Raw genomic sequence first — 110,765 nt, forward strand, 5'->3', positions numbered from 1 at the left:
TGAACTCAAAGAGCAGGAAAACCTGCAGGCGCTGAGCCAGCTGCGGGTCGGGCTTAAGGTGACCTTCGAGACTCGCGAGGGACCGGCGTTCGGCATCGTCACCAAGATCAACCGCAAGAGCGTGATCGTGCTCGCCGAAGACGGGACCAAGCAGTACAAGGTCTCGCCGGAATTACTGAAACCGCTTCATGAAGTGAAGTGATCAACTCGCTTGGCGTAGGTCTACCACGTCTTGGAATGAACGCTTACGTTCCAGCGGCATGAACGCCAGCCTGTTGCCGGAGACGGCCTGGTAGTAACGCAGCCGCGCCGCCAGGGTGCGGATGCTGTTGTAGCCGGTGGTGCGGAAGATGAAGGTGCCCAGTTCGTCATCATCCCCAATGCGCACGTTCAACCGCCCATAGGGCTTGCACAGCCCACCCTTGCCGAACTCGCAGAGTGTCGGCCCGGGACATGGCAGTGACTGCACACCGGATTCTGTGAGCCGGCGGCAGCTCTCTCCATCGCCTACACAGACCGGTCGGCCATTCGCGCGGTCGAACATGGTGTATTCCGCCCGCAGGTTCAGGTCGGCGTAATTGAACAGCATCCGCACCGGGATGGTTCGGAGCTTGTTGTTGGGGGCGGACTCCCTCAGTTCTTCATCTTTGGGATGCAGTATCCACTCTCCCTGTTCCTGTATTTGGGTCGTGATCGTGAACTGGTTGTCTTTCTGGGGCAGGCGCTGGCCGTTTTTCTCAACGACGCGGCCAATGCTGATCCGGCCCAGTACCGGCGGTGTGATGGCAAGCCCTTTAATCATGGCAGTTACCTCCTGGCGGTGATTAGCGTGAGGCGGCCTGGGCCGCCCCGGTGGTAGGGATGAAATGGCGTCAGTCGTTGATCAGGAACCGACGACTGCCCGGTTTGGTTACCGGGTACTGATCCAGCAGTTGGGGCTGGTCTTTCAGCAGCCGCTTGGTGTCGAGGGCCACGCTGTCGTTGCTCTTTCGCCAGGACACGGTGCCCTGGGGGAAGATCGCCTTGGTGGCCTCGCCCATGCGTTGCTGGAGGGTGTGCTTGAGCTGGGCTTCCGCCTGCTTCAGTGCCTCCATCTGGCGGCGGGCGGACTGCAGCTGGTCGAAGGTCTTGCAGGCTTCCCGATCATCCCGCAGATCCAGCTCCTCCCCGTTGTCACTGGGATAGAGATGGCGCAGAGCGCGGTCGGCTGAGTCGGAATAATCCGCCGGCAGCGGGGTATCCGTCTCCACGTAGCTCCAGAACTGGCGCTCCAGGCGGATCAGTTCGGCAATGAGCTCGTCGTCACGTTGGATCCGGTAGATCTTGAGCTCCTGACCGCACAGCAGCACGCACACATCAGCGGCTTTCTTGCCGGTGACCGCCAGCTGGTGCTGGACCTGGCACTGGACGTAGTCCGGTACGCCATTGCGCCACTTGCGGGATCCGAACTCCCCGGCCGTCTTGCACTCCAGGACCTGGACCTCATCGTCACCGACCACGGCGTAATCCAGGTTGGCCAGCATCCAGGCTTTATTGGGATCCGGGTGTTGGAGTACCGAATTCACGCGCCGGACCTTGCGCCCGGTACGCTTGCTGTAGTGCTCGGCTACGATGGGCTCCAGGACATTGCCCCAGTACACCGGGGAACCCTGGTCCTCCGGATCGGGCTTGGGAAGAGTCGCATCCCTTCCCGTTTTGACCATCCACAGCTCCAACGGGGACTGGTAAGGGCTGAGTCCCACAGCGGCGGCCGCATCACTGCCGCCGATGCCATTTCTCCGGATGGCGAGCCATTCATCCCGGCTCATGGACTTGGTGGATACCAGCCGCAGGGCGGCTTTATGGGATTGCTGGGATTGCTGCATTTCCATGGTGCTTTCCTCCAGACGAAAAAACCCCGCCGGAGCGCTTGGCTCCGACGGGCCTCTATGTCGTTATCAGTGGTTGAGAGGGGTCAGGCGGCCAGTGCGAGGGCCTTCTCGAAGGCGCGTTCCTTAATGGCGGCGCCATTGCCGAACCAGGCTGAATCCAGCCGGTGATCCACGCTCTTGGCGCGGCGCTCGTGGTCGATGAACTCCGTCACCGCGTTGACCAGGCCGTAGGCCGTGCCATTGGAGGAGGCCAGCTGTGAGCCGGTTCCGTTACCCTCGAACATGGACAGAGCCTGCTTCATGGCTCGCTCGTTGGTCTTACCGGCAGGCTGGCCTGGGATATCGGTGAACAGCTCCCGGTAGAAGTCCTGAGCCTCGCGGTCCTTTACCTTGCGATCGCTCAGGGTCTTCAGCCGGTACATGAACTCATCCCAGGCTGTGACCGAGATGCCCAGTTGCTTCTTCACAGCTTCCGCGTCGAACTGAGTGCTGTGCTTGACCTTCACGGCACCACCGGCCCCATTCACGGCCACCGCCAGGGTGTTGTTGCACACCACCCGCACGCTGGTGAACTGAGCGGTTGTCGCCATACTGCCGTCACAGGCTGTGGCCAACAGGACGTAGGCATCGGTCTGGTCACCGCCTTTCAGCGTGGTGGACTGACCGGTACGGGCCAGGGCCCAGAGCTTGCGCCCGCCCTTGAGCGAGCCGGCGGTCTCCAGCTCAAAGCCAGAGATCTCGGTCAGATCCCGGTAGAACTCCAGGACCTCTTCGGGCTGGACCACGTTGAAGCGGTCCCCAACCACCGACAGCGGGGCCTGGTTGTCCGAGCGGTAGAGCACCTTGCTGCCCGGCACACTCGCCAGCTCCTCGTTTCCTTCCCCGTCGACCACAGGGAACTGCACGGGGCTTTCCTCAATGGACCAGTTCAACCCGGCCTGACGCGCCCAGACATCCAGCGGCTGGCCGCTGTCCAGCTGATTGCCCAGGCCATGCCAGGGGGTGCGGCCCACGTAGGCCATCTCTTCAACCAAATGACTCATCGAATTGTCCTCCCAGAAATAAAAAAGGCCGCGCTGGAACCCAGCACGGCCTCTATGTCGTTTTGCTTGCGTGAACGTCGTTGGGCGGTCAGTTACCCGGGGTCTCCGGATGCCTCGCGTTCTTCGGATGGAGCACTACGGAAGCAGTAGTTGCAGTCGAGACAGCGCTGGTTATCCAGCACCTGCTCATCGAGCACGCTTCCAAGGGCGACACCAGCAGACGCTCCGGTGGTACCACCCACCAGCCCTCCGATGATGGCCCCGGAAAGGCTGCCGACCGTGGCGCCAACGGGCCCAGCGAAAAAGCCCAAGGAGGCGCCATAAGCGGCACCGGAAGAGGCGGCACTGATGCCCCCAACAGTGCCGGCACCCGCGCCGACCACTCCGGCGCCCTTCTTCCCATAGTTATTGCTGCCAATCCGGTTGGACTGACAGCGCGGACATTCAAGTGGCATGATCATCTCCTCTGTGCGATCAGTGGTGGACAGACTCCTGGTCCGTCCTCACGGAGGTGATATGTGTCTGAAGGACGCTCGGTTGTTATGGATGCACACTGCATCTATGTGCACGCTACCTATATAGATTTAACAATACTTTACACAGCAGTGTTCGGCAGTCAGAGTACCTTGAAGAGTCGAACAGACAGGCGGTTACAGCGGTCTTCACGCCTTCAAAGTGTGGGTAATAATGTGGGTAACTAGAGGCTAACGCAGAAGCACAATCGTTTTATATCATTCTCTTACGCGACCTTTTCAAGTGACGCCGTCTCCACCAAACAGCAAGACCCAAAGCCCTGATTCTTCAGGGCTTTTTGCGTTATACCCACCAACAAAGCCCCGACGTGTCCACACCGCATCCAAGCACCCAACCGCTGCATGACTCCACCGATCCCACAATAGAGAGGCGTTAACCCAATTTAGGCTCTATCGGCAGCGAGCACCCCGCTATCAATCAAGCAAATAACCAAAACGAATGCAGATAGACCCAACCATTACGGTCGTGTTACCGTGGAGGGATGTGTTAATCAAGCGGGCACATTAGATCTTCTTCGGGAAGGTTTTGCGGCCGTCCAGGTGGTGCTGGCCGGCCGCTACGCTTATCAGCAAAACGAAATTAGGAGATTTCCAATGAAACTGATCAAACGTAATGTCAACAAATTAGTTGACGATGGCGTCAATAGTAGAGTTATTACCCAGAACTTTAAATTTAAATTTCCCTATAAGGTGAATAGACTTTATAGAAAAAAGCTATTTTTCAGCAAATTCCTCATTTTATTGATTCTTACATTACTAGCTTTCTCCTTGCATTCTAGCGAAGAAGTAGACGACCCAACGCGAGACCGCAGTAACGCTTCTCAAATATGCAAGGCAGAAAACGTCCAAAGCTATGAATGTACGGTAATCGTTTTCGATTAGCCCAAGCCGAGTACAAGAGGCCAAGTGCCTCTTGTACTCATTAACTCCCCACCCACGGATTAAACCTAACAGCATCTTCCAAGTGATCCGGTGACAGGTGTGCATAGCGCATCGTCATGCTGATGGATGCATGACCCAGGATCCGCTGAAGCGGAAAGATGTTGCCGCCGTTCATCATGAAGTGACTGGCGAAAGTGTGGCGGAGTATGTGAGCGCACTGGCCCTTTGGCAGGGTCAACTCTGCCCTTCTCACAGTTCGCCGGAATGCCGAGATCGTGGACGTTCCAAAACTGCCCCACTCTTTCAGGTGTTCCGTGATCGCCTGGTGCATGCAGATCCTGGGAGATCGGGACCGTGCGTTTCCGGCCGGACTTAGTGTTCACGAAGGTCACGCGGTACCGCTTCACCTTATCCCTGGTCAGCCCTTCGGCTTCCGAGCATCGGGCACCGGTTTCCAGGCTGAGCCGGGCAACCAGGTACACGTGCGGGTTGTCGCTGTTGCTGAGTTCCTGGAAGATCGCCTCGATCTCATCGTGTTCCAGGTAACCCATTTCCTGTTCAGGGACCTTCAACGGGCGCACGGACGAAAACGGGTTCTGGAAGTCAATCTCCCCTATCCGGTGCAGCTGTGGAGGGGGTCAGTTTAGGCATCTATACGGGGGATATTGAACCTGGCATATTGGCCGCTATTCTGACCGAGCCTGCCGCGCCGAACCTGCGCCACATCCACGACCGTCAGCCTGTCGTCCTGGATCCTGAATGCCGTTGGGATTGGTTGAGCCTTGAGATCACCAGCCGTGACCAGGTTCGCCAGGTCGCCCAGAGGCTCTGACCCTTCGCGGCTGGATAGCTGGCCGGTTACGCCCGGGATGAACAAGCCGGACTATGATGCCCCCTCGATCATTGAGCCCCTCCATGCGTAGAATCGCTGGCTTGGAAGAAGACGACTAGGCTCGGGCTTGTGTATGGTGTCGTCTGAATCTTCGACGCTTAAATGCCAGACACTGAAGGATCGGAATGTAGAATGTCCACTTCCCGCAAGGACATCGGGCACTACTATGAAGTAATGAGGTCGAAAGCGTTCAGTAGGGCGACTGCCCAGGCAGCGCCGGCTTTCCCTCTACCCCACAACTTCTATATGGCCTCTCTGAATAAGCCCGTCCTGGATACCGTTCAGACGTGGGACAACGCTTTAGCGAGCTGGGACTGGGCTCGCCAAGGCAGCAGCACCCGCCCGAGGCACTTCCATGTTGCTCTGTTCAGCGGTTGGGAGGTCATTGGAGCAGCTTTCGGGCGTGTACCAAAAGGGAAAACTCACGTTCGTATTGACCTCATGCAACGAAACCCAAGCAGCACCGCGGGAAAAGGGCTCGTCACGCCTCTGTGTGTATTGGCGGCTGTGAACTATGCATCTGTGATACAGGCTCGTAGAGTGCTCATCACTAACCCCGTAGATAAAGAAGACGTTCACAGGCAATACGAGAACTTCGGAACCTACGTGAAGAAGGGGTATTCCCCTTTTGCTGGTGGGCACTATGTGGTCAACCTTGAATAAGCTCTCACAAACATCAGGTACACAAAACGGGATTGTGAACGTGGACGCATGTGTAGAGGTGTGTGCGAATGAGTCTATACGTGGACGTATGCACCCACTACTAGTAGTATTGGTTTTGAGCGACAGTGACTGAAACTGACAGTCACTGAGCGATAGAGGAGAGAGACGCTATGGCTGTAGCAGAAAAAGTTGAGCCTGTAGAAGAGCTCAACACGCAAGCTACTGATCAGCAAGGCTACCCCAAGCCTTACGAGCCCACAGACGCTGAATTTGCAGAGGCTCAACGGGTACTTAACGTCAAGAAGTCCAAGCAACGCCGTGTGCCCAAGGATCTCGTTGAGCGCCTGAAGCAGGTCGAGCCTATTGAGGAATCCGCTCTGGCAGGCCGCTAAAGGCGCCTGTCATTCGAGCAGAAGCAGCCCTAGGGGCTGCTTTTTTTGTGCCTATAGAAAGCCCCTACCGACGTGAGGGTGTCGACGAAGTGTCAACATCACCACGCATTAAAGCGGGCTACTGTGGTTTTCAGCGCCGTAACTCCCTGTTTTATGGTGCTCTGCGTTCTTAAGTGGCTGATTGTGAACGACTTCAACGGGTTCAATTCCCGCCGCCTCCACCAAACAGCAAGACCCAAAGCCCTGATTCGTCAGGGCTTTTTATGTCTTTCTCACTGATTTCCCTTATATGTCCACCGAGTGTCCACGCTGAACACCGGCGGAATCGCTCGGGTTGGTCATGACAACTGCAGATCCGGCCTCAGCCGCCTGAGCAGCCCCGGAAGCTCATCCAGGCCACGGATCTCATCATAGGCCACCCGGGGCACGTCCTCCGGCCAGGGCGAGCCGGAGCGATTGAGCCAGACTGGGCGCAGGCCATGCCGGGCGGCGCCGGCGACATCGGTCACCGGGTCGTCACCGACATGGATCAGGGTCTCCAGGGGCACGCCTGTGCTGGAAGCAGCCGCTTCAAACATCGGGCGTTCCGGTTTCGCGGCCCCCACTTCCACGGCCGAGTGCGCCGCCACGAAATAATGCCCCATCCCGATCCGGTGCACATCGGCGTTGCCATTGGTCAGGGCGACCAGTGGCAGCCGCCCGAGGAGCCGGTCAAGCAACGGCAGGGCATCGGGATAGAGGGTGACCTGGTGTCGCGCCTCCATGAAGACCTCGAAGGCGGCCTCCGCGATGCGCAGCGGTGCCTCCACGTGGCGCGCGGCCCGCTCCAGGGTGCGAAGACGCAATGCGGTGACGTCGTGCTGCAGGCTCGGGTCGGCTTCAGCGACTTCTGTACGCAGAGCGCGCATGCGCTCCGGGGGATAGGCGTTGGCGAGAGTTGGATGTTCGGCCAGAAGGAACTCGTGTGTCGCCCGCTCGGCCCGCTCAATCACGCCATCCAGTTGCCACAGGGTCTCGTCCAGATCCAGGGTGAGTGCTGTCATGAGCCTGCCTTATATCTTGAGCCAGACCGCAGAAACGGCTAGGGTCCAGAAGATTCGTCAGCAGCGCTGACGCCTGCGCACCAATAATAAGGATACCGCATCATGACCACCAACAAAGCCTCGATCACCATGCTGGATGGCGGCATGGGCCAGGAACTCCAGAAACGCAGCGAGCAGCCCGCATCGCCGCTGTGGTCCGCCCAGGTCATGCTCGACGAGCCAAACCTGGTGGTCGACGCCCACCGTGACTTTATTGATGCCGGTGCCCGCGTCATCACCCTCAACACCTACAGTGCCACGCCGACACGCCTGGCTCGAGACGGCCAACCCGATTGGTTCGAACCGCTGCACAAGGCAGCGCTGGACGCCGCGCGCAAGGCCTGCAGCGAGAGTGGTCAGGATGTTCGGATCGCGGGCTGCCTGCCGCCCCTGGTGGCAAGCTATCGCCCCGAAGTTGCCCACGACGAGGCGACCTGCCTGAAAGAGTACCGGCAGATGGTGGAGGCACAGAAAGCGGGCGGAGTGGATCTTTTCCTCTGCGAAACCATGTCCATTGCCCATGAGGCGCATGCAGCGACCGTGGCAGCGGTGGAAAGTGGCCTTCCGGTCTGGACGGCGTTCACGGTGGACGATGCCGACGGCACCAAGCTGCGCTCCGGCGAACCTCTCGCCGAGTCGGCCAGGGCTGTCGTGGATGCCGGTGCCAGTGCGGTACTGGTCAACTGCGCCGTGCCCGAGGCGCTGACTACAGCCATGGACGTGCTCAAGGAGCTGGGCGTGCCTTTTGGCGGCTACGCCAATGCCTTCACCTCCGTCGCGGCTCTGGAGCCCGGCGGAACCGTGGATGTTCTGGAGGCTCGCAAGGATCTTGGCCCCGATGCCTACGCGGAACAGGTCCTGAACTGGGTTGAAAAAGGCGCAACCATCGTTGGTGGCTGCTGCGAGGTGGGCCCAGCCCACATCAAGGCCCTGGCGGAACGCCTCACCGAGGAGGGCTACCCTCTGGTCTCCAACGGGTAACCACCAGGCGTGGGAGAGCGCAAGCGCGGCCAGCGCCTTGCGCAAGCTCAGCACTCACTGAAGATCTTAGAGCGGAGCTCCCGCCGCTCCGCTCTCAGCCGGTTGCCCCGTGGTTCCCGGTAGCCACGGCCAAGCTCTTCGTTAACCCGGCTCAGGCGCTCCTCGTACCGCTGGCAGCGGCGCTCCCGGGCCGACACTGTCTCCCTGGCCGCCTTATGGTCATTGCCATCGTCTTCCCGATTCTCCCTCTCCGGCTTCCAGGTCCCGGGCTCCGGCAGCTCCATGGGGGAATTCGCGAGTTCAGGCGACGTCGCTTCTTCAGCGCCCTCTTTCCCCGGCTGGTCTGTGTAGTGAGTGACGCCCTCGTCATCGGTCCAGGTAAAGATTTCGGCATGCACGGTAGCCACCATGAACATGGCCAGAAGGGCCGCTACAGGAATGCGTAATACGCTTGCAGGCATCGTGTTCCTCCTTGAATCAGCTGGAATTCCTTCAGGAAAGGCAGAGAATCCACGCAGGCGCAGCAACTGTCAAGGCGGGCCCGCAGCCTCCATTCCCTGCTATGATGAAGGCAAATCGCGGGCTTCCGGAGCGGTCGTCTCATGGATGGATTTACCAGCCCCCTGATCGGGGACCACAGCGACACTGAGCGCACCTACCAGCTGGAACTTCGGCTCGGGGCGGACCATGCGCGTCGGCGGCTGGCCACCGAGCATGAACGCGAAGCGCTGTTCCTCAGCCGCACCGGTAAGCACGTGCACCCCGAAAACCTCTATTCCATGCCCGGCCTGGTGCGGCTTGCTCTCAGCCTCGGCGGCCTCTATCAACGCGCCGTCAGTAACAGCCGTGCTCTCAGGGTGACCCGAAACCGGTTTGTGGTACCGGGGCTTCCGCCGGCCCTCGAGGGCTACACCCTGCTGCAGCTCAGCGACCTGCATGTGGACATGGACGAAGCCAACCTGCACGCCGTGATCGAGACGGTCCGGGAGCTGGACTATGACCTCTGCGTGATCACCGGCGACTACCGGCGCGACACCTGGGGCGACATCGCCCCGGCCATGGAAGGCATGCGGCGGCTCAGAACCCACCTTAAGGGAACGCCCCTTGCGATTCTGGGGAACCACGACAGCGTGCTGATGGTTCCGGAGATGGAAAGCATGGGCTACCGCATGCTGATGAACGAAAGCCTGTGCCTGGAACGGGAGGACGCCGCGCTCTGGATTGCCGGGGTGGATGACCCGCACCTCTACCAGACCCATGACCTTGCCGCCGCCACACGGGATATCCCTCCAGGCGCCCTGTCACTGCTTCTCAGCCATACACCCGAGATCCACACGGAAGCGGCCCGCGCGGGATTCGATCTCTACCTCTGTGGCCATACCCATGGCGGCCAGCTGTGCCTGCCAGGCGGGATTCCGCTCACGCTGGATGCACGGATTCCACGCCGGCTCGGGCGCGGCAACTGGATGGAGGATGCCATGCAGGGCTACACCACCACCGGCGCCGGCACATCCATTCTCAACGTCAGGTTGAACTGCCCACCGGAAGTGACCCTGCACCAACTCAGTGCCGGCCCGGATTCCGTGGGTCAGTGAGGCCGCCGGCGAATGCCGAGGCGGTAAAGGAGGGGCGAGCCCCAGATATTGAGCACGCAGAAGATCAGGGCCGCCAGCAGCGCCACCCAGCCCGAAACACCCAGCCACCACCAGGCGACGAAATTGGGCAGCAACCCTTCCGGCAATTGATCCAGGCCCAGGGCCCGATCACCGGCGCCAAGACCGAAACGGCGCTTAACGAAGCTTGAAAGCAGATCCCCGAGCATCGCCGCCGCGCCGAACACCGCCCCGAAGATGAAGCCGAGCCGGAACAGCCAGGCAACGACGGCAGCGGCAACGATCGCCACCGCCAGGCCACGCCAGGTCTTGCTGGCCCCGAAAAGCCGGCGGCCATCCGGCAACTGCAACCGGCAGTCCACCGGGTAGCCCCGGGTCCCCAGAATCCGGCTCAGGACCAGGGGCGCCCCGTTGGCCACGATCAGCAGCGCCACCAGCTCCGGGATCAGCAGCATGACACGCTGCCCCGCAGCGGACGCCGGTCAGGCGTCCGGCAGGCCGCCCTTGGTCTGCTTGATCGGGTCGAGCAGGTCGCGCAGCTCGTCTTCCGGCACATCCGTCTCTTCCTTCGCCACGTCCAGTATGGAGCGGCCGGTCGCATACGCCTTCTTGGCAACCTCGGCCGCCTTGGCGTAACCGATGACAGGGTTGAGCGTCGTCACCAGCACCGGGTTCTTGCCGACTGCTTCAGCCATCACGTCACTGTTTACAGTAAAGCCGGCAATGGCCTTGTCCGCCATCACCCGTGCCGTGTTCGAGAGCAGACCGTTCATTTCCAGCAGGTTCCAGCCTACCAGCGGCAGCATGACGTTGAGCTGGAAGTTGCCGGACTGGCCGGCGGTGTTCACGGTGGCGTCCAGGCCGGTCACCTGCGCGGCCACCATGGCGGCGGATTCCGGAATCACCGGGTTCACCTTGCCGGGCATGATGCTGGAGCCCGGCTGCAGCGCCGGCAGCGTGATCTCGCCCAGCCCATGGATGGGGCCGCTGTTCATCCAGCGCAGATCATTGGCGATCTTCATGACCACCGTGCCCAGCCCACGGTAGGCGGAGGACAAGGCCACCGGCGCATCAATGGCGCTCTGGCCGACGAACGGATGCTCCATCGCGGTGAAGTGGTGATCGGTCAGCGCACTGAGCTCTTCGGCAAACAGGCGCGCGAAATCCGCATGGGCATTCACGCCCGTACCCACGGCGGTACCCCCCTGGGGAATGCGCAGCAGGTCCTTGGCTGCCTGCTCCAGGCGGTCGCGGGCGTTACTGATCTGGTCCCGCCACGTGCGCAGTTCCTGGGCGACGGTCACGGGCATGGCATCCATCAGGTGGGTGCGGCCGGTCTTGACCACGGACTCGGTCTCTTTCTCACGGCCCGCGATGGTCTGCATCAGGTGGTCCAGCGCTGGCAGCAGCGACTCATGCACCTCGGTAACCGCGCTCAGATGGATCGCAGTCGGGATCACGTCGTTGCTGCTCTGGCTCATGTTCACATGATCGTTCGGGTTGACCGGCTCACTGCTGTGGTTGGAGGCCAGGCGTGCGATCACCTCGTTCACGTTCATGTTGGTGCTGGTACCGGATCCGGTCTGGAATACGTCCACCGGGAACTGGTCGGCATGGGCGCCACCCAGCACCTCATCACAGGCCGTTTCGATGGCCTGGGCCCGATCCGCATCCAGCAGCCCCAGCACGGCATTGGCGCGCGCGGCGCTGCGCTTGATCCGTACCACGGCGTGGATGAAGGCGCCGGGCATGGGCCGGCCGCTCACCGGGAAGTTATCGATGGCGCGCTGGGTCTGGGCCGCCCAGAGGGCGTTGGCCGGGACTTCCACCTCGCCGAGGCTGTCTTTCTCTATGCGCTTGTCACTCATGCGGACCTCCCTCAGGTTTGACCAGGCTGTTCGGAACAGCGGCTATAGTGCCTTCCGATGGCCCGGTTTTCCAGTCATTGACCCTTATGCATTGGTCGAAGAGGCCGATCAGCCGCGGCGTGACTGTTGTCTCAACCGGCGGACTGTTTACAAAATTCCACTCCCCAGCCCCAATGCATTTCTATACTGTAAGGTAAAGATTCCGTCATAAGCCGGTCATCGAAAAGGTGTATACGGCCGCGCTCAGGAGGTCAGAGCCATGAAAGCCAGTGACATCCGCAAGCTGAAGAAACGCATCGAACCCGCGTACAGTGAGATGTTCTCAGGGCGGGTCTACGAAGTCGGCTCCGGCGCTGTGGCCGTGCGCAATCACAGCGGCGAGGCCCACCACACCGTGATCGGGGTGCATGGCTTTCTCGAGAACCAGTGCTATTTCACGCAGCTCTACCAGGAGCCCACCACCGAGCTGATCCTGCTGACCTGCTCCAACTATCACATTCCGGTGAGCGGCCCGAACCTGGAACGGCCCGACTGGGTGCTGCGCAACCCGCACACCGAGGCCACCATTGAGTACGATGCCCGCATCCTCATCCAGACCCTCGAGAACCTGCCCTCCTCGAACCAGATCCGGGTACACGGCCATTCCCGTGGCGGCGGTGTGATTCTGGAAGCCGCCCGCCAGCGCCCGGAACTGTTTGAGGACATCGACGTGGTCCTTGAGGCGCCGGTGCTGCCCCAGGGCGAACTCCACGCCCTGGTCCGGGCCATCCTGGAGCCGGTCAGCCACGGCATGTGGCCCTGGATCGTGCGCGCCATCAACAGCACGCCCTCGTCCGCCTATGCCCAGACCTTCTTCGGGCGCATGAACCCGCGCAAGAAGACGCTGCTCAACCGGATGTTCTCGGCCACCCAGGACCACCTGACCATCGTGCGCAATATCGAGAACATCATGGCCTGGATGGAGCAGTGGGACACCAGCATCCTTGCCAACATCCGCCAGGGCACCATTCTGGTCCCGGAAACCGACCGCATCCTGGACCGTGAGGCGATGATGAACGCCGCCCGTCATTCGGCAACCTCGGTGCGGATCGTGGAGACCCAGGGCACCAGTCACTTCATCACACTGGACAGTGAAAGCTGGGTGCCTTCCATGGATGACATCCCCAGGGTGGCCTGAGCGCCATTGTCGGACATTCCCGACCCCACTAGAATGCCCGTCCGCATGAACGGAGGACGGGTGTGTACCGCTACAAGCTGACCCAGACCCAGACACGGACCCCCAACGCGCGCCGGCTCCAGGAGCTGATGCTCAGCTACCACGACTTCCGGCAGGAACGGGTTGGGCATCCACTGGAACCGGCCATTGAGGCCCTGGGCCGCTGGCAGGCGGCGCGTCTGCGCGAGACGCACCGGGACCTCTACGAATCACCGCGCTACCACGAGGCCCTGGATTTCCTGCTGGAGGACCTCTACGCGCCCCAGGATTTCAGCCGCCGCGATGACGACTTTGACCGCATCTTCCCCTACTTGGTCCGCCTGAGCCCCGACAGTGCGCTCTTCACCCTGTCACAACTGGTGGAGCTCAACCTGATCAGCCAGCGCCTGGACCTGGCCATGACCGAGTGGCTCACCCGGGAGCGGGCGCTGGATGCCAATGGCATCGAAAGCATGTCCGACACCACCTATGCCGAAGCCTACCGCGCCTGCGGGCAGGTGACGGAGCGGCGGCGACAGATCGAACTGGTGGATGCCGTGGGGCGGGACCTGGAGCGCTACGTGAATCACCGCTCCCTGCGCATGGGGCTGAAGATGATGCATCAGCCCGCGCGCATGGCCGGTCTGGGCGAGCTCTATCGCTTCATTACGGAGGGCGTCCACGCATTCCGCGCCATGGGCGGTGTGTCGCAACTGCTGGAAACCATCCGCGAGCGCGAAACCCGTGTCATGGAAAGGATGCTGGCAGGGGAGCCGCTCCCGCGCGAGTGACGCTCACGGCCGGCGATCAGCTGTGGCGTTTAAGGATAGCCTCAAGCTGGCGCACCACCTCCTGCTCGATCCGCCCCTTGAAGGGCCGCAGCATCATGCCCAGCTCCAGATCCACACCGATGTCCTGCGGGTTGACCGCCACCTCCCCCTTCAGGCCGGTCCGGCGCAGCTTCAGGCGCTCGCCTTCCCAGTGCCACTCAAAGTCGTAGTGCGCCGTCATCTCCCGGGCCAGCTCATCGGCCACCCGCAACGCGTGTTCGTGGTCCATGGCGTGCGCGCGGTGGATCTGGATACGGGACATCGGGACTCCTCGGCGAACAAAACAATGATTACGGGCGTTGCGCGCAATTTTACGCAACTACGACCCGTGAGGCGAGTGGAGCTCACCCGGCGCAGACAAGCGGGCCCTCCGGGGTTAGAATACGCCAAAGCATCAGCGGAGGTCCCCATGGCGGATCAGGACACCACCCATTTCGGTTACCGCGAGGTGCCGAAGCAGGAAAAAGCGAAGCACGTCGGCCAGGTTTTCTCCTCGGTTGCCAGCCGGTATGACCTGATGAACGACCTGATGTCCATGGGCATCCACCGGCTCTGGAAGCGCTTCACCATCGAGCTGAGCAGTGTGCGCCCCGGCCACCGGATCCTGGACATCGCTGGCGGCACCGGCGATCTGACCATGCAGTTCGCGGACCGTGTAGGCACCGAAGGCGAGGTTGTGCTGGCCGATATCAACCAGGAAATGCTGGAGGTGGGCCGGGATCGCCTGATCGACCGCGGCTACGCCGGGCGCGTGGACTACGTGCAGGCCAACGCCGAGTGCCTGCCCTTTCCGGACAATTACTTCAATGCCGTCTCCATTGCCTTCGGCCTGCGTAACGTCACCGACCAGAACCTGGCGCTGCGCGAGATGACCCGCGTCCTCAAACCCGGCGGCAAGCTGCTGATCCTGGAGTTCTCCAAGCCGGTCAATCCGCTGCTCAACAAGGCCTACGACACCTACTCCTTCACCGCCCTGCCCCTGATGGGCCGGCTGGTGGCTGGTGACAGCGAGAGTTACCAGTATCTCGCCGAATCCATCCGCATGCACCCGGACCAGGAAACCCTCAAGGGCATGATGGAAGAGGCGGGCCTGGTGCAGTGCAAGTACCACAACATGACCGGCGGCATCGTCGCGCTGCATGCGGGGATCAAGCCCTGATGGGACTGGGCGGCACCCTGCTCAACCAGGCCACCACCATGGCCGCCTCTGCCCTGAACCGTGCTCTCGAAGCAGACCCGGCGGCCAGGGACATCCTGCTTGAAGAGCTGGCAGCGCCGGTGGCGATCACACTGGTGCCCTTCGGGACCACCCTGACACTGGCGCGTTCGGGCGACCGGCTTGCCCTGAAACAGGGCCCGTCCGGCCCGGGCACGGGCGCGGACACGCACATCACCGCCACGCCACTGGCGCTTCTGGCACTGGCCGGCGGCGACACCAGTGGCCTGGACCAGGGCCTGATCACGGTCGAAGGGGACAGTGAGCGCGTCCGCCACCTCGCACAGCGACTGCATGCGCTCGCGCCGGACTGGGAGGCTTTCCTGGCCCGCACCCTCGGGGATGTGCCCGCCCACGTCATTGCCCGGCGCCTGCGGGATGCCCTGCGCTGGAGCCAGCAGGCGCGCGCCTCGGTACACGCGAACATTGAGGATTACCTGCACGAGGAATCCGGCCTGGTGCCCGGTCGCCACGAGGCCGAGGCCCGCTTCAGTGACATCGATGCGCTGGAATCCCGCGTGAAGGCGCTTGAGAACCGCCTCAACAACCTGGCGCCCGGGGAGGACCGTTGATCAACCTCGGCCGCCTGCTCCGGATCCTGTGGGTGTTCAGCCGCTACCGGCTCGACACCTTCCTGCGCCTCCTGACCCTGCCGGCCGGCATCCGCTTTCTGCTGGCCATCGCCCCCTGGCGTCTCTTCCCGCAGCCGGAAGCCAATCGCGGCGAACGCCTGCGCCAGGCCATGGAGGACCTGGGGCCAGTATTCATCAAGTTCGGCCAGATCCTCTCCACAAGGCGCGACCTGCTGCCCGAGGATATGGCCGAATCCCTGGCCCACCTCCAGGACCGGGTTGCCCCCTTCGACAGCAATGACGCACGGGCTATTGTGGAAGCGGAACTGGGAGCGGACATCGCTGACTCCTTCAGCGAATTCGAACAGGATCCGCTGGCCTCGGCCTCGGTCGCCCAGGTCCACGGCGCGAAACTGCTGGACGGTACCGCCGTGGTGGTCAAGGTCATCCGCCCGGGCATCGAGAAAGTGATCCGGCAGGACATCCGCCTGCTCTACCTGATGGCACGGCTTCTGCAGCGCTTCTGGGCCGAGGGGCCGCGCCTGCGACCGGTGGAAGTGGTCACGGACTACGAGAAGACCATCTTCGACGAGCTGGACATGCAGCGCGAGGCGGCCAACGCCAGCCAGCTGCGGCGCAACTTCCCGGACTCGCCGCTGATCTACGTGCCCGAGGTTTACTGGTCCCACACCGGACGCCGGGTGGTCACCATGGAGCGGGTCAGCGGCATCCCCATCGGCGACACAGCGGCCCTCCACGCCGCCGGCGTGGACATGAAGGTGCTTGCCGAGAAGGGCGTGGAAATCTTCTTCACCCAGGTTTTCCGGGACAGCTTCTTCCACGCCGACATGCACCCCGGCAACATCTTCGTGGATGTTTCCAACCCCGCCGATCCCCAGTACATCGCACTGGACTTCGGCATCGTCGGCACTCTCGGGCCCTCGGACAAGAGCTACCTGGCGCGCAACCTGCTCGCCTTCTTCCGGCGGGACTACCACCAGGTCGCGGCGCTCCACATCCAGTCCGGCTGGATCCCGGCCGACACCCGCGTGGACGAATTCGAGGCCGCCATCCGCACCGTCTGCGAACCCATTTTCGCCAGGCCGCTGCGCGACATCTCCTTCGGCCACTTCCTGCTGCGTCTTTTCGAGGTCGCCCGGCGCTTTCACATGGAGGTCCAGCCCCAGCTGGTACTGTTGCAGAAAACCCTGCTCAACGTGGAAGGTCTGGGCCGCCAGCTCTACCCGGACCTGGACCTCTGGGCCACCGCCCAGCCCTTCCTGGAGAACTGGATGCAGCAGCAGATGGGCCCGCCCGGTGTGATGCGCTCACTGCGCGAACACCTGCCGGACTGGGCGGAACAGGCGCCAGAGATGCCCCAGCTGTTCCACGACGCGCTGGAGCGCCTCGCCGGCGACCCACCGCCCGTGCAGCCACAGCCCGCGCCCGCCGCCGCACCCCGCTTCCGCCTCTTGCCCCTGCTCGGGGCGGCCGCCTGTGCAATGGGGGCACTGGCAGTGGCGGAACCCGGCCTCCAGGAATGGCTGAAGAACCTGCCGGCCGCCAGCTGGATTCTGCTGGGCACCGGCGGCGTGTTATTGTGGTATGGCAGTAACAGCAGCGGACACTGAGATGACAGCAGACACCCTTCCCGGATGGATCGGCGACGTGGCTTTCAATGAAGACGGGCTGGTTCCCGCCATTGCCCAGGATGCCGCCAGTGGCGATGTGCTGATGATGGCCTGGATGAACGCCGAAGCGCTGGAAAAGACAGCGGAAACCGGCGAAGCCGTCTATTATTCCCGGTCACGGGACCGGCTCTGGCACAAGGGCGAAAGTTCCGGCCATGTGCAGAAGGTCCACGAGATGCGGCTGGACTGTGATGCGGATGTCATCCTGCTGCGGGTGGAACAGATCGGCGGCATTGCGTGCCACACCGGGCGGCGACACTGCTTCTACCGCCGACTCGAGAACGGTGCCTGGCAGGAATCCGGAGCGGTCCTGAAGGACCCTGAGGCCATTTACGGAGCGGAGCAGAGCTGATGGACACGGTACTGAGCCAGCTGGCCGAGGTACTGGAGGAACGGCGCCGGAATGCGGACCCGGACGACTCCTACGTTGCGAAGCTCCATCACAAGGGGCTCAACAAGATTCTTGAGAAGGTCGGGGAGGAATGCACGGAAACCCTGATCGCGGCCAAGGACGCGGAACACTCCGGTGACAACCGGGAGCTGATCGCCGAAACGGCGGATCTGTGGTTCCACAGTCTGGTCATGCTCTCCAACCGGGGCGAAGGCCCGGACGCAGTGCTCGATGAACTGGCACGGCGTTTCGGCCTCTCCGGCATTGAAGAAAAAGCCCGGCGCACGCCGGAATCCTGAACGGGAGGAATTCAACATGGGTGGAATCAGTATCTGGCAGCTTCTGATCGTCTTCGGCATCGTCATTCTGGTGTTCGGGACCAAGAAACTGCGCAACATGGGCGGCGACGTCGGCAGCGCCATCCGCAACTTCAAGCAGGCCGTCAATGATGGCGACAGCGGGAAGTCAAAGGATGACGAGGAGCAGGAGGACGACACCCCGGGCGGTCGCACTCTGGAGCAGAAGAACAGCGAGGAGACGCCCGAAGCGGAGAAGCGCCGCGATCACGAGCATTCCTGAGGCGCACTGAATGTTTGATCTCGGGTTCCTGGAACTCTTCCTCTGTGGCGTTATTGCTCTGCTGGTGCTCGGGCCGGAACGCCTGCCCACAGCTGCGCGCACGGCCGGGCACTGGATCGGCAAGGCCCGCCGCATGACCCGCCAGTTCTCCGAGGAACTCGACCGCCAGGTCAAGGCCGAGGAGATCCGGGAACAGCTGCGCCGGGAAAAAAGCGACATCGGCTATGAGGACATCCAGCAGAACATGCGTGAAGCCCTGGATGAGGCAAAGCTGGATGAGGATTACCTGAAGCCCGTGAACGGCGACGGGGCCGGCAGTAACCAGTCCGACACCACCAACCGGAGCGGCTCCGGGAACAGTTCATGAGCCAGCAGGACAACCACCCCGACGAGAACACCATGCCGCTGGTGGCCCACCTGGTGGAGCTGCGCAACCGGCTGCTCAAGGCCATTCTCGCCATCCTGGTGATCTTCCTCGCGCTCTACCCCTTCGCCAACCAGCTCTATGCCTGGCTCTCCGGGCCCCTGCGGGCCTACCTGCCCGAAGGCAGCAGCATGATCGCCACGGACGTGGCAGCCCCCTTCTTCGCGCCCCTGAAGCTGACCCTGGTGCTGGGGACCTTCCTGGCCATGCCCGTGGTGCTCTACCAGATCTGGCGCTTCATGGCGCCGGGGCTGTACCGCCACGAAAAACGCATCGCCTTTCCGCTGCTGGCCTCCTCCATCCTGCTGTTCTACCTGGGGGCGGTGTTCGCCTACTACGTGGTCTTTCCGCTGGTATTCGCTTTCTTCACCTCCGTGGGGCCGGCTGAGGTTACGGTCATGACGGACATGAGCAGCTACCTGAGCTTTGTGCTCAAGCTGCTGTTCGCCTTCGGCATCGCCTTCGAGATCCCGATCGCCATCATGCTGATGATTCTCAGTGGTGCCACGGATACCCAGTCCCTGCGCGAGAAGCGCCCCTACGTGGTGGTGGGCTGCTTTGTGGTGGGCATGCTGATGACGCCCCCGGACATGATCTCCCAGACGCTTCTGGCCGGACCCATGTGGCTGCTGTTCGAGATCGGGCTCATCTTCGGCCGCATGGTCGAGCGCCGCCGCCCACCGGAGGATGCGGACGCGGCATGAACCTGCTCCTGCTCCATCCGGAACAGTTGGAGACCCGGGAGCGGGCCCGTGTGACCGGTCGCCAGCTGCAGCATCTCCACCAGGTACACAGGGCCGGTACAGGCGACACACTGAGAGTGGGATTGCGTGACAGCGCCATGGGAAGGGCGCGGATCGAGCACCTGGATGCTCATGAGGCCATCCTCGCCCTGGAGCTGGATGAGGCACCTCCTGCTCCCCTGCCACTGACCCTGGTGCTCGCGCTGCCACGCCCCAAGATGCTGCGCCGGATCATCCAGTCCGTTGTCTCCATGGGCGTCAAGCACCTGGTGCTGGTCAACAGCTACCGGGTGGAGAAAAGCTACTGGCAGACCCCCTGGCTGCAACCGGAATCCCTTACTGAACAGATCACCCTGGGGCTGGAACAGGGGCGGGACACCGGGTGGCCGACGATCCTGCAGCGCAACCGCTTCAAGCCCTTTGTAGAAGATGAGCTCGCTGCCATCACAACCGGGAGCCGCCGTCTGATCGCCCATCCTGGCAGCGCCGGTGCCTGCCCGCAGGGTCTGGACGAACCTGTAAGCCTTTGCATCGGCCCGGAGGGCGGCTTCATCCCCTATGAAGTGGAACTGATCCGCGATCAGGGTTTCGAACCGGTGCATCTGGGACCACGGATACTGCGCACGGAAACCTTTGTTCCTGCAGCTCTCGGGCGTTTATTCGATATCCCCAGTGGATAAGCTGCTCAGAACAGGAAAGCAGGATTCCTTGCAGCGGCTTCAGGCTTTGTATAAGAATAGTGATCGCTTTACCTCCGTATGGTCTCTATGAGCCAAACCACCAACAACCAGACTGAAGGGGCAGCCACCGCTCCTATAGAGGGAGCAAGCCCAAACCAGCCTCTCAACGCCAGCATCATGCTGATCCTCGCAGTGGGGGTGGGCATCTTTGGTGGTTTCAGTGCGATTGCCTTCAAAGCCATCATTGGTTTTTTCCGCAACCTCTTTTTCTATGGCGAGCTGAGTCTGGCCTTCCAGCCGGATATCCATATCGCACCCAGCACCTGGGGGGCAGGCGTCATCCTGGTGCCTGTTGTCGGTGCCATCATCGTTAACTGGATAACCGAACGGTTTGCTCCGGAAACCCGCGGCCACGGGGTCCCGGAAGTGATGAACGCCATCTACTTCAGCCAGGGCCGGATCCGGCCCTCCGTAGTGATCGCCAAGGCGCTGACTTCCGCGGTTTCCATTGGCAGTGGCGGGTCTGTCGGGCGTGAAGGCCCCATTGTCCAGATCGGCTCCGCCTTCGGTTCCAGCCTGGGACAGCTCATCACCATGCCGGCACGCCAAAGGGTGGTGCTCGTGGGCGCAGGTGCCGCAGCTGCGGTGGCCGCAACCTTCAATGCCCCGATTGGCGGTCTCGCCTTTGCCATGGAGTTGATGCTGGTCTCGATCAGTGCCCGCACAGTCACCGTGGTGGCAATCGCCACGGTAACGGCGACCTATATCGGGCGTTTTTACAGCGGCCTCCACCCCTCGTTCGATGTCCCCGAGCTGGTGGTCTTTGAGAACCATCTGGTGGGTTTTTATTCACTTTTTGCCTGTATTCCGCTGGGTGCGTTGATCGGCGTCATTTCTTCCGGTTTCATCCGCTCCATCTATTCGTTCGAAGACTGGTTCGAATACCGCTTCACCAACTCCTATGTGCGCCATGTCAGCGGGATGGCCGTCGTCGGCGTCATGCTGTACGGATTCATCGTCTATACCGGCCAATACCACATTGGGGGTGTTGGCTACCCCACTATTCTGGATGTTCTGCGCAGCATCCTTTCCGACCCCCTGTTCCTGGCCCTGCTCTTCCTGGGTAAGTGGCTGGCAACAGCTCTGACACTGGGCTCCGGCGCCTCCGGCGGCGTTTTTGCCCCTTCACTGTTTCTCGGCGCCATCTTCGGAGCCCTGTTTGGCAACCTTGTCCTGATGGTCTTTCCGGCCAGCGGGGTCGATCCAGTGGTACTCGCGATTGCAGGCATGGGCGGGATGATCGCGGGAACCACCGGTGCGGTGCTGACCGCCGTCATCATGGTCTTCGAGCTGACCGGTGACTACGCCGCCATGCTGCCGATTATCGCAACGGTGTCGTTTGCCTACGCGGTTCGGTCGGCGATCACTGAGGAGAGCATCTATACCCTCAAGCTTGTACGCCGGGGCTACAGTGTTCCCCACGGCCTTCAGGCGGCAACGTCCCACCTCCACAGCGCGGGGACACTGATGAATACCGAATTCGACCTGATTGATGTGCAGCTTCTGAGACAGTGGGAGGCGACCCACACCCCGGAAAGGGCCCCCCGTTACGCCATAGCGGTGGATAACGACACCATTGATGGCGTGGTCCATGAGAACCTGCATCTGCTGAGCGCTCCGGAAAACACTGACTGGACCATTGATCGCAACTTCCTCAGGGTCACGTCCGAAACCAGCTGGTCAAAGCTGATGCGCTCCATGCATGCCAGCAACTGCGAGGTGGTTCTGGTCATGCATGATGACAACAGTCAACGGGCCACGGATGTCCTGGGCGTTATTACCCCGCGCGAAATCTCCCTGGCGTCCAAGGAAGACGCCTACCTCATGCATTAACAACCAGGGGTCGCAACCTGCCCATGAACACTGATACGCCCCTGAACCGGGAACCGAATGACGAGCGCGAGGCACCCGCGCTCGTTTTTTCTCTGATCGCCATTATCGTGGGCATTGTCACGGGCCTGGGCGCGGTTCTCTTCTATTACCTGATCAGCTTTTTCCACAACCTGTTCTTTTATGGGCGCCTGAGCCTGACTCTGGGGGGAGAGAGCCTTCTGGAACCCAGCATCTGGGGCCCTTTTGTAATCCTGGTCCCCGTGATTGGCGGCCTGGGCGTGGTCTGGCTGACCCGTACTTTCGCACCCGAAGCGCGAGGCAGCGGCGTTCCCGAAGTCATTGATGCGGTTTACTTCCGGGAGGGGCTGATCCGCCCTGTTGTTGCCGCCGCCAAGTCGCTGGCCTCCGCATTATCCATCGGAAGCGGTGCGTCAGTGGGCAAGGAAGGGCCCATTATCCAGATCGGGGCGTCACTCGCCTCAAGCATTGCCCGCCTGGTCCATCTCAGCACCTGGCAGCGCATCACCCTGATTGCTGCCGGCGCGGGAGGGGGGATTGCGGCCACCTTCAATACGCCACTGGGCGGTGTCATGTTCGCGGTTGAGCTGATGCTGCCCGAGCTCAGCGTCCGGACCTTCATGCCCGTGGTGCTGTCGACCGCCACCGCCAGCTACATCGGGCGCACCACGCTGGGGATGACACCGGCATTCGTAATCCCCGCTCCAGAAGCCGTCAGCGCGGGCGCTCTGGACTTCTACAACATTGCAGCCATGAGCGTTCTCGGTGTCGCCTGCGGTGTTACGGCCTGGCTCTTCATTCGCCTCCTGTCGTTCACGGAAGTCACCTTTGAACGATTAACCAGCAACCAGTACCTGCGCCACGCCACCGGCATGCTTTTTGTTGGCCTCATGCTCTTCGGCTTCCAGTACACCTATGGCCATTACCATATCGCCGGTGCCAATTACGCCACCATCAGCGAAATACTCCATGGGAACCTGCTGGCGTTTCAGCTGCTTGTGCTGCTGTTCGGGGCCAAACTGCTGGCGACGACCCTCAGCCTGGGCTCGGGGTCATCCGGTGGTATCTTTTCACCAGCACTCTTCCTCGGTGCCACACTGGGGGCTGCGTTTGGCATCGCACTCTCCCTGATCTGGCCAACCGCGAACATCAATCCCATGAACTATGCCGTGGTTGGCATGGCCAGTGTTGTCGGTGGTGTTACGGGCGCGGCACTGACAGCCATTGTGATGGTGTTCGAGATGACACGCGCCTACACGATCATCATCCCGCTCATCATTGCTGTTGCCGTGGCGATCGGCATCCGCCGTGCGCTGATTGATGAAACGATCTACAGCATCAAGCTGACACGCCGCGGCAAACATTTTTCAAGTGAACGCCACCGCAACCTTTTCCTCATGCGTCGCGCGGAGGAGTTTACCGAAGAGGGGATCGCCACCCTCCCCGAGGCCACCACCGTCAGCAATGCCTTCGAACGTCTGGGGCGTGAGGCCGAAGTCCAGTACCTGTTGCTGACCGACGAGTATGATGAGGTCAGCGGCATTCTCTCATTTGAAGGCCTGCTCGCAGCCGAACATGAACACCATGAAGACTGGCCGCTGGCGAGGCTGGGCCACCGGCGGTTCGTTCAGGTGGGGGCCAGGGATCTGCTCAGCCAGGTGGTGCAGCAGCTGACCCAGCAGGGCGTGGACTATGCACTGGTCTACGCCGGCGCGGCGGAAACCGGCCTGGCCGAGGAAGTGGTGGGTGTACTCGACAAGGATCACCTGGCGGACAGTGTGATGGAACAGTTCCGGAGCTTCAGCACCACCCCCTGATCACTCCGCTTCAGCCGGCAGGGGCGGCGAGAACCGCGGCAATGGATGACGGCTGCCCATGGCCTCGGCCGCAAGCCGGTTCTTGATGCCGGTCTGGCCGTCCAGCCAGCGCATGCCGGTGTTGCGCAGCCAGCGCAGGGGCAGCTCATCCCGGGCGAAGAGCTGCTTGAAGCCCTCCATGGCAGCCATGAGCGACAGATTCTCCACCTTGCGCCGGCGCTGGTAACGCTGCAGGGCACTGGAGTGCGAAGGCTCCAGACCACGCTCCATGGCCAGCCGGATTTCGTCCGCCAGGACAGCCGCGTCCGCAAATCCCAGGTTGACCCCCTGCCCGGCCAACGGGTGGATGGTGTGTGCGGCATCCCCGACCAGAACCACGCCCGGCCGCGTATACTCCCGGGCATGACGCTGGCGCAACGGCAGGGCATGGCGTGTGGACACGGCCTCCACCGCCCCCAGGGTCCACTCCAGTGCCGCGCCCAGCTCGCCGGCGAAGGCGCCCTCGTCCAGGTTCATCAAGCGCGCTGACTCCCCCACATCCTGGGACCAGACGATGGAGACGAACCGGTCACTGCTTTCCTCGTTGGCCAGGGGCAGGTAGGCCACCGGCCCCGTGGTCATGAACCGCTGCCAGGCGGTGCGCTGGTGGCCGTATTCCGTGCGCGCGGTACACACGATCGCCTGCTGGTCGTAATCCCACTCCCGGGTGGCCAGACCGGCCCACTGGCGTATGCGGGAATTGGCACCATCCGCACCGACCACCAGCCGCGCCTCGAGCCAGCGGCCATCGCTGAGCATCACCGCCGAGCCAGCGCCTGTCGGGCGCCAGTGACGGACGTATTCCCCGTCCAGCCAGGTCAGGTTGGGTTCCGCCACCATGGCCCGGGCCAGCGCGCCCAGCACTACCCGGTTCTCCACAATGCTCCCCAGCCGGGAAAGCTGGAGTTCAGCAGCGTCGAAGTGGATGCTGCCGGTACCCTCGGCATCCCAGACACACATTTCGCGATAGGGGCAGCAGCGCCGGGCTTCAATCTCCGACCAGATACCAAGGTCCTCGAGCAGCTGCCGCGTGCCCTCGGTAAGGGCACTGACCCGGGGCTCGAACCCATCAACGCTGGTGGCCGGCTCCAGCTCGTGCAGCTGGGTCTCCCGGGACTGGGGCTCCACTACGGTGACCTCCAGCCCCTGACGGGCCAGCAGCAGCGCCAGGGCGCCGCCAACAAGGCCGCCTCCCACAATGGCAACAGTGGTGCGTTCCGTGAGCGGGGTATCAGTCATGGCCGAGGGAGCTCCGTCTTGTGTTCAGTCCCATGTTGCGCTGCGCCAGCCAGTGCCGCGGACCGGGCGCTGCGTCCAGAGCCGCCAGCCCCAGGTCCCGGAGCCGGCCGGGGAAACCGCCCTTTTCCGAGAACACCCGCACCAGGCTGTCGGAGAAACCGACAATGGCGTCCACATCCTGCTGATGGGTCGCTACATAGGAGGCCAGTGTTTCCGGCTGTCCCAGGGTGGCCGGTTCACCGGCGGCTTCAGCCAGGCGGCTGCTGAGCCGCATCAGCCCGCGCAGGGCCAGGTTGAAGCCCTGGCCCGCCACCGGATGCAGGGAATGGGCCGCATTGCCCACCAGCACCACCCCCGGGCGTACCGGGCTGGCAACCTGCTCCAGCGCCAGCGGGTAACTGTGGCGCTGACCCACATGCTCGAAGCGGCCCTGCCGCCATCCGAAACGCTGCTGGAGCTCCGCCAGGAAAGCATCGGTTTCGAGGGCCATGCGGCGCTCAATCTCGGCACTGTCCATGGTCCAGACCAGCGCGTAGTCATGGCTGCCCCTGTGGGGCAGCAACGCCACGGCTGCCCCATCGGCAAAGCGTTCATAGGCCTGGTTCCGATGGGGCTCACCGGTGGTGACGGTGGCGACCAGGGCGTGCTGGCCATAATCCTGCCGGCGGGCACTGAACCCCAGCTGTTCGCGCAGGCCGGAGCGGCCCCCATCAGCCACCACCAGGAGACGCGCCTGCCACCACAGCTGCTCACCGTCCTGTTCCACCAGAACCCGCGCGCCCTCACTGCCGGTCTCCGCCGTGACCACCCGCGCCGGGCAGAGCCAGTGGGTGGCGGTTTCCTGAAGGGCAGAGACCAGATTGAGACCCAGCCAGGCGTTATCCACCACATACCCCAGCGCGTCCGTGCCGTGCTCCGACGCGTGCATGCGGGTGGTCCCCGGGCGGCCCCGGCTGGAAACATGGATGTGTTCAATAGGCGTGGCGGCGCGGGCAAGTTCGGGCCAGACGCCGAGATCCTCGTAGATCAGACGGGAGCCATAGGCCAGCGCCGTGGCGCGGGCATCATAGCTGGGCTGGAACTGCGTCTGCGGGTCCACTGATGGATCCAGCGGCGAGGATTCCACCACGGCAACATCCAGCGACGGCGCCTGCCGGGCCAGGCCAAGCGCCAGAGAGGCACCCGCCATGCCGCCGCCAACAATGAGCACATCACAGTGGCGAATAGAGGAAGCCGGATCACTCATCGGCCATCAGCGCCTCAATGTCCGCGATCTCCTTGGGCACGTCCGGTGTCAGATTGCGGTAACCGGAACGGGTTACGACCACGTCGTCCTCGATGCGCACGGCAATGCCCTGCCAGCGCGCCTCCACGCCCGTCTTACCCGGCGGGATGTAAAGCCCGGGCTCGATCGTCATCACCATTCCCGGCTCGAGCACCCGCCAGGCGCCGCCAATGCGGTAATCCCCCACGTCGTGCACGTCCATGCCCAACCAGTGACCGGTCCGGTGCATGAAGAAGTCGCGGTAATGGCCCTGCTCCACAACCTCCTCAAGACTGCCCGTCAGTATGCCCAGATCCAGAAGCCCCTGGCTCAGGACCTCGACAGCCGCCTCATGGGGCTGGTTCCAGTGATTCTCGGGCTTAACCTTCTCAATCGCCGCCTTCTGCGCCGCCAGGACGATCTCGTAAACCGCTTTCTGTTCCTCCGTGAAACGGCCATTGGCCGGGAAGGTACGGGTGATGTCCGCGGCGTAGCCGTTGTACTCGCAGCCGGCGTCGATCAGCACCAGGTCGCCGTCCGCCAGCATGCCCTGATTCTCGGTATAGTGGAGCACGCAGCCATGGGAGCCGCTCGCGACAATGGTCGGATAGGCAGGCGCACTGGCACCCTGATCCAGGAAGCGGTAGAGCAGCTCCGCCTCCAGCTGGTATTCGCGCAGTCCGGGACGGGCGCGGCGCATGGCCTGGCAGTGCGCATCGGCGCTGATCCGCCCGGCCTGCTCCATGACCCGCAGTTCCGCCGCACTCTTGTAGAGGCGCATGTCGTGCAGGGTGTGCTCCAGGGCCACGAACTCACCCGGGGGCTTGGCTCCGCTGCGTACCCGGGCACGGATGCTGTTGACCCATTCCATGACCCGGCTGTCGAAGGCCGAATCCCGGCCGATGGAGTAATAGACCCGCGAGCGCCCCTCGATCAGCCCCGGCAGGATGTCGTCGATGTCGCTGACGGGAAAGGCGTCATCCACGCCATAATCAGCCACCGCGCCATCCGGACCCACCATGAACCCATCCCAGAGCTCCCGGTCGGGGTCGCGCTCCCGGCAGAACAGGACCGTCTCGCCGTGTTCCCGGCCGGGAACCAGCACCAGAACCGCGTGCGGTTCCTCGAAGCCGGTGAGGTAGAGGAAGTCGCTGTCCTGACGGTAAGGGTATTCGGTATCCCGGCTGCGGGTCCGTTCCGGGGCCGCGGAGACAATGGCGATACTTTCCGGCGCCATCTGCTCCATCAGGCGGCGCCGGCGGCTGGCATGCTCGTCGCGGTCAATGGCGGTCTGGGTCTGCTTGCTTGCGGCGGTCATTGGCACTCCCGGTCAGTGCAGTGTCTGTTGGTCCGGCTGGGGATGGTTGAACTCGGCGAAGACATTGAGAACACCCACCCGGATGTACTCGGAGACCTCCTCAATGTCGCGGTCACCGTCTTCTTCCGAGTCGTCCGCTTCGTTTTCCACCTGGCTGATGGCCACGAAATCCCGGATCAGCTCACGGATATCGTCCGGTGCCCGGCTGAGCCCGTCGCCAGCGGCCCGGGCCATGCCTTCAAGGAACCCCCGGACCCAGTTGGAAAGCGCCTCCAGACGCTGATTGAGCGGGGCCTGCTCAGGCGGCAGCAGCAGCCGGAAGTCCATGTCCTCGGACTGCAGGGAAGCCAGGGTCGCCGCGTAGAACGCATGCAGGAGGGCGCGCGGGGACACCTGCTCATCTTCCTCCTCTTCCTTCAGCCGGTCACATCCCAGATGCTCCAGCACCAGGTTCTCCCAGCGTTCGCTGGAAAGGCGCTCACCGGCAGCCAGCTCACCGGCCAGCAGGCCGTGCAGTTCACTGGGGTGATTGATGGCGCCGTGGCGTCCGTGGACGTCGGACCACAGGTCAAAATCGTAGACAATCTGCTGGAGTCGCTGTGTATCGTTCTCGTCAATCCCGCTCATAGGGGGCCTGATGCTCCTGGTTCCCGGTTCGGTGTCTGCAGGGCCCTACACTAGCATTTCCGGGCTGCCTGTCGTACCGCAAATTGACCGCTCCCGGGGAGCCCACTATAGTGATTTTCCAGAGGCGATTCCCCGGAGAGGCGTACCATGGACCAAGCGGAACTCGAGGCACTGGCCGCCCGAATCGAGCGGCTGATCGAGCGCAATCGCCAGCTGGAAGCCGAAAACGCGCGGCTGCGCCAGGCCCAGGAGGACTGGCAGCAGGAACGCGTCCAGCTCATGCAGAAGAATGACATGGCACGCCACCGGATCGAGGCGATGATCTCACGGCTGCGCTCACTGGAGCATCACTGATGGCGGAACACACGGATAAGGAAACAGTCGCGGTCAACATCCTCGACAAGGAATACCTTGTCGCCAGCCCCGGCGATGCCCGCGGCGAGCTGGAACGCTCCGCCCGCTACCTGGATGAGAAGATGCGCGAGATCCGCGCCAGTGGCCGCGTCTTCGGCACCGAGAGGATCGCGGTCATGGCCGCACTCAACATCACCCATGAACTGCTGCAGAACAGTGGCAGCATGCCCGAATCCGCCGAGCGCACACTGCGAGAACTCGACGAGCGGGTGCGCGAGGCACTGGAGCAGCCCCAGGCGGACACCGGCGCCTGAATACCGGCACAATGCCATTGCATTCCCCCCCGCCTGTCAGCCTATAATCACACGAACTCTCTGGGCTGTACGACTTCACTGGATGTTGTCCTCGAGCCGATGCGCACGACCAAAGGGAGCCGCTCCCTGGTGATGTGAGCAAGTCCTCCATAGCAGAGGAAAGCCTGATTCACTATCAAGGGGCTCCCGCCTTGAACTACTGGGTTCAAGGGCACGATCCGGTCCGGCAGCCCGGAGGGTTTCATTACCTGCCCTGCCAGAATGCCATGACGCGCCATCAAGCAACCCGAAAACAGCTCCGCAGGGAACTGCGCGCAAGACGACGGGCACTCACCCCGCAACAGCAGAAACGCGCATCGCGCAGGCTCTGCCGCAACCTCCTGGCCAGCCGTGAGCTCCGGGATGCCCGCAGCATTGCCCTCTACTGGCCCAATGACGGCGAGATTGACCCGCGCCCACTGCAGGCAGCAGTGGAACGCATGAACAAACGCTGCTACCTGCCGGTTCTCCACCCGGTACTGGGCAACCGCCTCTGGTTCCTGCACCTGGACCGCAATACGCCCATGCGCCGCAACCGCTTCGGGATACCGGAACCCAGCCTGAGCCGGACTGCGTCACGGCCGGCCTGGGCACTGGATGTGGTTCTGATGCCTCTGGTGGGCTTTACGGCACAAGGGGACAGGCTGGGAATGGGGGGTGGTTTCTATGACCGGACCTTTGCGTTCCTGAATCAACCCAACCGGCACAGGCCGACGCTAATCGGGTTGGCCCACGAAGGCCAGCGGGTCGATGCAATGCCGACCGCCAGCTGGGATATCCCCATGGATGCCATTGTGACGGATCAGGGGTACTACCCGGTGGGCGACCGGCGCACTCAACTCAGTTGATGGCGCGCCCTGTGGCACCCTGATCGGTCAGCGTCGCCTCCTGGATGGCGCCGGAGGTCAGTCTGGGTTCATCGGATACGGCGAGCGAGGTCAGGCCACTGACCAAGAGCCCAGTAGCAAACACCACTACCAGAACGCGGATAACGTCGGGTCGGCGGTTCATCGTCGGTTGTCTCCTGCCAGCTGTTCTTTTTTCTTATTGGATTATCAACAATACCCGGTAAACAGGCATCTGCGCCTGTTTCTTCGGACAGTGGCAAAGAGTCTAGCAGTAAAACCCTTTTTTACAATTCATAAAGGTTTCCACATTATTATGACTTTGTAAGATTGTGCAATCTACTGCCCGAGAAAGAGACGATAGGCTGGATCATCGCCGATCTCCTCATATTCAAACCCGATTTCATCCAGCATGGCCCGGAAATCACCCAGCTCCTCATCCTCAACCTGCGCTCCCATCAGGATGCGGCTGTAGGCGGCCCCGTGATTACGGTAATGGAACATGGAAATGTTCCAGCGGCTGCCCAGTGACATCAGGAAGGTGATCAGCGCCCCCGGGCGTTCCGGGAAGGTGAACTGGAAGACCTTTTCATTGGTGACCGAAGGCGCGTGTCCGCCGACCATGTGCCGGATGTGCTGCTTCGCCAGGTCGTTGTCCGTCAGGTCCAGCACCGGATAGCCCAGATCCCCGAGCTCGGTCACCACCTCGTTCCGGCCAAGACCGCCTGCCTGGATCTGTACCCCCACAAAGATGTGGGCTTCGTCCGCCGAGGAGTAGCGGTAGTTGAACTCGGTGATATTGCGCTTGCGCAGGGCCTGGATGAACCTGCTGAAGCTGCCCGGCTCCTCCGGAATGGTCACCGCCAGGATGGCCTCACGCTGCTCGCCCACCTCAGTACGCTCCGAAACATAGCGCAGCCGGTCAAAGTTCATATTGGCGCCACTGAGAACACCGATCAGGTTCTCATCCTCCAGCCCCTGGCGCTGAACGTATTTCTTGAGTCCCGCTACCGAGAGCGCCCCTGCCGGCTCCTGTATGGAGCGGGTGTCCTCAAACACGTCCTTGATCGCGGCGCAGATCTCGTCGGTCGTGACAGTAACCACCTCGTCCACGTGATCCTTGCACACATCCCAGGTGTGGCGGCCGATCTGTTTTACCGCCACACCATCGGCAAAGATCCCGACCTGGGGCAGCGTCACGCGCCGACCCGCCTTCAGGGCCTCGGAAAGGCAGGCGGAATCCTCGGGCTCCACTCCGATCACCCGTGTCTCCGGGCGCAGGTACTTGATGTAGGCTGCCATGCCCGCGATCAGCCCCCCGCCACCGACCGGAATGAAGACCGCGTGGATCGGCTTGGTGAACTGCCAGAGCAGCTCCATGGCCACCGTGCCCTGGCCGGCGATGGTCGCCGGGTCGTCATAGGGGTGGATGTAGGTATAACCATGCTTCTCGATCTGTTCCTGAGCGTAGGCAGCGGCCTCATCGAAGGCGTCGCCGATCAGCACCACTTCAGCGCCATGATTGCGCACGGAGTTCACCTTGATCTCCGGCGTGGTCCGCGGCATGACGATGGTTGCATGGATACCCAGCTGGGTGGCCGCCAGCGCCACACCCTGAGCATGGTTACCCGCTGAAGCGGCGATCACACCGCATGCCTTCTGGGCATCCGAGAGCTGGCTGATCTTGTTGTAGGCCCCACGCAGCTTGAAGGAGAAGACCGGCTGCAGATCCTCACGCTTGAAGAAGATATTGTTGCCAAAGCGGCGGGTCAGGTTGCGCGCATGGGTTACGGGCGATTCGATCGCAACGTCGTAAACGCGCGCGTCCAGGATCTGGCGGATATAACGGTCGGGCATTGTGAGGCTCTCTCTCGTCAAGCAGCCTCACAGTGTAAGAAGGATACGGGCACCACGTCCACGCGTGATACCCGCAATGCCCTCATTTGAGGGCTTCGTCGAGCATATAGTCAACCGCGACCTTCATCTCGGCCTCGGAGCAGTCACCGCAGGTGCCCTTGGGCGGCATGCCCTTGAAACCGTTGATGGAGTTCTCATACAGGCCTTCCCGGCCACGCTCATCCACACGGCTCTGCCACTCTTCGGTCGCGTCCAGCTTGGGAGCACCGGCGGCACCGATCTGGTGACAGGTGCTGCAGTAGTTGTTGTAGATCTCTTCACCGGAACGCTCCTGGGCCATACCGGTACTGGCCGCGCCCATGGCGAGAACAGCGCCAAGAAACGCGATCGGTTTGATGATTGTCTTCATGGGAACTCCTTCGTTGTCATCGTGCAAAAACAGCTGTCATTGTTTTACACCTTACAGGGCTCAGCCGGCAAACACATTGACCCGGCTCAATCCGAGCCGGGAATCAGGCCATGCTTTCTCAGCCGGTAAAGCAATGTGTCACGGGTTACGCCGACCAGCGCCGCGGCCCTGGTCCGGTTACCGCCGGAACGGCTGAGCGCCTGCCGGATGAGATCCGCTTCCACATCCTCCAGTCTAACGCCCTCGGGCGGCAGATACACACCCAAGTGTGGCTCTGACACACAGCTGTCCGCAAACCATTCAACGGGAAGGTCGCGGGATTCAAGCGTACGCCCTGGCATCAGAACCACACAGCGTTCAACCAGGTTCCTCAGCTCACGCACATTGCCTGGCCAGGCGTACCGGGTGAGTCGGGTACGCGCACTCTGCGCAAAGGCCGGCGTATCGACCCCATGTGTCTGTGCAAGCTCCCTCCGAAAACGGTCAAGCAGCAGCCCGACGTCCCCGTCGCGCTCTCTTAGGGGAGGCAGTGTCAGCGGAATCACATTGAGCCGGTAGAACAGATCCGAACGGAACCGCCCCTGCGCCACCAGGGCGGAAAGGTCCTGATGCGTCGCCGCAATAACCCGTACATCGAGGGTCTCAGCTCTGCCAGAGCCAAGGCGCTGGCATTCGCCCTCCTCCAGAAAACGCAGAAGTTTGGCCTGCCCTGCGAGAGTAAGCTCGGCTATCTCATCCAGAAACAGGGTGCCGTTCTGCGCCTGGTGGACAAATCCCGGAGCATTCCGGTCCGCACCGGTGAAAGCTCCCTTCCAGTAACCGAACAGCTCCGCCTCTACCAGCTCTGACGGCAACGCGGCACAGTTCACCGGCACCCAGGGCCCTGCGTGGCGCCTGCTCGCCTCGTGCATACCCCGTGCAAGCAGCTCCTTACCGGTACCACTCTCTCCGGTCACCAGCGCCGTTGCATCGGTGGCCGCAACCAGTGCCGCCGAGCGCAGCACCGCCTGCAGAGACGGCGAGTCACCACCGAGCCGCGTGAAGGCCTCATTACTGAACATGCTCACGGCTCCTGTCCATCCCCATTAAGATCCATTCTCCCCTGCTTACGGCGATCACTGCCCCGGGGCCAGAGCGAGCGGCACCAGGGCCAGCGCAATGATCAAAGCGCCCGCCACCTGCCGGAAAAGCGGACTGGCCATCACAGGCCTCACCCGGTCGGCCATGATGCCTACCAGCAGCAGCGTCGGTACTGTTCCCAGTCCAAAGAACAGCATGATCCCCGCGCCCTGCCAGGCGGAACCGGTGCTCAGGCTGTAGACCAGCGCCGAATAGACCAGGCCACAGGGCAGCCACCCCCACACCAGCCCGAAGCCGAACGCCTGGGGCAGTGATCGCACCGGCAGCAACCGGCGCCCCAAAGGCTCCAGCCACCGCCAAAGCGGGCGCCCCATGGACTCGATCCACGCAAACCGGGAAAACCAGCCGCCAATGTGGAGCCCCAGGGCCACCAGAAACACCGCCCCAACAGTGCGCATGACCAGAGCGCTGCCACCACCGGCCAGCCCCTGGAACAGTTCTGCGCCGCCCGCAACCAGGACACCGGCCAGCATGTAGCTGCTGATCCGGCCCAGGTGGTAATGCAGGCTGAACACCACGAACAGCCACCGCCTTGCCCGGATGCCGGGTGCCAGACTGTAGGTCAGGGCGCCCACGATACCGCCGCACATCCCGATACAGTGTGTACTGCTGACCACGCCCAGAAGGAACGCAGTCAGCCAATCCGTCCACCACATCCTACACAGCTCCCGCGGCCGTGGACTTAAGCAATATCAACGACTGTGTGAAATCACACAACCAGCAGGGGATTTCACACAGCTACCGCCACCGGATTGCACCTGAACTCCCATCCCTCGGACTGAAAACCCACGGGTGGAGCGGCTCGCAGGCGCATCGTCGTGCCCTACAAACCTGGCCTGGATCCTGCACCGCTTCCCGGACCCATAACACCAGGGAGTTCCGGATGATACATAAGCCCCGCTGGCGGCGCACCACACCCGTTCTGATCGCCACTTTCCAAGCCTGCACCGCACCAGTGCTGGCCCAGACCATGGCTCTGGAGCCGGTCGTGGTGACCACCTCCAGGATGGACACCCCCTACGAGGTGACCTCGGACCCGAAACAACCCCACGCTTCCCTGCCGGCGCAGGATGGTGGTGCGTACCTGGAATCGGTGACCGGCTTCAACGTCAGCCGCAAGGGCGGAACCAGTGGCGAGCCCGTCCTCCGGGGGCTGGGTGGCTCCCGGCTCAACATCTCCGCCAGCGGCGGCGCCATCCCCGGCGGCTGCCCCAGCCGCATGGACCCGCCAACCGCCTACATCTTCCCCCAGTCCTATGACCGGATCGAGATCACCAAAGGACCCCAGAGTGTCCGCCACGGCCCCGCTACTGCCGGCAGTGTGCGGTTCGAGCGTGACGCCCCGGACTTCTCTCAGACCACCACGCGTGGTTTTGCCAGCTTCACTGCTGGCAGCCATGCCCGCAATGACATGGCCACGGACATCACCACCGGCGACGCTGACGGCTACGCCCGCTTCATCGGCACCCTCTCCTCGCAGGATGACTATGAAGACGGCGGCGGCGAAACCGTCCACTCCCAGCACGAACGCTGGAGCACCAGCGCCATCGCCGGCTGGACCCCGGGCAGCGATACAGAGGTCGAGTTCAGCTATGACCGCAGTAACGCCGAAGCCGCTTACGATGACCGGAGCATGGATGGCACCGACTTTGACCGGACCGGTTACCGTCTCTCAGGCTCCCATGAGAATCTGGCCTCCTGGCTGCCCCGCGTAGAAGCCACCGCCTACTACAACAACGTGGATCATGTCATGGACAACTTCCGGCTCAGGGATCCGGGGAACATGGCTATGACACGCATCGTCAAACGCACCACCCTGGGCGGACGCCTTGCCGCTGACATGGCCCCGCTGCCCGGAATGGATATCCATGCGGGATTGGATTATGCCACCAATGAGCACGCGGACAGCGGCTCCCTCATGACCATGGGCAGCCCACTGGGCGGCGCCCGCTTCCGGAGTGCCCCGACACCGGAAACAGCCGAGTTCTCGGATACCGGCATCTTTGCAGACATGGAGCAACGCATCGGCGATGCCTCCTGGCTGACTCTGGGCCTGCGGGGTGACTACCACGAGGCGGAGGCATTGGAGACGGGCTTTGGTGAGGCCGTGCGGGGCCAGTCCGACCACCGCACCCAATGGAGCGGTTTCGGCCGTTACGAGGTCGCGCTTCATGATCTGCCACTGAACCTGTATACCGGCCTGGGCCGCTCAGAACGCGCCCCTGATTTCTGGGAGCGGGAGCGGGATTTCGGCATTGGCAGTGAGACGCTGACCCAGGTGGATGCCGGCATCACCATTGACCACCCGCGCATCCAGGGTACAGTTGCCCTCTTCCACGGCTGGTATGACGACTACATCCTGATTACCGGTGGGGGTGACAGTGCTCGCAATGTGGATGCCGTCACCCGTGGCCTGGAGGCGGATGTCACAGTCACCCTGACCCCGGAACTCAGCCTGACCTCCAGCCTGGCCTGGACCCGCAGCACCAATGACACCGGCAATGAACCGCTGGCACAGACTCCGCCCCTCGAGGGCACGCTCGGACTCGACTACGAGCAGGCGGGTTACTCCGCCGGTGTGCAGTGGCGCGGGGTCGCCCGCCAGGACCGTGTGGACGAGGGCAGCGGCACCATCTACAGCCTGGACACCCGGGAAACGCCGGGGTTCGCCACTGTTTCCCTCCATGGCGGCATGCAGCTGTTCAGGGAGACGCGCCTGAGCGCTGGTATCGACAACGTCTTTGACCAGGAGTATGCGGAACACATCCAGAAGGGGTCCGCCGATCTTGGCGCAGGCAGCGAACCGATCAATGAGCCCGGCCGCATACTCTGGGCCAGCATCACCACGGAATTCTGAGTTTCTCCCATGCCTCTCTCGGGAGTCGCCGGCCCACCCGGGCCGGCTTTTTTCTCAACCCATCCTTAACATTCATCCCCGGTGCAGGTAATCTCGTCGGGCATTCTTATCCGGAGGGGAGCCATCCATGGGCGGGATAGACAACATACTGGAGATCCACTCCCGGCGGGAGATTCAGGCCACAAGCCTATGGCTCCATGGTCAGGGTGCCGACTCCGAGGATCTGACACCGCTGTTCAGGCACCTGGAGCAAGCCCGGGAACTGGGTCTGCGCTACCTTGCGCCGAACGCCCCGATGCGACGGCTTCAGGCACTGGAGGGCCGACTTGGAAGAGCCTGGTACGATGTGGCGGCAGCCGATGGCCCGGATCCCGACCCTGAGAGCCTTTCGGAAAGTGTCAGCCTGATCACGGGTCTGCTGGAGAACGAACTGGAAGCCGGCCGGTCGGCAGAGCTGACTGTGGTTGGCGGTTTCTCGCAGGGGGGCGCCCTGGCCCTGGAGGCCGCACTGCAGTTTCCACAGGCTCTGGCGGGCATTGTCGTGCTTTCCGGGGAGCTGCTCCAGCCGGATACCCTGGCGCAGCGGATCCATCCAGCCAATGCGGCCACACCCATCCTGATGATCCACGGCGAAGAAGATCCGTTGATCCCGGTTCACGAAGCTGAGAGCAACCGCGACCAGCTGCTCTCCCTCGGGCTGCCTGTGGAGTGGCACAGACTGCCGCTGGGTCACGAGATCAGCATGGAAACCATCAGCCTCGTCGATGACTGGCTTCTGGCCCGTCTGAAAGCGCTGGGCGTCACTGCTGAACCACAGGCTCAGTAGCCGGGCATCAACCAGTCGCTGTCCGGCTCGTACCCCTGCTGGACGGCCTGCTCATAGCCTTCCAGGAAACAGGCCACGATCTCCCTGAGCGCCTCGTCCACGCTTCCATACCGGGCGTTCTCAGGCACCGCTGGCTCCTTCATGCCCGGTGCCTGGAGGTAATAGTTCTGGTCCGCTTCCACCCAGTCACCATTCACGCCTTCATAAATCCAGACCCTTATGTTGGTCAGGATGCCTTCCAGTCGAAAGCAGTACTCCGCCACCAGTTTACGGGCACCCACAATGCTTTCCTGCCCGAGGATCCGGGCCACACCCGATGCGTCATTCATCACGTCCACTCCAGATTTTGCGTTTTCACTGTCTCAGGCCCATATTAGTTCATAGCAAATGAATCATTTCTTGCTGTATATCAATGATGCGGAAAGTATTCGATGTCACTGTTGGCAGAGTCCAGCACACCACCAACCGGAGTTCGCTGCCCATGAAGTTCCGGCACCCTCTCTGCTTTCTTCTGGCATTGATCCTTTCTGCCACTGTTCTGTCGGTGCCCGCCGAAACAGGATCGAAGGAGGCACGGAACCATTTTCCCGATGCTGAACGCATTGAGGAAATGCCCGGGAAACAGCCCGCCATGGGCGCCTTCAGTGGAGACAAGCTTGTCGGGCTTGTTTTCGAAACGGTTGATTATGCTCCCATACCAGCCTACTCCGGGAAGCCCGTCAATATGCGCATCGCACTGAACGGCAGCGGCGAGATTGTTGGCGGTCAACTTCTCGAGCATGAAGAGCCGATCGTGCTGACGGGGATCCCGGAAAAGAAAATGGATCAGTTCTTTAACCAGTACATCGGGAAATCCATCCATGACCGCATGCGCGTGGGCATCTCCTCCCGCAAGCGCGAAGGCTACGATTACGTGGATGCGGTATCCGGGGCTACCGTCACCGTGGTGGTCATGGGCGATACCATCATGCGCGCCGCACGCATGGCCGCTGTCACACACGGCCTGATTGAAGAGGACGCCGTGGATCTGCGGGAACCGGCCACGGTCAAACCCAACACGTACAGTGAAGCCGGCTGGGAAGAGCTCCGCGAACAGGGAGCCATCAGCAGACTGCACCTGACACGCGGCGAAGTGGACGACGCCTTTGAGGGAACGGAAGCGGCGGATGTGGACAGAGCCCCTGAGGAGGCACGGGATGACACCTTCATCAACCTCTATGCAACCTACCTGAACACCCCTAACACGGGCCGCAACCTGCTGGGCAAGGAGCACTACCAGAAGCTCATGGAGCGCCTGGATGACGGAGAGCACGCCATCATGCTCATGGCCGATGGCCGCTACTCATTCAAAGGCACCGGCTTTGTCCGGGGTGGTATCTTCGATCGCATCCAGATCAACCAGCGGGATACGTCCATCCAGTTCCGTGACAGCGATCTCGTCCGGGCCCCGGACTTCGTTCTGGAGGACATGCCCACCATCTCCGAAAAGGACATCTTCATTGTCCGCCAGCAGAACCGCTTCGATCCGGCAGCCCCCTGGGAACTTCAGCTCCGGGTCCGTCGCCAGTACGGGGCCCTGGACTCCACCTTTGTCAACTTCACGCTTGACTACGAGCCGGTGGAAGCATGGTTCAACATCCCCGACCGGAAAGCACTCAGCGAGGAAAGTGATCAGCCGCTCTGGGTCTCGGTCTGGCAGGACCGGCAGGTGCAGATCGCGGTTCTCGGGACCGGACTGGGGGTACTGGTGTTCATCCTGCTGTTCCAGGACTGGCTCGCCAAACGCCCACGGCTGCTGCATCCACTGCGCATCGGCTTCCTGATCTACACCGTGGTGTTCATCGGGTGGTACGCCCTCGCCCAGCTCTCGGTCGTGAACATCTTCACCTTCACCAACGCCGTGTTCACGGACTTCAGCTGGACCACCTTCCTGATGGACCCGATGATGTTCATCATGTGGAGCTTCGTGGCCGCCACCCTGCTGTTCTGGGGCCGGGGCGTGTTCTGCGGCTGGCTCTGCCCCTTCGGCGCCATGCAGGAGCTCATCAACCTGGCTGCACGCAAGCTCAAGATACCGCAGTTTGATGTCCCGTTCGCCGTCCACGAGCGGCTCTGGGCCCTGAAGTACCTGATCCTGCTGGTGCTGTTCGGCATCTCACTGCAGTCACTCGGCGCTGCGGAACAATACTCGGAAGTCGAGCCCTTCAAGACCGCCGTCACCCTGCACTGGCAGCGCGAGTGGGGCTATGTGCTCTACGCCGCCCTGCTGCTGGTCATCGGCATCTTCAACCACAAGTTCTACTGCCGCTATGTCTGCCCGCTGGGCGCCGGTCTCGCCATCCCGGCCCGCATCCGGCTCTTTGACTGGCTCAAGAGGCACAAGGAGTGCGGGTCTCCCTGTCAGATCTGCGCCAACGAATGCGAGATCGGGGCCATCCACCCGGACGGCCGGATCAACCCCAACGAATGCCATTACTGCCTGGACTGTCAGGTCACCTACTGGAACGACCAGAAGTGCCCTCCCATGATCCAGAAGCGTAAGAAGCGCGAGAAAATGGCACGCACGGACGCCGATGACAGCAAAAACAACCGAATACCCGCTGTCGAAGTAACCAGCTAGGTACCCTACAACCAGAGAGAGGCAAGGGAGACAAAACCATGACAAGACATGACAAGGACCATCCCCATAATGAGGCGAACGAGGAAGTCGCCAATCCGGGCCGACGCTCATTCCTGGGCGCCACGGCCACAGTCGGCGCGCTCGGTGTGACCGGTGGCACCGGCACCGCTTTGATGATGGGAAGCTCCGGCGAAGCCCGGGCTGCGGAGGGCGCCAAGAGCACCCACGTCCCCCTGGGTGAACTGGACGACTATTACGGCTTCTGGAGCGGAGGCCAGTCAGGTGAGGTACGCATCTACGGCGTCCCATCCATGCGGGAAATCATGCGGATTCCGGTCTTCAACTACTGCAGCGCTACCGGCTGGGGGATGACCAACGAATCCAAGCGGATCATGGGCGACAGCAACCGGTTCATGAACGGCGATGCCCACCACCCGCACCTGAGCTACACAGACGGCAGCCACGATGGCCGCTATCTCTACATCAACGACAAGGCGAACTCCCGGGTCGCGCGTGTCCGGTTGGATGTATTCAAGACCGATGCCATGGTCACCATCCCCAACATCCAGTCCGTTCACGGCCTGCGCCTGCAGAAAGCGCCAAAGACCGGTTACGTGTTCGCCAATGGCGAATTCCACATTCCGCAGCCCAACGATGGGCGGGATCTGGACAACCCTGACAACTACTGGTGCCTCTGGACTGCCGTGGATGGCGAGACTATGGAAGTCGCCTGGCAGGTCATGGTCGACGGCAATCTCGACAACATGGACGCGGACTACACCGGCAAATACGCCGCCGCCACCTGCTACAACTCGGAAAAGGGTGTAAATCTCAACGAGAAGATGCGCTCCGAACGTGACTGGGTAGTGGTGTTCAACATCGAGCGTATTGAGCAGGCCGTGAAGGATGGCAACTACACAACCATCGGCGACTCCGACGTACCCGTTGTGGACGGTCGGCATGGCTCCGAGGTCACGCGCTATGTGCCCGTACCCAAGAACCCGCACGGCTGTAATACCTCCACTGACGGCAAATACTTCATCGCCGCAGGCAAGCTCTCGCCCACCGCGAGCATGATCGAGATCAGCAGACTGGACGATCTTTTCGCCGGCAACCTCGAGAACGAACGCGATGTGATCGCCGCGGAGCCGGAACTGGGTCTTGGCCCGCTGCACACGACCTACGATGGTCGCGGTAACGCCTATACGACGCTGTTCATTGATAGCCAGATCGTCAAATGGAACATGGAAAAGGCGGTCCGCAACTACAACGGCGAAGACGTGAACTACATCGTTCAGAAGCTGGATGTTCATTACCAGCCGGGCCATAACCACGCGACCCTGGCAGAATCCAAGGATGCCGATGGCCAGTGGCTGTTCTCACTGAACAAGTTCTCCAAGGACCGTTTCCTGCCGGTGGGGCCGCTGCATCCGGAAAACGACCAGATGATCGACATCTCTGGTGAGGAAATGAAGCTCGTCCACGACACGCCAACCTTCGCCGAGCCCCACGACACGGTGATCGTCCCCAGGGACATGATCACCACCAAGCAGGTCTGGGATCGGGATGACCCCTTCTTCGCCGAAACCGTGAAACGCGCGAACGAGGACGGCATCACTCTGGAGTCGGACAACAAGGTCATCCGGGATGGCAACCAGGTACGCGTCTACATGACCTCTTCCGCACCGCGCTATGGCCTCACTGAATTCCGGGTCAAGTCAGGGGACGAAGTCACTGTGACCGTCACAAACATTGATAAGGTGGAAGACCTCAGTCATGGTTTCTGTGTTGTGGACCATGGCGTTGTCATGGAGGTGAACCCGCAGCAGACCTCCTCCATCACGTTCACCGCCGGCTCCCCCGGGGTGTACTGGTACTACTGCAACTGGTTCTGCCACGCGCTTCACATGGAAATGGCCGGACGTATGCTGGTCGAACCCGCGGATTCCTGATCCGCTGCACCACGGCCGGGCACATCGTGCCCGGTCCGTTTCTTCACCAACGGTGACAACCTTGAACCGAGCACAACGGTTTTGCAGTCTGTTGCTGGGTATGCTGCTCATGCCGGCCTGGACAATGGCCGCCATTCAGCCAGGACAGTTGGCAGAGGCACTCAGTAACGCCGAAAAGGGCGACACCCTGAAACTTGAACCCGGCCTCTTCCGAGGCCACTACCGGATTGATACACCACTGACGCTTGAAGGAAGTCCGGGCACAATCCTGGATGGCAATGGTGACGGCACCATCCTGACCATAGCCGCACCGGAAGCCACGGTTCAGGATCTGCTGCTGCGTAACAGTGGCCGTAACCTCACTGACCATGAATCAGCAATCTTCATTGAGACCCCGGGCCGCAATACCCACATCCGACGCAACCGGATTCTGGCCCAGGGCTTCGGGATCTGGGTCGACTCAGCCCCTGACGTGCTGGTCGAGCGCAACCGGATCACGGGCAATACCGACATACGGTCCCAGGACCGGGGTAACGGTATCCACCTCCACCACGTCAACGGCGCCATGATCCGGGACAATACAGTCTGCCACGCCCGCGATGGCATCTACATCAACGTCAGCGACGGCAATACGCTGGCGGAGAACCGGCTCTGCAACCAGCGCTATGGCATCCACTACATGTACTCCAACAGCAACACCGTCCGCGGCAACCAGAGCTGGGGCAATCGCACCGGCTACGCCCTGATGCAATCCACCAGACTGGATGTCATCCACAACCGCTCGGAAAACGACAAGGGGTACGGATTACTGCTCAACTACATCACACAGTCGACGCTCAGGGATAACACTGCAGTCCGCATCCAATCCTCCACAACCCCTGGCGGCACCGAAAGTATTGAAGGCGGCGAGGGCAAGGCCCTGTTCATCTACAACTCCCAGAAGAACCGGATCCATGGCAATACCCTGGCCCAAACGGCCGTCGGCATCCACATGACCGCCGGGTCCGAAAACAATGAGATCCACGGCAATTCGTTGATCAGTAACCGCACCCAGGTCAAATACGTCTCCAACCGCGCCCAGGAATGGTCAAAGGAAGGGCGCGGCAACTACTGGAGCGACTACATGGGGTGGGACATCAATGACGACGGCATCGGCGATGTTCCCTATGAACCCAACGATGCCGTCGACCGGATTCTCTGGACCTACCCCATGGCTCGCGTGCTGATGAACAGCCCGGCGGTGGAACTCATGCGCTGGGTCCAGTCCGCCTTTCCAATCCTCAAACCCCAGGGTGTGAAGGACAGCCATCCGCTGATGCGGCCTCCGGAAACGCAGGACCAACAGTCATGACCAATGCGGTGGACCTTGACCAGCTCAGCTGCCACTTCGGCGGCGTACACGCACTGACCAGCCTGGACCTCTCCCTCGGCGAGGGCGAGGTGCTCGGCCTGCTCGGGCACAACGGCGCCGGCAAATCCACAGCCATGAAACTGATCCTGGGCATTCTCAGCCCCACCTCCGGGCGGGTACGGGTCTTCGGGGAGGATCCCAGGGGACCGGGATCGGGCCGGTTGCGACTTCAGCTCGGCTATCTTCCTGAAAACGTCAGCTTCTACGACAACCTCAGCGGCCGCGAGGTTCTGGCCTACTTCGCCCGCCTCAAGCGGGTGTCTCCGAAGGAAGTCACTCGGCTGCTGGGCCAGGTGGGCCTGGATCACGCCGCCAACCGCCGGGTCCGCACCTATTCCAAGGGCATGCGCCAGAGGCTGGGGCTGGCCCAGGCACTGCTTGGCGAACCCCGGCTGCTGCTTCTTGATGAACCCACCGTGGGGCTGGACCCCATGGCCACGCGGGATGTCTACCGCACCATGGACGAGCTGCGCGCCCGGGGAACCGGCATCATCATCAGCTCCCACGTGCTGCCCGGCATCGAGCAGCACGTGGACCGGGTCGCCATTCTCGGGCGCGGCAGCCTGCTGGCGGAAGGCACCATCGAGGCCCTGCGCAGCCAGGCGGAGCTGCCGCTGACCATCCGTGTGCGACGCCAGGCGGATGCCCGCTTCCCGGAGACCGGACTGCACCCGGCGATTCAGGAAGCCATCCCCGGCTCCGACAACAGCCTGGTTCTGACGGTTCCAACCGGGGATAAACTCAGGGTGCTCAACGAGCTGCTCAACCTTCCCGGACTGGCGGATGTCTCGGTCGAACCACCGACCCTGGAGAGCCTGTACGCCCATTTCGACACCGAGCTCAACGAGGGGGAAACCCGGTATGCATGAATCCCTGGTTGTTGCCGGCAAGGAATTCCGGGACGGACTGCGTAACCGCTGGGTCCTTGCCATAACCCTGGTGTTCGCACTGCTGGCCATTGCCCTCGCCTGGTTCGGGGCCGCCGTCTCCGGCGAGGTTGGCTTCACCCGTGTCTCGACCACCATTGCCAGCCTTGCCAGCCTGGCGGTCTTCCTGATCCCCCTGATCGCCCTGATGCTGGCCTACGACAGCATTGTGGGCGAGGACGAGAGCGGCACCCTGTTGCTGTTGCTAACCTACCCGCTGAGCCGGACCGGACTGCTCGCGGGCAAGTTCATGGGTCACGCGGCCATCATGGGGCTGTCCACGCTCCTGGGCTTCGGCATTGCCGGGCTGGTGATTGTGGTCTTTGATCCCGAAGCCACCCTGGGCGCCCTCGCCGGCCCCTTCAGCCTTTTCATCGGCAGCGCCATCCTGCTGGGATGGAGCTTTCTGGCACTGTCCTACCTGATCAGCGCCGCTGCCCGGGAAAAGGCGCGTGCGGCGGGAATGGCCCTGATGGTGTGGTTCCTGTTCGTCCTTGTCTATGACCTGACGCTTCTCGGGATCCTGGTGGGCACCGAAGGACAGGTGAACGAAAGCCTCTTCCGGGTGCTGCTGATGGTCAACCCCACGGATATCTTCCGGCTGATCAACCTGACCGGTTTTGAGCAGGTTGCGGAAGCCAGTGGCATGCTCGCCATTGCCACCAGTGAGGACCACTCGGTTGCGGGCCTGATCGCCCTTCTCGGGCTCTGGGTCATTGCCCCGCTTGCCCTTGCCATCGCCGTATTCCGGCGCCGGCGCACCTGAGATCAAGGAGCCAGTATGACCACCCGACGTGAGATCATCGCTTTCCTCGGCGCCCTGCCCATCCTGTCGCTGGCAGGCTGTGGCCAGAGCGCTACCACAGACTGCCAGCCCATTGTCCTGGCCAATGACCGTGAATGCGCGCTCTGTGGTATGACCATCAGCAGCTTCCCGGGCCCCAAGGGCCAGGCCTGCGTTGACGATGGCAATACCCTTGGCTTCTGCTCCACCAATGACCTGCTTTCCTGGGCCTGGCAACCGGACGCCAAGCCCCGGATCAGTGCACTTTACGTCCATGACCTCAGCCATACCCGGTGGCAGTCGCCCTCGGACGATGCCTGGATTGAGGCAGCGAAGGCGGTCTATGTCGTCGGCCATGACCGGGAAGGCGCCATGGGCCATTCCCCAGCTCCTTTTTCACAGAAGAAGGATGCGGAACATTTTGTTGAAGCGCATGGCGGACACGTACTTGGATTCCGGGAGCTTGACTGGGACGCGCTGAAAGCCAGTTCCTAACCGCCCACCGTAATCCGTATACTGGGCTTCCAAGACCGAACATCGGAGAGACAGCCCGCTATGAGCCAGGACAGCCACAAACAGGACGCGGCCCGGGCCGCGCTGAAGCATGTGCTTCCGGAACTGACCCCACGCAGCATTCTGGGGATCGGCACCGGCAGTACCGTCAACTTCTTCATTGAGGCCCTGGCCGGGGAAAAGGACCAGTTCGACGGGGCGGTGGCAAGCTCCGAAGCCACGGCCGAGCGTCTCAGGCAGCACGGGATCCCCGTCTATGACCTCAACGCGGTGGAACCACCCCGCTTCTACATCGATGGGGCGGACGAAGCCAACCATCGCCTGGAGCTGATCAAGGGCGGCGGCGGGGCGCTGACCCGGGAAAAGATCCTGGCGGCCGCTTCCGAGACCTTCCTCTGCATCATCGACGAGACCAAACAGGTGGACATGCTCGGCGATTTCCCCCTGCCGGTGGAGGTCATCCCCATGGCCCGCAGCTACGTGGGGCGCGAACTGGTCAGACTGGGCGGCGACCCGGAATACCGCGCCGGCTTCACCACCGACAACGGCAACATCATCCTGGATGTGCACCACCTGGACCTGGGCCGCCCCATCAAGGCCGAGGAAGCCATCAACCAGATCACCGGCGTGGTCACCAACGGCCTGTTCGCCAAGCGCCCGGCGGACCGGCTGTTCGTGGCTACCGCCTCCGGTGTCACCGAAAAAGGGCGCTGATCACAGCGACAGCTGCCTGGCGATCAGCTCCTTCATGATCTCCGTGGTACCGCCTCCGATGGCCAGGATGCGGGCATCCCGGGCCAGGCGCTCCACGCCGGCTTCGCGCATGTAGCCCATGCCGCCGTGGAGCTGGACCGCTTCCCGGGTGACCTCCTCCGCCACCTCCGCGGTGAAGTTCTTGGCCATGGCCACTTCTTTCACCGGCGCCTTGCCGGCGTCCATAAGCGCCGCGCAGTGGTAGGTGTACTGGGTGGCCAACTCCACCCGGGTCGCCATATCAACCAGCTTGTGGCGGGTCACCTGGAAGCCGCTGATGGTGCGCCCGAATGCCTCACGCTCCCGGCTGTAGTCCATGGCCTTCTCCAGCGCCAGGCGCGCGGTCATCGCCCCCATGATGCACAGCATCAGCCGCTCCTGGAGGAAGTTGGTCATGATCACCATGAACCCGCCGTTCTCCTGGCCGATCAGGTTTTCCGCTGGCACTCTGACATCCTCAAAGAACAGCTCCGCCGTATCACTGGCCCACCAGCCGGTCTTCTTCAGCATGCGCCCGCGCGAGAACCCGGGCGTATCACGCTCCACCAGCAGCATGCTGATGCCGTTATGGCCGGCTTCGCCCGTGCGCACGGCCACGGTGTAGTAATCCGCCCTGTGCCCGCTGGTGATGAAGGTCTTGCTGCCGTTGATCCGGTAGTGATCGCCGTCCTTTTCCGCCCGGGTCCGGAGACTGGCCACGTCCGAGCCGCCTCCCGGCTCTGTGATCGCCAGCGCCGCCACCGCATCGCCGCGCAGCACCTCTGGCACCACCCGCTCGCGCATGGCCTTCGGCCCCCACTTCACAATGGGCGGCAGGGCAATGTCGTGGGAGCCCAGACCCGCGACCAGCCCTCCGGAGGTGCTGCGCATCAGCGCTTCACTCACCGCGACCTTGAGAAACAGATCCCCTTCCCCGGTGCCACCCAGCGCCTCTGGGTAACCAACACCCAGAAGGCCGGCATCAGCGGCCTTGCGATAAAGCTCACGCGGGAATTCACCCGCCTCTTCCCATTCATCAATATGCGGCAGCACTTCACGCTCCACAAAGCGCTGCGCCGTCTGGCGGGCCTGTTCATGGGTTTCATTGAAGCAGTGTGTTGAGGTTTTCATGAATGCCTTCCTTCAGCGGTCAGGGCCAGAGTGAACAGTCTGAGTGTGCCGCAAGCATTCATACCAAGCAAGCGCTTGGTCATGTGCTGATTTTTATCCAGGCCGATCCGCGCGTATAATTCCCGCCTGTTTCATGAAGCCTTCATTCATCCACAGAGAAAGGACACCGTCATGAACTTTGACAAGATCCCGCCCGGCAAGAACCCGCCGGAAGACATCTTCGTTGCCATCGAGATCCCGGCCAACGCCCAGCCGATCAAGTACGAAATCGACAAGGACATGGACGCTGTCCTCGTGGATCGCTTCATGGCCACCCCCATGTTCTACCCGGCCAACTACGGCTTCATCCCCAACACACTGGCCGACGATGACGACCCGCTGGACGCTCTGGTCATCACGCCCTATCCGGTCATGCCCGGCTCCATCATCCGCAGCCGCCCGGTGGGTGTTCTGAACATGGAAGACGAGGAAGGCGAGGACGCCAAGCTGGTCTGCGTTCCCCACGACAAGCTGACCACGGCCTACAAGGACGTTCAGGACGTTGAAGACGTGCCGGAGCTGCTCAAGGAACAGATCAAGCACTTCTTCGAGAACTACAAGGATCTTGAAGCCGGCAAGTGGGTCAAGGTACGCAACTGGGACAACGCCGAAGCGGCACGCAAGGCGGTTGAGGAAGCGGTCAAGGCCGCCGGCTGACGCCGTTACCGGGCGGTTCTCCGCCCGGTTACTCCCCCTCTTCCGGCTCCTCCGGCCGGGAAAAATAGAAGCCCATCACGCCATCCACCGGCAGTTCACGCACCACGGCCCACTCGTCCTCAACCTCCACGCCACTGACGAAGACACGGATCCCCTGGGCACGCAGAACCGGCGCGATGTTGGACAGGAAGAAGCGTGCCTCCCGGCGCTGATGCAGATCCCGGATGTATTCCCGGCTGATGCGTACAGCCTGTATGGCGTAGCGCCCCAGATACCCGAAGCTCACGCCCCCGGAGCCGAAATGGTCCACCATCAACCCTGCCCCGGCGCGTGAGGCTGTCTCAGCCAGCAGTGACACAGCGGCCGGCTGAACACGCAGGGCACGCTCGGGCACCACCAGCCAGAGGTTGCGGGTCTGGTCCCCGGCCGCTTCAAGCCGCATGGCCAGCCAGTGCATGAAGGTGTCATCGACCAGCGAGGCCAACCCCAGCGATACGGCCACGCTGCCGTCCAGCCCCGGCCCATCACCGGAGAGCACCCGTTCAATGACCAGGCGATCAAACGCCGGCGTCCGGCCCGAGCGCTCCAGATGGGGCAGGAAATGCGCCGCCACCTCCCAGCGCTCCGCCAGCTTCAGCCGACCCAGTACCTGGGTCATCAGGACACTGCCGTCCATGTCATGCAGCGCCTGCCATGCCAGAGCCACTTCCTCCGATACCAGTGCCGCGTCGATAGCCTCCAGCCAGCCGCCCGCTCCGTTGATCGGGGCAGCCAGGGCATGCCCCCAGCAGAGCAGGGGTTCACTGCTGGCCGCCGCCGTCGCCAGGCCCTGGTCGGCACGGGCCAGCAGTGCGCCCACACCCAGCTCCGGTTCGACCCGGGTAACGCCGGCCTGGAAGATGCCCTGCTCGGGGACACTGAAGGTGCTGTATCGCGTTGAGAGCTGTTCCACCAGCTCCTGCAGCCAGGCATCCGCCTCCACCGGCTCGACGCCGGTGATGCAGACCAGAAGATCGGCGCCCTGCCCCCGGGCAGTCACCACGCCCTCGTGATGGGACTCAAAGTCCAGCAGTGCGGCACCGCATTCCGTAAGGACCGCATTACCCTGAGCCCGACCACGGCCCTCATTGAACGACTGGAATCCGCGCGGACGGAAAACGGCCACCACGCCGCCGGCAGCGGATTCCCGGGAATGGAGCTCCGCTGCCAGCGCCTGATCAAAGGCCTCGCGGGTACGCAGTCCGGTTACCGGGTCCCGGTGGTTACGATGCTCCAGTTCGTTGATCAGACCAATCTGGCGCTCAAACGTCTCCCCCAGGCTCCGGGCCATACGGTTCAACGCCCGGGCAACACGGCCCAGTTCCCGGGAGCGGGGAGGATCAGTACGGGCCGTGAAATCATTCGTCTCAAGCGCCTGAGTCTGGAGCTCCATCTGGCGCAATGGCGCCAACAGGCGCCCGGCCCCACGCCAGGCCAGCCACAGACTTACCATCAGGAGCGCTCCGCTCCAGGCAAGACCCACCAGAAAGCTCTGCCACAGGCGCACCAGCGCGGGCATGGGGTCAGCATGCACACGCACGCTGCCCGCCGGCTCCCAGCCGTCCATTACAGTGGCTTCCCCCCTGGGCGAAGGCAGGTCAGCCCACCACTGGAACCACCCCGGAACCGGCGGCGGCCCTGTCTCCACTTCACGGCTGTGGCGCAGGGTGCCGTCCGCCCGCACCAGCTCGATCCGGGTATAGGCGCCGCTGTCGAACACCGCATCCACCAGCCGCCGCACCTGGCCCTCACGCTCAAGGGTCGAAACCGCCACGCCCAGCGCCGTCGCCGCATCCTGGGTCTGGATGCGGAGTTCATCCTGCAGGTAGGCGCCAAAGCGGCTGGCGCTGAACCAGGTGCCCGCCATCAGCACCACCGCCAGCAGCCCCCCGATGAAGATCACGAGGAGCACGCGCAGGCTGTACCCGGTGTCATCCGCTCGACGCATCATGATCCCCCGAAAAGGGCATAAAAACGCCAGATTGACACAGATCCAGAATAAACGACTATAGTGAATGCACGGAATGTGACGAAGCACACCAATAACAAGTCCTCAGTCATGACAGACACCAGCTCCCAGCAGGAGAAGCTGCGCCAGCACTTCGCCCGCCGCGTGACAACCCAGGCACGGGTGGTCCTCGAAACCTGGCAGAAGTTCCTGGAAGCCGGCGAACCACCACCCGGTCTGCGTGAAGACCTGATGGTCACCACGGAAAAGCTGGTCAAGTACGCCCGCCGGTTCGAGATGACGGATCACGAGGCGGCCGGTGACAGCATCCGGACGGCGCTCGAGATCTGGCCCGAAGGTCGCCCCATCAACACCGAGATCCGGGAAAATCTGCAGCGGGGCATGGATCAGCTCTCGCGCTGCACCCTGCGCCGCTCGGACCAGCAGGAAGACGAAACGCCCCGGACCTGGCTGCGCACGCCCATCTATCTCGCTTTCAATGACAGCGACTACGCACAGCGCATCATCCGCCAGATGGAGTTTTTCGGGTTCCGGGCCGCGGCCTTCGCAACCCCGGACGAGCTGGACGCGGAATGCGCGCGCAACAAACCCGAAACCATCGTGATCGATGTGGATTTCGGCGGCGGGGAGGCCACTGCCGGGATCGCCACCATGGAGCGTATCCAGCAACGCCATGAAACCCCCATCCCGGTGCTCTACATGAGCCGCGAGGACGGCTCCATCGAGACCCGGCTGCGGGCGGTACGCTCCGGCGGTGAGGAATTCTTCTACCAGGCCCTGGATCCGGGCCAGCTGATCGAGAAGATCGAGCACTATTCCTACGCCCATCCACCCGACCCCTACCGGGTTATGGTGGTGGACGATTCGAAAGCCCAGGCCAAGTACATCGAGAACGTGCTCCAGAAAGCCGGCATGCGCTCGCGCGTGCTGACCGACCCCATGGAGGTCATTGACGCGCTGGACGAATTCTCACCGGAAATCATCATCCTGGACATGTACATGCCGGGGTGTACCGGCACCGAACTGGCCAAGGTCATCCGCCAGCAGGACCATCTTCACAGCGTGCCCATCATCTACCTCTCCGCCGAGGAGGATGTCTCCAAGCAGCTGCACGCCATGAGCATGGGCGGTGACGATTTCCTGACCAAACCCATTGATGCCAAGCACCTGGTGGCAACCCTGCACAACCGGGGCCGGCGGGCGCGTTCGCTGCTGGCACTGATGATCCGCGACAGTCTCACCGGCCTTTACAACCACACCCACACACTGAGCCTGCTCGAATCGGAGATCAGCCGGGCGCACCAGAGCGGCCAGCCCCTGACATTCGTCATGCTGGATCTTGATCACTTCAAGCGGATCAACGATACCTATGGCCATCCCATCGGCGACCGGATCCTCAAGAGTCTGTCGCTGTTCCTCAAGCAGCGCCTGCGCAAGACCGACCACATCGGCCGTTATGGCGGCGAGGAGTTCGCGATCGTACTGCCGGACACCCGGGAGGAGGATGCGCTGGGCGTCATGAACGAGATCCGCGAGAAGTTCAGCCAGCTGCGCCAGCCGGCCGCGGGCACCGATTTCCATGTGACCTTCTCCTGTGGCGTGGCCCAGTGGTGGGGCGAATCGCCCCAGGAACTGTGCGAGCGTGCCGACACCCTGCTCTACGGCGCCAAAAGCGAGGGCCGCAACCAGGTCGTTGCAGGAGATTGATATTTCGTATCACCGCTATTGATCTACGGCTAACATGCGTTCACACTTTTCTGAACGTGCCCGGATCTTAGCGCGAAAACACAAAAACCGACGCAAAATAAGCCGAAAAGAAACAATTATGGCCACGATCCTCGCCCTCCACGGCCCCAACCTGAACCGGCTCGGCACACGCGAGCCGGGCACCTACGGGGCGGCCACCCTGGCGGATATCAACCAGCGTCTGCACGAGCAGACCAGCGAGGCCGGCCATCACCTGCTCACGCTCCAGAGCAACGCCGAATACGAGCTCATTGAACGGATCCATGACGCGGCCGATGAAGGCATCGACTTCATCCTTTTCAATCCCGCCGCTTTCACGCATACCAGCGTGGCCCTGCGGGATGCCCTGCTGGCCGCCGCGATACCGTTCATTGAGGTGCATCTTTCCAACGTGCATGCGCGCGAGCCCTTCCGCCATCACTCCTTTTTCTCGGATATTGCCGAGGGCGTGATCAGCGGGTTCGGGGCACAGGGCTATGAACTGGCCCTGACCGCCGCATGCCGCAAACTGAGGTGAATGAGAGCCCCATATGGACATTCGCAAAGTCAAGAAACTGATCGAGCTTCTGGAAGAATCCGACGTCGAGGAACTTGAAATCCAGGAAGGCGAGGATTCCGTCCGGATCAGCCGCCGCCGTGGCGATACCGTGACCATGGCCGCGCCTGCCCCGGCCCCCGCGCCCCAGCAGGCGGCACCGGCGCCCCAGCCCCAGCCGAGCGCTGGCGGTGGTCAGGCGGAGGAGAAATCCGAACCGGACGAACCCCAGGGCCACCTGGTACGCTCACCCATGGTCGGTACCTTCTACCGGGCACCCTCGCCCACCGCAGCCTCCTTCGTGGAGGTGGGCCAGAAGGTACACTCCGGTGACGCCCTCTGCATTGTCGAGGCCATGAAGATGATGAATCAGATCGAGGCCGACATCAGCGGAACCGTCTCCCAGATCCTGGTCGAGGACGGCGAGCCCGTTGAATACGACCAGCCCATGTTCGTCATCACCTGACAGCGAAGCGCCGCATCATGATCAATAAAGTACTGATTGCGAACCGGGGCGAGATCGCCCTGCGCATATTGCGGGCCTGCAAGGAACTGGGCATCCGCACCGTAGCCGTGCATTCACGCGTGGACCGCGACCTGATGCACGTCCGCCTGGCGGATGAGTCCGTGTGCATCGGACCCAACAGCGCCGCCGACAGCTATCTCAACATCCCGGCCATCATCAGTGCCGCTGAGGTAACGGACGCCGACGCCATCCACCCCGGCTATGGCTTCCTGGCCGAAAACGCCGACTTTGCCGAGCAGGTCGAGAAGAGTGGCTTCCGCTTCATCGGGCCCTCCGCCGAGACCATCCGGCTCATGGGCAACAAGGTTTCCGCCATCCGCTCCATGGTCAAGGCCGGCGTCCCCACGGTTCCGGGCTCCAATGGCCCGCTGACCGACGACGAGGAGCGCACCCGCCAGGTCGCCCGTGAAATCGGCTATCCGGTCCTGATCAAGGCCGCCTCCGGCGGTGGCGGACGCGGCATGCAGGTGGTGCACACCGAACACGCCCTGCTCAAGGGCGTGCATGTGACCCAGCGTGAGGCCCGCGGCGCCTTCGGCGACGAAACGGTCTATCTGGAGAAGTACCTGGAACGCCCCCGGCATGTGGAAGTGCAGGTGCTTGCGGACCAGCACGGCAACGTCATCCACCTGGGCGACCGCGACTGCTCCCTGCAGCGCCGCCACCAGAAGATCATCGAGGAAGCGCCCGCGCCGCACATCGATCCTCAAGCCCGGGAGCGCACGCTCCAGGCCTGCCTCGACGCCTGCCGCGAGATCGGCTATGTGGGCGCCGGCACCTTCGAGTTCCTGTACCAGGATGGCGAGTACTTCTTCATCGAGATGAACACCCGTGTCCAGGTGGAGCACCCGGTTTCGGAGATGGTCACCGGTGTCGATATCGTAGCCGAACAGATCCGTGCGGCCGCCGGCGAAAAGCTGCGCTACCGCCAGGAGGACATCGAGATCCGCGGCCATGCGCTGGAATGCCGCATCAACGCCGAGGATCCCAAAACCTTCTCGCCCAGCCCGGGCCATGTGGAACGGTTCCACCCACCGGGCGGGCTTGGCGTGCGCGTGGATTCGCACCTGTATTCCGGCTACAGCATCCCGCCGTACTACGACTCCCTGGTGGGCAAGCTCATCACTTTCGGCGAGAGCCGCGACATCTGCCTCACCCGCATGCACAACGCGCTGGATGAGCTGGTCGTCATCGGCATCAAGACCAACGGATCACTGCACCAGCGGCTGGTTCGTGATGAAGGCTTCCGCAGCGGAGACATCACGATCCACTACCTGGAACAGCTGATCCGAAGGGACTGAGCCATGGCCTGGGTCCAGCTCCACATCCAGTCGGACAGTGAGCATGCCGAGCTGCTGGAACAGATGCTGCTCGAGGCCGGTGCCGAGGCCGTGAGCATGGAAGACAGCGAGGATACCCCGCTCTATGAACCGGAGCGGGGCAGTACGCCGTTGTGGGACAGCACCACGGTTACCGGGCTGTTCCAGGGCGACGCTGATCTCGCCGGCGTCCAGGCCCAGGTGGCGGAAGCCTACCACTCGGTCACCCAGACCCACCTGGAATCCATGGAAACGGAACTGCTTGAGGACAGGGAATGGGAGCGGGCCTGGATGGATGACTTCCGGCCCGAACGCTTCGGCAACCGCCTCTGGATCTGCCCGAGCTGGCAGGATCCGCCGGAACCGGATGCGGTGAACATCACCCTGGACCCTGGGCTGGCATTCGGCTCCGGCACACACCCCACCACCCGGCTCTGCCTGGAATGGCTGGACGCCAACCCAGTCAGGGATCTGGAAGTCGTGGATTACGGCTGCGGCTCCGGCATCCTCGGGCTGGCAGCGCTCAAACTGGGCGCCCGGCACGTTGTCGGCACCGACAACGACCCTCAGGCTCTGGATGCCAGTCGTGACAACGCCCGGCGCAACGGCATTCCCGATGACGCCCTGGCGCTGTATGCCCCGGAGGACCAGCCGGATACCCGCTGTGACCTGATGCTTGCCAACATACTGGCCCAGCCATTACTGTCTCTGGCACCAACACTGGCCGGTCAGGTACGGCCGGGCGGACGGATTGTGCTTTCCGGCATCCTGTCCAGCCAGGCCGACTCGATCAGTGATCGCTATGCCCACTGGTTCCACATGCAGTCACCGACGGAACAGGAAGGCTGGATCTGCCTGACCGGCACCCGCCACACGGACTGAAGTGGAGCCGACTGCATGGCCACAGAATCGGAAACCCTCACCCGCTGCCCCTACTGCCAGACGCGGTTCCGGGTAACCCCGCGCCAGATAGAGGCGGCCAGGGGACGGGTACGCTGTGGCCACTGCCTGTACGTGTTCAATGCCGTTGAACACGCCGAGCCGGAAGAAGACCCCACCACCAAACCCCAGTCCACAGCCCCACAGGAGCCGTCTTCCGGAACGGAAACCGACGCGGACGACCTGGTCTTCGACGACAACCCGGAGGAGGACGCTCAGGATAGCCGCTACGCCGGCCACGACGAGCTCGAGGAAGAAGCTTTCAGCGAGGACTTCCTGGCGCTGGATGCCGGCGACCGTTCGGGCTTCCGCAGCGAGCTCGACGACCTGGATTCCCGGGAACAGCTGGAGGATGATGAAAGCTGGGCGGAGTCACTCCTGCAGGAGGTCGAGAGTGAACCGACCGAAGCCCCCGACAAGCCCGACTCCCCTGCCCCGGAACCACCGCCCCGGGAAAAGACGCCTGACCCGGAGCCCGAGCTGGAGCCTGGTCCCCGACCGGAACCCCGGAATACAGCCCCTAGCGGGCCGGACTGGCAATCACTGAGCACCGACCCCATTGTCACCAGTCGGCCCGACCGCTGGCGCTGGCTGCGCAGACTGGCATGGCTGCTGGGCATTGCCGGTATGGCCGCCCTTCTCGTCTACCAGCTGGGCTGGTACCGTTTCGAACGGCTGGCGCTCTACGAGCCGATCCGCCCCTGGTACGAGCAGGCCTGCGAATGGGCTGGGTGTGAGCTGCCCCCCCTGGTCGCCACCGACGCGCTGGAACCGCGCCGCCTGGTGGTCCGCAGCCATCCGGACATGGCCAATGCCCTTCTGCTGGAGGTCACTATTGTCAACGAAGCCGGCTTTGACCAGCCGTGGCCCGCCATCGCCCTGAGCTTCTCCAACCTCAACAACGATGTGGTGGCCCAGCGCGTTTTCCAGCCACAGGCCTACCTGGCGGACGACGAAGCACAACGTGGCCGCATTCCCTCCGGGGAGGGGCGGCGTATCCGTCTGGGACTTCAGGACCCGGGCAAGGACGCCATCAATTACCGGATCGACTTCCTCCCCGCGCGTCAATAGTCCCGACCCAAAAATACTCGGTTTTTCAGCCAGCCATCCCCTTTAATGGGATGAGAGCCCGGAGTATCATTGTCTCCCCCTGAGCTGGTCGAGATTTGACCAACCCGCACGGATCCAATCACCGGGAGAACGCTGTGGTCGCCATTGGCCCCCATACGCTGCCCAACAACCTGGTTCTGGCCCCCATGGCGGGTGTCACGGACAGACCCTTCCGGCTCCTGTGCCGCAGAATGGGTGCTGGTCTCGCCATCTCGGAAATGGTTACAGCGGACGCCAGCCTGTGGAGTTCGCGCAAATCCCGCCAGCGGATGGACCACGACGGGGAATCTGAGCCCATCGCGGTCCAGATCGCGGGCGGCGATGCCCCGATGCTGGCCGAGGCCGCCCGTTTCAACGTCGCCAATGGCGCCCGGATCATCGACATCAACATGGGTTGCCCCGCCAAGAAGGTCTGCAACAAGGCCGCGGGATCCGCGCTGATGCGCGATGAAGCCCTGGTGCGCGAGATTCTGGAATCCGTCGCGGCGGCCGTGGATGTGCCGGTCACGCTCAAGATGCGCACCGGCTGGGACCGGGATAACAAGAACGCGGTGACCATCGCACGCATGGCCGAAGACGCCGGCATTGCCGCACTGGCGGTACACGGGCGAACCCGGGCCGACGCCTATAAGGGCGAGGCGGAATACGGGACCATCGCTCAGGTCAAGCAGGCGGTGGATATCCCCGTCTTCGCCAACGGCGATGTGGACACCCCCCGCAAAGCCGCACAGGTTCTGCGGGAAACCGGCACCGATGGCCTGTTCATCGGTCGGGCCGCCCAGGGCAGGCCCTGGCTCTTCCGCCAGATCAACCACTATCTGGCCACGGGGGAGGAGCTCCCGGACCCCGGAGCGGAGGAAATCCGCAACATCCTGATGGGGCACGTGGAGGCGCTGCACGCCTTCTATGGCGAGTACATCGGGCTGCGGGTGGCACGCAAGCACGTGGGCTGGTACCTGCAGGCCCGTGATCCGGACAAGACATTCCGCCGGCACTTCAACCGCATTGAGGACGCCGGCGCGCAGCTTCAGCTGCTCGATCATTACTTTCAAGGCATCCAGACAGAAGAGGTACGTGTCGCATGAGCACTGAATTCATGGCCGAGGACAACCGGGCCCGGCAAACCGACGAGCCCCTCACAACGGCGGCCGGCAACGGTCAGACCGTCACACTGCGCGACAGCGTGGAACAGGCTCTGGAGAACTACTTCTCCCAGCTCGACGGCGCGCCGGTCAGCGACGTCTACCAGCTGGTGCTGTCCGAGGTGGAAGCGCCGCTGCTGGAGAAGGTCATGGAGTACACCGGTGACAACCAGACGCGTGCCTCCGCCATGCTCGGTCTCAACCGGGGCACCCTGCGCAAGAAGCTCAAGCAGTACGGCCTGCTGTAAGGAATCGGAGCCATCATGACGGAACAGCCCAATGCGACCCCCATACGCCGGGCGCTGATCAGCGTCTCGGATAAGACCGGTATTGTTGAATTCGCCCAGGCCCTGCGCGAGCGCGGCGTGGAGATCCTCTCCACCGGCGGCACTTTCCGGCTTCTGACCAGCAGTGGTATCGAGGCGAAGGAAGTCTCCGACCACACCGGCTTCCCGGAAATCATGGGTGGCCGGGTCAAGACGCTGCACCCGCTCATCCATGGCGGCATCCTTGGCCGCCGTGGCACGGACGACAGCGTTATGGCGGAACAGGGAATCGACCCCATCGACATGGTGGTCGTGAACCTCTACCCCTTCGAACAGACCGTTGCCGACCCGGACTGCGACCTGCCCACCGCCATCGAGAACATCGACATCGGCGGGCCAGGCATGCTCCGCGCTGCTGCCAAGAACCACCAGGATGTTGCTGTTGTCGTGAATGCCGACGATTACGACCCCATCCTGAATGAAATGGATGCCAACGACGGCGGTCTACGCAGCGCCACGCGCTTTGACCTGGCCACCCGGGCCTTTGAGCACACGGCCGCCTACGACGGCGCCATCGCCAACTACCTGGGCGGCCGGCTGGACAGCCAGGCGGAGCCGGATCCCTTCCCGCGCACCTTCAACAACCAGTTCGAAAAGGTGCAGGACATGCGTTACGGCGAGAACCCGCACCAGAGTGCCGCGTTCTACCGTGAACGTGGCGCTACCGAGGCGTCCGTCTCAACCGCGCACCAGCTCCAGGGCAAGGCCCTGTCCTACAACAACGTGGCGGACACCGACGCCGCCCTGGAATGCGTCAAGCCCTTCGCGGATCCGGCCTGCGTGATCGTCAAGCACGCCAACCCCTGTGGGGTGGCCATCGGCTCGGACCTGAAGCAGGCCTACGAACTGGCCTTCGCCACCGACCCGACCTCATCCTTCGGCGGCATCATCGCCTTCAACCGCCCCCTGGATCCGGAAGCGGCGGCTGCGATCATCGAACGCCAGTTCGTGGAAGTGATCATCGCACCGGAAATCACGCCGGAGGCAGCGGAGGTGCTGGCAGCCAAAAAGAACGTGCGCGTGCTGGCCTGTGGCCCCTTCAATGACGAACGGATTGCGGCCTGGGACTACAAGCGGGTCACCGGTGGCCTGTTGGTTCAGGACCGGGATCTGGGCATGGTCGATGAGAACACCCTGCAGATGGTGACCGACCGTTCGCCCTCACAGGACGAACTGGAAGATCTGCTGTTCGCCTGGGAAGTGGCCAAGTACGTCAAGTCCAACGCCATCGTCTACGCCCGCCATGGCCGCACCATCGGCATCGGCGCCGGCCAGATGAGCCGTGTCTACAGTGCGCGCATTGCCGGCATCAAGGCCGCCGACGAAGGGCTTGAAGTCAAGGGCTCGGTCATGGCCTCGGATGCCTTCTTCCCGTTCCGGGACGGCATCGACCAGGCGGCCGAAGCGGGCATCCAGGCGGTGATCCAGCCCGGCGGCTCCATGCGCGATCAGGAAGTGATCGACGCCGCCAACGAGCACGGCATCGCCATGGTCTTCACCGGCATGCGTCACTTCCGGCATTGAGGTGCTTATGCAGATCCTGATCATCGGCGGCGGTGGCCGCGAACACGCACTGGCCTGGAAGGCGGCCCAGTCACCGCAGGTCCAGCAGGTGTACGCCGCGCCCGGCAATGCCGGGACCGCCCGTGAGCCGGGTGTTGAGAACGTGGCGCCGGCGGACGACGACATTGATGGCCTCGTTGATTTTGCCACGAACAGGACCATTGACCTGGTCATCGTCGGTCCCGAGGCGCCACTGGTTGCGGGTATCAGTGACCGGCTGCGTGCAGCCGGCATAGCCGTTTTCGGTCCCAGTGAAGCCGCCGCCCAGCTGGAAGGGTCCAAGAGCTTCGCCAAGGACTTCCTGGCGCGCCACAGCATCCCCACTGCCGATTACCGGACCTTTGGGGACATGGAGGCGGCACTGGAGTACCTGCGAGAGAAAGGTGCGCCCATTGTGGTCAAGGCGGACGGCCTGGCCGCCGGCAAGGGCGTGATCGTGGCGGAGACCCTGGCCGAGGGGGAAGATGCCGTGCGCGACATGCTCGCCGGCAACACCTTCGGCGATGCCGGCCACCGCGTGGTCATCGAGGAATGCCTGGCCGGCGAGGAAGCCAGCTTCATCGCCATGGTGGATGGCTCCAACATCCTGCCACTGGCCAGCAGCCAGGACCACAAACGGGTGGGCGATGGCGACACCGGCGCCAACACCGGTGGCATGGGCGCCTATTCCCCTGCCCCCGTGGTTACGGAGGAGGTCCACGAACGCATCATGCGGGAAGTCATCGAGCCCACGGTTGCCGGCATGGCGGACGAGGGCCACCCCTACACAGGCTTCCTGTACGCCGGGCTCATGATCACCCCCAACGGCTCCCCCAAGGTCATCGAGTTCAACTGCCGGCTGGGCGACCCGGAAACCCAGCCGCTGCTGATGCGGCTGCGCTCGGACCTCGTCCAACTCTGCCTCGCCGCCACCCAGGGTGGACTGGGCCGGCAGCAGTGCGACTGGGATGAGCGCCCCGCCCTGGGCGTGGTGATGGCCGCCGGCGGCTACCCCGCCAAATACCGTAAGGGCGATGCCATCACCGGCCTGGATGACCTGGACGGCGACGGCCTCAAGGTTTTCCACGCCGGCACCCAGCAGGAGGCTGATGGTCGTGTGACCACCGCCGGCGGCCGGGTCCTGTGCGTGACCGCGCTGGGCGGAACGGTCGAGCAGGCCCAGAAGGCGGCCTATGCGGGCGTTGATCGCATCCGGTGGGACGACGCCTACTGCCGGCGGGATATCGGCTTCCGCGCGCTCAACCGGGACTGATTCGGCACTCCGCAGACCAGGGGCGTATCGGCTGTCTGACAGCGAGACTCCTTGACACCCCTGGTTTCCAGGCCAACTATGCAAGACATGAGAGGAAAAGGAGACCCATCATGTCGCCGTTAATGCTGTTCCGGCTGATCCTTCCATCCAGCGGCGCATGGGCCAGGCTGCGCGATCATCCGCCCTCTGTTCTGGCGCTTATCCTGTTCCCCGTCCTGCCTCTGGCGCTGATTCCACCGATCATGCTCTATCAGGCGGGCACAGGTTATCCGGAAGCCTTCGGCGACGCCTTCGCCGGGCGCGAATGGGGCTACATCACCATCATCCTTTTCCTCGCGGAACTGCTGACGTTCGCCGTCATGGGCTGGCTGATCCATGAAGTGGGCAATACCCGCAGCGCCCACATCAGTGCCCACAGTGCCTACCTGGTGGCCGCCGTTGCGCCCGTGCCCATGTGGCTTTCCGCGTTTGCGCTCTTCGTTCCGAGCCTGACGGTCATAACAAGCATCGCCCTGATCGGACTGATATGGAGCTGCGCCATCGTTTTCCGGGGGATAAGCCACCTCTGCCGGATTGGAGCGGACGTGGAGGCCATGTCGATCACCTACACGGTTATGGCGGCAAGCGTGCTGGCCTGGGGTCTGCTGCTGGCAATCATCTGGGGTCTGTAAAGCGTGGAGCCCCTGCTCACCTGGACAATGCTGGTGGCGGCAGCCTTTCTGGGGGGCGGCATCAATGCCGTAGCCGGGGGCGGTAGTTTCTTCACCTTCCCGGCACTGGTGTGGGCCGGCGTGCCACCGGTGGCCGCCAACGCCTCCGGGACCATGGCGCTGCTCCCCGGCTACATGGCCAGCACCTGGGGGTTCCGCGAGGATCTGAAGGCACCGGAGCAACTCTCCATGGCAGCAGTCCTGGCCACCAGCCTGATCGGTGGCAGCCTCGGAGCCGGCCTTCTACTGATCACACCGGATGCGGTCTTCAGCGATATCGTCCCCTGGCTGCTGCTGGCCGCCACCCTGCTGTTCGCCCTCGGGCCACGCCTGCTGCGTAACCTGAATACCAGCGGAGGCGAGTCCCGCCCTGGCGTCCAGATCACAGCACTTCTGGCGGTCTGTATCTACGGCGGCTACTTCAATGGCGGCCTCGGAATCGTGCTTCTGGCCACTTTCGGGCTGCTCGGCCACACCGGTCTCAACCGGATGCAGGGCCTCAAGAACCTCATCTCCGCCGTACTTACCGCTATCGCCGTGGCACTCTATGCCATCGGCGGGGCCATTATCTGGATCAAGGCCCTGGTCATGATGATCTCGGCGGTGGCGGGCGGCTATGTGGTCGCAAGGGTAGCCCGGAAGCTGCCGGAGGCGACCATACGCGCCGTGGTCATCGTCACGGGCGCGATCATGACAGCGGTGTTCTTCCTCAACTGATCAGTCTTCCGCCTTACGCTCCGAATAACGGCTGACCAGATACTCCGAGCGATCACGCAGCAGCAGGGTAAACTTCACCAGCTCCTCCATCACGTCCACTACCCGGTCGTAGAGCGGTGACGGCAGCATCCGGCCCGCCTCATCGAATTCCTGGTAGGCCTTGGGCACGGAGGACTGGTTGGGGATGGTGATCATGCGCATCCAGCGCCCGAGGATACGCAGGTTGTTCACCGCGTTGAACGACTGGGAACCGCCGGAGACCTGCATCACCGCCAGGGTCCGTCCCTGGGTGGGCCGCACGCCGCCGACCGAAAGCGGCAGCCAGTCGATCTGGGTCTTCATGATCCCGGTCATGTTGCCATGACGCTCCGGGCTGACCCAGACGTGCGCCTCGGACCACTGGGAAAGCTCCCGAAGTTCCTGCACCTTGGGGTGATCCGCCTCCGCATCGTCCGGCAGCGGCAGGCCCGAGGGATTGAACATTCGGGTCTCGGCGCCGAACTCATGCAGAAGGCGCTGCGCCTCCTCGGCCAGGAAGCGGCTGTAGGAGCGCTCCCTGAGGGAGCCGTAGAGCAGCAGGACCCGGGGTGGATGGGTGCTGCCGGGACTGTTCAGTTTCTCAAGATCCGGATGATCCAGGAACGTCCGGTCCACGTTCGGCAGATCCGCATTTTCTGACACTGTACTGTTCCTCACCTATCCCATTTAAAGCAGCGCGCTAACGTCTCAACCCGCCGCCAGTTCAACACCGTCAACGAAAAGCCGCCGGAACCCCAGAAACCCTTCCAGCCGCACCGTCAGCGGATGCTCAATCCGAAGATCATCCGCCACATGGACGCGGATGCCCTCCCTGGTCTCAGAAACGTAGCCAGTGGGATCTTCCGGCTCGCCCAGGTCTGCCACGGGCACGGATGCCGAACCACCACAACAGCCATGGCGGGTGGAAGCGCGCAGCATCATGCTGCCACCCTGCCGGGCGACCCAGTCCCTGGCCTCGGGTGTTATCTCAATGTCGAGCCCGGTCATCGCCCACTCGCCTGCACTTCCGGGAAATACTGGCGGGTCTGGTTCGCAATCCAAACCAGCCCCAGCATCAAGGGCACCTCAACCAGCACACCGACCACCGTGGCCAGTGCCGCCCCGGACTGCAGCCCGAACAGTGAAATGGCCGCCGCCACCGCCAGCTCAAAGAAGTTGCTGGCGCCAATCATGGCCCCCGGCGCGGCCACGGAGTGGGGGACCTTCCAGGCCTTGGCCCAGCCATAGGCGAGCAGGAAGATGAGAACAGTCTGGACAATAAGCGGCACGGCAATCAGCGCGATATGCAGCGGATTCTGGAGAATCACCTCACCCTGGAAGGCGAACAGCAGCACCAGGGTCAGGATCAGGCCAACGGGGGTTACCGGGCCCAACCGCTTCATGAAAACGTTATCGAAGTAATCAATGCCCTTTCTGGCAATCACGTAGCGGCGCGTGGCATAGCCGGCCGTCAGGGGAATCACGATGTAGAGGAAGACTGAAAGCGCGATGGTGTCCCAGGGAACAATGATGTTCGACAGCCCCAGAAGCACCATCACGATAGGGGCGAAGGCGAACAGCATAATGATGTCGTTCAGCGAGACCTGCACCAGGGTGTAGGCCGCGTCACCGCGCGTCAGGTAACTCCAGACGAACACCATGGCCGTGCAGGGGGCGGCCCCCAACAGGATGGCCCCGGCCAGGTACTGGCGTGCCATATCCTCGGCAATGAAGGGCGCGAACACCACCAGCAGGAAGAACCAGGCAATGGCAAACATGGTGAAGGGCTTGATCAGCCAGTTCACGGCGGTAGTAATAACCAACCCTTTGGGCTGACGGCGGACGCCCGCGATGGAGGCAAAATCCACCTGCACCATCATCGGGAAGATCATGGCCCAGATCAGGATCGCGACCGGGATCGACACCTGCGCGTACTCAAAGCGCGACAGCACATCCGGCACCACCGGCGCGAACTGCCCCAGGGCAATGCCAATCACAATCGCAAGTGCCACCCAGACCGACAGGTAGCGCTCGAACAGGCCCATACCCTCCTTGATGTTCGGGGTATCATCAGTGCTACTCACGCTTGACCTCCATCAACTTCATCGCGGATCAGGGATTCAACCCGTGCCCTGATGTCATCCCGAACGGCACGGAACTGCTCCATAATCGTCTCGTCCGACCCCTGGGCTTTTGCCGGGTCCGGCAGTCCCCAATGGCGCTTTTCGGTACCCGGCGGCAGCATCGGACAGGACTCGTCCGCATCACCGCAGACCGTGACCACCAGATCCGCCCATTCCAGGTGCGCATCCGTCAGGATGGTGGACGCCTGATCCCGGATATCCACGCTGGCCTCATCCATCACCTTGATGGCCCTCGGGTTCTGGCCATGGGCTTCCAGACCGGCGGAATCCACGCTCACGCGATCCCCGGCCAAATGCCGCAGGACCCCCTCGGCCATCTGGGAGCGACAGGAGTTACCGGTACACACGAACAACACATTCATCGTCAAACCTCATTGGGCCGTTTCTAAAGAAGGGCGTTGAGTCATGCAGGAAAGACGGGCACTGAGCTCGCCCAAATCCCGCGCCTCCAGCGCCGAGCGCAGGACCTGGCGAGCCCAGTCAGGAAGGTCCGTGGCCAGACGGTAATGCACCCACTGTCCCCGGCGCTCATCCTGCACAATGCCCTGATCCCGGAGCTGGGAAAGGTGGCGCGAGATACGCGGCTGTGAAAGCTCAAGGGCCGCAACCAGCTCGCAGACACAGAGCCGCCCTTCCTGCTCAAGGAGCAACAGGCTGTTCAGCCGGGTGGTGTCTGAAAGCGCACGGAAGAACTGCTCAGGCGTTACCATATCCGCATATCCATATATGTACAATCGCGATCCTACACGGAGTGAGGCGTCATGAAAAGATCCACACTGCCCTGAATCTACAGCGACGGAAACTCGAGCTCGGGCACCCCCCAGCGCCGCCGGATCCAGTTGATGGACCGGAACACGGCCGGGCGCTCAACCACCCAGCGTTCCAGGCGGTATTTGCCCGGGAAGTTGAGAAGCGTCAGCGAGATGAGGATGGTCAGAAGCCCCTGCCCCGGCAGCACCAACATCGCGATCCCTGCAAGAAGAAGGATCAGGCCCAGAAGGTTCTTCAGAATGAGTGCCAGCACCCCCAGCAGCGGATAGCGGCCCTGGAGGAGATAGCGCTGGCGGCGCGGCCGGGTGAAATAGTCCGACGGAATCCGGGCGATGACGAACGGCACCGCCACCAGCGTGGCCACAAACATCAGGAGGGAGACGCCCCCAAGGGCCCACAGGAGGGTTTCATGGCGCTCAAACCAGCGGACCAGCATTGCAAACAGTGCTTCCATCAGTTACTCCCGGAAAACCAGCGCCAAGGCTAGCGCGTTCCGTCGCCACTGCGAAGGCCCTTGGAGAATGGCAACGTGGCCCCCATCACATCCTACAGTTGCCGCATGAACTGATCACTTCCTATACTCGATACCGTATGGGGAGATAACAACCGGATGCTGGAGGGCACCTATGGAACAGAAAACCCCTCAAAGGGAAACGGCTCGGTCATTCCGAAGTGACCGCTTTTCACCGCTGGGTCTGACGCAGTCACTCATTGAGCCGAACAGCACCGCCACCGGCGCCGAGCGCTGGATGGCGGAAAAATTCCTGTCGGTAGCCGGCAACCCGCCCCTGACCCTGGATCTATGGGGAACCCAGGAGATCACGCCCTCCGGGCAGAGCCCACGGTACCGCCTGCGGGTGGCGGACCGTTCCGCCCTGTATGAACTCATGACCAACCCGAACCTGGCCTTCGGCGACCTCTACAGCGAAGGGCGGCTGGAGATGGACGGCCACATGCCGGATCTTCTCACGGATCTCTACCGCTCACTGGACCAGGCCTACGAGAAGCTGCCGCTGTTCCTGCGCATGCTGTGGCGCGACCAGGCACCACGCTCGACCAGCCTCAAGGCCGCGAAGGACAACATTCATCACCATTACGACATGGGCAACGATTTCTACCAGCTCTGGCTGGACCGGGCCCAGATGCAGTACACCTGCGCCTACTACGAGGACCCGGACATTACCCTGGAACAGGCCCAGCTCGCCAAGCTTGAGCTGGTCTGCCGCAAGCTGCAGCTCCAGCCCGGCGAGACCGTGGTGGAAGCCGGCTGTGGCTGGGGCGGACTCGCCCGCTACATGGCGAAGCACTACGGCGTGAAGGTGCGCGCGTTCAACATTTCCGAGGAACAGGTGACCTTCGCGCGCGAGAAAGCGAAGGAGGAAGGCCTGGAGAACCAGGTGGAGTACGTGCTGGACGATTACCGCAACATCTCCGGCCTGTACGACCGGTTCGTGTCCGTGGGCATGCTCGAACACGTGGGAACCGACTACTATCCGGACCTGGCCGCGGTCATCCGCCGGCACATGAAAACCGAGGGCCTGGCACTGGTTCATTCCATTGGGCGCAACTACCCGATGCGCACCAACGCCTGGATCGAGAAGCGGATCTTCCCCGGCGCCTATCCGCCCAGCATCACCGAATTCACCAGCATCGGCGAGGCCGGTCCCTTCTCGGTGCTGGATGTGGAGAACCTGAGGCTGCATTACGCCGAAACCCTGGAGGACTGGCTCGCCCGCTTTGAGGCCAACATCGACACCGTGCGCGAGATGTACGGTGAGAACTTCGTCCGGGCCTGGCGTCTCTACCTGGCCGGCTCGATCGCCTCGTTCCGGGCGAACGCACTCCAGCTGTTCCAGATGGTGCTGGCGCACCCCGAGAACAACAATGTGCCGCGCAACCGCAAACACCTCTACACCAGTTCCAACGTGCCGCCGGAGGGCAGTTACTGATGGTACAGCGCTATGATGCACTGATCGTTGGTGGCGGGCCGGCCGGCTCCACCATGGCACGGACCCTGACGCAGCGGGGCTACCGCACCCTGGTGGTCGACAAGCAGACCTTCCCCCGGGACAAAACCTGCGCGGGCTGGGTCACGCCCGCCGTGCTGGAGCTCCTGGCCATCAACCCGGATGACTACCGGCGGGAGAACATCATGCAGCCCATACACCGCTTCCGCATCGGCATGATGGGGCAGAAGGCGGTGGAGAATGACCATGGCAGCGAGCCCGTCAGCTACGGCATCCGCCGCTGTGAGTTCGACCACTACCTGCTCGAGCGCAGCGGCAGCGATCGGGCCGAGGGCGTCAAGTTCAAGTCCCTGGAACGCACCGACGACGGCGAATGGTGCCTGAACGGCGAGTACCAGGCGCCGCTGGTCATCGGCGCCGGTGGTCACTTCTGCCCGGTAGCGGCCACGATCGGCGAAGGCCCCGGCAGCCACGAAACCTCGGTGACCGCCAAGGAAGTGGAATTCGAGATGACGCCGGAGCAGGCCCGGCACTGCCGGGTCCGCGAGGATACACCGGAACTCTGGTTCTGCCGCGACCTGATGGGCTACGCCTGGGTCTTCCGCAAGGACAACTTCCTCAACATCGGTCTCGGCCGCGAGGACCCGGACGACCTCAAGCAGCACCTCAACAGTTTTGTCGCGAGAATGCAGGCCGAGGAGCGGATACCCGACGACCTGCCCGGGAAGTTCAAGGGCCATGCCTACCTGCTCTACGACCATGCGGAAAGACCGCTGGTCGATGACGGCATCCTCCTGATCGGCGATTCCGCCGGCCTCGCTTACACCCAGAGCGGTGAAGGCATTCGCCCGGCCGTGGAATCCGCCTTCCTGGCGGCCGATGTCATCCAGGAAGCGCCGGATTACCGCGCTGCCAGCCTCCAGCCCTACGCCGACCGCCTGCGCGAGCGTTTCGGCACCCGCGAGGTGGAGCACGAGGGCGGCGGCCTGGACCTTCCGGACTGGGCCAAACTGCGCATCGCCCCGGCGCTCATGAAAACGCACTGGTTCACGCGCCGGGTGGTGACCGAACGCTGGTTCCTGCACGAGCATGTACCGGCGCTGGAGACCGCGTCCTGACGACAAGCCGAGTTCGCCAGTCCCCGCGTCACGGGTGATCTTCGTCACCATGGCCGACGGGGATTGTACCCGCCCCGAGCGATCCCCAGAATCAGGGCATCAGTCATCCCAGAACCAGGCCGTTTCCCCATGACCAACCTGCATATCGACATCGTTTCCGACATCGCCTGCCCCTGGTGCGCCATTGGCTATGCCCGTCTGGAGCAGGCGATGGACCAGCTCTCCGGCGAATTCAATTTCACGGTGAGCTGGCATCCGTTCGAACTCAACCCGGACAAGGACGCCGACGGCGAACCCATCCTGCAGGCCCTGAGCCGTAAGTACGGCCGCAGCCCCGAGGAAATGGAGAAGGCCCAGAACGACATGACGGCCATTGCCCACGAACTCGGCCTGAATTTCGAGCGCATGCAGGAGCGCTACACCCGGAATACCTTCAACGCACACCGGCTGGTCATGTGGGCCGGCGAACAGAACCGCCAGACCGAGATGAAAAAGGCCTTCTTTGAGGCCTATTTCGGGCGCGCGGCCGATATTTCAGACGATGAGGTACTGCTGGAATGCGTGGCTACCATCGGCCTGGATACGGACGAGGCGCGCCGGGTCCTGGATGAGGGCGACTACGCGGAGGCTGTCCGGAAGGAAGAGGCCTATTACCAGAAGGCCGGCATCTCCGCCGTCCCGGCCTACGTCATCAACCAGCAGTACCTGATCTCCGGCGCCCAGGAGCCGGATTACCTTGTTCAGGCATTCCGCGACATCCAGGCGGGCACCGCGGCCTGACCGGGGCGGGCGGACCTACTCCCCCGGGGTAACCAGTTCCGCCCGCATACGCGGCAGATACTCTGGATAATGGCCGTTCACGAATACGACTAGCGACTCGCGTATGGCACACCGCAGGTTCCAGAGCTGGGTGGAATCCGCTGCGCTCATCAGAAAACGGACCTGCATGCCGCGCTCCCCCGCCTCAATCACCTGAACCGATGCCGTCTTCCCATCCCATTCCGCGGAGGCCGCCAGCAGGCGTGAGAACTCCTCGCGCAGCGGCTCAAGGGGCATCGCGTAGTCCAGCCACAGCACAACCCCGCCCATGAGGTCCGTGTTGTGGCGGGTCCAGTTCTGGAAGGGATTCTCTATGAACCACTGCAGCGGCATAACGATCCGCCGCAGGTCCCACACCCGCAGCACCACGTAGGTGGCCGTAACCTCTTCGACCCAGCACCATTCGCCTTCCACGTTCAGCACATCATCAATACGGAAGGGTTCGGTAAGCGCGATCTGCATGCCCGCCAATAGATTGCCCAGGACCGGGCGTGCCGCGAACCCCAGGACGATCCCGCCGATACCGGCGGAGGCCAGGAGGCTGGCCCCGAACTGGCGCATGGGCTCGAACGTCATCAGCGCCAGACCGGCACCGATGATAACCACCAGAACGTTCAGGCCGCGCACCAGGAAGCGCGTCTGGGTCTCCACTTTCCGGGCTCGCCGCCACTCACCCGCCTCAACGGGATTGAGCGTGACGATGACATCGCCGATCGCCGAGGCGCACCGTACCGCCGCCCAGGTCACGGCCAGAATCAACAGCAGGCTGGCGGCATGCCGCATGCCGGACAGCAACGGCAGTTGATCCCCGACACCCTGCAATACCGCATTCACGGCAATCAGACACAGGGACACACCAATGGGGCCAGCGGCGGCATCCAGAAAAAGCCGCGCCGTGTCGGTGGCCCTCGTGAAGTGGCGAATGACAGCCAGTGACAGCCGATAGCCAACCAGCGTGGCGACTACCGCAAACACCACGGCCACCAGCGGGAACAGCCATGTCCCCAGCACAGTCTCCAGTGAAGCCAGCATCAGGCGTTACCGAGTGACTTGACCGCCTCGATCATCTCCACCATCACCTTCTGGGCATCGCCGTACACCATGTGGGTGTTATCCGCGAAGAAGAGCTCGTTCTCGACGCCGCTGTAGCCCCTGCCCTGACCGCGCTTGACCACGAAGGCTTGCTGCGCATGGTCCACGTTCAGGATGGGCATGCCGTAGATGGGGCTGGACTCGTTGCTGCGCGCCGCCGGGTTCACCACGTCATTGGCGCCAATCACCAGGGCCGCGTCCGACAGCGCGAACTCTTCGTTGATGTCCTCCAGGTCATGGATGATGTCATAGGGAATGCCCGCCTCTGCCAGGAGCACGTTCATGTGCCCCGGCATGCGCCCGGCCACGGGATGGATCGCGAAAGCCACCTCGACACCCTGCTTCTGCAGCAGCTTCACGAACTCGTAAAGCTTGTGCTGGGCCTGCGCCACCGCCAGCCCATAGCCGGGAACAATGATCACCTTCGATCCGTAGTACATGGAGATAGCGGCATCCGACGCATCCACCGATTTCATGGAGCCCTCGATACCGCCGGAGCCATCATCCTCCTCACCGAAGTTCGAGAAGATGACGTTGCTCACCGAGCGGTTCATGGCTTTCGCCATCAGGAAGGTCAGCAGGGTACCCGCCGAGCCCACCACGGTACCGGCAATGATCATCGCCGGGTTCTGGAGCACGAAGCCCTCAAACGCCACGGCCAGGCCGGTGAAGGCGTTGTAGAGCGAAATGACCACGGGCATATCCGCGCCGCCGATGGGGGTTGTCAGCAGCACCCCCAGTACCAGAGCGGCAATGAAGAAGAGTGTGATGCCGGTGGTGGGCACGCCACCGGCACCGACGATCAGGACATAGAGCGCAAACAGCGCGGCCAGCGCCAGCAGCCCACCATTAACCAATTGCTGGGCGCTGAAACGAAGGGTCCTGTTGAGCCGGCCATCCAGCTTGGCCCAGGCGACGACCGAGCCCGAGAGGGCCACCGCGCCGATCAGACCACCAACCAGCGCCAGAACCGTCACCACGAAACCGTAGTGCTGGGCATTACCGGAATACAGCTCCACGGCCGCGATGGCCGCCGCGGCGCCACCGCCCATGCCGTTGTAGAGCGCCACCATCTGCGGCATGCCCGTCATCTCGACGCGCTTGCCGCTGCGCCAGGCCCAGGCCACACCAATCCCCAGCGCCACCAGGGCCAGCAGGAAATTGGTGCCAAGGTGCTCCGAGGCCGCCGGGCGTACGTCGAAGGCATACAGGAAGGCGGCCGCGACCGCGATCACCATGCCCCAGCCCGCAACACGGATGCCGGAGGGCGCGGTCACGGGGCTCGCCATGCGCTTGAGCCCGTAGATGAACAGCAGGGTCGCGACAAAGAAAGCCGCTGCGATCAGGAAATTCACCATGATTGTGCCCCTCAGTCCTGCCGGTCGCTGGATTTGAACATGTCGAGCATGCGGTCGGTCACCACATAACCGCCGGCCGCATTACCCGCGCCCAGAAGCACGCCGATGAAACCAATGGTCTGCTCCAGCGGTGTGGCGGCATTGAGCAGGGCCCAGATGGCGCCCACCACCACGATGCCGTGCACGAAGTTGGAGCCGGACATCAGCGGCGTATGCAGGATCGCCGGTACCCGTCCGATGATCTCGTAGCCGGTGAAGGCCGCCAGCATGAAGATATAGAGCGCAACAAAGCCGGTAATGGCCGTGGTGGCGTCCATGATCAGTCCCCCCTGACGGCTTCGGCCGCCGCTTCGTTCCGGATTTCGCCCGCGTGCGTGAGGCACGACCGGGCAATGACCTCATCCTCCCAGTTGAGCTGGATCTCGCCGTCCTCGACGATCAGCCCCAGGAAGTTGAGCAGGTTCTTGGCATAGAGCTCGGAAGCATGCTCGGCCAGCAGACTGGGTACGTTCAGGGGCGCCACGATGGAGATGCTGCCCTCCTCCACCGTTTCCCCCGGTCTGGTCAGTGGTGTGTTACCGCCCCCGTCGGCGGCCAGATCCACGATCACCGCCCCGGGTTTCATGCCGCGGATCTGCTCCTCGCTGAGCACCTTCGGGCTCTCCCGCCCCGGGATATTGGCGGTGGTGATCACCGCATCCGCATTCTGGACATGGCGTGTCACCACTTCAGCCGCCTGGGCTTTCTCCTCATCGGTCAGCTCCCGGGCATAACCGCCCTCGCCAGTCGCGGAGACCCCGGTGTCCACGAACTTCGCGCCCAGCGATTCCACCTGCTCCGCGGCCTCGCTGCGCACGTCATAGCCTTCCACCATGGCTCCCAGGCGCCGTGCGGTGGCAATGGCCTGCAGCCCGGCGACACCGGCACCGATGACCAGCACCTTGGCCGGGCGGATGGACCCCACCGCCGTGGTCATCATGGGCAGGATACGATGCAGGTTGGTCGCCGCCAGAAGCCCGCCGTAATAGCCCGCCAGGGCGGCCTGGGTGGAGAGCGCGTCCATGGCCTGGGCGCGCGTGATGCGTGGCACCAGGTCCATGGCAAAACAGGTGATCTCCTGCTCCATCAGGGCTTCCACGACCTTGGGCTCCCGGTGCGCGTAGACAAAGGACAGAAGGACACTGCCCTTTTTCATTTTCCGGATCTCGGACGGGCTGGGGGCCTGGACGCTGAGCACGATATCCGCCTTGCCCAGCTCCAGCTTCCCGACATGGATGCCGGCATCCTCATAGGCCTCGTCCGGAATCCGGGCCGCTTCACCAGCCCCTTTCTGGATCCGGACCTCGGTCCCCAGCTTTTCCAGCTTGGGCGCCACCGCGGGCACCACGGCCACCCGCTTTTCGTTGGCCCGTGTTTCCCGGGGCGCAGTGATGGTCACCGTCATAGCGGCACTCCCTCGTTAGCAGGATGCTATCCTGAGCATGAAACGGTCGCGCACCTTCTGCCGGTGCGATACCCTGAGCATAGATGGAATTCCATGGAATATCATGAAACCAGCCAACCGCAACCTGATTCTGATCTGTCTGTCACTGCTGCTGGCCGTACCGGCGGCACTCGCCGCTCCGGAAAGCCATGTGTTTGAACTGGAGAACCGGCGGGCTCAGACAGTTGTCCCGCAGCTGCGCAACCTCTACGGGGAAGAGATACAGCTCTCACCGGATGGCCAGAACCTGATGGTGCGCGCCGAGCCCGAGCAGCTCGCGGAGATCAAGACACTGCTCAGGCAGATCGACCAGCCGGTACGCCAGGTCCGGCTTTCCCTGCGCCACCGTGACATGGCATCGGGCGAAAATGATAACCGCGGCAGCAAGCGTGTCTACAGCACCCGTAAGGACTCCACCCGATCCCTGGTGGTCCAGGACCAGCAGATCGCACAGATCTCGTCCGGCCGTATCGCACGGCTGCCCGTGGCAGCGCGTGGTGGCAGGAACCCGATGGTGATTCTTGAGGAAGTGGATATGACCAGCGGCTTCCTGGTGCGCCCCTCGGTACTCAGTGAGGACCAGGTGGAACTGCACATCACGGCCATCCGCAAAGAGCCGGTACCTGGCCAGCCGGATTACGAAACCGCCGGGGTGGTCACCATCCGCAGGGTGAACCCCGGCGAATGGGTCGAGCTGGGAGAGGAGCGCCGGAGTGCCCGTACGCAGCAGGGCAGCCGCGCCTACAGTACACAGTCAAAAGGCAGCCGACTCTGGGAAGTAAAGGTGAACGTGCTTCCGGCCCGCTGAGTACCGCCGGAAACCCGCTTTACCGCAGGGTCTTCAGCAGCACCTCCTTGGCCTCGTTCACCCTCGCAGCCAGCTCATCACTGCCCCCGTGGTCCGGATGCACCTTCTGGATCAGCCGCCGGTGGGCCTTCACGATCTCATCCCGGCCGGCATCCGCGGGCACGTTGAGCACATCACGGGCCTGTTCCGGATCCATGCGGCCCGAGTTGGTCGGTGGCGCCTGTTGGCCATTGTCGCGCTCCTGACCGGTATCCGTGCTGCCCCCGGCATTACGGATGCGTCGCCACAACAGCCAGAGCTGGAAGGCGCGCCAGCCACGGTGCGCAAAGGGCACGAGCGCCGCCAGCAGTCCTCCAATCACATGCAGCCGGCCGGTGACCACCAGCAGGGTACAGAGGGCACCCACGGCCACCGCCATCCCCCAGAACAGCCCCTTGCGCTTTTCCGCCGGATCCAGACGCGCCCACTGGCGCAGCAGCAGGAACAGCAGAACGGTGAGAGCAAGGCCGAGGATCAGATGCATTGGGTTTCCGTTTTTGTGGCCATACCGGGGGCCGGAGTACACTACGCGGCAGACCGACCCGATCCGCCACATCCTACCAGAGGGACCGCACCTCAATGCATGACGACCTGACCGCCATTACCGAATTCGCCGAGGAAACCGCCATCCAGGCCGGGGAGCTCATCATCCAGGAGCGCCGCCAGGGCAGCATGGAGCACAACTATAAGGATGCCACCGAACTGGTGACCCAGGCGGACATCAAGGCGGACGAGTTCATCGCTCAGCGCATTCGTGACGCCTATCCCGGTCACCGCATCCTCTCCGAGGAAGCCATGCCGGATCTCACCCAGGCGGAAAACCTGGATACACCGCTATGGATCGTCGACCCCATCGACGGAACGGTGAACTACGCCTACGGCCATGCCCAGGTGGCGGTGTCCATCGCCTACGCGGAAGAGGGGCGGGTCCGGACCGGCGTGGTCCACTGTCCCTTCCAGCAGGAAACCTTCATGGCCACCCATGGCCAGGGGGCGCTGCTCAACCGCATGCCGATCGAAGTCTCCGGCGCCAGCAACCTGCGCCAGAGCCTGATCGCCACCGGCTTCCCCTACGGCAAGGATGAGATCCCGACCCTCATCCGGCGCCTGGAACGGGTACTCACCCAGTGCCGTGACATCCGGCGCATTGGCTCCGCCGCCGTGGACATCTGCTGGGTGGCCTGTGGCCGGCTGGATGGTTACTACGAGAGCGTCAGCCCCTGGGACTTCGCCGCCGCCCGGCTGATCGCGCTGGAAGCCGGTGCCAGCTGCGGGCATTTCTCGGCGGTACCGGACGGCTACCCCGAGGACCTCTGGGGGCGGGATATCATCATCACCGCGCCCGGCATCCATTCGGCCCTCGGCGCATTACTCCCGGAGCCGGTGGCCGGGTGAGCACCTCAACGGATACGATTGGCCAGACTCGTGGCACTTGAGGCCATGGCCTCAAGCTCCGGTATCGTCTTCAGGTTGGCCTCAGAGGCCTCACTCATGGCCTCTGCCAGCTCAGACACCTCCGTGATGTTACGGCTGATATCCTCGCTGGTGCTGGTCTGTTCCTCGGCAGCGGTAGCCACCTGGGTGGTCGCATCCCGGATCTCGTTCATGCGGGCATTGATGTCCGTAATGATCTGCTGTACTTCCGAAACCTGTTGAACACACTCCTCGGTCACGGTTTCGCTCGCCTTCATATACTCGGTCGCCGCATCCGAGCCGGAAGCGATACTGCTTACTATCCCATCGATCTCACCGGTCGCCTCCTGGGTCTTGGCGGCAAGGTTACGCACCTCGTCCGCTACCACGGAAAAGCCGCGACCCGCCTCTCCGGCACGGGCAGCTTCAATGGCCGCATTCAACGCCAGCAGGTTGGTCTGGTCCGCGATCTCCCGGATCACTTCCATCACGCTGCTGACTTTCTTGTTGTTTTCCGCCAGGGCCACAACCGTCTCCGAGGTTGAGCGGACCTGCTCAGAAAGCCGGTTCATACTTGCCACGGACGTGGAGATGTTGGCATTGGCCCGATCCGTTTCTGAGGTGGTCTCATCCACACGTGTGGACACATTGGACGCATGCTGGGCCACCTCGCTGGCGGTTGAGGCCATCTCATTCATGGCCGTTGCCATCTGGTCGATCCGTTGCCTGGCCTGCTCCGAACGTTCGGCGACGTCCCGCGCCCCCGAACCCACCGTATCCCGGATGGTGGTCAGATCCGCAGCATTCGTCCGGGTGGTCTGCTGGATTTCATTCAGGAAGTCATGCAGCTTGCGCGTACCCTCGGCAAGCCGGCCGATCTCGTCCTGACGCTGCAGTGTGGGCTTCTCTCCCAGCTCACCGTCGCCCAGTTTCTCAAGCTGGCCCGCAATCAGCCGGGTCGGACGTATAACCTGGCGGTTGATCATCAGCGCGGTCACGATGGTCCCCAGCACCACCGCCAACAGCAACGCCGCACCAGCCAGCATGGTATTACTCCGGGCACTGGATTCGAGACGACTGGCTTCACCAGTGGCCAGTTCACGGATCCGGTCTGTGGCATTGGTGATCAGTCGTGCGGGCTCACGGTCAATACCTGCAACCGCCGCATCGCCGGCGGTATGATCAAACCCCGAATCCTCGAATTCCTGGAAGCCTTCCCGGTACGCTTCACCCATGCGTTGGTGAGCCGTCTGGAATCGTTCCAGCAGATCCCTCGCCCGGGCGTCTTCCACCAGAGGCAGCAGCTCGTCCAGGCTTGCCTGGATATTCGCCTCCTGTTCCCTGAACTGGGACCAGTACTTCTCCCGCTGATCCTGTTCATGCCCCCGCAGCAGTACGTTCTTCCACTCCTGGACCTGGGTCTTGAAGTCCGAGAGAACCCCTTGTGCCTCAATGGCTGCCCGCATATCCCGGGATGCAAGCTGGGAAAAGCTGTTGGTCAAACTGAGTGAGTAGGTCAGGTAGGCACCGGCTACCACGGCAACCACCAGGTTGACCACGATGATCACGGTGAGCACCTGACGGGCAATACTGCTGCGGATCATGATTGCAAAGCCTCCTGGTCAACTGGTACCTGCAGAATCAGTGTATCGGCTGGTTAAGAATAGAATTGAGCGCGGAATTACGAAAATGCGGTAACCCGGGCGCCTCCGACAGGGGCGGGGATCAGGGGGTGTGTGTTTCCGGCGTGAACGCCGCGAGGGGATGCTCGGAGCTGATCCGCAGATGCACGGGTGCGCCCACAGCCAGGTCGAGCTCGTGGTTGGTGCGCACCCGCAGCGCCTCGCCGTCGCAGACGCGGATGGCATAGAGCCGGGTCTCGCCCTCATACCGGCGCCACTCGACCACACCATTACCATCCCGCGAGGGCACCACCGTCAGGTCATCCGGGCGAACCATCAGATCCACTTTCTCGCCACTGGCGCCCTGGGTGATGGCCGGCGCGCTGCCAAGCGGTGTCGCCACCAGAGATCCGTCCCGGTGGCCGCGCACGAAAGCCGCCTCTCCCAGAAACTGGGCGGCGAACCGGCTTGTGGGCTGGCTGAAGCACTGCTCCGGGGTATCGAGCTGTTCCAGGCGGCCGTTATTGAGAACCCCCAGACGGTCCCCCACCGAAAGCGCCTCCTCCTGGTCATGGGTCACCCAGAGCGCCGGCACACCGGCCTCCTTGAGGGCCGTTCGGATATCCCAGCGCAGCGTGTCCTTGAGGGCTGCATCCAGGTTGGACAGCGGCTCATCCAGAAGCATCAGCTGGGGCTCGTGGGCCAGTGCCCGGGCCAGGGCGACACGCTGTTTCTGCCCACCGGAAAGGCGCTCCGGCATGGCATCGGCCAGTGCTGTGAGCCCAAGCCGCTCCAGCCACTCATGGGCCGGCCGGCGATCACTGAGACGGAAGGCGACATTGTCGATGACGCTGAGGTGGGGAAACAGCGCGAAGTCCTGGAACACCATCCCGACCCGCCGCTTCTCCGGCGGTACATCCCGCTTCGGCGTAATCCGCTGATCCCCGAGCACGATCTCCCCCGCATCCGGGCGCACCAGCCCGGCGAGTGTACGCAGCACCGTGGTTTTGCCACAGCCGGTCGGCCCCACGAGCATCAGGATCTCATCCGCGCCCAGACTGAAAGACAGATCCGCCAGTACCGGTGTCTGACCGTAGGCAAGGCTCAGGTTGCGAACATCCAGCATGATTACCCCTTATTCTCTGCAAGGCCCGCTTTCAGGCCCCGCTCACCACTGACCATCAACACCAGCGCCACCCCTGAGATCACTACCAGAAGCAGGCCCGGAACGCCGGCACGGCCGAAGTACCCAGCCTCATAGACGCGCCAGAGCTCCGTGGCCAGGGTGTCGAACCCGGTCGGGCGCAGCATCAGTGTTGCGGGCAACTCGCGCATCGCCTCCAGAAATACCAGCGCCCCTCCGGCCACCACGCCCCGCAGGGTCAGCGGCAGGCTCACGCGGCGGAAGGCTTCCCAGCGGGAGGCCCCCAGAAGGCGGGCGGCATGGGTCATGTTGTCGTCCACCCGTTCCGCCGTGGAGCGCACCGCGCCCACCGCCAGCGGCAGGAACCGCAGCATGTAGGCCAGCACCAGAAGGAACAGGGTCTGGTAAAGCACCGGCACCCTGAGCCCGAGATGGACCAGGGCCGTACCCATGACGATGCCGGGCACCCCGAAACCGAAATAGGTCAGCCGGTCCATGACCCGGCCCGCAGGCCCTGAAAGCGCCGCATACGCGACCGGCAGCGCCAGCAGAACCGCCCCGAGTGCCGCCAGGGCAGCTGCCCAGGCCGAATTGACCGCCGTCATGGGGTTAAAACCGGCCAGACCATCACGCGCGATCCAGATACCGAAAAGGGCCAGAGGCAGCCCCACCGCAAGGGCAAAGACCAGCAGCGCCAACCCCATCATACCAGCTCCGGAGAGGGTGCCGGGGGCCACAACCAGCGTGCGGCCGGGCCGTTCCTGCTCTGTTCCGAAGCGGCTTTCCAGGAACAGGATCAGCCCCACAATCACCAGCAGGTGCAGTGACAGCATCGCGGCCTGGCTGAGACCAAAGGCATTGTATTCAACAAAGATCACACGGGTGAACGTGTCCACGCCCATGATAGCCGGCGTGCCGAAATCCGAGAGCGTGTAGAGCGCCGCCAGCAGCGCGCCCGCCGCGATGCCCCGGCGCACCCGGGGCAGAACTGCCCGCCACAGGGCCTGCGGCAACGACAGCCCCAGCGTACGCGCCGCATCCAGGACGCTGGCATCCAGCCCCCGCAGGGACGCCCGGGTGGTCAGCAGTACGAAGGGGAAGGTGTAGAGCGACATCACGACGGCCGCGCCGGTAAGACCACGGAGTTCCGGTGTCGGGATGCCCGTCAGCTGCTGAATCTCGCCCCCGGGCCCGAAAGCCGCATAGAACGTGAAAGCACCGATGTAGCTCGGCATCGCCAGCGGTGCCGCCAGCAGCGGCAACCAGAGACCACGCAGGGGAAGCCTGATGTAGGCGGTCATGACCGCCAGCGGCACACCCAGAAGGAGCGCCCCGGCAACCGTCAGCCCGGCCAGCGTCAGTGACTGCCCCAGCACGTCCAGCCAGTGGGGATCCCACAGGGTGTCAGCGCCGGCACCAAGATCCAGCAGGACCAGCAACGGCAGCACTGCCAGTATGGCAACAGGTGCGGCCAGCACATAGGAGACCGGCCAACGCCTCATAGCACTCCGGCGTCACGCATCAGGTCCAGCGTCGGACGCATGTCCGCAAGGCGGGTCAGCTCAAGCTCGGGTGGCTGGATGCGATCCTCCGACGGCAGCCCCTCGGGCAGGTCCACACCACTGACCATCGGGATCTCATACGCCTCGCTCGCCAGATAGGACTGGACCTCGGCGGTCAGCAGATAGCGGATGAAGTCCATGGCAAGAGGGCGCTCCGTCAGTGCCATGGCGCCGGAGGCATTCAGCAGTGAGCCGGCGTCATCACGGGTCATGGCGAGGGCGACGGGAGCGTCCGGCTGGCCGGACAGCAGCCGCAGCGTGTAGTAGTGGTTGGCCAGCCCCAGGTCCACCTCCCCCCTGGAAACCCCCATGACGACACCGAACTCACCCGCGTACTGCCGGGCCCGGGCTTTCATGCCCAGGAGCCACTCACGTGTCGCCTTTTCCCCTTCGAGCAGCCGCATGGCGGTGATGAAGGACTGGAACGAGCCATAGGCTGGCGCCCAGCCAACACTGAGGTCCGTCTCCGGCAGTGCCATGATGTCTTCGGGAATCTGCTCCAGGCTCAGACGATCACTGTTGAAGGGCAGTGTTCTGATCCGACCGGAGACAGGCACCCAGCTCTCATAGCGGAACCCCTCCCTCAGCCCGGCACCAAGTGCTTCGGGAACGGGCTGGGCAAGGCCGGCATCACTGACCAGCCCCAAGGATCCGGAATCCACCGCCCAGAACAGATCCGCCTGCCGGGCCCCGGCTTCCGCCTCCGCCACAATGGTGTTTGCCAGCGCCACCGTGGGGCCGCGGCGCACCTGCAGAGAGAGCCCCGGGTTGCGATCCCGGATGGCATTGATGACGTCCTCATAGAGGCCGCCCTCGCCACGCCCCAGATAGAGTGTCAGCTCCCCCTCAAGCGCTGGCAGCGACTCAACGGAAAAGGGCGCCTCGCCCCTGCCGGCAGCCAGGCCTGGCAGAGGGAAAGCGCCCATAATACCGAGCGCGCCCAGGGCGCGCACAACATCCCTTCGGGTCACATCAGAACACATCGCCCTGACTCTCTTTGGCTTCCTGAAGAAGCTTTTGTGCCCGGCTGAGCTTCTCTTTCATGGCATCAACCTGAGCGGTCACCTCAGAGACAGGCGCGCCTTTCTCCAGCTGCTGGGGCAGCGTCACGTTGAAGTCCTTCTCCAGCGACTCAACCAGTTCCGCGTCCTGCTCGATCAGTGCGCCCTCGATGCCCTCGAAGATTTCCATGTAGGTGTCATGCACCAGCTCGGTGGCCTCTTCGGTCTCACCCTCGGCGTGCTCCACGGTGACCTTCTCCAGGTTGGTAATGATCCGGTCAATCGGGTCACCTTCCCCGGAGTCAGCCTCCTGACCCTTATTGGAACCACCGGATGCCTGATGCTTCGAAGCCATCTTCACGGCGCCCAGACCCTGCCATAGCGCGGCTTCCAGAGCTGCCTGCTGCGCGCGGACACGCTCGATGCCGCTGTCATTGTCCACAGCTTCCTTGAACCCATAGATGCCCTGCCAGATGGAGGCATAGACCGGCACATAGGTCACCTCCACCGCCGCGTGCAGTTTCACCTCTTCCCAGAGCTCAATGAGCTGGTCCGTTTCCACGGCGTCCGGGCCGTTCTCGGCATAGGCTGCCGTCATGGTGTCAAGGCGGTCGGTGAACCGACCAACATCCTGTTCATAGGTGCCGAGATTGCCCTTGAGGTTCTGGACATGCTCGCCTATCTCACCACTGGCCAGAGCACTGGTGGACGCGAATCCAACAGAGACAGCCAGCGCCAATGCTCCGGTAATCGTCGTAAAACGCTTACGCATCACGTTTCCCTCTATCCCTACCAATTTCGCAAACAATAACGATTCTCACCTCAACAGTAAAGGCATCACGGCCTGCGCGTACTCCCTGCCACCCGGGCCTGTGATAGGCTCAGACAAGACTCACCCAGCAGGAGTAAGCATGACAGACCCCATCCGCACTATTGCTCTGGTGGCCCACGACAACCGCAAACCCGCCCTGGCCGACTGGGTTCAGAGCAACCGCGAACAGCTCAACGGCCTGACCCTGATCAGCACCGGTACCACTGGCGGACTCATTGCGGAGCGGACTGAACTGCCCGTCACACGCCTGAAAAGCGGTCCCCTCGGCGGCGACCAGCAGATCGGCGCCCGCATTGCCGACGGCGAGGTGGACATGCTGATCTTCTTCTGGGATCCGCTGGAACCCATGCCCCACGACCCGGACATCCGCGCGCTGCTGCGTCTGGCCACGCTCTGGAACATCCCGATCGCATCCAACGAGAGCACAGCGGATTTCCTGATCTCATCGCCGTGTTTCCAGGCTTATGACAGGGCGGTTCCGGGGCTGGGCGGGTAAGCCTGAGTTAAGGCTATCGACAGTGTGCGAGATCCATCACCGCTGAGCCTCCTCAAGGACATTGATCACAGCGCTGTAGTCTTCTACCCGATTCGGTCGGTTACTGCTGAAACGGGCCAATTCCAGTGGCGTGCGGCCCTCGCCATCCCTCAGGGTCGGGTCAGCGCCAAACTCCAACAAAAGTCGGGCTCCCTCGGGATTATTCGTTATCGCCGCAGCATGCAGGGCCGTAAACCTCGTACCGTGGGCCTTGCTCACGCTGTTGATATCAAGACCATTGTCCACCAGGTGCCTGAGAACCGGTCGGGCTTCTTCAGGACCCAATACATCCACAACATACTGGGCTCCCGCCTCCCGATTGAGCTGCTTTACGTCCGCTTCATCCGGGTGAAACCAGTAAAGCGACTGTTTCGCGCTCCAACGAAAGACCGCTGGTGTCTCCTCATCCATATAGACCGCAATTAGTTTGAAGGTCGACGTGGTGGCGAAATGATACACAGTCACCCCACAGACAGTGACCACCAGGAACACCAGAACAACCGCTAGTCCTTTCACAAACCTACTCATAGCCGCTTCCTTCAAATCCAGGCGATGGTATCCGGCTTAATATCGCTCAGCACAATCCGTTGTTTGGCCTTCGGGATTGATGACGTCAGCCCTTTAAGCCGATCCTCGAATGGTTTTCGTTGCTTGATTGCAATGGCGCTTCGAACAGACTCATAAACCCGGGGGTCCTCAAGATCCTCTTCAGTCGCGTGCTTCCACCAATGTTTCGCCGATTTCTGCGCAACCTTACGGATCAATTTCTTGACGGATGTTCCGGGCTTACGCCGAAGGATGATATTAAACAGAATGTCGATGAAACCAAGCAGGTAGGATCCATCAATCGCAACAACCAGCAAAGCCTGGGCATACCGCCTCAGATCCATTGTCATCGGAGTTGTCTTGATAACAGGCTTCCTCGAGGGCCAGAAAAACGCGAGCACCTCCCGGGCTTCACGTTCGTTCAGCACCACTTTGGAATCCGGGATTTCGGGTAGGGAGAGTGTCGTCTCACTCATCATTTGACTCCTTTCAATAGAACCCCATCCAGTGGGGATTTGAAGAGCCCTGAGCGTAATTCCGCTAACCATGATATGCAATAACCTCATGCTCATGGCGGGTAGGGCAATTATACCGGACAACTGCTAGGCTCCCTGATGACGGAAAATAAGCATCCGCTCAGGGAGCCTCTGTGAGCCAGATCGAACGCATCTACCGCATCCACGACATCCTGCGCTCAGCCCGCCACCCGGTGCCCATGCAGCGCTTCATGGAGACCCTGGAAGCCTCACGGAATACCGTTACCCGTGACTTTCAGTTCATGCGCGACATCCTCGGCGCTCCCCTCACCTATAACCGGGACCACAACGGGCACGAATACGATCCGGAAGAACCCGTGTTCGAACTGCCAGGCTTCTGGATGAACGCAAGCGAGCTCCACGCCCTTCTGGCCCGCGAGCAACTGCTTGAAGCCGTCCAGCCCGGCCTGATGAGCCCGCATCTCGCCCCACTCAAGAACCGCATCCGCGAGCTGCTCGGCGATGACGGCGACACGGCGCAGCGACTGAACGAGCGCATTCGCATTCAGCCCATCCTTGCGCGAGACGCGCCGGAATCCGTTTTCCGAACCGCTGCGGAAGCCACCCTGCGCAGCCTACAGCTCGAAACCCACTACACCAGCCGAAGCCGTGAGCAGACACGCCAGCGCGAGATAAGCCCCCAACGGCTGCTCCACTACCGCTCCAACTGGTACCTGCTCGGCTGGTGCCACGAGGCGGAAGACCTGCGGTTATTCTCGCTCGACCGTATGGCATCACCCAGGGTGACAGAAGAAACCGCCCACGAATGCGCTCCGGAAACCATCGACAACCAGTTCAGTGCCAGCTTCGGTATCTTCACCGGTGAAGCCGAACAGTCCGCCCACCTGAAATTCTCCGCCCAGGCTGCCCGCTGGAGTGCCGAGGAAACCTGGCACCCTCAACAGTATGGCGAATGGCGCGATGACGGCTGCTTTCACCTGCATGTGCCCTACGCAGACCCGACCGAGTTGGTTATGGAGGTGTTGCGGTATGGGGCGGAAGTAGAGGTGGTTGAGCCGGAGAGTTTAAGGCGGGATATTGCGGACCGAATCTCACAAATGCATGGGGTTTACTGGTGATTTTTTCAGTGGTGCACGCCCTGAGTCAGCAGGGCTGTTAACGTCCACAACACGCGATAATCGGGAAAGCCTGGTAAAGATAATGCAGAAAGACAACTGCCATCAGAGTTACCACCGTTACTGGGGTAAGGCTATGCCGCAGAGTAATGGGCCTGAAAACGGACCCCGTTGCCATCTGCTGCCTTATCACTCAATGGACGTCGCCGCAGTTGGGCATGTTCTGCTTTCCGAGGAAACATCAAGAAATCGCTCTCTGGCCGGCTACCTTGGAATTGAACCAACCGAGTTGCAGGCTGTTTTCACGTTTCTTCTGACAATCCACGACATTGGAAAGTTCGCGAGAGCATTCCAAAGCTTGGCGGCACCTGCCCCCGAACTGCTCATCGAGCCTGATCCTCACCTGCCGTACCGATTGCGACATGATGCACTGGGAATGCTGCTGTGGAAGCAATGCTTTTCCCGAAGCAACGAATTTTCCAAAGCATGGTCCTGGCCAACAGGCACAGCAATGGAACGTCAACACAAACGCTCCCTGGAGACGTTCCTTAACATCACTTTTGGACATCACGGCAAGCCAGTCGATGCCGGCAGCGAGGCGCTCGCCGACCATTTCTACCCTGAAGACGAGGAAGCTGCCTGGGCATTTGCCCGAGACTGTGCAGCACTCGTCGCTCCCCAATGGCCCTGTGAACTGATGGGAGACAAAGAGTGGGGGAAGACACTCAAACGCCTAAGCTGGCACCTGGCCGGTCAGGCGGTGCTCGCCGACTGGATAGGATCCGATCAGTCGGTTTTCACCTACAAGGAGGATCCCGTTTCCCTCGAAGACTACTGGAATGAAACAGCACTGCCGAAAGCTGTAGAAACAGTCCACAGGATTGGCCTGAACAATTCCTCAAAACCCGCCCCTTTCAAAGGTTTTGAGACGTTCTATGGCTTTCCCCCTACCCCGTTACAAAACTGGGCCGAGGAAACAGCCATCGAGGCACCATCCAATCTCTTCATTCTTGAAGACGTAACAGGCGCAGGCAAAACTGAAGCCGCCCTGACGTTGGCGCACCGATTGATCGAAAAGGGCTTTGTTGAAGGCGCCTACTTCGGCCTCCCTACCATGGCAACATCCAACGCCATGTACTCACGCATTGCCGATATCTATCCCCGGTGGTTCTCAGAAAACGATTCACCGAGTCTGGTACTGGCGCATAGCGCAAGGCACCTCAATGAGTCGTTTGCCGCCTCCCTTGAGCACCAGCAGCAGGACACCCAATACGGCATTGGCGAACAAACAGGGTCAGCCTCCTGCAATCAGTGGTTCGCTGACTCCCGCAAGAAGGCGCTACTGGCTGATGTTGGCGTTGGCACGATAGACCAGGCCCTTATGGCCGTGCTGCCATTCCGACACCAATCGCTCAGGCTGGCTGGGCTTGCTAATAAGGTGCTGATTGTAGACGAAATCCATGCATGCGATGACTACATGCTCACGCTTCTGGCCGCCGTACTGGAAGCGCACGCAAAACAGGGCGGTTCCGCCATACTTCTCACGGCTACCCTTCCTATCGAGATGCGGGAAAAGCTCATCAGCGCCTGGAACAAAGGGCTTGGAGAGCACGAACAGCCAGAGCTCAACAACCATAATTTTCCATTGGCGTCTCAGGTCAGTCGGAATGGCATCACAGAATCGCCGGTGAAAACCCGTAAGAGCGTACAGCGCCACGTTCTAACCCAGCGACTGGACAGCACCGACGAGGTCCTTGCAATCCTGCGGGAAACCATGGAGCAAGGCGGATGCGCATGTTGGATCCGTAATACGGTTGATGACGCGATTGCAGCCGCCCAATGGTTATGGGAATCAGTGGCCGATCCCAGCCGGGTCATCCTGTTTCACAGCCGGTTCATCATGGCCGACCGACAATCGATTGAAGAAAAAGCACTGACTCACTTTGGCAAGGACTCAAATGCGACCGACCGGCGTGGCTACATACTGATTGCGACCCAGGTGATCGAGCAATCCCTGGACCTCGATTTCGACTGCATGATCTCAGACCTCGCACCGATAGACCTCTTGATACAACGCGCCGGTCGCCTCCATCGCCATTCCCGGACTCTGAAAGGAGACAGATGCCAGCAGCCGGACGCCAAGGATAAGCGACCAACTCCCGTGCTGCACATTCACGCCCCGCCACCCCAGACTAACGCGGAAAAGGACTGGATAAGGCGCTTCCTCCCTGGAACAGCAGCGGTCTATCGGAATCATGGTCAGCTCTGGCTAGGCCTCAATGTTCTGGAAGAGCGTGGCGGAATTCGTATGCCGGAAGAGGCACGCCACTTGATCGAATCCGTTTACGGGCCGGATGCAGACACGCAGATTCCTGAAGCGCTGGTGGATAGCTTCTTTGAGCAGGAAGGAGAACGCCAGAGCCAGGTCACCATGGGTCACTTCAACCGGCTCAATCTGGACAAAGGGTACACGACGGCAAGTGCTAATGGATGGCAGGAAGAAATTGATATCGGGACCCGCCTATCAGATGAACCCAGCGTCACCGTCACTCTGGTTCGGTTGAACGAAGCTGGCACTGCCCTGAAACCCTGGGCCGAGACAGCCAGTCATCCGTGGGAGATGAGTCAGGTACGGATTCGGCAGTCTCTGGCAAGACAGCTTCCGGAACTTTCGCCGGAGACCAATGAACTATGGGAGACAACGGTAGAGCAAAAACCAGGTCTCAAGTTCTCAGTTCCATGGTTGGTGGAACAGGAAGCTGATGCATTGAATTACAACGAACGCCTCGGACTATACCGGCAAAGCGCTCTGAGCATAGAGGATAAAACATGAACCTCCTGAAAGATCCATGGCTACCGCTAAAACATAAGAATGGCGAGATCCGCTACCACCAGGTATCGTCCATTACCTCATCGGATATTATCGACCTCGCCCTCCCCCGAGCGGATTTCCAGGGTGCTGCCTACCAATTCCTGATTGGGCTGCTCCACACGGCTTTAGCGCCGGAAGACACTGATCAGTGGCTGGAGCAGTTTTCAGATCCGCCTTCATCAGTCGAGCTTGATCAAGCGTTAGCACCCTTTATTGACTCATTCTTTCTCGACAGTGACGGCCCGAGCTTCATGCAGGACTACGATTCGCTGGAGAATGAAAATGCAGTACCCGCCTCCAGCCTCCTGATTGATGCGCCGGGTGCCAACACCATCAAAAATAATACGGATCATTTTGTTAAAGCGGGGCGCGCGGACACCTTCTGCCCTGACTGCTCCGCCATTGCCCTCTTCACGATGCAGATCAATGCGCCCTCGGGCGGGAAAGGATACCGCACTGGCCTCAGAGGAGGCGGACCGCTCACAACGCTTGTTATGCCAGAAAGCCCGGACACACCGCTCTGGCAAAAACTGTGGCTCAACGTCTTGGACCGCGAGACTTTCGAACACCCAGAGTCCGACCCGGACTCCCCCCACCTGTTTCCCTGGATGGGCCCAACGCGCACCAGCGAACATGGCGAGCAAACACGGCTCGACGATGTGCACCCGTTTCAAATGTTCTGGTCCATGCCCCGACGTTTTCGCCTCGCTTTTGAGAACATCGACAGTTATTGCGACCTTTGCGGACGCCACAGCCATTCGGTTGTTTCAAAGGTACGAGTCCGAAATTACGGAATAAATTACGACGGTCCATGGCGCCACCCTCTGACACCCTACCGCCGTGATCCCAAGAAACCCGAAGAGCCCCCGATTTCAATCAAGGGACAACCAGGGGGTATCGGCTATCGCCACTGGGAGAGCCTGGTTCTTGAAGATAAAGAAGATCACGGCAACCTACCTGCTCCGGTTGTCCTCGACTATCCCAGAAAGGTTGATGAAGCAGCCATGGGGAACACCACACTGCCCCGGATAGCTCGAATCTGGGCTTTCGGTTACGACATGGACAACATGAAACCTCGGTGCTGGTACGCCGCGCAGGTACCCCTTATCGCCCTTCCACCTTCCAAACAGGATCGCTTGCTCGATTGGTTAAAAGTCCTTCTCAACCTGGCACAAGCCTCGGCGATGCAGGTGCGCAACGAAGTAAAAGGCGCATGGTTTAAGAATCCCAAGGAGGTAAAAGGTGACCTGACCTTCGTTGAAAATCGCTTCTGGGAACGGACCGAGCACACCTTTTACCAACTGCTCAAAGAGCTTGCTCAACGCCTCATCGAGCAGGAGGTCTCAAGACTACCGCCGGAACCCGCGGCACAGTGGTTCCGCCATGTCCAGAGTCAGGCAATCGAGGTATTCGATGAATTCGCACTATCAGGGCCTGCGGACACAGCGAACATGAAACGTATCACCCATGCTCGGAATCAATTGCTTAGTTGGTTTACACGCAACAAAACAGCAAAGGATTTCCGAAAACAGGCGGGCATTGAACGGACCAACACCACGAACACGAAGAAGGAGCCGTCATGAACCAGGATTCAAACTACTACCACGTAATGCGCCGGCAGCCTCTCCAAAACAAGGTGCTGGCATGGTGGGCCAGGCTGCACCGGGATGAGCAAACACTTCAAAACCTGGAGTGGAACGGAAACAAACAGCCCCTGCCTCGCGGCATCGCTGCTGAATTGCGGCGATGCCGGACGGTTGATGACGCCATTCTGACCGAGGGTTTTCGTCATCTCTGGCTGTCCCTTACGGAAGATGAAGCAGGCCAGTCATGGACCATGATGGCGTGGGCAACCGTCGCTGCAGTACTGGCCGAGGTCCGAAGCCAATCATCAACTTCTTTTGCCCGTGCGATGGGCAGCCAAAAGGATCAGACAGGTAAGCCTTATCTGAGTGAACTCAGGTTCGCGCAACTGCAGAAAAGCCACGATGCCGATATCTTCCTTAAGCGTGCGCGCCGTGCAGTGGCATTGCTGGGTAACCAGGCTCACGTTCTCTCGCTGGCAGACAGCATTCTTCACTGGCATGAGGAAAAACATGGCCGGATCAGTCAGCAGCCGGAAAAGAGGCTGACCGTACGTTGGGCTATGGATTACTTCACTGCCCTCTCTGAATACCAGAAATAACCCAAACGCTCGAACAAGGAGACCTCACAATGAGCACGTTCATCCAACTGCACCTTCTCACCTCTTACCCACCCGCGAACCTGAACCGTGACGATCTGGGACGCCCCAAGACGGCCCGCATGGGCGGTGTCGACCGGTTGCGCGTTTCATCCCAGAGTCTTAAACGGCACTGGCGAACCTCTGATGTCTTTCAGGAAGCAGTCGCGGGGCACGCGGGAACCCGCACCAAGCTTCTGGGCACCGAAGTACGCGACCAGCTGCTGGAAGCAGGCGTAAAGGAAAAGGATGCCAAAGAATGGGCTTCCAAGATTGCCGGTGTATTCGGGGCGCTCAAGAAAGACGACGTGGAAATCGAGCAACTGGCACATATCAGCCCGGAAGAACGTGAAGCCGTGAAAAACCTGACCCGGAAACTCGCTGACGAGAAACGGGGGCCTCAGGACGAAGAACTCAAATTGCTCCGAAAGAAACCACAAGCTGCGGACATCGCCCTTTTTGGCCGTATGCTGGCGGCTTATCCCGAATTCAATGTTGAAGCTGCCTGCCAGGTAGCGCATGCCGTTACAGTCCACCCTGTTGTAATCGAGGATGACTATTTTACGGCCGTAGATGACCTTAACAGTGGTGAGGAAGACCGAGGGGCCGCCCACATTGGTGAAACCGGTTTTGCGGCGGGTGTTTTCTACAGTTACCTGTGCATCAACAGAGACCAGCTGATCGATAACCTACGCGGGGACGCCGACCTGGCTGACCGGGCGATTGCAGCAATTGCAGAGGCCGCCACAAAGGTCGCGCCAAGCGGCAAACAGAACAGTTTTGGTTCACGCGCCTATGCCAGCTATGTACTTGCGGAAAAAGGCACGCAGCAACCACGCTCCCTCTCGGTAGCCTTTCTTAAACCTGTGAACGGGCAGGACCAGCTGGGCGAAGCCATTAAACAGATTCAAGGCCAGGTCCAGAATTTCGACCAGGTTTACGGCCCCTGTTCCGACAAGCATTACGAACTCAACGCCCACGCCGGGCAGGGCCAGTTCAGCGAGCTCCTGGACTTTCTTAAGCCTGAATAAGGGGGCGCTCAATGGATTTTCTCATCATTCAACTCTACGGCCCCTTGGCAAGTTGGGGCGCACCGGCTGTCGGTGAATCCCGCCCCAGTTCCGATCACCCGACCCGGGGAGCGCTCCTCGGGCTTGTGGCAGCCAGCCTTGGAATAAAACGCGAAGACGCCTCGAGCCAGAGTGCGCTGTCACAGGCGCTACGCTTCGCAGTGCGGCAAATCACGCCCGGGGGCATTATTCGTGATTTCCATACCATTCAGGTGCCCAAGAGAGACAAAAAAGCCCAGTACGCAACGCGCAAGGACGAACTTGGCGTTGGGAAAGACAGGCTCAATACCATCATTTCGCGCCGCGAGTACCGGTCCGATGGCCTGTGGCAGGTCGCTATTTCACTCACCCCGGAAAGCCGCTGGTCTCTGGAAGACCTGGAAAAGGCTCTGCGTGAACCGGTCTTCACGCCCTACCTGGGGCGCCGCTCGTGCCCGCTGGCGGCGCCACTTGCCCCTCAAAAGGTGCAAGCAGAGGGTATCCATGAGGCTTTTTCAGGCATTTCACCACTGATTCATGACTACCAGAACCGATTGCTGGGCTTTGACGGGCAGATTGATTATTTCTGGGAAGAGCATGGGCATGACCTCCAAGTACAAGACACCCGTTTCCCAGAGGATGATGTCATCAATCGGGATCGTTGGCAGTTCCGGGGGCGCGCCGAACACCACGCAAGAATCAAGGAGGGCCTATAATGTATCTGTCCCGAGTACGCGTCGCGACTGAAGGGTTGGACCGCAGAGCTCTCCTGAATCTGCTGTCAGGCAATGCCTACACGAACCACCAGCTGCTTTGGCGGCTTTTTGAGGATCACGCAGAGCGGCAGTTCCTATTCCGTCAAGAGATCGAAACGGAACAGGTGGGGGCTGAGCAGGACCCTCGCGGACTGCCCCTGTTCTACGTATTGTCCCAGTCCATGCCTACGAATGTGCCCGGTCTACTGCTGGCGGAAACAAAACCCTTTGCACCAGAACTTCAAGGGGGAGAACAGTTAGCTTTCCGGCTGAGAGCCAACCCCACCATCGATAGAAAAAAATCGGGCAAAAAGAACGCCACAAGACACGATGTCCTTATGGATGCTAAGACCCAGTGTCGACGGGAAAACATTACCGATCCAGAGGAAATTCATGCCCGGATGAACGACGCCGCCCTGCAATGGCTACACCGCAAGAGCCAGATGGCAGGGTTTACATTGGAAGGCACACCCCAGGTTACCGGATACAGACAGCAGTCCATCCATCGAAAGGGACGAGACATTCGCTTTTCGTCCATTGACTACGAAGGATTGTTGTCTGTCGCGTCCCCTGAATCATTTACATCGTCGCTCAGCCAGGGCCTTGGCCGCAGCAAGGCCTTCGGATGCGGGCTGATGATGATTCGACGCCCGTGAGGTAACCCCATGCCTTATGTCCCCCTCAAGCCTATTCCCATTAAGGATCGTGTTTCGATGATTTTCGTCGGGCGCGGACAAATCGACGTAAAGGATGGCGCCTTCGTTGTTATTGACGAAGTAAATGGTGAACGGATGCATATTCCCGTCGGTTCGGTCGCTTGCCTTCTGCTCGAACCCGGGACACGCGTATCACATGCAGCCGTCAAGCTCTCCGCTACAACGGGAACACTTTTAATCTGGGTAGGCGAAGCAGGAGTCCGGCTCTATTCAGCAGGCCAACCCGGGGGCGCACGTTCCGACAAACTGCTCTATCAGGCGCAACTTGCCCTTGATGACAGCTTGCGAATCAAAGTTGTCCGCAAAATGTTCGAGATACGCTTTGATGAGGAAGCTCCTCAAAGACGATCCGTGGACCAGCTTCGAGGCATTGAAGGTGCGCGGGTGCGAAAACTCTACAAGTCTCTGGCCCATCAGTACGGACTTAAATGGGACGGGCGGCGGTATGACCCGAACGACTGGGACAGTTCTGATCCAGTCAATAAATGCCTTTCCGCCGCAACAGCATGTCTTTATGGCGTAACAGAAGCAGCTGTTCTAGCCGCCGGATACGCCCCTGCCATAGGGTTCCTTCACACAGGAAAGCCCAAGAGTTTCGTCTATGACATTGCAGACCTGATCAAGTTCGAAACCGTTGTTCCAGCGGCATTCAAGGTAGCAGCCTCATCCCCGACCAAACCTGACAGGGATGTTCGGATCGCCTGTCGCGACGCCTTTCGTAAAACGAAACTGCTTAACCGACTCATCCCCCTAATTGAAGACGTTCTATCTGCAGGAGAGATTACACCGCCTGAGCCTGCAGCGGACAGCCAACCTCCTGCAATCCCGGAGCCCGCATCTCCCGGCGACGAAGGTCACAGGAGCCAATAACATGGCGATGCTGGTTGTTGTAACCGAAAATGTACCACCTCGACTGCGTGGCCGGCTGGCAGTGTGGCTGCTGGAGATACGCGCCGGCGTCTACATTGGCGACGTTAGCAAGCGGATCCGGGAGATGATCTGGGAGCAAGTTAACGCACTTGCCGAAGAAGGCAACGTTGCCATGGCCTGGTCCAGCAACCACGAATCGGGATTCGAGTTCCAAACCTACGGCGAAAATCGCCGCATTCCAGTGGATTATGACGGCCTACGTTTGGTGCAGTTTCTTCCCCAAAACCCCAAATAGCTGATAATAAATAGTTCTTTAAAAAAGCAGTCTTGATTTTTGCCCCCGAAAAATGTCGTGCATTTCCCGGAGCATGAATTTCTGTTTTTAAAACAGGAATGTACAATTGGACCGTTCCCCGCATACGCGGGGATCAACCGCGCTCCGGACTCGCGGAGATCGGCCATACCCGCCGTTCCCCGCATACGCGGGGATCAACCGAACGAACTGCACTACCGCGTGGGTGAGCTCGCCCGTTCCCCGCATACGCGGGGATCAACCGCCGAAGACGACAAGACGCTCGGCGCCTGCGATCCGTTCCCCGCATACGCGGGGATCAACCGAGCCCTCTCAGCTCTTGTCTGTACCGCTCAACCCGTTCCCCGCATACGCGGGGATCAACCGACCATGGGGCTGGTGGATGGCTGGATTGCCTACCCGTTCCCCGCATACGCGGGGATCAACCGGGCGCTGTCATCACCGTAGGAGTTTTTGAAGTCCGTTCCCCGCATACGCGGGGATCAACCGGTAAGCTCAGTCCCTTCAGCGATTTCCTTGGGCCCGTTCCCCGCATACGCGGGGATCAACCGTTCCAGAAGATCCGCTCCGGTCAGCGCAGCTACCGTTCCCCGCATACGCGGGGATCAACCGCAGGTTATAGAGACCTCTGAACTCATGCGAGTCCGTTCCCCGCATACGCGGGGATCAACCGGAACACAAACGCACCTTTGCGCTTGCTACGCACCGTTCCCCGCATACGCGGGGATCAACCGGTTGCGGGGGCTCGTGCTCGTGCTGCTCGACCCGTTCCCCGCATACGCGGGGATCAACCGGTTGCGGGGGCTCGTGCTCGTGCTGCTCGACACCGTTCCCCGCATACGCGGGGATCAACCGTAATCGCCCTCGCTGGCGTTATCCCGCACGGTCCGTTCCCCGCATACGCGGGGATCAACCGCGGCGCGTGTCGCAGAAAGTGGTGTTCAAAAACCGTTCCCCGCATACGCGGGGATCAACCGGTACGGGCGAACCTGTCAACACTGCTGATCGGCCGTTCCCCGCATACGCGGGGATCAACCGCCCGGATCGTTGGTGTTAGCGCACCTACCGGGCCGTTCCCCGCATACGCGGGGATCAACCGGCATCCGGGCGGAGATTACCCCGCCTGCATGGCCGTTCCCCGCATACGCGGGGATCAACCGTTGTGCTGACTCTTGTCTTCGGGACCATCATGGCCGTTCCCCGCATACGCGGGGATCAACCGCCATGATAACCATTGACTCCTGCACTGACTGGCCGTTCCCCGCATACGCGGGGATCAACCGACCAGCAAAACCAGCGAGGGCGCCGCATACACCCGTTCCCCGCATACGCGGGGATCAACCGGCGCCAGGGCTTCCAGGAAGAACAGGGCACCGCCGTTCCCCGCATACGCGGGGATCAACCGGTCAGAGAACGGCCAGACCGAAGCCCAAAAAACCGTTCCCCGCATACGCGGGGATCAACCGGTCCAGGATCGACTGGATGACTTCGTGGTCAACCGTTCCCCGCATACGCGGGGATCAACCGGCTCAGGCGAGGCGCAGAACGCTCTGGAGAAACCGTTCCCCGCATACGCGGGGATCAACCGGAAATGGAGGTCGGCCAGCTCAGCCTTTCCATCCGTTCCCCGCATACGCGGGGATCAACCGTCGTCGAGATTCAGGGCTGGCTTACGCAGCAGCCGTTCCCCGCATACGCGGGGATCAACCGTTCCCGCAGGTTCTGGATCTCGAAATTGAGCCCCGTTCCCCGCATACGCGGGGATCAACCGTCCTGGTAGCCCTGGAGGTCCAGCGCGTTCTCCCGTTCCCCGCATCCGCGGGGTCTTTCAGGAACTCATAAGCCAAACCTTTTTCGGGCAGCAAAGAATCCATGAACAAGGCCAATAGGACAACCGTTGCACCCCACAACTTGAAATTGTTCACTTGACGCACACACATGCCCGCCGTACCGTTCGGGCAAACGTCATGGCAATGGAACTGTCTGCCGATGGACAAGGAAACCCGGAGCACCCTCCTTTCACGACCTCTACTGTGGCTCTTTCTCGCACCGATTCCGATAGCCATGACTGCCGGATTCGCGATGGCGGATGAGTCTTCATTGATATCCGCATACCGTGCTGCCTGCGAACGCATCGAAACCACCGTAGCCTCAGACTCCTACCGGAATGCCTCTGGGGAAGAGAAGAGGGAGCAGCTCCATAACAACCTTTTCAAAGGCATTCAGAGAGCAGAGGTCGTAGATGCTTTCCGTACCATCACAGCGGCAGCCCCATCAGAGCGATACGCAATCCTCAAGGAAGGGGTTGAAGAAGAAACCGGTCATCAGTGGGAATGCCCCGCACTGAAAGAGGTCAAGGAGAATTAACGGCTAACCCAGAATCACGGCACCTGCCATCAAAGAAACCGACAGACCCAAAGTGATGGTGCTGTAGATTGGGTTCTGTTTGAAAACATCGTACCAAAAGCAACTCACCACCATGTGGCACCAAGCACCAGCAAGGCCAGGACACCGAGGTGATCCTGAAAGGCTTCGAGCCCAAGATATCGAACCTCCATGCGCGTAAAGTGTGGGTATCAAACTATAAGATCCGGTACCCAAATCACCGGCCATAGATCGACAAGAAGAGTCGAGAACTGATGCTCATCACATACATCAGCCGCCATGGCTGGCGGTATACCATTAAGGCACTGCTCAATACACTGTTGGTTGGTGCCATTCTTTTGCAACTGGGCACGATGCTGGCAATCGCCAGCAACCGTGATTTTTTCCTCTCTGTGAGCAATGAAACCAGCAATCCTTCCGGAAACACCATCGGAACGTGGATCTCCGACATACTCCTCAACCCGGTATCCACCTGGCTTCTCATTACGTGTCTTGTAGCAATCACCCTGAAAGAGCTACTCCCAGCTTCTCTCAGAACCCGCCTCAGGATTAATCTCATAACTGCGATTACCACTACCGCTGTTCTGACACTGGCCTTGCCTGGACTCTATCCAGTCAACTAAAGATTAAAAATCAGGGGCTTAACCCGAAACGCCGGAGCCAAGCAGGCAACAGAAATCCAACAAACCCCGCCGGGATTCAGACAGCCTCTGAAAATGAAACTGCTAGACTGAACAATGAATGTGAAGGGATCTCGCGCAGACACCAACCTGAAACGATCAGAGATACGTTGCTGCAGAACGAAGATATTCTGAGGCTGAGCCACAAGGTCGCCCAATCCGGGCACTGGTATATAAGGCTCAACGACAACACGCTCTTCTGGTCTGAAGAAGTGTTCCTTCTGCACGGGATGTCGCCGAACGCGACCCACCCTACCGTGGACAATGCTCTCAGTTTCTACCACCCGAAGGATCGTGATCGCGTTGAAGCATTGATCAACGAAACCATCGAGACCGGCAAGCCGCTGTCTTTCGAGGCACGCATCGTCCGCGTGGACGGAGACGTCCGCTGGGTGGAAACGCTCGGCGAACTCAAGAGCAGCCCTTCTTCCAACACAAGGTATCTGTTCGGGATATTCCGTGACATCACGGAGAACCAGCAACAGCGGATGCACAACCAGCGGCTGGCCTGGGTACTGGAAAACACCCAGGAACTCATACTGATGACGGACAGTAACGGCCGCATCAACTGGGCCAACAGCGCCTTTGAAACCCTCAGCGGTTACAGCCTGGAGGAAGCGCGGGGCCACAAGCCCGGTGACCTCCTACAGGGCCCGGAAACGGATCCGCAGACCATTGCCTACATGCGCGACTGCGTGGCCCGCCAGCAGGGCTTTTCCTGCGAGGTTCTGAATTACACAAAAGGCGGCGCCTACTACTGGCTGCGCATCTCCTGCCAGCCTGAGTTTGATTCAGACGGCAAGCTGTATGGCTTTAACTCGATCCAGACGGATATTACCCAGAGTAAGCAGATCCGCCTCGACCTGGAGGCTGAAATCAACGAGCGGCGCCGGCTTGAGGAACAGCTGCGATACCTCGCCACCCATGATGAACTGAGCACCCTCCCCAACCGCCGGCACTTCCTCGAGCAGGCGGAGAAGGAAGTGGAACGGGCCAGACGCCACGGGCGGCCGCTGAGCCTGCTGATGATCGACATGGACCATTTCAAGCGGATCAATGACCAGTACGGCCACAGCACCGGGGACGAGGTGATCCAGACGTTTGCCGAACGCTGCCAGGGCATGCTGCGCAAATCGGACACAGCCGCCCGGATCGGCGGCGAGGAATTCTCGGTGCTGTTGCCCGAGACAGACAATGACTCCGGACGCCGGATGGCGGAGCGGCTGCGCAGCCTGATCGCCGACGAGCCCATCAAGACTCAGGCCGGCCCCATACAACTGACTCTGAGCATTGGTGTCAGCACCTATCGCCAGGACTCCCCGAGCGTTGAGGCAATGATCCAGGAGGCCGACCGGCGTCTTTACGAAGCCAAGGATAACGGCCGGGACCAGGTCGTATAGGTCATCCGCTACGCCTGAGCCGGAACGCCGTACTCAGCTCATCCCCGAAGTAACGCGCAAAGGCCCCGAGTACACTCAGGTTCAGGTCCACCGGTTCGCCGTCCGCCAGATGGAAGATCTGCTGGTAGTACCAGGCCTGGGCGCCGAGGACGTTGATCATCTTCAGGGGCATCAGCGGGCTCGCCGGGGAGAACCAGCCGGTGTTGGCGAGGCGCAGGCGAGCCTCGTAGTTCACGGCCTGGTCAATCCGCTTCTCGATCAGTTCCTTCGGGGTATCCGGATCCGTGCACAGGGGCCGCCCGAGCCCGATCACGTCCAGTTCGCCATTGGCGAGGGCTTCTTCCATCAGGCTGCGGGTACGGAAGCCGCCGGTGACCATCAGCGGGCACTGGCAAACCTTGCGGATGGCCTCGGCGTAATCCAGGAAGTAAGCCTCACGCGCACGGGTACTCGCCCGGACCGCGCCCGGCTCGCTGGCCGTATCGGCATCGCCGCTGTGGCCCAGAAGGCGCGGCTGCTCGTAGGTGCCGCCGGAGATCTCCAGCAGGTCGATGCCTTCCTCGTTGAGCCACTGCACCACCCGCAGGCATTCCTCATGGTTGAACCCGCCCTTGCGGAAGTCGTCCGAGTTCAGCTTCACGGCCACCGGAAAGTCCGGCCCCACCGCCTCGCGGGCCGAGCGAACGGCTTCCAGAAGGAACCGTGCCCGGTTTTCGAGCGAGCCGCCCCAACGGTCCGCGCGCTGGTTGGTCACCGGGGAAAGGAACGAGGAGAGCAGATACCCGTGCGCCCCATGGATCTGGACGCCGGTAAAGCCTGCCGCTTTCGCGGTGCGTGCCACGCGCCCGAAGCGTTCGATGAAATCGAGGATTTCCGGCTCGGTCAGTGCCCGCGGCCGCGCGTAGTTGCCCATCAGTTCAAGCTGCACCTCGGAGGGGCCGACCGGCTCGCTGGTTACATAACGCGGTGACTGGCGCCCCGCATGTGAGATCTGCATCCAGAGGTGATTGCCGTTGCGCGTGCCCTCGCGGGCCCAGGCGCGCAGCGCCTCCATCCCTGCCGGCTCGCCTTCCGCCGGCACCGGATCAATGGCCACGTTGCCGGGGCGCTCCAGCACCCGGCGGTCGATCATGACGTTGCCCGTGATCAGCAGGCCCGCGCCGCCGTCCGACCAGCGTCCGTAGAGACTGGCGTGGCGTTCGGTGGCATGCAGACCCTCATCGGCTACGCCCTCAGTCATGGCGGCTTTGGCAAGACGATTGGGCAGTACGGCGCCGCACGGCAGCGTCAGCGGTGTATCCAGCCCGGTTGCATCCGTCATCAGAAAAAGGTCCCGTCCAGCGGCGATGAGGCGCTGGCGTAGGCCCGCTTCGGCATGCGCCCGGCAATGTAGGCGTCGCGCCCGGCTTCAATCGCCTTGCGCATGGCGCCTGCCATCCGCACCGGGTCTTTGGCTTCCGCGATGGCCGTGTTCATCAGCACCCCGTCGCAGCCCAGCTCCATCGCCAGACTGGCGTCCGAGGCCGTGCCCACGCCCGCATCCACCAGGATGGGCACACTGGCATTCTCCACGATGGTGCGGATGTTGTAGCGGTTCTGGATGCCCAGTCCGGACCCGATGGGGGCGCCCAGCGGCATCACGGCAATGCACCCCATGCGCTCGAGCTTGAGGGCTATCAGGGGATCGTCGTTGGTATAGACCATGACCCGGAAGCCATCATCAATCAGCTGTTCCGCCGCTTTCAGGGTCTCGGTGACATCCGGGTACAGGGTTTTCTCATCACCCAGGACCTCCAGCTTCACCAGGTTATGCCCATCCAGGAGCTCGCGGGCCAGCTTGCAGGTGCGCACTGCGTCCTTCGCCGAGTAGCACCCGGCCGTGTTCGGCAGCAGCGTGTATTTCTCCGGCGAGACAATGTCGAGAAGACTCGGTTCATCCGGGTTCTGGCCCAGGTTGGTGCGCCGGACCGCCATGGTCACCATCTGCGACCCACTGGCCTCAATGGCATCCCGCGCCTGCTCCCAGCTGGCGTATTTACCGGTACCCACCAGCAGACGGGAGTTGTAGGTGGTGCCATCTATGGTGAGCGGGGTGTCCTGCGGGGATTCGTTGGTCATGGTGTCTCTCGTCTGGATCATGGGATCAGGGGGCAGGATCGCGGCCATGGCCGCTCCTACGGGGTCAGCCGCCGCCGATGGCGTGGACGATCTCGACCTGGTCACCGGGCGCGAGCTGGCGTGAATCGTGCTCACTGCGCGGCACGATCTCCTCGTTGACCTCCACGGCAATACGGCGGCCCGTCAGTTCCAGGCGCTCGATCAGGGTCTGGATACTGGCAGTCTCGCCAACTTCGGTTTTTTCGCCGTTCAGAATAATGTTCATACTCTTAAACTGATGGTTGAGCCCATCAGCTTCAAGCCCCCAGCCGTAATCCAGTCACCACCAGACAGACCCATCCCACCAGGAACGCGACGCCGCCGATCGGCGTAATTGCCCCCAGCACTTTCACACCGCTGAGCACCAGTGCGTACAGACTGCCACTGAACAACAGGATTCCCGCCAGAAAGGCCCAGGCCGCCGGCACCAGCCAAGCGGCATCCGGCCGGATGAGACCGATCAGCGCCACCCCCAGCAGGGCCAGCGCGTGGAACATCTGGTACTGCACGGCAGTCTGGAAGACGTTCATGTAATGATCCGAGAGCTTGCCTTCCAGCGCATGCGCCCCGAAGGCGCCCGCCGCCACCGCCAGTCCGCCCAGGATCGCGGCCACGGCCAGCCAGGCTCCTGCCGGGAAGCCGGCTTCAGTCGCAGGGTTCAACACGGGTCATCTCCTTGGTATCCAGGTTCATTGCGGTGAGCTGGCCGTTATAGACACAGCCCGTATCCAGGCCATGGACACCCGGCGTATTGGTGCGGCCCTCGAGGGCTGCCCAGTGGCCGAAGATCAGTTCCACCGAATCCGGCCTTGGGTACTGGAACCAGGGCGCAAAACCGTCTGGCGCTGCCCCGGCCCCCTCTTTTGTCGCCAGATCCAGGGTGCCGTCCTCAGCGAGAAACCGCATACGCGTGAAGTAGTTGGTGATTACCCGCCAGCGGTCCATGCCTTCAAGGGTGGCATCCCAGCGTTCGGGCTGGTTGCCGTACATCTCACGGAAGTACCCCCCGGTCTGGTTACTCTGGAGCACTGCTTCCAGCTCACGGCTGTAACCCACCGCCTGCTCCGCCGTCCACAGGTGCGGAATACCGGCGTGCACCATCAGCAGACCGCGCGCCTCATCCGGAATCGCGAAGTTCTGCTGCAGCATCCAGTCGATCAGCTCGTTGCGGTCCGGGGCCTCCAGTATGGCCTGGAGGGTATCCTTGGGCCGGGGCTCATGCCCGCCCAGCGCCACCGCCAGGAAGTGCATGTCGTGATTACCCAGGGTCACCAGGGCGTTGTCGCCCAGATCCCGCACCAGTCGCAGGGATTCCAGTGACTTGGGCCCCCGGTTGATGATATCGCCCACGAACCAGAGCCGGTCCCGGTCGGGGCTGAAGCCGATGCGGTCCATCAGGGCCCTCAGGCTGTCATGGCAGCCGTGAATGTCGCCGATGGCGTACTCACTCATTCCGTACTCCCGTTGGATTGCTGTGCGTACAGGTCATTGGCCAGCATCACATAATCCGCCAGTGTGAGGTTCTGGGGCCGCAGCGTGGGGTCAACGCCCAGGCGCGGCCAGTCATCGTCCCCGAACAGGGGCGCCAGCGCCTTGCGCAGGGTCTTGCGGCGGGCATTGAAGGCCGTGCGCACGACCTTCGCCAACAGCTCCGGGTCATGGGCCGGATTGTCGATGCTCCCGTGGGGCACCAGCCGCACAATGGCGGATTCCACCTTGGGCGCTGGGCTGAAGGCCCCCGAACCGACCGTGAACAACGGCTGCACCCGGCAGCGGTACTGGGTCATGATCGCCAGCCGGCCCCACTGGCTTTCTCCCGGCGCCGCGGCCATACGCTCCACGACCTCCTTCTGGAGCATGAAGTGCATGTCGCGGATCACGTCGCTGAATTCGAACAGATGGAAGATCAGCGGCGTGGCAATGTTATAGGGGAGGTTGCCAACCGCCCGGATCGGCCGCTTGCCGGCGATGGCACGGTAGTCAAAGCGCAGGGCGTCGCCTTCGTGGATGGTCAGCTCCGGATACCGGAAGAACTGGGCCCGCAGGCCGGGGATCAGGTCCCGGTCCAGTTCGATCATCTGAAGGGACGGGCAGGCCTCCAGCAGCGGCTCGCTGAGGGCCCCCATGCCCGGACCAATCTCGACGAGGTTATCTTCGGGCATCGGGTTGATGGCGCCCACGATGCGATCAATCACACCCGCGTCATGCAGGAAGTTCTGGCCAAAGCGCTTACGCGCCTGGTGCCCCGCCGGTCGGCTCATGCGCGCTCCTGCCGTGCCCGTTCACGCTGGCGCACCATGTGGGCCGCCGTCTGGATGGCCTCATGCAGGCTCTCCGCGTCGGCCTGGCCGGTGGCCGCCAGGTCCAGGGCCGTGCCGTGATCCACGGAGGTGCGGATGATGGGCAGGCCCAGGCTGATGTTCACCGCCCGGCCGAACCCCTTGTGCTTGAGCACCGGCAGCCCCTGGTCGTGGTACATGGCCAGGACGGCATCCGCCTCTTCCAGGTTGTAGGGGGTGAACAGGGTATCCGCCGGCAGCGGACCAATCAGGTTCATACCCTCGCTGTTCAGCCGTTCCAGAAGCGGTTCGATCACATCCATCTCTTCGCGGCCGAGATGCCCGCCTTCCCCGGCGTGCGGGTTGAGACCCGCGACCAGTATGCGCGGCTGGGCAATGCCGAAGTGCTTCCTAAGGTCGTCATTAAGGATGTGGAGCACCCGGCTGAGGCGGCTGCTGGTAATGGCGTCCGGCACGTCGCGCAATGGCAGGTGGGTGGTTGCCAGCGCCACGCGCAGCCCTTCGGTGGCCAGCATCATGACGACACCACTGGCGCCGGTCTTCTCCTGAAGGAACTCGGTGTGACCACTGAAGCGGATGCCGGCCTCGTTGATCACCCCCTTGTGCACCGGTGCGGTGACCATGCCATCCACAATGTTGAGCTGGCACGCCTCAACGGCCGCTTCCAGAGTCCGCAGCACATAGCCCGCGTTCTCCGGGTCGAGCTGCCCGGCCCGGGTTGTGGCGACGGAAGCAACCGACCAGACCGGCAGTACGCCGGCGGCGGTCGGAATGGGCTGGTCCGGTTCCCAGGGCTCGATCCGCACGTCCAGCTCAAGCACCCTGGCCCGTTCACGCATCAGGTCGGCGTCCGCGACCACCACCAGTTCCGTCTCCCGCTCACGGTCAGCCAGGGTGAGACACAGATCGGGCCCGATGCCGGCGGGTTCACCGGCTGTTACCGCCAGCCGTGCCGGACGGGTCACAGCGTGCCCTCCATGCCACTGACCACAGTCTTGACGTCCACGTAGGCTTCCTCACGGATCTGGCTCAGCCAGTTCTGGAGCTCCAGCTCGTACTGGCGTTGCTGCAGTGCCTGGCGGGCTTCATTGCGCCGGATCTCATCGCTCTGCTCCGCCACGCGCTTATCCTCAACCTTCAGGATGTGCCAGCCGAACCGCGAGCGGAACGGGTTACTGGTCTCGCCCACCCCGGTGTCCATCATGGTGTCCTCGAACGCCGGTACCATTTCGCCGGGCCCGACCCAACCCAGTTCACCACCCTCGGAGACGGTGCCGGGGTCATCCGAATACTCCTCGGCCAGCGCGGCGAAATCAGCGCCGCTCTCCAGTTCCGACTCGATCTCACGAATCAGTGACTCCGCCTCGGAGTCAGAGCGCTCCTGGGTATTGACCAGGATATGGCTCACCCTGCGCTGTTCCACTTCATTGGTATCCTGCCCCCGGCGATCCAGCGGTGTGACCACATGGAAACCGCTGCTGCTCTGCAGTACCGGCGAAGGCTCGCCCACATCCAGGCGCGGAATCTCGCCGGCCACCAGAGAGGGCAGCTCCTGACCGGAGCGCCAGCCCAGCTCCCCGCCTTCCAGCGCATTACGGCCATCGGATTCTGCAACCGCCAGCTCGCGGAAGTCGGCGCCGTCCTCAAGCCGCTCCTGGATCGACTCCGCCTTGCTCCGGGCCTCCTGGACCGCTTCCTCGTTATTGAAGTTGTTCACCTGGATCAGGATATGGCCGAGCAGGTGTTCAATCCCGGAACGTTCACGCGCTTCCGCCGAGCTCAGGAAGTTGTCCACCTCCCTTTCAGTCACACGCACGCGCCGACCCACGCGCTGCTGCTGGACGCGGCTGACCAGCATCTCCCGGCGGATCTGCTCGCGCGCCTGCTGGAAACTCAGCCCCTCGCTGGACAGCGCCTGCTCGAAGGCGTCCAGACTGTTGAAGCCGTTGTTCCGGGCCACATTGCGCATGGCGTCGTTGAGCTCGGAGTCACCAATGCGAATGCCCATCTGGCGGGCCCGCTGGATCTGGATCTCCTCCAGGATGAGCTGGTCCAGAACGCGCTGGCGCAGTACGGATTCCGGCGGCAGCTGTGTGCCCTGGGCGCTCAGCCGTGACCGGATCTGCTGGATCCGTGCCTGGAGCTCGGACTGGAGCACCACGCCCTCGTCCACCACAGCCACAACGCGGTCCAGCGGCTGGCGTTCGGCTCCGGCCGCCAGCATGGGCAGGCAGGCCAGGAACACCAGGGCCAGCAGGCTTGAAGGGCGCTGTCGTTTCGGAATCATGCTTACCTCGGTCTGAATGGGTTCAGGGCCATCGTTCCTGCGCCGGGCGCCGCAGCTGTTCGGGCGTCGGGCGCTCTCTGATGGCAGTGCGCTGATCAAAGCCGGGAATGGCATCACGGGCGGTATCCTGGGCATCGCCACTGCCACCCAGCCCGAGCAGCTGGATCTGGAACAGGAACCGGGTGTCCAGTCCCTCATCCCGGGTACGGTAACGCTGGGCCACGAGCTGCAGATTCCAGCAGCAGCTGCTGTACTCAAGTCCCAGCAGTGTGCCCGCTGTCTCCCTATTCTCCATATCGTAGAGCCAGCGGCCAATCAGGCTCGTCTGTTCACCCAGCGCCAGCACCGTGCTCACATCCGACTGCTCCAGGTCGGTGTCCGCATCATAGGTGTGGCCGGCGTTGAACAGGTAGCGGTAGTCGCTGGTATGGAATCGGAACTGGCTGCGCCCACGGACGGTCTCACGTTCATCCGCGTCCCACTGGCCCGTGACCCGAAGGTCCATGGTTTCCAGCGGCCGCAGCACCAGCTCACCGGCGTACGGGGAACGCCGTTCCTCCGTGGTGCCGGCCCCGTTGAGTGCCACCTCTTCATCCTGGAAGCGGTGGATCTGGCCAAGGCTCACGCGGGCCCTCTCGATTCCGGCGTCCATATCATACACCCGTGAGGTCAGCGCCGTCGTGAGGCGGTTGTTATCCCCCACACGGTCACCCCCCACGAAACGGTCACGTGCAAAGAGCTGGTTGAAGTTGAAGGAGTTGAGCCGGGTATCAAAGACAGGGATATTGTCCTGCTCACGCTCCGGTGAGTACACGTAATACAGCCGCGGCTCCAGCGTCTGGTTGTAGAAGCTGTCGCCCACATCAAAGAAACGGTCGAAGTAGAGGCCGGCATCCACGTCCGCAAAGGGGACGCTGCGGCTGAAGCGCTCGTCCCGTTCAATGTCGTCCAGCTGGTACTGGGTATGGTCCAGCATCACCGACGTGCCGACGAATCCCGGCAGGCCCCGCAGTTCCCAGCCCACTTCCGGGCGCGTCCGCAGGCGGTGCCCAATCGCCGCTGCCTCACCCTGAAGGTCACCATTCTCACGCCAGAAGTAGTTGTACTCCGTATCCTGGGCGGCATACCAGTTGCCACTGCTGGTATTGAGATCCAGCTGCAGCCTTGGCAGCTGGTTGTAAGGGCGGCTGGCTTCCGGGATTGCCGGGTCAATGGTCTGGAAGCCGCGCAGTGCCGCGGAAAAATTCACGCCGGGCTGACTGTAGCGGAGCCGTCCATCCCGGCGCAGATGGGTGTTCTGCTGGATGTCCAGGGTCCGGTTGAGGTCACTTGAATAGTCGTCGTCGGAAACCGCCGCGTAATCCAGGTCGCCGCGCCAGCCGCCACCGAAGTCGGCATCACTGGTGACATCCAGGCCCCAGCGTTTGCCGTCCATACCAGGATTCTCCGACTCGAATTCGGAGTCACTGTCGATAAAGCCCAGCTGCACATCCGTCTGCCCGAAGCGGCTCAGGTAGCGGGTCTCAAGCTCCGAGAAGTAACCCCGGCCATGGATGTACTGCGGGGTATAGGTCGCATCGTAATGGGGTGCCAGGTTCATGTAGAAGGGCGTGGCAACGAACAGCCCGCTGCCGGTATTGGAACTGCCGAAGGTTGGGTACAGGAAACCGGTATGGCGGCGGTCATCGATCGGGAACCGGATCCAGGGCACGTACAGCACCGGCACATCCTTCACCCGCAACCGGACATTGCGGGCGGTGCCGAAGCCGCTGGCCTGATCCAGATCAACCCCACTCGCCGCCAGGGACCAGTCATTCCGGCCCGGCTGGCAGGTGGTCATGACGGCCTGATCAATACGCATGGCCTCTTCCCCGGTGCGTTTGATACGACCGGCACTGCCGCGCATATGCGCATCATGGAGCAGGAAGCGGGCGGTGTTGAGGGTCAGGCTGCCGCCCTCATCGCTGGCCTCGGCTTCATTGCCGGTCAGCAGCACCCCGTTGGCGCGGCTGACCACGCTACCACTGAGGTTGAGCATGCCGCTGCCCTGGTTGTACTGGGCACGGTCACTGCGTGCCCGGAGCTCGCCCTGTCGTACCCGCACGTCACCGCTCAGGTCCAGGGTCTTATCCATGCGGTAGCGGGCCTCACGGCTGGTGATATGGACAGGCCTGCCATCACTCTCCTCCACAGAGACGTCATTGGCACTGCTGGATTCGAGTGCCGGCGGGCGATAGGCACCGCCACAGTAGGCAGGCACTTTTTCCTGCAGTTCCGGGGGCAGCTGCTCCCACTCCACCCAGTCGATGGCGGCGGCCGAGCGGGGTTCCTGGGCCTGCGCGGACACACAGGCGAGCGTGATGCTGGCAGCCAGCATCCGGAATCGCCCGGCACGGTTGTTTGTCCACCTCTGTATTGCCACTCACCCTCTCCGGAGCGTCCACCGGCATGCGGCTGAAACAGGGGCACAGTCTACATGGGCCACTGCAGCATGTTAACGCTCTCTGGCCAGCTGGCAGAGGCTTAATGCAGAATACAACACATCTGAAAGGTGCTGCCTGGCGCGGCGCCCATTAACGGGAGCAACCATGGATCAACGCTACGACGCCATGCTGGCCTGGCTGAGCCAGCGCCTCGGAACGGCGCCGCAGACACCGGAGCCGGTGGCCGGCGATGCCAGTTTCCGGCGCTATTTCCGTGTGCAGACCCCGGAGGGCTCCCGGATTGTGATGGACGCCCCGCCGGAGAAAGAATCCTGCGGGGCCTTTGTGGCGCTGACACACCACTGGCACCAACACGGCCTGCACGTACCGGAACTGCTGGCCGAGGATCAGGCGCAGGGGTTCCTGCTGCTGGAGGACTTGGGCGACCGCCTCTACCTGGATGAACTCACCAGCGAGGCAAGCGCGGACCGGCTCTACGGCGAAGCCCTGAGTGCGCTCGTCCGCCTGCAGGGTCTGCCCTCACCGCCGGATCATCCCCTGCCGCCCTATGACCGCGAGCGTCTGCAGCAGGAGATGCAGCTTTTCCCGGACTGGCTTCTGGAACAGAAACTCGGCCTGAAGCTCTCCAGCCAGGAACAGGCCATGCTGGCGACCACCTTCGCCACCCTGACCGAGTCCGCCCTGGCCCAGCCCCGGGTTACGGTCCACCGTGACTACCACTCCCGGAACCTGCTGGTGACGGACGACAACAGCCCCGGCATCATCGACTTCCAGGATGCGGTCACCGGCCCCATCACCTATGACGCGGCCTCACTGCTGCGGGACTGCTACGTCGCCTGGCCGCTCGAAAAGGTCTACCAGTGGCTGGAGACCTACCGCCTGGAGGCCCGGGAAGCCGGCCTGCATCAGGCGGACGAGGCCACCTTCCGCCAGTGGTTCGAGCTCATGGGCATCCAGCGCCACCTCAAGGCCAGCGGCATCTTCGCGCGGCTCGACCAGCGGGACGGCAAGCCGCGTTACCTGGCGGACATCCCGCGCACTCTGGCGTACATCATCTCGGCCGCACGGCGTCAGCCGGCGCTCGAACACTTCGGGGACTGGCTCTCGGAACGCGTGGCACCGGCCGTGGAACCCATGGCGGGGGCCAAATGAAGGCCATGATCCTGGCAGCCGGGCGCGGCGAACGCCTGCGGCCACTGACCCTGGAGACCCCCAAACCACTGCTGCCGGTGGGCGGCCAGCCGATGATCCAGTGGCACATCGAGGCCCTGGTGCGGGCCGGTGTTCCCGATATCGTCATCAATACCGCCTGGCTGGGCGAGCGGATTGAAGCCGAGCTCGGCGATGGCACCCACCTGGGGGCCCGCATTGAATACTCCCGGGAGGGGGAGCCGCTGGAGACACTGGGCGGAATACGCCGGGCGCTGCCGATGCTCACGGAAACAGGCAGTGAATTCCTGGTCATCAACGGGGATGTCTGGACGGATTTCGACATGACCACACTTGCCGCCACGCCACTGGGAGAAGACCTGGATGCCCACCTGGTCCTGGTGCCGAACCCGGCCCACCACAGTGGCGGGGATTTCGCACTGGTCAATGGCCGGGTGACCAGGGACCAGGGTGAATGGCTCACTTTTGCCGGGATCAGCCGTCTGAGCCGGCGCCTGATCGACAGTGCGCCAGGTGAAGAGGACCGGCTTGGCCCTGTTCTGGGCACGGCCTGCCAGCAGGGGCGGGTGAGCGGTCATCGCCATGACGGTCACTGGGTGGATGTTGGGACTCCGGAGCGCCTCGAAACGGCGCGCACGCTGGCAGGGAGTGGTACCGCCCCATGAGCGCGAAACACAGCCACAACAGTACGGACGCACTGCCGGAGAACCTTTCCGACCTGCTCCGTGAGCTGGCGTCCTGCGGCCATCACGGCGCCCGGCTCCTGGAACGCACCGGCCTCCCCCGATGGGCACGCGGCACACTGTTCCGGCTGATGGGGTATGTGGCCAAGGCGGACGGCCGGGTGAGCGAGCTGGACATCCGCTACGGCGAGTCCCTGATGCGTAACTTCAGTGCGGGGCCCCGTCAGCGCCGCCGGCTGATCCGGCGCTTCAATACCGGCAAGCAGGATACCCAGCCGGTAGTGCCCCTGTGGTTCCGGCTGCTCACCCGCCGCTGGCCGGATTCAGCGCTGCGCCTGAGCATGGCGCTGGCGCACCTGTGCTACCAGGACGGGCCGGATTCGGCCGCCCGCATTGCCCGCTGCCATACCGCCATCGTCGCCACCGGCCTGCCGGCCACCGCCAGCAACCGCATCCTTCAGAGCTACCGGGGCAAGGTCTGGATCACCTCCCCGGGCGAAGGCACCAGCGAAACGCCCCTGACCGGCCTCGCCCGCGCCTGCCAGGTGGTTGGCGGCAAGCCCTCGGATTCACTGGAGGCCCTGCGCCAGGCCTACCGCAAGCAGCGCAGTCTCTATCACCCGGACCGGGTCCAGCACACGGATATGGACCCGGAGCTGGCCCGGGCCCGGTTGGAGGAGATCCACAAGGCCTGGGATCTGATCAACCGGCGTCATCCGGAGGCGCGCTGAGCGCGGCAGGGCCGCTGAGAAGGGGAATCCGCCATTCCAGCGCATCCAGCAGGTTCTTGACCGCCAGCCCCAGCTCCGTGTCCCCCTCGATCACCAGCTGGCGCTGGAAAAACAGGCGGTCCGGGTCCTCCCGGCGCTCCGCCAGCCGCCGGAAGGCTTCCGTGGTGCCCCGTATGGTCGCCTCGGGCGCCGCGTCCGCCATGCGCAGGCGCCCACCCCAGAAGCCCAGGGTCACCCCGGTGGTGGCGTCTTCCAGTTCGAGCCGCAGCACACGCCCTTCCAGTTCCTCGAAGTCGCCTTCCGCCAGAGCTTCGGCAAAGAGGTGATTCAGCGGCAGCTCCACCAGGCCCTGCTTGAGCGCCCAGGGCAGGCGGGCATCCACCAGCGGAATCAGGCTGCGCGCCATTCGATCCAGTGTCTGTTTCATGGGGTCCAGCTCCAGTCCATGCCCGGCCGGCCATACCAGTAGCCGTCGCAGGGCGGTGCCTCCGCCAGGTGAAGCGGATGACGCTCTGGCATGTCTCCCTGACGTGCCCGGTCGAAACGTGCCACGACCTCCGCCATGCCTTCGTGCTCCGGGCTCAGGCGCACGGTGTCCACGCCCAGCCGCTGCATGTCCGGCAGCTCCCGCATCAGGTCATAGCGGGCGCCGGACAGGGTGCTGGTGCCATTGAGCCGGAACACATCCTGGTGCTCCCGGGATTTCAGGGCCAGTCCGTCCGGATGCTGCTGGCAGACGAACTCGCAGCGGTCCTTGGGCTTGCCGTAGTAGCGTGCGGTGAAGCAGCGTGAGGACCAGGCCAGTGGCAGAAAGCCCCAAGCGAAAACCTCCACCGGCGCATGCAGGGACTGCTCATACAGCGTGGCCTGCATGTCGGCGAGCGTATCGCGGCTCAGTTCCACTGGCAGGCACCAGCGCTGCAGGCCCCGGCGCAGCAGAACCCGCAGTGTTGCGGGATTGTAGACGTTCATGGAGGGGCCGGTGACGAACGGCAGGCCGGCCTCGATCACCATGTTCAGCGCACTCTGATCGTTGGCCTCGACCAGGAACTCGCCGTTGTCCCGGATACGGCGCAGGGTCCGCAGGTCCGCTTCGGATTCAATCAGCGTCTGGCTTGAAAGTACCACCTCCTTGCCGCAGCCGCGCAGATCGCGGGCCAGATCCACCCAGTCCGCCACCTTCATGTCCCGGCGGCGGGAACACACCACCTCGCCGAGATAGATGGTCTCCACCGGCCATTCGGCCGCTTCGGCGTAGAAGTTGAGTACGTCCTGGCGGGGCCAGTACCAGAGGATCGGCCCCAGTGAGAGTTTCATCGTCATTTCCAGCTCCGGGTCCATGCGCCCAGTGTGGTCTGCCCACCCTCGGACAGTTCGCCCAGCGTGCGCTGCCATTCCGGGGCGGGTTCAAAGGTCTCGGGATCCGCTTTCACGCGGTCGATCGCAGCCCGCCAGGTTCCGGCCACCTGACCGCTGTAGGCGGGGCTGCGCTGCCGCCCCTCGATCTTGACGGCGGAAACACCAAGGCGGTGCAGCTCCGGAAGCAGATCCATGGTGTTGAGACTGGTAGGTTCCTCAATGGCGTGATAGACGGCCCCCTCCACCTCGAAGCGCCCCTTACACAGGGTCGGGTAGCCCGCCTGCTCATCACCGGCGAAGCGGTCGATCAGCACCCCGTTGAGCCGAGCCTCCAGATCATCGCCCTTCTCCTCCCAGCGCACGGCCTTTGCGGGTGAACAGGCACCACAGGTATTCGGGGATTCGTCGGTCAGGTAGGAGGACAGGTAACAACGCCCCTCGGCCATGATGCAGAGACTGCCGAAAGCGAACACTTCCAGTTCCACCGGGGAATGCCCGGCCACCTGCCGCACCTGGTCCATGGACAGGACCCTGGGGAGCACGGCGCGGCTGATGCCGAACTCCCGGTGATAGAACCGCAGGGCTTCATGGCTGGTGGCCGAGCCCTGTACGGAGAGATGGCGCGGGATCCCGGGGTGGTAACGGGCCGCATGGTCCAGCAGCCCCATGTCCGCCAGGATCAGGGCATCAAACCCCAGGTCCGCAGCCCGGTCCAGCGTTGCCGTCCAGTGCTTCCAGCCCGCGGGCTGCGGGTAAGTGTTGAGGGCACAGAAAACGCGCGTGCCACGCCGGCGGGCGTACTCCATCCCCTCGCGCATGCGCTTTTCGGTGAAG

At 62.3% G+C, this 110,765-nt stretch carries 116 protein-coding genes, 1 other RNA gene, 2 pseudogenes and 1 CRISPR repeat array (1 of these 120 running past the window's edge); of the genes and pseudogenes, 66 read left to right on the top strand and 53 right to left on the bottom strand.

Annotation, left to right across the window (positions count from 1 at the left end):
* A partial coding sequence (locus CK501_RS00005; protein ID WP_095615685.1) for a hypothetical protein occupies positions 1–202 on the top strand: 202 nt, incomplete at its 5' end.
* Positions 203–244: 42 nt separating this feature from the next.
* Here the strand turns inward: CK501_RS00005 and CK501_RS00010 are convergent.
* The 4 genes and pseudogenes from CK501_RS00010 to CK501_RS00025 form a co-directional block, all read right to left on the bottom strand.
* Positions 245–802, bottom strand: a pseudogene (locus tag CK501_RS00010) (recombination directionality factor); the annotation flags it as partial.
* A gap of 70 nt (positions 803–872) precedes the next feature.
* Positions 873–1,871 carry a YqaJ viral recombinase family nuclease gene (locus CK501_RS00015; RefSeq protein WP_095615686.1) on the bottom strand — a complete coding sequence of 333 codons (999 nt, stop codon included), beginning with the start codon at positions 1,869–1,871 and terminating at the stop codon, positions 873–875.
* A gap of 83 nt (positions 1,872–1,954) precedes the next feature.
* On the bottom strand, positions 1,955–2,914 hold the full coding sequence (locus CK501_RS00020; RefSeq protein WP_095615687.1) for a DUF932 domain-containing protein: 960 nt from the start codon (positions 2,912–2,914) through the stop codon (positions 1,955–1,957).
* 92 nt (positions 2,915–3,006) lie between these two features.
* Positions 3,007–3,369, bottom strand: coding sequence for a hypothetical protein (locus CK501_RS00025; protein ID WP_095616557.1), 363 nt, complete (start codon positions 3,367–3,369; stop codon positions 3,007–3,009).
* Between the two features lie 672 nt (positions 3,370–4,041).
* Here CK501_RS00025 and CK501_RS16650 point away from each other — a divergent pair.
* Positions 4,042–4,329, top strand: a complete 288-nt coding sequence (locus CK501_RS16650) for a hypothetical protein (RefSeq protein WP_143421358.1) — start codon at positions 4,042–4,044, stop codon at positions 4,327–4,329.
* Positions 4,330–4,369: 40 nt separating this feature from the next.
* Here the strand turns inward: CK501_RS16650 and CK501_RS17165 are convergent, their stop codons facing one another.
* Both CK501_RS17165 and CK501_RS17170 read right to left on the bottom strand, forming a co-directional pair.
* Positions 4,370–4,660 carry a tyrosine-type recombinase/integrase gene (locus CK501_RS17165; RefSeq protein WP_408607567.1) on the bottom strand — a complete coding sequence of 97 codons (291 nt, stop codon included), beginning with the start codon at positions 4,658–4,660 and terminating at the stop codon, positions 4,370–4,372.
* Positions 4,661–4,676: 16 nt separating this feature from the next.
* Positions 4,677–4,880, bottom strand: a pseudogene (locus CK501_RS17170) (tyrosine-type recombinase/integrase); the annotation flags it as partial.
* Between the two features lie 77 nt (positions 4,881–4,957).
* Here CK501_RS17170 and CK501_RS17175 point away from each other — a divergent pair.
* Together CK501_RS17175 and CK501_RS00045 are read left to right on the top strand one after the other, a co-directional pair.
* Positions 4,958–5,161 carry an SOS response-associated peptidase family protein gene (locus tag CK501_RS17175; RefSeq protein ID WP_095615688.1) on the top strand — a complete coding sequence of 68 codons (204 nt, stop codon included), beginning with the start codon at positions 4,958–4,960 and terminating at the stop codon, positions 5,159–5,161.
* Between the two features lie 893 nt (positions 5,162–6,054).
* On the top strand, positions 6,055–6,276 hold the full coding sequence (locus CK501_RS00045; protein ID WP_095615690.1) for a hypothetical protein: 222 nt from the start codon (positions 6,055–6,057) through the stop codon (positions 6,274–6,276).
* Between the two features lie 338 nt (positions 6,277–6,614).
* On the opposite strand, the gene CK501_RS00050 is transcribed toward CK501_RS00045, so the two are convergent.
* Positions 6,615–7,319: an HAD family hydrolase gene (locus tag CK501_RS00050; RefSeq protein ID WP_095615691.1), complete on the bottom strand. Its 705-nt coding sequence runs from the start codon at positions 7,317–7,319 to the stop codon at positions 6,615–6,617.
* A 102-nt stretch (positions 7,320–7,421) separates the two neighbouring features.
* On the opposite strand from CK501_RS00050, the gene CK501_RS00055 reads away from it, so the two are divergent.
* Positions 7,422–8,339 (top strand): homocysteine S-methyltransferase family protein, encoded by a 918-nt coding sequence (locus tag CK501_RS00055; protein ID WP_095615692.1) that lies wholly within the window; start codon positions 7,422–7,424, stop codon positions 8,337–8,339.
* A 47-nt stretch (positions 8,340–8,386) separates the two neighbouring features.
* On the opposite strand, the gene CK501_RS00060 is transcribed toward CK501_RS00055, so the two are convergent.
* Entirely contained in the window at positions 8,387–8,800 is a 414-nt protein-coding gene (locus tag CK501_RS00060) for a DUF4124 domain-containing protein (protein ID WP_095615693.1), read from the bottom strand.
* Between the two features lie 141 nt (positions 8,801–8,941).
* Between CK501_RS00060 and CK501_RS00065 the strand changes: the two genes are divergently transcribed.
* A complete protein-coding gene (locus CK501_RS00065; RefSeq protein ID WP_095615694.1) occupies positions 8,942–9,934 on the top strand; it encodes a metallophosphoesterase in 993 nt (330 codons plus the stop codon).
* Here CK501_RS00065 and CK501_RS00070 read toward each other — a convergent pair.
* Positions 9,928–10,407: a CDP-archaeol synthase gene (locus CK501_RS00070; protein ID WP_095615695.1), complete on the bottom strand. Its 480-nt coding sequence runs from the start codon at positions 10,405–10,407 to the stop codon at positions 9,928–9,930. The two genes, CK501_RS00065 and CK501_RS00070, sit on opposite strands and share 7 nt — an antisense overlap.
* Before the next feature lie 27 nt (positions 10,408–10,434).
* On the bottom strand, positions 10,435–11,820 hold the full coding sequence (locus CK501_RS00075) for a class II fumarate hydratase (protein WP_095615696.1): 1,386 nt from the start codon (positions 11,818–11,820) through the stop codon (positions 10,435–10,437).
* Between the two features lie 259 nt (positions 11,821–12,079).
* Here CK501_RS00075 and CK501_RS00080 point away from each other — a divergent pair, with 259 nt between their 5' ends.
* Both CK501_RS00080 and CK501_RS00085 read left to right on the top strand, forming a co-directional pair.
* A complete protein-coding gene (locus CK501_RS00080; protein WP_095615697.1) occupies positions 12,080–12,997 on the top strand; it encodes an alpha/beta hydrolase in 918 nt (305 codons plus the stop codon).
* Between the two features lie 62 nt (positions 12,998–13,059).
* Complete coding sequence (locus tag CK501_RS00085; protein ID WP_095615698.1) at positions 13,060–13,806, top strand: FFLEELY motif protein; 747 nt, start codon at positions 13,060–13,062, stop codon at positions 13,804–13,806.
* Between the two features lie 16 nt (positions 13,807–13,822).
* Here CK501_RS00085 and CK501_RS00090 read toward each other — a convergent pair whose 3' ends face one another.
* Positions 13,823–14,107, bottom strand: a complete 285-nt coding sequence (locus tag CK501_RS00090) for a polyhydroxyalkanoic acid system family protein (RefSeq protein ID WP_095615699.1) — start codon at positions 14,105–14,107, stop codon at positions 13,823–13,825.
* A 147-nt stretch (positions 14,108–14,254) separates the two neighbouring features.
* Between CK501_RS00090 and ubiE the strand changes: the two genes are divergently transcribed.
* The 11 genes from ubiE (at position 14,255) to CK501_RS00145 (ending at position 23,869) form a co-directional block, all read left to right on the top strand.
* Complete coding sequence (gene ubiE, locus CK501_RS00095) at positions 14,255–15,004, top strand: bifunctional demethylmenaquinone methyltransferase/2-methoxy-6-polyprenyl-1,4-benzoquinol methylase UbiE (protein ID WP_095615700.1); 750 nt, start codon at positions 14,255–14,257, stop codon at positions 15,002–15,004.
* Complete coding sequence (locus CK501_RS00100; protein ID WP_095615701.1) at positions 15,004–15,633, top strand: ubiquinone biosynthesis accessory factor UbiJ; 630 nt, start codon at positions 15,004–15,006, stop codon at positions 15,631–15,633. Before ubiE ends, CK501_RS00100 begins: the two co-directional genes overlap by 1 nt.
* Entirely contained in the window at positions 15,630–17,264 is a 1,635-nt protein-coding gene (gene ubiB, locus CK501_RS00105; protein WP_095615702.1) for a ubiquinone biosynthesis regulatory protein kinase UbiB, read from the top strand. The genes CK501_RS00100 and ubiB overlap by 4 nt, the downstream gene beginning before the upstream one ends.
* A 1-nt stretch (position 17,265) precedes the next feature.
* Positions 17,266–17,676 carry a phosphoribosyl-AMP cyclohydrolase gene (gene hisI / locus CK501_RS00110; RefSeq protein ID WP_095615703.1) on the top strand — a complete coding sequence of 137 codons (411 nt, stop codon included), beginning with the start codon at positions 17,266–17,268 and terminating at the stop codon, positions 17,674–17,676.
* Entirely contained in the window at positions 17,676–18,014 is a 339-nt protein-coding gene (locus CK501_RS00115; protein WP_095615704.1) for a phosphoribosyl-ATP diphosphatase, read from the top strand. Before hisI ends, CK501_RS00115 begins: the two co-directional genes overlap by 1 nt.
* 16 nt (positions 18,015–18,030) lie before the next feature.
* Positions 18,031–18,294: a twin-arginine translocase TatA/TatE family subunit gene (tatA, locus tag CK501_RS00120; protein ID WP_095615705.1), complete on the top strand. Its 264-nt coding sequence runs from the start codon at positions 18,031–18,033 to the stop codon at positions 18,292–18,294.
* 10 nt (positions 18,295–18,304) lie between these two features.
* Entirely contained in the window at positions 18,305–18,661 is a 357-nt protein-coding gene (gene tatB, locus CK501_RS00125) for a Sec-independent protein translocase protein TatB (protein ID WP_095615706.1), read from the top strand.
* A complete protein-coding gene (gene tatC / locus CK501_RS00130) occupies positions 18,658–19,422 on the top strand; it encodes a twin-arginine translocase subunit TatC (protein WP_095615707.1) in 765 nt (254 codons plus the stop codon). Before tatB ends, tatC begins: the two co-directional genes overlap by 4 nt.
* Complete coding sequence (locus CK501_RS00135) at positions 19,419–20,141, top strand: 16S rRNA (uracil(1498)-N(3))-methyltransferase (RefSeq protein WP_095615708.1); 723 nt, start codon at positions 19,419–19,421, stop codon at positions 20,139–20,141. Before tatC ends, CK501_RS00135 begins: the two co-directional genes overlap by 4 nt.
* Before the next feature lie 87 nt (positions 20,142–20,228).
* On the top strand, positions 20,229–22,034 hold the full coding sequence (locus CK501_RS00140) for a chloride channel protein (protein ID WP_198949327.1): 1,806 nt from the start codon (positions 20,229–20,231) through the stop codon (positions 22,032–22,034).
* A gap of 23 nt (positions 22,035–22,057) precedes the next feature.
* A complete protein-coding gene (locus CK501_RS00145; RefSeq protein WP_095615710.1) occupies positions 22,058–23,869 on the top strand; it encodes a chloride channel protein in 1,812 nt (603 codons plus the stop codon).
* Here the strand turns inward: CK501_RS00145 and CK501_RS00150 are convergent, their stop codons facing one another.
* From CK501_RS00150 to CK501_RS00165, 4 genes are read right to left on the bottom strand one after another with little or no spacing between them, the layout of a single operon-like run.
* Positions 23,870–25,147 (bottom strand): UbiH/UbiF/VisC/COQ6 family ubiquinone biosynthesis hydroxylase, encoded by a 1,278-nt coding sequence (locus CK501_RS00150; protein WP_095615711.1) that lies wholly within the window; start codon positions 25,145–25,147, stop codon positions 23,870–23,872. It lies immediately after the preceding gene.
* Entirely contained in the window at positions 25,140–26,393 is a 1,254-nt protein-coding gene (gene ubiH / locus CK501_RS00155; RefSeq protein WP_095615712.1) for a 2-octaprenyl-6-methoxyphenyl hydroxylase, read from the bottom strand. The genes CK501_RS00150 and ubiH overlap by 8 nt, the downstream gene beginning before the upstream one ends.
* Entirely contained in the window at positions 26,386–27,729 is a 1,344-nt protein-coding gene (gene pepP / locus CK501_RS00160) for a Xaa-Pro aminopeptidase (protein WP_095615713.1), read from the bottom strand. Before pepP ends, ubiH begins: the two co-directional genes overlap by 8 nt.
* A 12-nt stretch (positions 27,730–27,741) precedes the next feature.
* Entirely contained in the window at positions 27,742–28,356 is a 615-nt protein-coding gene (locus CK501_RS00165; RefSeq protein ID WP_095615714.1) for a UPF0149 family protein, read from the bottom strand.
* A 147-nt stretch (positions 28,357–28,503) separates the two neighbouring features.
* Here CK501_RS00165 and CK501_RS00170 point away from each other — a divergent pair, with 147 nt between their 5' ends.
* The 4 genes from CK501_RS00170 to CK501_RS00185 all read left to right on the top strand — a co-directional run bounded on the left by CK501_RS00170 (position 28,504) and on the right by CK501_RS00185 (position 29,911).
* Positions 28,504–28,710, top strand: coding sequence for a TIGR02449 family protein (locus tag CK501_RS00170; protein WP_077529508.1), 207 nt, complete (start codon positions 28,504–28,506; stop codon positions 28,708–28,710).
* On the top strand, positions 28,710–29,024 hold the full coding sequence (locus CK501_RS00175; RefSeq protein ID WP_095615715.1) for a cell division protein ZapA: 315 nt from the start codon (positions 28,710–28,712) through the stop codon (positions 29,022–29,024). Before CK501_RS00170 ends, CK501_RS00175 begins: the two co-directional genes overlap by 1 nt.
* A gap of 54 nt (positions 29,025–29,078) precedes the next feature.
* A non-coding RNA gene (ssrS, locus tag CK501_RS00180) (6S RNA) lies at positions 29,079–29,266 on the top strand.
* Between the two features lie 24 nt (positions 29,267–29,290).
* A complete protein-coding gene (locus CK501_RS00185) occupies positions 29,291–29,911 on the top strand; it encodes a 5-formyltetrahydrofolate cyclo-ligase (RefSeq protein WP_095615716.1) in 621 nt (206 codons plus the stop codon).
* On the opposite strand, the gene CK501_RS16845 is transcribed toward CK501_RS00185, so the two are convergent.
* The 5 genes from CK501_RS16845 to CK501_RS00205 form a co-directional block, all read right to left on the bottom strand.
* Complete coding sequence (locus CK501_RS16845) at positions 29,904–30,074, bottom strand: hypothetical protein (protein ID WP_198949328.1); 171 nt, start codon at positions 30,072–30,074, stop codon at positions 29,904–29,906. The genes CK501_RS00185 and CK501_RS16845 overlap by 8 nt on opposite strands.
* 173 nt (positions 30,075–30,247) lie before the next feature.
* Positions 30,248–31,765, bottom strand: coding sequence for a threonine ammonia-lyase, biosynthetic (gene ilvA / locus CK501_RS00190; RefSeq protein WP_095615717.1), 1,518 nt, complete (start codon positions 31,763–31,765; stop codon positions 30,248–30,250).
* Between the two features lie 82 nt (positions 31,766–31,847).
* Positions 31,848–32,174, bottom strand: a complete 327-nt coding sequence (locus tag CK501_RS00195) for a c-type cytochrome (protein ID WP_095615718.1) — start codon at positions 32,172–32,174, stop codon at positions 31,848–31,850.
* Positions 32,175–32,260: 86 nt separating this feature from the next.
* A complete protein-coding gene (locus CK501_RS00200; protein WP_095615719.1) occupies positions 32,261–33,235 on the bottom strand; it encodes a sigma-54 interaction domain-containing protein in 975 nt (324 codons plus the stop codon).
* 54 nt (positions 33,236–33,289) lie between these two features.
* On the bottom strand, positions 33,290–33,970 hold the full coding sequence (locus tag CK501_RS00205) for a sulfite exporter TauE/SafE family protein (RefSeq protein WP_095615720.1): 681 nt from the start codon (positions 33,968–33,970) through the stop codon (positions 33,290–33,292).
* Positions 33,971–34,197: 227 nt separating this feature from the next.
* Between CK501_RS00205 and CK501_RS00210 the strand changes: the two genes are divergently transcribed.
* Positions 34,198–36,171: a TonB-dependent copper receptor gene (locus CK501_RS00210; RefSeq protein WP_198949329.1), complete on the top strand. Its 1,974-nt coding sequence runs from the start codon at positions 34,198–34,200 to the stop codon at positions 36,169–36,171.
* A gap of 127 nt (positions 36,172–36,298) precedes the next feature.
* Positions 36,299–36,997 (top strand): alpha/beta hydrolase, encoded by a 699-nt coding sequence (locus CK501_RS00215; protein ID WP_095615721.1) that lies wholly within the window; start codon positions 36,299–36,301, stop codon positions 36,995–36,997.
* Here the strand turns inward: CK501_RS00215 and CK501_RS00220 are convergent.
* Complete coding sequence (locus tag CK501_RS00220) at positions 36,991–37,326, bottom strand: hypothetical protein (protein WP_095615722.1); 336 nt, start codon at positions 37,324–37,326, stop codon at positions 36,991–36,993. The two genes, CK501_RS00215 and CK501_RS00220, sit on opposite strands and share 7 nt — an antisense overlap.
* A 152-nt stretch (positions 37,327–37,478) precedes the next feature.
* Here CK501_RS00220 and nosR point away from each other — a divergent pair, with 152 nt between their 5' ends.
* The 7 genes from nosR (at position 37,479) to rpiA (ending at position 45,917) form a co-directional block, all read left to right on the top strand.
* Positions 37,479–39,617, top strand: a complete 2,139-nt coding sequence (gene nosR, locus CK501_RS00225) for a transcriptional regulator NosR (RefSeq protein WP_198949330.1) — start codon at positions 37,479–37,481, stop codon at positions 39,615–39,617.
* 38 nt (positions 39,618–39,655) lie between these two features.
* The gene (nosZ, locus tag CK501_RS00230) at positions 39,656–41,569 is read left to right on the top strand and encodes a TAT-dependent nitrous-oxide reductase (RefSeq protein ID WP_095615723.1); all 1,914 of its coding nucleotides are present in this window, start codon (positions 39,656–39,658) and stop codon (positions 41,567–41,569) included.
* A gap of 109 nt (positions 41,570–41,678) precedes the next feature.
* Positions 41,679–42,920 carry a nitrous oxide reductase family maturation protein NosD gene (locus CK501_RS00235; RefSeq protein ID WP_198949331.1) on the top strand — a complete coding sequence of 414 codons (1,242 nt, stop codon included), beginning with the start codon at positions 41,679–41,681 and terminating at the stop codon, positions 42,918–42,920.
* A complete protein-coding gene (locus tag CK501_RS00240; protein WP_095615725.1) occupies positions 42,917–43,849 on the top strand; it encodes an ABC transporter ATP-binding protein in 933 nt (310 codons plus the stop codon). Before CK501_RS00235 ends, CK501_RS00240 begins: the two co-directional genes overlap by 4 nt.
* The gene (locus tag CK501_RS00245) at positions 43,842–44,672 is read left to right on the top strand and encodes an ABC transporter permease (RefSeq protein WP_095615726.1); all 831 of its coding nucleotides are present in this window, start codon (positions 43,842–43,844) and stop codon (positions 44,670–44,672) included. The genes CK501_RS00240 and CK501_RS00245 overlap by 8 nt, the downstream gene beginning before the upstream one ends.
* Before the next feature lie 15 nt (positions 44,673–44,687).
* Entirely contained in the window at positions 44,688–45,185 is a 498-nt protein-coding gene (locus CK501_RS00250; RefSeq protein ID WP_095615727.1) for a nitrous oxide reductase accessory protein NosL, read from the top strand.
* 60 nt (positions 45,186–45,245) lie between these two features.
* A complete protein-coding gene (rpiA, locus tag CK501_RS00255; RefSeq protein ID WP_095615728.1) occupies positions 45,246–45,917 on the top strand; it encodes a ribose-5-phosphate isomerase RpiA in 672 nt (223 codons plus the stop codon).
* Here the strand turns inward: rpiA and CK501_RS00260 are convergent, their stop codons facing one another.
* Complete coding sequence (locus CK501_RS00260) at positions 45,918–47,066, bottom strand: acyl-CoA dehydrogenase family protein (RefSeq protein WP_095615729.1); 1,149 nt, start codon at positions 47,064–47,066, stop codon at positions 45,918–45,920.
* Between the two features lie 171 nt (positions 47,067–47,237).
* Here CK501_RS00260 and ppa point away from each other — a divergent pair, with 171 nt between their 5' ends.
* Complete coding sequence (gene ppa / locus CK501_RS00265; protein ID WP_095615730.1) at positions 47,238–47,762, top strand: inorganic diphosphatase; 525 nt, start codon at positions 47,238–47,240, stop codon at positions 47,760–47,762.
* A 28-nt stretch (positions 47,763–47,790) separates the two neighbouring features.
* Here ppa and CK501_RS00270 read toward each other — a convergent pair whose 3' ends face one another.
* The gene (locus tag CK501_RS00270) at positions 47,791–49,752 is read right to left on the bottom strand and encodes a bifunctional diguanylate cyclase/phosphodiesterase (protein WP_095615731.1); all 1,962 of its coding nucleotides are present in this window, start codon (positions 49,750–49,752) and stop codon (positions 47,791–47,793) included.
* 108 nt (positions 49,753–49,860) lie between these two features.
* Between CK501_RS00270 and CK501_RS00275 the strand changes: the two genes are divergently transcribed.
* From CK501_RS00275 to CK501_RS00330, 12 genes are all read left to right on the top strand, one after another.
* Entirely contained in the window at positions 49,861–51,477 is a 1,617-nt protein-coding gene (locus CK501_RS00275; protein WP_095615732.1) for a GGDEF domain-containing response regulator, read from the top strand.
* A 118-nt stretch (positions 51,478–51,595) separates the two neighbouring features.
* The gene (gene aroQ, locus CK501_RS00280; RefSeq protein ID WP_095615733.1) at positions 51,596–52,033 is read left to right on the top strand and encodes a type II 3-dehydroquinate dehydratase; all 438 of its coding nucleotides are present in this window, start codon (positions 51,596–51,598) and stop codon (positions 52,031–52,033) included.
* A gap of 13 nt (positions 52,034–52,046) precedes the next feature.
* Complete coding sequence (gene accB / locus CK501_RS00285; protein ID WP_095615734.1) at positions 52,047–52,517, top strand: acetyl-CoA carboxylase biotin carboxyl carrier protein; 471 nt, start codon at positions 52,047–52,049, stop codon at positions 52,515–52,517.
* A gap of 17 nt (positions 52,518–52,534) precedes the next feature.
* Positions 52,535–53,878, top strand: coding sequence for an acetyl-CoA carboxylase biotin carboxylase subunit (gene accC, locus CK501_RS00290; protein ID WP_095615735.1), 1,344 nt, complete (start codon positions 52,535–52,537; stop codon positions 53,876–53,878).
* A gap of 3 nt (positions 53,879–53,881) precedes the next feature.
* Positions 53,882–54,778 (top strand): 50S ribosomal protein L11 methyltransferase, encoded by an 897-nt coding sequence (prmA, locus tag CK501_RS00295; RefSeq protein WP_095615736.1) that lies wholly within the window; start codon positions 53,882–53,884, stop codon positions 54,776–54,778.
* A gap of 15 nt (positions 54,779–54,793) precedes the next feature.
* Complete coding sequence (locus CK501_RS00300; RefSeq protein ID WP_095615737.1) at positions 54,794–55,906, top strand: DUF3426 domain-containing protein; 1,113 nt, start codon at positions 54,794–54,796, stop codon at positions 55,904–55,906.
* 134 nt (positions 55,907–56,040) lie between these two features.
* The gene (gene dusB / locus CK501_RS00305; protein WP_095616560.1) at positions 56,041–57,030 is read left to right on the top strand and encodes a tRNA dihydrouridine synthase DusB; all 990 of its coding nucleotides are present in this window, start codon (positions 56,041–56,043) and stop codon (positions 57,028–57,030) included.
* Positions 57,027–57,335, top strand: coding sequence for a DNA-binding transcriptional regulator Fis (fis, locus tag CK501_RS00310; protein WP_077529524.1), 309 nt, complete (start codon positions 57,027–57,029; stop codon positions 57,333–57,335). Before dusB ends, fis begins: the two co-directional genes overlap by 4 nt.
* Positions 57,336–57,350: 15 nt before the next feature.
* Positions 57,351–58,937: a bifunctional phosphoribosylaminoimidazolecarboxamide formyltransferase/IMP cyclohydrolase gene (gene purH / locus CK501_RS00315; RefSeq protein ID WP_095615738.1), complete on the top strand. Its 1,587-nt coding sequence runs from the start codon at positions 57,351–57,353 to the stop codon at positions 58,935–58,937.
* A 7-nt stretch (positions 58,938–58,944) separates the two neighbouring features.
* Positions 58,945–60,228, top strand: coding sequence for a phosphoribosylamine--glycine ligase (gene purD, locus CK501_RS00320; protein WP_095615739.1), 1,284 nt, complete (start codon positions 58,945–58,947; stop codon positions 60,226–60,228).
* A gap of 110 nt (positions 60,229–60,338) precedes the next feature.
* Positions 60,339–60,899 (top strand): Yip1 family protein, encoded by a 561-nt coding sequence (locus tag CK501_RS00325; RefSeq protein WP_095615740.1) that lies wholly within the window; start codon positions 60,339–60,341, stop codon positions 60,897–60,899.
* A gap of 3 nt (positions 60,900–60,902) precedes the next feature.
* Positions 60,903–61,655, top strand: coding sequence for a sulfite exporter TauE/SafE family protein (locus CK501_RS00330; protein ID WP_233128817.1), 753 nt, complete (start codon positions 60,903–60,905; stop codon positions 61,653–61,655).
* Here the strand turns inward: CK501_RS00330 and arsH are convergent, their stop codons facing one another.
* The 6 genes from arsH to CK501_RS00360 form a co-directional block, all read right to left on the bottom strand.
* The gene (gene arsH / locus CK501_RS00335) at positions 61,656–62,336 is read right to left on the bottom strand and encodes an arsenical resistance protein ArsH (protein WP_198949332.1); all 681 of its coding nucleotides are present in this window, start codon (positions 62,334–62,336) and stop codon (positions 61,656–61,658) included.
* A gap of 45 nt (positions 62,337–62,381) precedes the next feature.
* Positions 62,382–62,681 carry a CC/Se motif family (seleno)protein gene (locus CK501_RS00340; RefSeq protein ID WP_095615743.1) on the bottom strand — a complete coding sequence of 100 codons (300 nt, stop codon included), beginning with the start codon at positions 62,679–62,681 and terminating at the stop codon, positions 62,382–62,384.
* Positions 62,678–63,718, bottom strand: a complete 1,041-nt coding sequence (arsB, locus tag CK501_RS00345; protein WP_095616561.1) for an ACR3 family arsenite efflux transporter — start codon at positions 63,716–63,718, stop codon at positions 62,678–62,680. Before arsB ends, CK501_RS00340 begins: the two co-directional genes overlap by 4 nt.
* A gap of 35 nt (positions 63,719–63,753) precedes the next feature.
* Positions 63,754–64,179, bottom strand: a complete 426-nt coding sequence (locus tag CK501_RS00350; RefSeq protein ID WP_095615744.1) for an arsenate reductase ArsC — start codon at positions 64,177–64,179, stop codon at positions 63,754–63,756.
* Positions 64,180–64,188: 9 nt separating this feature from the next.
* Positions 64,189–64,527, bottom strand: a complete 339-nt coding sequence (locus CK501_RS00355) for a metalloregulator ArsR/SmtB family transcription factor (RefSeq protein WP_095615745.1) — start codon at positions 64,525–64,527, stop codon at positions 64,189–64,191.
* A gap of 77 nt (positions 64,528–64,604) precedes the next feature.
* Positions 64,605–65,042, bottom strand: coding sequence for a PGPGW domain-containing protein (locus tag CK501_RS00360; protein WP_198949333.1), 438 nt, complete (start codon positions 65,040–65,042; stop codon positions 64,605–64,607).
* A gap of 172 nt (positions 65,043–65,214) precedes the next feature.
* Between CK501_RS00360 and CK501_RS00365 the strand changes: the two genes are divergently transcribed.
* From CK501_RS00365 to CK501_RS00375, 3 genes are all read left to right on the top strand, one after another.
* Positions 65,215–66,537 carry an SAM-dependent methyltransferase gene (locus tag CK501_RS00365; RefSeq protein ID WP_095615746.1) on the top strand — a complete coding sequence of 441 codons (1,323 nt, stop codon included), beginning with the start codon at positions 65,215–65,217 and terminating at the stop codon, positions 66,535–66,537.
* The gene (locus CK501_RS00370; RefSeq protein ID WP_095615747.1) at positions 66,537–67,673 is read left to right on the top strand and encodes an NAD(P)/FAD-dependent oxidoreductase; all 1,137 of its coding nucleotides are present in this window, start codon (positions 66,537–66,539) and stop codon (positions 67,671–67,673) included. Before CK501_RS00365 ends, CK501_RS00370 begins: the two co-directional genes overlap by 1 nt.
* 129 nt (positions 67,674–67,802) lie before the next feature.
* Entirely contained in the window at positions 67,803–68,453 is a 651-nt protein-coding gene (locus tag CK501_RS00375) for a DsbA family oxidoreductase (RefSeq protein ID WP_095615748.1), read from the top strand.
* Positions 68,454–68,468: 15 nt separating this feature from the next.
* Here the strand turns inward: CK501_RS00375 and CK501_RS00380 are convergent, their stop codons facing one another.
* The 4 genes from CK501_RS00380 to CK501_RS00395 are packed head-to-tail and all read right to left on the bottom strand — an operon-like array spanning position 68,469 to position 72,386.
* On the bottom strand, positions 68,469–69,524 hold the full coding sequence (locus tag CK501_RS00380) for a mechanosensitive ion channel family protein (RefSeq protein ID WP_095615749.1): 1,056 nt from the start codon (positions 69,522–69,524) through the stop codon (positions 68,469–68,471).
* The gene (locus tag CK501_RS00385; RefSeq protein ID WP_095615750.1) at positions 69,524–70,942 is read right to left on the bottom strand and encodes an NAD(P)(+) transhydrogenase (Re/Si-specific) subunit beta; all 1,419 of its coding nucleotides are present in this window, start codon (positions 70,940–70,942) and stop codon (positions 69,524–69,526) included. The genes CK501_RS00380 and CK501_RS00385 overlap by 1 nt, the downstream gene beginning before the upstream one ends.
* Before the next feature lie 11 nt (positions 70,943–70,953).
* On the bottom strand, positions 70,954–71,259 hold the full coding sequence (locus tag CK501_RS00390) for an NAD(P) transhydrogenase subunit alpha (RefSeq protein WP_077531660.1): 306 nt from the start codon (positions 71,257–71,259) through the stop codon (positions 70,954–70,956).
* 2 nt (positions 71,260–71,261) lie between these two features.
* Positions 71,262–72,386 (bottom strand): NAD(P) transhydrogenase subunit alpha, encoded by a 1,125-nt coding sequence (locus tag CK501_RS00395; RefSeq protein WP_095615751.1) that lies wholly within the window; start codon positions 72,384–72,386, stop codon positions 71,262–71,264.
* Positions 72,387–72,489: 103 nt separating this feature from the next.
* Here CK501_RS00395 and CK501_RS00400 point away from each other — a divergent pair, with 103 nt between their 5' ends.
* The gene (locus CK501_RS00400) at positions 72,490–73,233 is read left to right on the top strand and encodes a secretin N-terminal domain-containing protein (RefSeq protein ID WP_158222997.1); all 744 of its coding nucleotides are present in this window, start codon (positions 72,490–72,492) and stop codon (positions 73,231–73,233) included.
* A gap of 19 nt (positions 73,234–73,252) precedes the next feature.
* On the opposite strand, the gene CK501_RS00405 is transcribed toward CK501_RS00400, so the two are convergent.
* Complete coding sequence (locus tag CK501_RS00405) at positions 73,253–73,756, bottom strand: DnaJ domain-containing protein (protein ID WP_158222998.1); 504 nt, start codon at positions 73,754–73,756, stop codon at positions 73,253–73,255.
* A gap of 95 nt (positions 73,757–73,851) precedes the next feature.
* Here CK501_RS00405 and CK501_RS00410 point away from each other — a divergent pair, with 95 nt between their 5' ends.
* The gene (locus tag CK501_RS00410) at positions 73,852–74,667 is read left to right on the top strand and encodes an inositol monophosphatase family protein (RefSeq protein WP_095615754.1); all 816 of its coding nucleotides are present in this window, start codon (positions 73,852–73,854) and stop codon (positions 74,665–74,667) included.
* Positions 74,668–74,672: 5 nt separating this feature from the next.
* On the opposite strand, the gene CK501_RS00415 is transcribed toward CK501_RS00410, so the two are convergent.
* From CK501_RS00415 to CK501_RS00435, 5 genes are all read right to left on the bottom strand, one after another.
* A complete protein-coding gene (locus tag CK501_RS00415; RefSeq protein WP_095615755.1) occupies positions 74,673–76,289 on the bottom strand; it encodes a methyl-accepting chemotaxis protein in 1,617 nt (538 codons plus the stop codon).
* A 121-nt stretch (positions 76,290–76,410) separates the two neighbouring features.
* Entirely contained in the window at positions 76,411–77,433 is a 1,023-nt protein-coding gene (locus CK501_RS00420; RefSeq protein ID WP_095615756.1) for an ABC transporter ATP-binding protein, read from the bottom strand.
* Positions 77,434–77,435: 2 nt separating this feature from the next.
* Positions 77,436–78,953 carry an ABC transporter permease gene (locus tag CK501_RS00425; RefSeq protein ID WP_095615757.1) on the bottom strand — a complete coding sequence of 506 codons (1,518 nt, stop codon included), beginning with the start codon at positions 78,951–78,953 and terminating at the stop codon, positions 77,436–77,438.
* A complete protein-coding gene (locus tag CK501_RS00430) occupies positions 78,950–79,984 on the bottom strand; it encodes a substrate-binding domain-containing protein (protein ID WP_095615758.1) in 1,035 nt (344 codons plus the stop codon). The genes CK501_RS00425 and CK501_RS00430 overlap by 4 nt, the downstream gene beginning before the upstream one ends.
* Position 79,985: 1 nt before the next feature.
* The gene (locus CK501_RS00435; RefSeq protein ID WP_095615759.1) at positions 79,986–80,786 is read right to left on the bottom strand and encodes a hypothetical protein; all 801 of its coding nucleotides are present in this window, start codon (positions 80,784–80,786) and stop codon (positions 79,986–79,988) included.
* 139 nt (positions 80,787–80,925) lie between these two features.
* Here CK501_RS00435 and CK501_RS00440 point away from each other — a divergent pair, with 139 nt between their 5' ends.
* A complete protein-coding gene (locus CK501_RS00440) occupies positions 80,926–81,342 on the top strand; it encodes a methylglyoxal synthase (RefSeq protein ID WP_095615760.1) in 417 nt (138 codons plus the stop codon).
* Between the two features lie 36 nt (positions 81,343–81,378).
* Here the strand turns inward: CK501_RS00440 and CK501_RS00445 are convergent, their stop codons facing one another.
* The gene (locus CK501_RS00445; protein ID WP_095615761.1) at positions 81,379–81,909 is read right to left on the bottom strand and encodes an ankyrin repeat domain-containing protein; all 531 of its coding nucleotides are present in this window, start codon (positions 81,907–81,909) and stop codon (positions 81,379–81,381) included.
* An 11-nt stretch (positions 81,910–81,920) separates the two neighbouring features.
* A complete protein-coding gene (locus CK501_RS00450) occupies positions 81,921–82,403 on the bottom strand; it encodes a hypothetical protein (RefSeq protein ID WP_095615762.1) in 483 nt (160 codons plus the stop codon).
* A 173-nt stretch (positions 82,404–82,576) separates the two neighbouring features.
* On the opposite strand from CK501_RS00450, the gene CK501_RS00455 reads away from it, so the two are divergent.
* The 12 genes from CK501_RS00455 (at position 82,577) to CK501_RS00510 (ending at position 96,800) form a co-directional block, all read left to right on the top strand.
* Positions 82,577–83,542 carry a helix-turn-helix transcriptional regulator gene (locus CK501_RS00455; protein WP_095615763.1) on the top strand — a complete coding sequence of 322 codons (966 nt, stop codon included), beginning with the start codon at positions 82,577–82,579 and terminating at the stop codon, positions 83,540–83,542.
* An 82-nt stretch (positions 83,543–83,624) separates the two neighbouring features.
* Entirely contained in the window at positions 83,625–86,372 is a 2,748-nt protein-coding gene (cas3, locus tag CK501_RS00460; protein ID WP_158222999.1) for a CRISPR-associated helicase Cas3', read from the top strand.
* Positions 86,369–87,994, top strand: coding sequence for a type I-E CRISPR-associated protein Cse1/CasA (gene casA / locus CK501_RS00465; RefSeq protein ID WP_095615765.1), 1,626 nt, complete (start codon positions 86,369–86,371; stop codon positions 87,992–87,994). Before cas3 ends, casA begins: the two co-directional genes overlap by 4 nt.
* Positions 87,991–88,596, top strand: coding sequence for a type I-E CRISPR-associated protein Cse2/CasB (casB, locus tag CK501_RS00470; protein ID WP_095615766.1), 606 nt, complete (start codon positions 87,991–87,993; stop codon positions 88,594–88,596). Before casA ends, casB begins: the two co-directional genes overlap by 4 nt.
* Positions 88,597–88,625: 29 nt before the next feature.
* Complete coding sequence (gene cas7e, locus CK501_RS00475; protein ID WP_095615767.1) at positions 88,626–89,663, top strand: type I-E CRISPR-associated protein Cas7/Cse4/CasC; 1,038 nt, start codon at positions 88,626–88,628, stop codon at positions 89,661–89,663.
* Positions 89,664–89,674: 11 nt separating this feature from the next.
* Entirely contained in the window at positions 89,675–90,397 is a 723-nt protein-coding gene (cas5e, locus tag CK501_RS00480) for a type I-E CRISPR-associated protein Cas5/CasD (protein ID WP_095615768.1), read from the top strand.
* Positions 90,397–91,092, top strand: a complete 696-nt coding sequence (gene cas6e, locus CK501_RS00485; RefSeq protein ID WP_095615769.1) for a type I-E CRISPR-associated protein Cas6/Cse3/CasE — start codon at positions 90,397–90,399, stop codon at positions 91,090–91,092. Before cas5e ends, cas6e begins: the two co-directional genes overlap by 1 nt.
* Positions 91,093–91,101: 9 nt before the next feature.
* Complete coding sequence (gene cas1e / locus CK501_RS00490) at positions 91,102–92,022, top strand: type I-E CRISPR-associated endonuclease Cas1e (RefSeq protein WP_095615770.1); 921 nt, start codon at positions 91,102–91,104, stop codon at positions 92,020–92,022.
* A 1-nt stretch (position 92,023) separates the two neighbouring features.
* Positions 92,024–92,317, top strand: coding sequence for a type I-E CRISPR-associated endoribonuclease Cas2e (gene cas2e, locus CK501_RS00495; RefSeq protein ID WP_095615771.1), 294 nt, complete (start codon positions 92,024–92,026; stop codon positions 92,315–92,317).
* 111 nt (positions 92,318–92,428) lie between these two features.
* Positions 92,429–94,106: a CRISPR direct-repeat array (repeat unit 29 nt; unit sequence CCGTTCCCCGCATACGCGGGGATCAACCG).
* 218 nt (positions 94,107–94,324) lie between these two features.
* On the top strand, positions 94,325–94,702 hold the full coding sequence (locus tag CK501_RS00500) for a hypothetical protein (RefSeq protein ID WP_095615772.1): 378 nt from the start codon (positions 94,325–94,327) through the stop codon (positions 94,700–94,702).
* A gap of 272 nt (positions 94,703–94,974) precedes the next feature.
* Positions 94,975–95,343 (top strand): hypothetical protein, encoded by a 369-nt coding sequence (locus CK501_RS00505; protein WP_095615773.1) that lies wholly within the window; start codon positions 94,975–94,977, stop codon positions 95,341–95,343.
* A 167-nt stretch (positions 95,344–95,510) separates the two neighbouring features.
* Complete coding sequence (locus CK501_RS00510) at positions 95,511–96,800, top strand: sensor domain-containing diguanylate cyclase (RefSeq protein ID WP_095615774.1); 1,290 nt, start codon at positions 95,511–95,513, stop codon at positions 96,798–96,800.
* Between the two features lies 1 nt (position 96,801).
* Here the strand turns inward: CK501_RS00510 and CK501_RS00515 are convergent, their stop codons facing one another.
* The 9 genes from CK501_RS00515 to CK501_RS00555 all read right to left on the bottom strand — a co-directional run bounded on the left by CK501_RS00515 (position 96,802) and on the right by CK501_RS00555 (position 105,966).
* A complete protein-coding gene (locus tag CK501_RS00515) occupies positions 96,802–98,121 on the bottom strand; it encodes an NADH:flavin oxidoreductase/NADH oxidase family protein (protein WP_095615775.1) in 1,320 nt (439 codons plus the stop codon).
* On the bottom strand, positions 98,121–98,918 hold the full coding sequence (locus CK501_RS00520; RefSeq protein ID WP_095616563.1) for a thiazole synthase: 798 nt from the start codon (positions 98,916–98,918) through the stop codon (positions 98,121–98,123). The genes CK501_RS00515 and CK501_RS00520 overlap by 1 nt, the downstream gene beginning before the upstream one ends.
* A gap of 64 nt (positions 98,919–98,982) precedes the next feature.
* Positions 98,983–99,183, bottom strand: coding sequence for a sulfur carrier protein ThiS (gene thiS / locus CK501_RS00525; RefSeq protein WP_095615776.1), 201 nt, complete (start codon positions 99,181–99,183; stop codon positions 98,983–98,985).
* A 31-nt stretch (positions 99,184–99,214) separates the two neighbouring features.
* The gene (locus CK501_RS00530) at positions 99,215–99,619 is read right to left on the bottom strand and encodes a DUF423 domain-containing protein (protein WP_198949334.1); all 405 of its coding nucleotides are present in this window, start codon (positions 99,617–99,619) and stop codon (positions 99,215–99,217) included.
* On the bottom strand, positions 99,603–100,409 hold the full coding sequence (locus CK501_RS00535) for a symmetrical bis(5'-nucleosyl)-tetraphosphatase (RefSeq protein ID WP_095615777.1): 807 nt from the start codon (positions 100,407–100,409) through the stop codon (positions 99,603–99,605). Before CK501_RS00535 ends, CK501_RS00530 begins: the two co-directional genes overlap by 17 nt.
* On the bottom strand, positions 100,406–101,218 hold the full coding sequence (gene rsmA / locus CK501_RS00540; RefSeq protein WP_095615778.1) for a 16S rRNA (adenine(1518)-N(6)/adenine(1519)-N(6))-dimethyltransferase RsmA: 813 nt from the start codon (positions 101,216–101,218) through the stop codon (positions 100,406–100,408). Before rsmA ends, CK501_RS00535 begins: the two co-directional genes overlap by 4 nt.
* A complete protein-coding gene (gene pdxA / locus CK501_RS00545; protein WP_095615779.1) occupies positions 101,215–102,222 on the bottom strand; it encodes a 4-hydroxythreonine-4-phosphate dehydrogenase PdxA in 1,008 nt (335 codons plus the stop codon). Before pdxA ends, rsmA begins: the two co-directional genes overlap by 4 nt.
* Complete coding sequence (locus CK501_RS00550) at positions 102,219–103,544, bottom strand: peptidylprolyl isomerase (RefSeq protein ID WP_095615780.1); 1,326 nt, start codon at positions 103,542–103,544, stop codon at positions 102,219–102,221. The genes pdxA and CK501_RS00550 overlap by 4 nt, the downstream gene beginning before the upstream one ends.
* Before the next feature lie 22 nt (positions 103,545–103,566).
* The gene (locus tag CK501_RS00555; protein ID WP_233128818.1) at positions 103,567–105,966 is read right to left on the bottom strand and encodes an LPS-assembly protein LptD; all 2,400 of its coding nucleotides are present in this window, start codon (positions 105,964–105,966) and stop codon (positions 103,567–103,569) included.
* A 166-nt stretch (positions 105,967–106,132) separates the two neighbouring features.
* On the opposite strand from CK501_RS00555, the gene CK501_RS00560 reads away from it, so the two are divergent.
* The 3 genes from CK501_RS00560 to CK501_RS00570 are packed head-to-tail and all read left to right on the top strand — an operon-like array spanning position 106,133 to position 108,572.
* Positions 106,133–107,140 carry an aminoglycoside phosphotransferase family protein gene (locus CK501_RS00560; RefSeq protein WP_095615782.1) on the top strand — a complete coding sequence of 336 codons (1,008 nt, stop codon included), beginning with the start codon at positions 106,133–106,135 and terminating at the stop codon, positions 107,138–107,140.
* Complete coding sequence (gene murU / locus CK501_RS00565; RefSeq protein WP_095615783.1) at positions 107,137–107,823, top strand: N-acetylmuramate alpha-1-phosphate uridylyltransferase MurU; 687 nt, start codon at positions 107,137–107,139, stop codon at positions 107,821–107,823. The genes CK501_RS00560 and murU overlap by 4 nt, the downstream gene beginning before the upstream one ends.
* Positions 107,820–108,572: a co-chaperone DjlA gene (locus CK501_RS00570; protein WP_095615784.1), complete on the top strand. Its 753-nt coding sequence runs from the start codon at positions 107,820–107,822 to the stop codon at positions 108,570–108,572. The genes murU and CK501_RS00570 overlap by 4 nt, the downstream gene beginning before the upstream one ends.
* Here the strand turns inward: CK501_RS00570 and ubiT are convergent.
* The 3 genes in view from ubiT to ubiU are tightly spaced (each overlapping or abutting the next) and all read right to left on the bottom strand, a layout consistent with a single transcriptional unit that may run on beyond the window.
* Entirely contained in the window at positions 108,544–108,999 is a 456-nt protein-coding gene (gene ubiT / locus CK501_RS00575) for a ubiquinone anaerobic biosynthesis accessory factor UbiT (protein WP_095615785.1), read from the bottom strand. The two genes, CK501_RS00570 and ubiT, sit on opposite strands and share 29 nt — an antisense overlap.
* Entirely contained in the window at positions 108,996–109,895 is a 900-nt protein-coding gene (locus CK501_RS00580; RefSeq protein WP_332888967.1) for a U32 family peptidase, read from the bottom strand. The genes ubiT and CK501_RS00580 overlap by 4 nt, the downstream gene beginning before the upstream one ends.
* Positions 109,892–110,765 carry the 3' portion of a ubiquinone anaerobic biosynthesis protein UbiU gene (gene ubiU, locus CK501_RS00585; RefSeq protein WP_095615786.1) on the bottom strand. The gene runs 122 nt beyond the window's last position, so the window shows 874 of its 996 coding nt (coding positions 123–996); its start codon lies off the right edge, out of view — the gene reads right to left on this strand; the stop codon is at positions 109,892–109,894. Before ubiU ends, CK501_RS00580 begins: the two co-directional genes overlap by 4 nt.

It is taken from the genome of Halovibrio salipaludis (assembly GCF_002286965.1).
Taxonomy (GTDB): Bacteria; Pseudomonadota; Gammaproteobacteria; order Pseudomonadales; family Oleiphilaceae; genus Halospina; species Halospina salipaludis.

What these genes read in the sequence shown, in the direction of transcription:
- CK501_RS16650 (WP_143421358.1), top strand. Translation starts at nt 4,042, where the DNA reads ATGAAACTGATCAAACGTAATGTCAACAAATTAGTTGACGATGGCGTC.
- CK501_RS00520 (WP_095616563.1), bottom strand. Translation starts at nt 98,918, where the DNA reads ATGACCAACGAATCCCCGCAGGACACCCCGCTCACCATAGATGGCACC.
- rsmA (WP_095615778.1), bottom strand. Translation starts at nt 101,218, where the DNA reads ATGAGCCGACCGGCGGGGCACCAGGCGCGTAAGCGCTTTGGCCAGAAC.
- pepP (WP_095615713.1), bottom strand. Translation starts at nt 27,729, where the DNA reads ATGACCGCCGCAAGCAAGCAGACCCAGACCGCCATTGACCGCGACGAG.
- CK501_RS00060 (WP_095615693.1), bottom strand. Translation starts at nt 8,800, where the DNA reads ATGCCTGCAAGCGTATTACGCATTCCTGTAGCGGCCCTTCTGGCCATG.
- CK501_RS00400 (WP_158222997.1), top strand. Translation starts at nt 72,490, where the DNA reads ATGAAACCAGCCAACCGCAACCTGATTCTGATCTGTCTGTCACTGCTG.
- CK501_RS00260 (WP_095615729.1), bottom strand. Translation starts at nt 47,066, where the DNA reads ATGAAAACCTCAACACACTGCTTCAATGAAACCCATGAACAGGCCCGC.
- accB (WP_095615734.1), top strand. Translation starts at nt 52,047, where the DNA reads ATGGACATTCGCAAAGTCAAGAAACTGATCGAGCTTCTGGAAGAATCC.
- hisI (WP_095615703.1), top strand. Translation starts at nt 17,266, where the DNA reads ATGACAGCAGACACCCTTCCCGGATGGATCGGCGACGTGGCTTTCAAT.
- CK501_RS00235 (WP_198949331.1), top strand. Translation starts at nt 41,679, where the DNA reads ATGCCGGCCTGGACAATGGCCGCCATTCAGCCAGGACAGTTGGCAGAG.
- CK501_RS00325 (WP_095615740.1), top strand. Translation starts at nt 60,339, where the DNA reads ATGTCGCCGTTAATGCTGTTCCGGCTGATCCTTCCATCCAGCGGCGCA.
- CK501_RS00100 (WP_095615701.1), top strand. Translation starts at nt 15,004, where the DNA reads ATGGGACTGGGCGGCACCCTGCTCAACCAGGCCACCACCATGGCCGCC.
- CK501_RS16845 (WP_198949328.1), bottom strand. Translation starts at nt 30,074, where the DNA reads ATGAACCGCCGACCCGACGTTATCCGCGTTCTGGTAGTGGTGTTTGCT.
- CK501_RS00355 (WP_095615745.1), bottom strand. Translation starts at nt 64,527, where the DNA reads ATGGTAACGCCTGAGCAGTTCTTCCGTGCGCTTTCAGACACCACCCGG.
- CK501_RS00445 (WP_095615761.1), bottom strand. Translation starts at nt 81,909, where the DNA reads ATGAGTAGGTTTGTGAAAGGACTAGCGGTTGTTCTGGTGTTCCTGGTG.
- CK501_RS00300 (WP_095615737.1), top strand. Translation starts at nt 54,794, where the DNA reads ATGGCCACAGAATCGGAAACCCTCACCCGCTGCCCCTACTGCCAGACG.
- fis (WP_077529524.1), top strand. Translation starts at nt 57,027, where the DNA reads ATGAGCACTGAATTCATGGCCGAGGACAACCGGGCCCGGCAAACCGAC.
- CK501_RS00045 (WP_095615690.1), top strand. Translation starts at nt 6,055, where the DNA reads ATGGCTGTAGCAGAAAAAGTTGAGCCTGTAGAAGAGCTCAACACGCAA.
- CK501_RS00080 (WP_095615697.1), top strand. Translation starts at nt 12,080, where the DNA reads ATGAAAGCCAGTGACATCCGCAAGCTGAAGAAACGCATCGAACCCGCG.
- CK501_RS00425 (WP_095615757.1), bottom strand. Translation starts at nt 78,953, where the DNA reads ATGAGGCGTTGGCCGGTCTCCTATGTGCTGGCCGCACCTGTTGCCATA.
- CK501_RS00170 (WP_077529508.1), top strand. Translation starts at nt 28,504, where the DNA reads ATGGACCAAGCGGAACTCGAGGCACTGGCCGCCCGAATCGAGCGGCTG.
- ubiT (WP_095615785.1), bottom strand. Translation starts at nt 108,999, where the DNA reads ATGAAACAGACACTGGATCGAATGGCGCGCAGCCTGATTCCGCTGGTG.
- casB (WP_095615766.1), top strand. Translation starts at nt 87,991, where the DNA reads ATGAACCAGGATTCAAACTACTACCACGTAATGCGCCGGCAGCCTCTC.
- CK501_RS00210 (WP_198949329.1), top strand. Translation starts at nt 34,198, where the DNA reads ATGATACATAAGCCCCGCTGGCGGCGCACCACACCCGTTCTGATCGCC.
- purH (WP_095615738.1), top strand. Translation starts at nt 57,351, where the DNA reads ATGACGGAACAGCCCAATGCGACCCCCATACGCCGGGCGCTGATCAGC.
- nosZ (WP_095615723.1), top strand. Translation starts at nt 39,656, where the DNA reads ATGACAAGACATGACAAGGACCATCCCCATAATGAGGCGAACGAGGAA.
- CK501_RS00150 (WP_095615711.1), bottom strand. Translation starts at nt 25,147, where the DNA reads ATGACTGATACCCCGCTCACGGAACGCACCACTGTTGCCATTGTGGGA.
- CK501_RS00340 (WP_095615743.1), bottom strand. Translation starts at nt 62,681, where the DNA reads ATGACCGGGCTCGACATTGAGATAACACCCGAGGCCAGGGACTGGGTC.
- CK501_RS00070 (WP_095615695.1), bottom strand. Translation starts at nt 10,407, where the DNA reads ATGCTGCTGATCCCGGAGCTGGTGGCGCTGCTGATCGTGGCCAACGGG.
- prmA (WP_095615736.1), top strand. Translation starts at nt 53,882, where the DNA reads ATGGCCTGGGTCCAGCTCCACATCCAGTCGGACAGTGAGCATGCCGAG.
- CK501_RS00020 (WP_095615687.1), bottom strand. Translation starts at nt 2,914, where the DNA reads ATGAGTCATTTGGTTGAAGAGATGGCCTACGTGGGCCGCACCCCCTGG.
- tatA (WP_095615705.1), top strand. Translation starts at nt 18,031, where the DNA reads ATGGGTGGAATCAGTATCTGGCAGCTTCTGATCGTCTTCGGCATCGTC.
- cas2e (WP_095615771.1), top strand. Translation starts at nt 92,024, where the DNA reads ATGGCGATGCTGGTTGTTGTAACCGAAAATGTACCACCTCGACTGCGT.
- tatC (WP_095615707.1), top strand. Translation starts at nt 18,658, where the DNA reads ATGAGCCAGCAGGACAACCACCCCGACGAGAACACCATGCCGCTGGTG.
- ilvA (WP_095615717.1), bottom strand. Translation starts at nt 31,765, where the DNA reads ATGCCCGACCGTTATATCCGCCAGATCCTGGACGCGCGCGTTTACGAC.
- CK501_RS00175 (WP_095615715.1), top strand. Translation starts at nt 28,710, where the DNA reads ATGGCGGAACACACGGATAAGGAAACAGTCGCGGTCAACATCCTCGAC.
- CK501_RS00500 (WP_095615772.1), top strand. Translation starts at nt 94,325, where the DNA reads ATGGACAAGGAAACCCGGAGCACCCTCCTTTCACGACCTCTACTGTGG.
- CK501_RS00165 (WP_095615714.1), bottom strand. Translation starts at nt 28,356, where the DNA reads ATGAGCGGGATTGACGAGAACGATACACAGCGACTCCAGCAGATTGTC.
- cas1e (WP_095615770.1), top strand. Translation starts at nt 91,102, where the DNA reads ATGCCTTATGTCCCCCTCAAGCCTATTCCCATTAAGGATCGTGTTTCG.
- CK501_RS00215 (WP_095615721.1), top strand. Translation starts at nt 36,299, where the DNA reads ATGGGCGGGATAGACAACATACTGGAGATCCACTCCCGGCGGGAGATT.
- tatB (WP_095615706.1), top strand. Translation starts at nt 18,305, where the DNA reads ATGTTTGATCTCGGGTTCCTGGAACTCTTCCTCTGTGGCGTTATTGCT.
- CK501_RS00250 (WP_095615727.1), top strand. Translation starts at nt 44,688, where the DNA reads ATGACCACCCGACGTGAGATCATCGCTTTCCTCGGCGCCCTGCCCATC.
- CK501_RS00395 (WP_095615751.1), bottom strand. Translation starts at nt 72,386, where the DNA reads ATGACGGTGACCATCACTGCGCCCCGGGAAACACGGGCCAACGAAAAG.
- CK501_RS00375 (WP_095615748.1), top strand. Translation starts at nt 67,803, where the DNA reads ATGACCAACCTGCATATCGACATCGTTTCCGACATCGCCTGCCCCTGG.
- CK501_RS00090 (WP_095615699.1), bottom strand. Translation starts at nt 14,107, where the DNA reads ATGTCCCGTATCCAGATCCACCGCGCGCACGCCATGGACCACGAACAC.
- CK501_RS00065 (WP_095615694.1), top strand. Translation starts at nt 8,942, where the DNA reads ATGGATGGATTTACCAGCCCCCTGATCGGGGACCACAGCGACACTGAG.
- cas5e (WP_095615768.1), top strand. Translation starts at nt 89,675, where the DNA reads ATGGATTTTCTCATCATTCAACTCTACGGCCCCTTGGCAAGTTGGGGC.
- CK501_RS00205 (WP_095615720.1), bottom strand. Translation starts at nt 33,970, where the DNA reads ATGTGGTGGACGGATTGGCTGACTGCGTTCCTTCTGGGCGTGGTCAGC.
- CK501_RS00390 (WP_077531660.1), bottom strand. Translation starts at nt 71,259, where the DNA reads ATGGACGCCACCACGGCCATTACCGGCTTTGTTGCGCTCTATATCTTC.
- arsB (WP_095616561.1), bottom strand. Translation starts at nt 63,718, where the DNA reads ATGGGCCTGTTCGAGCGCTACCTGTCGGTCTGGGTGGCACTTGCGATT.
- CK501_RS17165 (WP_408607567.1), bottom strand. Translation starts at nt 4,660, where the DNA reads ATGCACCAGGCGATCACGGAACACCTGAAAGAGTGGGGCAGTTTTGGA.
- casA (WP_095615765.1), top strand. Translation starts at nt 86,369, where the DNA reads ATGAACCTCCTGAAAGATCCATGGCTACCGCTAAAACATAAGAATGGC.
- CK501_RS00220 (WP_095615722.1), bottom strand. Translation starts at nt 37,326, where the DNA reads ATGAATGACGCATCGGGTGTGGCCCGGATCCTCGGGCAGGAAAGCATT.
- ubiH (WP_095615712.1), bottom strand. Translation starts at nt 26,393, where the DNA reads ATGAGTGATCCGGCTTCCTCTATTCGCCACTGTGATGTGCTCATTGTT.
- ppa (WP_095615730.1), top strand. Translation starts at nt 47,238, where the DNA reads ATGAACTTTGACAAGATCCCGCCCGGCAAGAACCCGCCGGAAGACATC.
- CK501_RS00015 (WP_095615686.1), bottom strand. Translation starts at nt 1,871, where the DNA reads ATGGAAATGCAGCAATCCCAGCAATCCCATAAAGCCGCCCTGCGGCTG.
- cas6e (WP_095615769.1), top strand. Translation starts at nt 90,397, where the DNA reads ATGTATCTGTCCCGAGTACGCGTCGCGACTGAAGGGTTGGACCGCAGA.
- CK501_RS00570 (WP_095615784.1), top strand. Translation starts at nt 107,820, where the DNA reads ATGAGCGCGAAACACAGCCACAACAGTACGGACGCACTGCCGGAGAAC.
- CK501_RS00135 (WP_095615708.1), top strand. Translation starts at nt 19,419, where the DNA reads ATGAACCTGCTCCTGCTCCATCCGGAACAGTTGGAGACCCGGGAGCGG.
- CK501_RS00505 (WP_095615773.1), top strand. Translation starts at nt 94,975, where the DNA reads ATGCTCATCACATACATCAGCCGCCATGGCTGGCGGTATACCATTAAG.
- CK501_RS00385 (WP_095615750.1), bottom strand. Translation starts at nt 70,942, where the DNA reads ATGGTGAATTTCCTGATCGCAGCGGCTTTCTTTGTCGCGACCCTGCTG.
- CK501_RS00535 (WP_095615777.1), bottom strand. Translation starts at nt 100,409, where the DNA reads ATGAGTGAGTACGCCATCGGCGACATTCACGGCTGCCATGACAGCCTG.
- CK501_RS00275 (WP_095615732.1), top strand. Translation starts at nt 49,861, where the DNA reads ATGACAGACACCAGCTCCCAGCAGGAGAAGCTGCGCCAGCACTTCGCC.
- CK501_RS00440 (WP_095615760.1), top strand. Translation starts at nt 80,926, where the DNA reads ATGACAGACCCCATCCGCACTATTGCTCTGGTGGCCCACGACAACCGC.
- CK501_RS00365 (WP_095615746.1), top strand. Translation starts at nt 65,215, where the DNA reads ATGGAACAGAAAACCCCTCAAAGGGAAACGGCTCGGTCATTCCGAAGT.
- cas3 (WP_158222999.1), top strand. Translation starts at nt 83,625, where the DNA reads ATGCAGAAAGACAACTGCCATCAGAGTTACCACCGTTACTGGGGTAAG.
- CK501_RS00580 (WP_332888967.1), bottom strand. Translation starts at nt 109,895, where the DNA reads ATGACGATGAAACTCTCACTGGGGCCGATCCTCTGGTACTGGCCCCGC.
- murU (WP_095615783.1), top strand. Translation starts at nt 107,137, where the DNA reads ATGAAGGCCATGATCCTGGCAGCCGGGCGCGGCGAACGCCTGCGGCCA.
- CK501_RS00380 (WP_095615749.1), bottom strand. Translation starts at nt 69,524, where the DNA reads ATGCTGGCTTCACTGGAGACTGTGCTGGGGACATGGCTGTTCCCGCTG.
- CK501_RS00200 (WP_095615719.1), bottom strand. Translation starts at nt 33,235, where the DNA reads ATGTTCAGTAATGAGGCCTTCACGCGGCTCGGTGGTGACTCGCCGTCT.
- CK501_RS00435 (WP_095615759.1), bottom strand. Translation starts at nt 80,786, where the DNA reads ATGCGTAAGCGTTTTACGACGATTACCGGAGCATTGGCGCTGGCTGTC.
- CK501_RS00350 (WP_095615744.1), bottom strand. Translation starts at nt 64,179, where the DNA reads ATGAATGTGTTGTTCGTGTGTACCGGTAACTCCTGTCGCTCCCAGATG.
- CK501_RS00550 (WP_095615780.1), bottom strand. Translation starts at nt 103,544, where the DNA reads ATGATTCCGAAACGACAGCGCCCTTCAAGCCTGCTGGCCCTGGTGTTC.
- ubiE (WP_095615700.1), top strand. Translation starts at nt 14,255, where the DNA reads ATGGCGGATCAGGACACCACCCATTTCGGTTACCGCGAGGTGCCGAAG.
- aroQ (WP_095615733.1), top strand. Translation starts at nt 51,596, where the DNA reads ATGGCCACGATCCTCGCCCTCCACGGCCCCAACCTGAACCGGCTCGGC.
- accC (WP_095615735.1), top strand. Translation starts at nt 52,535, where the DNA reads ATGATCAATAAAGTACTGATTGCGAACCGGGGCGAGATCGCCCTGCGC.
- CK501_RS00450 (WP_095615762.1), bottom strand. Translation starts at nt 82,403, where the DNA reads ATGAGTGAGACGACACTCTCCCTACCCGAAATCCCGGATTCCAAAGTG.
- CK501_RS00195 (WP_095615718.1), bottom strand. Translation starts at nt 32,174, where the DNA reads ATGAAGACAATCATCAAACCGATCGCGTTTCTTGGCGCTGTTCTCGCC.
- cas7e (WP_095615767.1), top strand. Translation starts at nt 88,626, where the DNA reads ATGAGCACGTTCATCCAACTGCACCTTCTCACCTCTTACCCACCCGCG.
- CK501_RS00245 (WP_095615726.1), top strand. Translation starts at nt 43,842, where the DNA reads ATGCATGAATCCCTGGTTGTTGCCGGCAAGGAATTCCGGGACGGACTG.
- CK501_RS00140 (WP_198949327.1), top strand. Translation starts at nt 20,229, where the DNA reads ATGAGCCAAACCACCAACAACCAGACTGAAGGGGCAGCCACCGCTCCT.
- CK501_RS00405 (WP_158222998.1), bottom strand. Translation starts at nt 73,756, where the DNA reads ATGCATCTGATCCTCGGCCTTGCTCTCACCGTTCTGCTGTTCCTGCTG.
- CK501_RS00115 (WP_095615704.1), top strand. Translation starts at nt 17,676, where the DNA reads ATGGACACGGTACTGAGCCAGCTGGCCGAGGTACTGGAGGAACGGCGC.
- thiS (WP_095615776.1), bottom strand. Translation starts at nt 99,183, where the DNA reads ATGAACATTATTCTGAACGGCGAAAAAACCGAAGTTGGCGAGACTGCC.
- CK501_RS00415 (WP_095615755.1), bottom strand. Translation starts at nt 76,289, where the DNA reads ATGATCCGCAGCAGTATTGCCCGTCAGGTGCTCACCGTGATCATCGTG.
- CK501_RS00025 (WP_095616557.1), bottom strand. Translation starts at nt 3,369, where the DNA reads ATGCCACTTGAATGTCCGCGCTGTCAGTCCAACCGGATTGGCAGCAAT.
- rpiA (WP_095615728.1), top strand. Translation starts at nt 45,246, where the DNA reads ATGAGCCAGGACAGCCACAAACAGGACGCGGCCCGGGCCGCGCTGAAG.
- CK501_RS00560 (WP_095615782.1), top strand. Translation starts at nt 106,133, where the DNA reads ATGGATCAACGCTACGACGCCATGCTGGCCTGGCTGAGCCAGCGCCTC.
- CK501_RS00270 (WP_095615731.1), bottom strand. Translation starts at nt 49,752, where the DNA reads ATGATGCGTCGAGCGGATGACACCGGGTACAGCCTGCGCGTGCTCCTC.
- CK501_RS00240 (WP_095615725.1), top strand. Translation starts at nt 42,917, where the DNA reads ATGACCAATGCGGTGGACCTTGACCAGCTCAGCTGCCACTTCGGCGGC.
- CK501_RS00370 (WP_095615747.1), top strand. Translation starts at nt 66,537, where the DNA reads ATGGTACAGCGCTATGATGCACTGATCGTTGGTGGCGGGCCGGCCGGC.
- purD (WP_095615739.1), top strand. Translation starts at nt 58,945, where the DNA reads ATGCAGATCCTGATCATCGGCGGCGGTGGCCGCGAACACGCACTGGCC.
- CK501_RS00055 (WP_095615692.1), top strand. Translation starts at nt 7,422, where the DNA reads ATGACCACCAACAAAGCCTCGATCACCATGCTGGATGGCGGCATGGGC.
- CK501_RS00515 (WP_095615775.1), bottom strand. Translation starts at nt 98,121, where the DNA reads ATGACGGATGCAACCGGGCTGGATACACCGCTGACGCTGCCGTGCGGC.
- nosR (WP_198949330.1), top strand. Translation starts at nt 37,479, where the DNA reads ATGAAGTTCCGGCACCCTCTCTGCTTTCTTCTGGCATTGATCCTTTCT.
- CK501_RS00185 (WP_095615716.1), top strand. Translation starts at nt 29,291, where the DNA reads ATGACGCGCCATCAAGCAACCCGAAAACAGCTCCGCAGGGAACTGCGC.
- CK501_RS00050 (WP_095615691.1), bottom strand. Translation starts at nt 7,319, where the DNA reads ATGACAGCACTCACCCTGGATCTGGACGAGACCCTGTGGCAACTGGAT.
- CK501_RS00360 (WP_198949333.1), bottom strand. Translation starts at nt 65,042, where the DNA reads ATGGAAGCACTGTTTGCAATGCTGGTCCGCTGGTTTGAGCGCCATGAA.
- CK501_RS00410 (WP_095615754.1), top strand. Translation starts at nt 73,852, where the DNA reads ATGCATGACGACCTGACCGCCATTACCGAATTCGCCGAGGAAACCGCC.
- CK501_RS00075 (WP_095615696.1), bottom strand. Translation starts at nt 11,820, where the DNA reads ATGAGTGACAAGCGCATAGAGAAAGACAGCCTCGGCGAGGTGGAAGTC.
- CK501_RS00420 (WP_095615756.1), bottom strand. Translation starts at nt 77,433, where the DNA reads ATGCTGGATGTTCGCAACCTGAGCCTTGCCTACGGTCAGACACCGGTA.
- CK501_RS00145 (WP_095615710.1), top strand. Translation starts at nt 22,058, where the DNA reads ATGAACACTGATACGCCCCTGAACCGGGAACCGAATGACGAGCGCGAG.